This is a genomic window from Ekhidna sp., assembly GCF_040223195.1.
Taxonomy (GTDB): Bacteria; Bacteroidota; Bacteroidia; order Cytophagales; family Cyclobacteriaceae; genus Ekhidna.
Window position 1 is genome coordinate 1 of the sequence record NZ_JAVKDX010000022.1, and the last position, 115,343, is coordinate 115,343.

Consider the following 115,343-nt stretch of genomic DNA (forward strand, 5'->3'; position numbering starts at 1 on the left):
ACCCAGAAGGCCGTCATCCTGCACGCGGCATGGCTGGTTCAGGCTCTCGCCCATTGACCAATATTCCCTACTGCTGCCTCCCGTAGGAGTCTGGTCCGTATCTCAGTACCAGTGTGGGGGATCATCCTCTCAGAACCCCTAAAGATCGTTGCCTTGGTGAGCCGTTACCTCACCAACTAGCTAATCTTACGCATGCTCATCCTGTACCGATAAATCTTTAATCACTTCAAGATGCCTATCTGTGATACTATAAGGTATTAATCCGAGTTTCCCCGGGCTATCCCTTAGTACAGGGTAGATTGCATACGCGTTACGCACCCGTGCGCCGGTCGTGTCAAAAGCAAGCTTCTGACTTACCCCTCGACTTGCATGTATTAGGCCTGCCGCTAGCGTTCATCCTGAGCCAGGATCAAACTCTCCATTGTATATAAATCTTAATGTACTGTTTAAACCTAGCTACTAATTCCTCAAATAATAATTGACATATCCAAGGTGGAACTTAATTGCTACATAACAACATCCGTTCAAAGAACTTTTGCTTGACTTTTCAAGCTTAGAGAGTGTTTAAAGACCGATTTTCGTTACTCTATGTCTTGCCTCCCTGCGAAAGCGGATGCAAAGATAAGAACATATTTTTTATCCAAACAAGGTTTTGAAAAATTATTTTCAAATTATTTTCAAAGTATCTCAGGAAGCGAATATATCGGAGGCTTTTCTCCGAAGCGGGAGGCAAAGATAACGAAAGGTTCCTTTCTGCAAAGTGGAAAAATGCTTTTTTCTAACTTTTTTTCAAGACCGTTTCCTTACGGTCTGGCCCTAAGGAAATTAGGGTTATCGGAACGTGCACTGATTCTTCTACTGAGCTAATGAATGATTTTAGATTATGTGGAAGATTGTTATACTCCAGAATGCCATCAAGCTCCCAAGAGGGCACTTCTTTAAAGATTGGAGAGTATGAATCATTATATACATAGGGAAACTCGCTGGTTTCTCCCCTATCAGAATTATAGGATTCGCAGATTTTTACTGGTGATACTCCTGAAAGTACATCTGCTTTCATCATGAAAAGCTGTGTGACCCCATTCAACATACAGGAATAGTTAAGGGCTGGTATATCGAGCCATCCGCATCGACGGGGACGACCCGTAGTTGCGCCAAACTCATTTCCCAATTTTCTAAGCTGCTCTCCTTCCTGATTGAAGAGCTCTGTAGGAAATGGCCCACTGCCAACTCTTGTGCAATATGCCTTAAAAATACCGAAGACTTCATTTATTTGATTGGGGGCGATCCCCAGTCCTGTACAAGCTCCGGCAGTGGTGGTATTGGAACTGGTCACGAATGGATAGCTCCCGAAATCAATATCGAGTAGTGTTCCTTGTGCTCCCTCTGCCAGGATGTCCTTGCCAGATTTCAGCGACTCGTGGATTAAATATTCAGTACTGATTATCCTGAACTGGCGCATTAACTCAAGACTGTGGAAGAATTGGTTCTCCTGCTCTATGAAATCATCTTCCAACTCCAGAGCCGAGAGCAGTGACAGATGCTGCTTCTTTAGTTTTTGATACTTCTCGTCAAAGTCCTTTTCAATGATATCTCCTATCCGTAATCCATGTCTACCAATTTTATCCTGGTAGGTTGGACCAATTCCTCTTAGCGTAGAGCCTATTTTCTCTTCTCCTTTGGATAATTCAAGTGCTTTGTCCAGAAGCTTATGTGTAGGGAGGATTAGCTGGGCTTTATTGGAAAGTACTAGTGTTTTTGTGGCATCCACACCAAATGGCTCCAGATCTCTGATTTCTCTCGCAAAAACAATTGGATCAATGACAACTCCATTTCCGATGATATTTAAGATCTCAGGGTGAAAGATTCCAGAAGGAATCTGGTGGAGAACATGTTTTTTTCCATCAAACTCTAATGTGTGCCCCGCATTTGGCCCCCCCTGGAAACGGGCTACTATATCATACTTTGGAGCAAGAAAATCTACTGCCTTACCCTTACCCTCATCTCCCCACTGAAGACCTAAGAGTACATCTACCTTTGACATTAACTATTTGATTTTTTGGAGTGCTTCTTCTTCTGATTCTGCAATATTAAAGATTGCCTGAAGTTTTGTCATAATGAGCAGTTTATTTACGTGCTCTGAAGGCTTAATAATGTAAAGCTCTCCATTCTTATTTCTAAATTTTGTGAGCAGGGTGATGAGCACACCTATGCCACTACTATTAATGTATCTCACGTCAGAGATATTTAGCAGGCAATGTGTGACCCCATTTGCTAGCGCATCATTGGCCAGCTCAACGACCTCCGGGCCATTGTTTTCTCCGATCAGGTCTCCGGAGAAACTGAGTTTTAACACTCTATCATTTATATCTTTTGTATATTTCATTATCTCTGATTAGGAGGCTATTTTGTTTTCGCAATTTTCCTTTTCGCAACTACCATACAAGATCAACGAATGGTGCAATACTTTAAATTGCAAAAGTTGACCAACGGTTGTTTGAATGTTCTGAATGCGCGGATCACAAAACTCATGTACTTTATTGCAGTCTGTGCATATAAGGTGATCGTGCTGGCGAAAACCATAAGCTTTTTCAAACTGAGCCAGGTTTTTTCCAAATTGATGCTTGGTGACCAAGTCACAATCTACTAATAAATCGAGTGTATTGTATACTGTAGCGCGGCTGACCCGATAATTTTTATCCTTCATGCTTACATATAAGGACTCTACGTCGAAATGTCCGTCTCGCAAATAAATCTCTTCCAGGATGGCAAAGCGCTCAGGTGTTTTTCTCAAACTCTTATTTTCGAGGTGAGCCTGAAAAATCTTCTTTACCTCATCCATTACTTTCTGTCCCTGCATATTGCAAATATAATTTATGCATTTGATCAGTTGCTACGGCTGACCTTTACTACCCCATTTACTTTTTCCAGTTTTTTCACCAGAATATCCATGTGTGCGGTATCCTCTACATATAAGCGGATGATTCCCTCAAAAATTCCACCCTCAGTATTTATGGAGAGCGAGCGCATATTGACCTTTAGTTCATCGGAAATGATATTGGAGACATCACTTACCAGTCCCATCCTGTCGGTCCCTATAATTGAGAGGGTGGCTTCAAATGAGTGTTTGCGGGAGGATGCCCATTTTGCCTTGATGATCCGGTATCCATAATTTGACAAGAGCTCGGCGGCATTGGGGCATGTGGTTCTGTGAATCTTAATGCCATCACTAACAGTTACGAAACCAAAAACATCATCACCTGCAATCGGATTGCAGCATTTTGCAAACTTGTAATCAATGATATCCAGATCCTCTCCCAGCAATAAAAGATCATTGTCTGTCTTGCGAACCTTGCGTAGTTTCTCTTCTATTTCTTTGGCTCCCCTTACATCTTGCTTTGGTTCGATCTTCTCAGTTTTTACAAACGACTTAATTAATGAATGGTCAATCTTTCCAGTGCCCACCAGGTAAAGCATATCAGCAGCTGACTTTACGTTGAAATAATGTGCAATATCCTCTAATACCGTCTGCTTATAGTTAATTTTTAGCTGCTTGAGCTTTCGCTTTACAATCTCTCTACCCTCGTCAATAAAAACTTTTCGCTCTTCCTTGAGCGCATCTTTGATTTTTGATTTTGCTTTGGAACTTACTACATATTGCAGCCAGCTTTCGTTTGGCTTTTGCTTGGTTGAGGTCAGAATCTCCACCTGATCCCCGTTTTTCAGTTCGAAGTTTAGTGGGACAAGCTTTTGGTTGACTTTGGCCCCCAGACAATGCTCCCCTATTTCCGTGTGTATGTCGAATGCAAAATCTAGCGCAGTAGCTCCCTGGGGAAGGGTTCTTAAGTCTCCTTTTGGGGTAAACACAAATACTTCATCACTATATAGATTAGACCTGAAGTCATCTACAAATTCAATAGCATTTCCATTATTTTGCTCTAATATTTCCCGCACCTTTGCGATCCACATTTCCAGCCCTGTCTCATCAGTGGTTTTGCCATCCTTGTATTTCCAATGAGCTGCATATCCCTTTTCGGCAATCTCATCCATCCGTCTGGTTCGCACCTGGACCTCCACCCACTTACCCGTATCACTCATTACAGTAGTGTGAAGAGACTCATACCCATTTGCCTTGGGAATACTAATCCAATCTCTTAATCGATCCGGGTTAGGCTGATAATAATCTGTAACGAGTGAATATACCTGCCAACAGAGTGCCTTCTCCTCCTTGTATGGTACGTCTAGAATAATCCGAATGGCAAACAAGTCATACACCTCTTCAAACGGCACATTTTGCTTCTTCATCTTATTCCAGATGGAATGAATGGATTTTGGTCTTCCTTTTATTTCATACTCCACACCAAGAGACTGAAGCTTGTCCTTGATTGGGCGTATGAAGTTTCTGATAAACTTGTTTCGGGAGTCTTTGGTCTCGTTGATTTTGCCGGCTATCTCATTATATACTTCCGGCTCGCTGTATTTAAGATATAAATCTTCCAATTCAGATTTGAAGGCATACAATCCCAAGCGATGGGCCAATGGCGCATACAAATAGATGGTTTCATTGGCGATCTTGAGCTGCTTATTTCTAGGCATGCTCTCAAGGGTGCGCATATTATGAAGCCTGTCAGCAAGTTTGATCAGAATAACCCTTACATCATGTGAAAGGGTAAGGAGCATCTTTCTAAAATTCTCTGCCTGCTGGGAGCTCCCATGATCAAAAACCCCGGCAATCTTGGTGAGCCCGTCTATGATCACTGCTACCTTCTTCCCAAAAAGTCTTTCGATATCTTCCAGGTCATATTCTGTATCTTCCACCACATCATGGAGAAGTGCGGCAACAATAGAAGTAGTCCCCAGCCCAATCTCGGAGACACATATTTCTGCAACTTCGAGAGGGTGAAAAATGTAAGGCTCTCCGGATCGTCTGCGCATCCCGCTATGCGCTTCCATGGAAGTATTAAATGCCCGTTTTATGATTTTGGCATCACCATCTTTTAGTACTGGCTTAGCCTTTCTGAGTAGTCGCCTATAGCGCCTTATAATCTCCCTTTTTTCTGATTCTAAATCTTCCTCAACTACCATAATAATTTTACAAAATTAAACCCTTGCTGAATCAAAAATATTATCTACTTTTGCCATCCCATTTTCAGCGCAAGAAAAAGTTCGAGCAAAGAAAAAAGCGGATGTGGCGAAATTGGTAGACGCACTAGACTTAGGATCTAGCGCCGCGAGGCATGGGGGTTCGAGTCCCTCCATCCGCACTGAAAAACAACCCTCTTTCCGAAACCCAATCTTGGGAACGCGTAAGAGGGTTTTTATTTTAACAACACCAAACAATAGTACGTTGGAAATAACTTTTGACAAAACCGAAAAAACACAAGGTGTAATTAAAATTAGCGTAAACAGAGCTGATTTTCAACCCGGCGTTGACCAAAAAATTAAAGAGTATAGCAAGACTGCTAATATCAAGGGTTTCAGACAAGGAAAGGTTCCTGAGGGCATGATCCGCAAGATGTATGGAAATGCTTTGATTGTGGATGAAATCAATAAACTGGTTTCTGACAAGCTAAATAGCTATCTAAGAGAAAGTGACACCCAATTTTTGGGTGAGCCCTTGCCTGTCAAAACCGATGAGAATTTCGATTGGGAGAATCAGGAGTCCTTTGAATTCAGATATGAAATTGGATTTGCCGAGCCTTTTGAAGTAAAGGTGGATAAAAAGGTAAAGCTGGATAAGCATTCTATAAAAGTTGATGACAAGGTAATTGATGAGACCATTGAAAACCTTCAACGTCAATTTGGAGAGATGGAGAACCCTGAAATTTCGTCTGAGAAAGATACACTTTACGGGAGAGTGAAATCAAAGGATGGCTCTGTCGATCAGGAAATCAGCATTGACCTGAGAGATGTGGAGAAAGGATCTCTGAAGAAATTGGTGGGCATTAAGAATGGTGCAGAAGTTGAAGTTGATCCTAAGAAAAGCTTCAAGCATGAGAGTGTCCTGAAAAACCAATTGAGAATGGACGATGATGAATTTAAGAAGCTCAAGAAGCTTACTTTTTCATTAAAGGCAATTAACCATTACAAACTGGCTCCTGTGGACCAGGAGCTGTTTGATAAAACATTCGGAAAAGGGACAATCAAAGATGAAGCGGGCTTTAGAGAAAGAGTGAAAGAAATCGTGTCACAGAATTACAAGGGTGAGGAAGAGCAATTCTTCAATCATCATGTGAGGGAAAAATTGACTGAAACAGCAAAAATCAATTTACCTGATGGATTCCTGAAAAAATGGCTAATTCGAACTAATGAGAATATCACCCCTGAATTGATGGAACTTGAGTATGGCTCCTATGCCCGAGAACTAAAGTGGTCCCTGATCAGAAACCAGATCGTGAAGAATCAGGGAATCAAAGTGGAGCACGAGGATGTTATCAATGAAGCAAAAGCATTGATAAAGCGTCAATTTGCCGGCTCAGGACTTGGAGATCAGATGAATGATCAGCTAGATACCTTCGCCAATAATTACCTTCAAGGTGAAAATGGGGAGAATTATATGAAAATTTTTAACCAAGTTCAGTCAAATAAAGTGCTTGATTATATCAAAAGTGAGGTTACTATCAAGGAAAAGGCAGTTTCACTAGATGAATTCAGAAAACTGTGATTTTGAACCAAATAGTATCATTTTAAGTTTTGAAGAAGTCCCTCTGGTGGGACTTTTTTATTTTTACATCAATATTTTAAATTATCAAGATGATTAATACTGAGGAATTCAGAAAATATGCCGTAAAAGGGCAAAACATTAGTGGTACTGCTTTTGACGATTATGTGCATCATGTTTCCAATCGGGTTGAAAATATGACCCGAGCGGTCATTGAGGAGCGTCCAACTAATTTCCGCGAAATAGACGTGTTTTCACGGCTGATTATGGATCGTATCATCTTCCTCGGTATGCAAGTGGAAGAAAACATCGCCAATATCATCACTGCTCAGTTGCTCTTTTTAGAGTCTGTTGATTCCAAAAAAGACATCCTACTGTATGTCAATAGTCCCGGTGGTTCTGTTTATGCAGGTTTAGGCATGTACGATACCATGCAGTATGTGAGCCCCGATGTGGCAACTATCTGTACAGGTATGGCGGCATCCATGGGGGCGGTATTGCTTTCGGGTGGTGCTGCTGGTAAAAGGTCTGCCTTACCTCATGCCAGAATCATGATCCACCAACCAAGTGGAGGTATGCAGGGTCAATCCAGAGATATGGAGATTACGCTAAAGCAGATGCAGGAGCTGAGAAAGGACCTTTATGACATACTGGCCAAGCATACTGGCAAAACGTACAATCAAATTGAAAAAGACTCTGACCGTGACTACTGGATGCGAGCGGCAGAAGCAAAAGAATATGGCCTCATTGATGAGGTGTTAGTGAAAAAATAAAAAATCATGGCTCAGGTTACTTGTAGTTTTTGCGGTAGAAACAAAAAAGATGTAGATCTGATGATCTCTGGCATACATGCACACATCTGTGATAAGTGTATTGCCCAGGCGCAACAGATTTTGAATGAAGAGCTGAAAACTACATCGGATAATGAAAGCCCCAACTTTAAGCTTGTCAAGCCTTCCGACATGAAGGCTCATCTTGATGAATTTGTTATCGGGCAGGATGAGGCCAAAAAGTATATTTCAGTAGCGGTTTACAATCATTATAAGCGATTGATGCAAACCCCCGACAAAGATGATATTGTGATAGAGAAATCCAATATCATCATGGTGGGCCAGACCGGGACGGGGAAAACATACCTTGCCAGGACACTCGCTAAGATCCTTCAGGTACCATTTTGCATTGCTGATGCAACTGTACTTACAGAAGCAGGATATGTTGGGGAAGATGTGGAGAGTATACTCACCAGACTTCTTCAATCCGCCAATTATGATGTAGAGGCCGCTGAGCGGGGAATCGTATACATTGATGAGATTGATAAAATCGCACGAAAATCTGATAACCCATCCATAACCAGAGATGTGAGTGGTGAAGGGGTTCAACAGGCCTTGCTCAAATTACTGGAGGGAACGACTGTGAATGTGCCGCCTCAGGGTGGAAGAAAGCATCCTGATCAGAAGATGATCAATGTGAATACTGAAAACATTCTATTCATTTGCGGGGGGGCCTTTGACGGTATAGAGCGACATATTGCTAATCGTCTAAATACCCGGCCAATTGGCTTTTCATCGGACAATGAATTCAAGACCACTGCGATTGACAAGGATAATTTACTTCAGTATATCACCGCCCAGGATATCAAGAGTTTTGGTTTGATACCAGAACTCATCGGTCGACTTCCGGTACTTACTCACTTAGATCCACTAAATATTGAAGCGTTAAAGCAGATTCTGACAGAGCCTAAAAATGCGCTTGTAAAGCAGTATACAAAGCTCTTTGAGATGGAGGATGTAAAGTTAGAATTGGAAGATGATGCGCTTGACTACATTGTAGAAAAAGCTATGGAATTTAAACTTGGAGCTAGAGGATTGAGATCCATTTGCGAAGCGATCATTACTGATGCGATGTTTGAATTGCCTTCTAATAAGGACATCAAAGAAATGGTGATTGACAGATCCTATGCAGCAGAGAAGTTCGAGAAATCGAAGTTCAATAAACTTCGAGCGGCCTAATCACGATCCTCTAATAATTCAACAATTTCCTGAGCTGCATATCTGGCAAATGGTTTATTGCCAAGGATAGACTTGAGTTCCTGATAATCTCCCAGAATGCCCGCACAATATTGATGGTCACTGAGTATTCGATCCAATTCGTTAATTATCAGCCCTGTCCTACTAATTGCAAGATTCCTAATCGACTCTCGTTTTAGGTATTGATTAATTACGGACTCCTTGTTTCCGGAAGTTTTGAATAGTGATGAATGATATACATTAATTACCGGCGCATTGGTGAGCACCGCAACCATATTGCTGAATTGATCTAAGGCAATCACCGCGTTGGATTCATTTGCTCTCTTGATTGCTTCATCCAAATTCTCTGAAAGGCAGTAATATTTAAACTGAATAGCTGGCTGCATTTCAGAAAGCTTACTAAATAGTTTCTCACCCTTCAGTGTTCTATCAAATCCCAGGATCGTAACATAAGGATGCCCGAACCCCAGAGAACCAGCAAGGTCCAACCCCTTGATATAGTCCGCCAATAAACTACCTTGACCATAGTCAACATCCTTGTAAATCTTAACCCCTTTGAGTTTTGATATCTTACTAAATGATCGCTTATCTAAAAGTGATTGATGAAAGAAGAAGGTCTGAATCCCTCTTTTTCTACCATAGCGAACCAATGGTAGCATTTTGACAGTCCCTACAACTATCAATGCATCTAGCTCTTTATTGTTTGCTTGTTGTTTTAAAGATTTTTTCGATGATTCAATTTCTACGATTTCTGCTCGGATGTCAAAGCGTTGTAGTTCTTTGGTGAGGAGGGATGATTCTGAGAAATTTTCAAGATCCCTTAAAAGCAAGATGCAATTACCCATTTGAATATTTCGGTAAATTTATTAGGTTATTAATTCACTAAAATGTTATAATCCATAAACACTATTAAATTATCAAACGATGAAGAGGTATAATCTAATAATTCTTGTAGCATTCCTATTCCATTTAAATCCCCAAAAAACAAATAGCCAAACTCTGCCATCTGCCACACTGATGAACGAGACCAACCCTGGTGGAAGAATTGATGAAATTTTTCTACCACCACCGATTACAAAAGGCTCAACGTTATTATTTGAAGACTGGATAAAAGGTGAAGTGGTACTAAGAAACGGAGACACTCTAAAAGGCCTCAAAATTCAATACAATTGTATCAATCATAGATTATTGGTGAAGTCTGGCTTAAGTCTGAGTGAGTTAGTCAATGATTTAGTGAAATATGTTTTCACAGAAAACCTAACATTATTTAATCCAGCAGTTTTAGGATTTCAAAAAAGTAATATTGAGGGATTGGTTGCTATAAATTATTCATCTTTAGAAAAAAAATTCATTATAGGCAATTCCTTTAATGTTGATGTTGAAAAAGCCAACTATAATCTATTGCTTAATCACGGGGATCGAGATAATACAATTGAAATTGAAAAAGAGAATCATCTTTTTTACGGCGATAAAGCTTATGAAATTCCAAAAAGAAAGAAAAAGCTTATTCAATTTATAAATAAAGAATTCGGATTTAGTGAAGAAAAAATAGACTTCAACCCATCTGACATTGAAAGTCTTTCATCATTTTTTGAAAATAGATTCTAAAAAGAAAAGAGGGCTTGAAAACTTCAAGCCCTCTTTTGAAATTGAATATTCAAGTAAAAATTAATCGGCTAGCGTAAATGTTGTCACACCCCGCTCACCAAATGCAGTTGCTGTCCAATAAATTGTGATTTCCCCAGTTCCAGGATCAATATTGCTATCTGGCTGAGCTCCATCCTGAATAATAGAGCCTCCAAATTGGTCACTTACACCAGTCCATGTAACTACATCAGTCGTTGTATTTATGGTCAATGTAGCAACCCTAGCTGATGTACCGTAATTGTCTGCATAACTTCCAGTATATAGTCCTCCAGTAATATCTGGTACTTGAACCAAGTTGCCAGTATTGCAATCAGGTGAGAATAAAACAACATTGGTCTCAGCATAAGGCCCTGACCCAAAATCATCTACCAAGATATCTCCGCTTACATCATAAACCCCAGCAAAATCACCGCAAATAGCAGTGAATGAAGTTGATTGTAAAACAGAACTCTTTCTTGTTAAGTCTCCATTCTCATCAGTTTGTCCATCATATACCACAACATTTATGGTCACTTCTCCAGAAACTGTATCGGGAAGCGTATAAGTGATATCAAAAGAACCTGAAGTAAGTCCTTCATAGTCACCCAATGAAAAAGTTCCTCCAACAGATTCACTTGCATCGTCTACTGCACTGACAGCAACAGAATCTAATCCGGCTGGAGCATCACTTACTGCTACAGTTACTGTCGTACTATTCCCTCCAGCAACTATAGTGTCTGATATTGACAGAGCGCTAACAGCTGGGGAATCCAAAAAACTGGGTGGATTGGCATCCGAAAAGTCATCCACGCAGGAAACTAGAGCTATTGCAGCCACTAGAAATAATAGTTCAATTCTCTTCATACTTAGTTATTTAGTTAGATTATATTAATACTTTCATACCTTCAAAAATATATATTTAGCTGATTAATGTAACAAAAATATAATATGTATTTTAAGAAAGTACCTATTTTGTTGGTTTCGTTGCTTGCATATTCAACTATTTCTTTAGGTCAATTTAATGAAATTAGTGGGGATCTGGGGCTTAAGCATTTGGCTATATCATTCGACCTAATAGGTGGTGGGGTGGCATTTATTGACTATAATAACGACGGGTTTGATGATATCATTGTTACAGGTGGAGCAATCCAAGACAAACTTTTTCGTAACATCAATGGAACACACTTTATTGACGTTACCGAAAGATCAGGTCTTAATAATATCAACTACTTCAAAACAACAGGAGTTTCTGTTGGGGATATTAACAATGATGGCTTTAGGGATATTTTTATTGGAACTGAGAAAAGAGATGCCTGTATATTATACTTAAACAATGGAGATGATACATTCACTAACATTAGCCAATCTGCCGGCATTAGTTCTAAAAAGTGGACAATTGGTTCACTTTTTATAGATGTAAACCATGATGGTTTGCTTGATATATATACAATAAATTACATTGAAGAGGGGAAGGCAGAATATGATAATGACGGAAATACAATTGGTTTCGATCATAAATGCTATCCAAATGATTTATATCTAAATAATGGAGATAATACTTTCACCTTATCAACAAACGATTATGGATTAGGGGATACTGGATGTGCTCTTGCAGTATCATCATATGATATTAATAAAGATCAATTAACAGACATTCTTATTGCGAATGATTTTGGAGAATGGGTTGAACCTAACAAGGCGTACATCAATAAACATCCTAGTACTTCATTTGAGGAAATATCTGACCAAATCGGATTGAATACTCAAATTTATGGAATGGGCATTGCAATTGGTGATATAAACGGAGATGGGCTAAGTGATATATATATAACAAATCTGGGTAAAAATGTTTTGCTAACACAAACTATAGATGGAAATTATGTTAATCAGACAGATACATATGGTGTAGGTTCGGAGTTTGAAGGAGAATATTTGTCTACAGGTTGGGGAAGTGTATTTGCTGATTTAAATAATGATGGTTTTGAAGATCTACTCGTTTCTAATGGCTTTATTCCCTCCGCATCCTTTATTCAAACATCAGAGATTGATCCGAATGAATTATACCTTAATCAAAGTGGTGAATCAATGATTGACGCGTCGGAAGAATGGAATTATACCGATAGTGGGATTTCACGAGGTGTGGCTGTTTCTGACTTTGATAACGATGGTGATCTTGATGTTGCAACAACTAAACTAGGGAAAATAATCGGAGATAAAGGCAACATGCTCTTCCATGAAAATATAAATGCTGCTGGAAACTGGGTGAAGATCAGACTAAAAGGAACCGAATCTAATATTGACGCTATTGGAGCTAGAATTGAACTCTATATATCGGATAGAACCCATCTACGGGAGATTCGGGGAGGATCTAGTCATGCATCACAAAACTCAATTACTGCACATTTTGGAATCGGAAATTTTAATGGTGAAATTCCCTTAACGGTATTTTGGACTGGTGGTGGTCAGCAGTCCTTTACATTACCACAAATCAATCAAGCCTATTATATCGAACAAGGTAATGATAATTTATATGTCATTGGTTGTATGGATGAAACTGCTGATAACTATTCTACAACCGCAACATATAATTCTGGTTGCATTAGATACTTAATGGGATGTATGGATCCTCGAGCCACTAATTATAATCCTAAAGCGACCATCCCAGGAAAATGCTCCTACCCCTCACATATTGGAGGCTGTACTGATCCGGAAGCTTATAATTATAATCCCTTTGTCACTATAGATGATGGTAGCTGTGATTATGGTACTGGATTTGAGTTTAACAATAATCTACAAGTGAAGCTTTCTCAGAGCCATTTAGAACTAAGTTCAAATAATTGGGACTTAGCAACTTCTACTTTTGACATACTTTCATTAGATGGAAAATACATCATTCAATCTTCAACTACTAAAGAAATAATTGACGTTTCAAACTTGAAACCTGGAATCTATATACTTAGAGTTATTCATTTTGATAGAATTTTTAATTTTAAGTTCTTGCTAAAGAATTAATCAATCTTTAACACAACGAACACAAAAACCATAGTCCTTTTCAAAAACAAAAATTCCAACCCCAATTTCACCGTCAAACAAAATTCGTTTATAAGAGTTTCTGGCATCAACCTCTGATGAAGTCCAAAAAACAGCTGAAATACCAGTATTTGAGAAACTGCCGTTCTGTAGCCGATCCCCTACTAGTTTAGCATCAAATCCAGATCCTCCTCCCTCTTGCAACGTAAGGCCATTCACTTCTTCCAAGGCTTCCAAATTGAGCCATTCTTGATGAGTTGAAACATGCCATCCAGAAGGACAGGCTCCTTGAAATGGTTCTTCTAACGAAAATATACTTGAATTGTAAGATTCTGAGATATTCATTACTCCTGCCCATGTGTAATACAATCCGGCATTCTCAATTGAATAACTACCTGTTCCCTGATAACTACCTTCTTCTGTTTGAAAACGTAGGTTCTCCGCAAACCAACATTCACTTCCCATTAATACAGTTCTGTATTCACTTCCATCACGAGGATCAATAAATATTTCACCACAATCGAAAGTATTTGAGCTCTGTCCTCCACCACTGCTCAAACTAATCCACTCCTCTCCATTAAAACCAACAAAATCAGTTCCATTCCATTTTATTGCACCTGCTAACGCGGGAACAGCATCTGATAATACCACCCCTCCTCTCAAAACTCCGTTGATTGGTGCAATAAAGGTCTTTTCTCCTTGAATTATTTGAGTTGTTTGAGTCAATCCATCACCACTTGATAGCGCAAACAGGGCATAAGGCACAGGTTGTAACTTCAGCGTACCAAGAGAAACATAATCGGAGTTCCTTTTCCTATCAATTAGTATCTCAAGACAAGTATTTAGTTTTGACCAGTCGATACTTTCAAAATCAGCGGTTTTATAACCACCTTCTCCAATAACAAATTCCACTCGTCCTAGTTGATCAGTTGATACCTCGTGAATCTCTGTGTACATCTCTACACCTTCAAGTCCTTCCTTTAGCTTGACCATAATATTAATGTCCTCATCTTTAAGAAGTGATCCATCAATTTTCCTTACAACCGCTTGATATTGAAATCCTTGACTAACGGCACTAAGGCTCAAAAGAAAAAAAATATAGGGTAGCAAATTTTTCATCACAACAAGACAATTTTCTTAACAAAGCCAGAATGATTTCTCAAATAATATACACCGGATCTCAAGCTGGATAGATCAATAATCCCAGGCTCAACATCAGTCATCAATAGGGTGCCTTTTGAATCATATATTGATAACATATCAATCATACCTTCAATATGGATAATCCCTTGAGATGGAATTGGCCATATAGAAATTTCATTTTCGATACTATCCTCATTGATGAGTTTCAGGCTTCCGATAGTCGGCTCAATGATATAAGTATCGTTCCCCAAAAAACCGTATGGATGGGCCACCCACTTATCGATACTAAGGCCTAAGTCCTTATATTCCTGACCTAACACCATAAAAGATGCGAAAAATAATAACAAGATTAAAAATCTTCTCATAAATCAATTTTTTGTTACTTTCAAAATCTCCACCCCCTTATCTATAAAGATTTGAAATATCAAAGTTCCCTTGGAAAGTCCTTGTAAATCAAAACTGATCAAATTACTGCCTGTTTTTATTGCAAACTCTCTTTCAAATAAGCGTCTTCCGCTCAAATCAGAAACTACAAGATTACCGATCCAACTTCTATTACTGTCAAACTCAATATTAACATTATCGAAAAAAGGGTTTGGAAACAACTTAAAATTGTAAGAATCTATAATATTACCCTCATTATTTAGAATAGCTGTAATCTGTCCATTTGCCTTAAAAACTTCATCTAAGTTCTTGACATTCGTATTTCGTTCAATTAATTCTGCTAAAGTGGTATTCCTAATTTGATTTTTTTCATTGTCTGAAAAAAAAGAGTCGTTTTCAAACCAAAATCGATCACCAGAACGAAGACTTTCAAATTGATTTTGAATAATAACCTTCATTGTTTCGCCAATTGGATTATTCCCGACCTTCTTCTCAGCCAACATTCCTACCCAAGGATCAATATTGTCGATTTCATAAATATCTTCCATTTTTTCTATGATATCAGAATCCTCACACAATTGATAAAATGAATTATATGTAGTCAGGCCTATGGCTTCCCGAATTGAATTGAAATCTGAAATTCCTCTTTCACGCCCCCTCAAAATATTCATAACAGATAAATCCATGCCCCCAGAGCCAGGAGGTCCGAAAAGAAAATTTCTTAGCGAACCAACTACTCCTACATCCAGCTTTTGTTGATTCTGCGCCTTCATACCTCTAAGAATGGGGGCAATCCCACCTTCATTAAGAATTTCTTGAGTAGAAAAAAAAGCTTCTTTAATAGATATGCTTCCAAAAGACCATTCATTCCCATTGTCATCTAAACGTAGAATTTGTTCATTCACCAAAGAGTGGCCAAATCGAAAAGCAGTGGTTGAGAATTCAGAACTAATTGAGGGGTTGACATTCAAATCATAACCTTCATAGTGACCAAGATTAATTCTTAGAAGAGGCAGCCATTCATAAACTGTAATTGCTTGAAAATATGAGATGTTATATTTTCTCGCTGATTGAAACAATTGTTCATCATCCCATTCTGGATGTTTAGATTTTAATTCCTCGCACAATCTATTGTGCTCACGCATAAATAAGATATGAATGGAAGATAATCCAGGATGCTCATTAGCTCGAATATCACCCGCAACATAATACTTCTCAGGTCTTTCAAAAGTATTCAACTCCATTAAGGGAGCGGTAAAATCAATTTCACTGGAATATTTTCCATCAATAGTATTGTAAGGTAAGTTTTCTCCCTCAGAAGTCTTCAGTTTGCCTCCTTGATGTGTTCTTAACCAGTTCAATCTTTCCTGAGACGTGCTATATACTGCCGAACAATCTAAGAAAGAGGAAGTCTCATTTGAATGTTGCCTTATAGCATCATCCCCAAAAGTCTTACTCCTGGATATTTGCATTTTGGCAAAGCCATTTCCTAGTGGATCAAAAAAGGGGTCTCCTGATGGAACATCTATTTGAACTGTTTCCCCGGAGTTACCTCTATTAAGTACCAAATCATGATCAACAAACTGTCCATAAACCCAAAAAAAGTCACTAAGTTCTTCATCATAGTGGGGGAATTCCTGATTTAAAATCTTGTTACTTACCAGTCTTGGATTAGGTAAACCTTCCATCCTTGGCTCTGATAAACCGTCATCATATTCAGGTATTGACAACCTTAGAAACTGCGTATTTGAGCTACCCCATGAGGGATTGGCTATATTATTTCCGTATCCATCCAGCTCTTGTCCCTGAAGAGCCTGAATAGACAAGAAAGTCAAAACAAGTCTTAATGAAATGTTCGTCATACCAATCAAAGCATAGTAGTACAGGTATTCATATCAGAGCAGAAAATTACATCTACAATTTTCTCCTCAAAAGTATAATCAACATTTGAGTACTTAGAAGGATACTTTATTCCCTCTACCTCACTCCATTCTTCTATTCTTAAAGATATATTCTGATCATTAAATTTCGGTCTAATAAACTCCTTTGGCAGCCAATTATTTGGTTCAAAAGCAAAACCATAAAGAAATCTATCAGTAGTACTATCAAAGACAGCCATTTGACCATAGTCATTGAATCTTACCCGAATGCTATCAGCTTCAGTAAGATGCCTTATGCATTTAAAGAAGTCAAGACTTCCCCAATATTTCATAAAGCCAATTTTAACAGGGCTCATGTAACTGGTGTCTCCTTCCTCCACAACAAAACCATCTTGACCTTCCATAATGAAGTCGATAGATATATATCCATTAACATCTCTTTTATAAATCAGAGGTACTGAATCCACAAGCGATCGAAAAAGTACTGCATCATAATGACCAAATGTACGCTCATCAATATTACTTTTAGTGGTCAAAAAGTTCTTATCATCCCAACTCACAAGAGCTCCAATTTCTTGAAGAAACTTGTAGGTTCTAATCTTTGATACTTCATCTCCCTGAACCCTATTCAAAAAAACCTTTTTGGTTTCAGAGGAACAGCACTCGATAACAAGAAGGATTATTCCAAATAATAAAATTCTATTCATAACTTTTACCCAAAAATAAAGAGAGGCTATTCTTACGAATAGCCTCTTCTTAATTTTTCATACCCAATTAAACCTAAAGAGGTGTGAATGTTGTAGTTCCACAAACTGGGTTAAAGAAGTTACACCAGTTATATGAGAATACTCCAGTGTTCTCATCTCTTGCTCCTCCACCAACATCTTGATGATCACCATAACCTGTAGGAGATGGCAACAACAAAGGAGTCTCGCAGATATCATAAAAATTACCCGCTCTATCTAAAGATCCTGGATCAAAACTACCCCAAAGTCCAGCATCATGGGCTGTCATTGTGTATCTAAAAGGTTCCGGGTTTCCAACTAATGAAACCGTAGCATCACGTGTAGCATTACAATCAAGCAAACCACAGAAAGCATTCACGTTTGAAACTGCTGTACTGTACTCACCAACCCATAAACTCGCATCAGTTGGACATGCCACGTAAGCGATAAATCCAGACGAAAAACTAGATGTAGAGTTAATAGCAAATGATGGATCAACATTTACACCTTCAAAATCTGTACCCTGAAGAACAGTATCCGGGAATATCCTTCCGTCATCTGTTGTAGTATAAGTGAAGAATGTGATTACATCACCGCCAGAAAGCGTATCAGAGCTAGCTATTTCATACAAATCCAGCAAATCCTGAGTTTCCAGTGTTACGTTTCTAATTGAACCTTCACTATCAAAATCACTACCCTGAATAGTTTGCCAAAGTACTGTATTGTAAACTGAATCCTGCCTCAAATTAGAGTATTGAATATAAATATCAATTTTATCAATAAAATCAGATACTGTAAATAAATCAAACTCTACATAAGCATTCGACAAATCTGCAAAATCAAGGAATGATTGGTTGGGATTTACGTCCACTCTCATTGTCACTCCTTCTTCCAGTTCAGGTACCCTAACTGCCTCGTCATCTTTACACGAAAAAGCAATAATACCTACTAATAATAAATATGTTATTTTCTTCATTTTACCAATTTTTAATTATCCCAAAATACTTTGTCATTGGCGATAACACGTTGTGCAGGTGCATTTCCATTAATCTGCAAGCTGTTCGTATTATATGGAAGCGACACAGGATAATTTCTCTGTCTGTCTGTTTGAGGCAAAATATCCGTATCTCCATCATGTAGTCTTGGGAAGCCTGTTCTACGATAATCATTATATGCAACAATATCAAGACCAAAATTCGCTTTCCACTTTTCAATCATAATGATTTCCAATCTCTCGTTATTATTTGCAGCTGCATCATAATAACCTAATACGTCAGTCACATATGAGTCTATGGTTGCACCAGCAATCAACGGAGCACCAGCAGCAGATGCATAAGCGTTAACTTTAGCAAATGCTTCCCTTACACCATCCTCAAAATACGATCTCGCATCACCCCCACCATAGGTTGTTCCATTCAAGGCTAATTCTGATAAGTTGAAATAAGCATTGTATCTGGTGAGCAATCTTTGCGGTGTGTCACCAGGGCCGTTAAAGTTTCCATTAACACCTGAGCCATTATCATACGCACCTCCACCTGGATATAACCCACTTAATGTTCTAGATGACCCTTGATCAAACCCTTCGTTAGGATCTATATTAAAAGAGAATCCATAGATGGAAAGGAAAAAACCATTCAAATAAGCAACCGGATTCTCCGGGGTATCGCCAGGTCCTAATTGGTTATACCAATAATAACGTACCCTGGGATCATTTACACCTATTATAGCATCTGTGTAAGGAGTGGCCTCATTAGGAAAGAATGAATTCTGTCCTGTCATTACTTCATAAAAGAATGGATCAATATTCCTTGCAGAACCTGCAGGTGCCCATTCTCCAATATAGAGTGGATTCCTATTGTCTGGATTAATACTAGTTCCATACTGAAGCTCCCAATCAGTAGCCAATAAATCTGTGGCAGGATTGAAGGATGCAAGATAATTTGTTGGATTATTTGCTAATCGGGCCTGAGTAACAAGCCTAAGCTTCAACGTCTTAGCTGCTTGAATCCACAAACTAACATCACCACCAAAAAACAAGTCATCACTCGCCATCGTTGATGTCGGATCGGTTTCAAGAGCTGCAATTGCCAAGTCAAGATTAATAAAACATGTATCATAAATGGCCGCTCCATCATCATACCTAGGCTCAGTATTTGCTCCTCCTAAGTTTGCGTCACGCAAGGGAACATCACCCCAAAGGTCAACCAAAACAGAATAAGCATAAGCCTTCAGTATCCTACCCACTGCTCTGTACTGCACCTCACCTTCAATCTGGGCAAGAGCGTCCATCTCTTTCAAGTCCTGAAGTGTTCTTGCATATATGTTATTCCAGTTTGTTGTTACTGAAAAGTCATTACCTGTCAAACCATAATCAGACAAGTTTCCTCTGGTTGTGTAATGACCAACTAAGTTCGCTGTATAACCAGACAATCCGGCCATACCTATTTGCCCTGTTAAAGCAATCTGAGTCTCGGGTAAAAGTCCCCTCAGTGGTGCTGTAGTCGGGCTATTCGGATCCTCATTAATATCAAGGAAATCCTTGCAAGACATAGCCGAAAAGGCCAAAACTCCTGCAAAAAGAAATTTTATATATCTATTCATTTTGAATCTTAATTTATTGATTAAAAAGTAAGCTTCAAGTTAACACCATAACGCTTAACCGTAGGTGTAGCACTATACTCAATACCTGCCTGGTTTGAAACAGCCGTGTTTCCAGAACTAGCAAACTGAGACACTTCCGGGTCAAAGTTTGTACTTTCAGGGAAATTTGGTGCATTATACCACAGGTTTCTTCCCGTGAATGTCAATTGAATACCCCCAAAAGGAGTGGAATCAACTAGCGACTTAGGGAATGTATATCCAATGGAAACCTCTCTAAGTCTTATAACCGTTGCGTCAAAAACAGACCATTCATCTGAAGCATTGATCGCAAAACTCTGACCAAAATACAAGGAGTTTGTCTCAATAACTGTCGTATTGTCTGTCTTAGCTCCACTTTCGTCACGTATAGGCTCAAGAGTATTAGGATCCCCATAAACACCTGGAATAATCCAGTTTCTTTCCCTGTCCTCAGTAGCCTTTAATACTCCTCTACCCAATAAACTCAACACCGTGTTTGAATACAAATCACCGCCTTGTCTCCAATCAATCACCGCTGAAAGGGTTATTCCTTTATAGGAAAAACTATTTGTAAGACCAAGAATGAAATCAGGGTTTGGATTTCCTATGATAGCTGGATCAAGAGCTGCCATCAATTGTCCATTGGCTGGGTCCACTAGAAGGTTACCCTCATCATCTCTTGCATCAACCGATCCTCGTAGAAGACCATATTCTTGGCCAGGCCTATGAACAGAAGCTACAGCTCCAGCAAAACCGGTTCCGAAGACAAGCTCATCAACTCCATCTGCAATTGAAACCACGAGGTTCTTGTTATGAGTGAATGTACCAATCAAGTTCCATTCAAACCCTGAAACACTAACCGGATTAGCATTAAGAGTTATTTCAACACCCTCATTGGTCACTTCACCAGAGTTTGTAGTAAGAGAGGTAAAACCAGTTTCTCCTGGTAATGCAACACTTACAATTTGATTGGTTGTACTCTTGTTATAATAAGTTACATCCAAATTAACCTTATTGTTCAAAAAGCCAGCATTAATACCAAATTCGACCTCACGTGATCTTTCTGGTTGGAAATCCGGGTCTCTTGCAATATTTGACAATGAATACCCCGATGCAGTGGTTCCACCTGTTGGTGTAAAAGGGAAAGGTGCATTGTTGATATTGTAAGTAGGCACAACCTGATATGGATTAGTATCACTACCCACTTCTGACCATGCAGCTCTCAATTTAATGTTGCTTACAGCATTGCTTTGCATTCCAAGAGCCTCAGATAGAATGAAAGACCCTTGCACCGCAGGATAGAAGAAACTATTGTTTCCTTTTGGAAGTGTAGATGACCAGTCATTACGTGCAGTTAAAGTCAGGAACGCATAATCCCTGTAACCCAATGTAACGTCAGCATACACACCATAAAGCCTTCTTTGAGAATATTGCCCGCCAAATGGAACAACTGCGTTGGTATTATCCAAATCAAGAATATCAAAATCTACAAATTGTTGTCCTTGATATGCCTGTCGTTGAGATGTTCTTTGATTCACATTATATCCAACTAAAGCGCTCAAATCAAAATCCTCATTAATGTCAAATTGACTTGATAGAATAAAATTCGACTCAATTTCCTCAAATCTGATATTATCCTCAGTCAATTCACCTATACCAGGATTGGTAGAAGGACCTGTAGAACCAGGGCGGATATAGCTCAAATTCCGTTGATTATACGTGTTAATACCTATTTTGTAAGAAGCAGATAGCCAATCGTTGATATCATACTCAAGGGATAGAGCTGTTAAAATTCTATCAACATCAGTCACAAATCCGTTGTTTTTATAAGACCAAAGAGGGTTGTCAGCCTGGCCTCTTCCTACCATAAATTCACTTCCTCTATCAGTTGGATTTTCAAATGGTTGACCGTGAACATCCCAGTTTCTTCCCAAATACAAAGCTCGAGCAAAAGCAGATGGGTTATTTCCTCCCAATGCTCCAACGCCACTCTGAACTCCAGTTTGCTTAGACTTAGTATATTGAAGGTTAGCACTTACATAAAGTCCATTTTCAAGTCTTGAAGTACCTCCAACACCTATAGCTGTTTTTCCATACTCAGTATTTGGAACGTAACCATCTTGATCAGTCCTGGTAGCTGTCAATGACAAATTGGAATTTTCTCCACCACCACTTATTGTTACCGAATTCTCTAAAACACTTCCATCTTGGAAAAGATTCTTTACGTTATCCGGATAAGCCTGATAAGGAACAGTTACGTTATCATAAATACCATTAAATCCAGCTCTACCAGCATACCAATGAGGAATTGTCTCAACAGTTCTATAAGGTACTGTACCAGGAAAAGGTGCTCCCCATGAACCATTTGCTTGCTGATAGGTAAAGTTTGTACCTGTTCCATATTTATTTTGATAATCAGGCAGATTTGCAATTTTTTCAACTGCATATGAAGATCTCACTTGAACTTCAAGCCCCTTCTTTGCCGCTCTAGAATTTCCACTCTTTGTAGTAATTACAACAACACCGTTTGATGCTCTTGTTCCATAGAGGGCTGCAGCAGCTCCTCCCTTTAGGACGTTTATTGACTCAATATTATTTGGATCAATATCTGCAATTCTACTTCCATATGCACCTCCTTGAGTTAGACCTGTAAATGAACCGTTGGATTGATTATTGTACGGAATGCCATCTACAACAAATAAAGGCTGATTATTTCCAAGGAGAGATGAATTACCTCTAATAGTAATTCGAGTAGTACTTCCTGGAGCACCTGATGACCCAGAAATATTTACTCCGGCTATTTTTCCTTGTAAAGCTCTAAGTGGATCTGGTTCACTTACCTGCTGAATTTTGTCAGCACTTATACTTTCAACAGATATACCTAAAGCCTTGGCATCTCTTTCGATACCTACCGCAGTAACAACCACTTCTTGAAGTTCTGTTGCGCCACCCATTGAAATGTCAATTGTAGTTCTTGCTCCTACTTGAACTTCCTGAGTTTCAAATCCAACGAATGAGAAAACTAAAGTAGCTCCCTCTTCAACCTCAAGACGGAAATTACCATCTAGATCAGTTGTTGTACCAGTTGTTGTGCCTTTAATCACAACGTTCACTCCTGGCAAAGACTCACCCGTGTCATCGGTGACTTTACCAGAAACCGTTCTTTGCGCTATTGCACTAAAAGCAATAACAGTTAAGAACGCAAAACTTAGTAGTAAAATCCTCTTCATACTAACTAGTTAATTGTTAAACATTAATTTATTTAAACCCGAAAGATATGGCTTTTTAAGAATAATTAACAAACAATTCACAAATCAATATTTCCCAAATAAATACCCTCTGTGTAAGAAAAACGCTGAAAATCATGTCTATCAAATGATAATGGCTGATATTCAAAATAATAATCTAGCACTTCAAGTATTACTTTAATTAAATTTTGATGTGAAGAAATTTGAATTTTGTAACAAAAAGCAAAACCTTTCATTGGCTTACCCGTAGGACACGAAATTCGATTCGGCGGTTGGATTTACGGTTGTTTTCTGATGTGTTCGGTAAGAGGGGTGATGAATCCGCATAACCTTTATAATTTAATCGGTCACTATTGATTCCCATTTCTATGAGCCGATCATGGACAGCTTTTGCTCGCTGTTTAGATAATTCCATATTGTGAGATCTAGTCCCGGAATCATCTGTATGTCCTGCTATTTCAACTATAATTTTAGGATTCTGCCTCATTAGCTGAAATGCATTTTCTATTTCAGACTGGGATTCCTCGCGTATTTCATATGAGTCTAAATCAAAATAAATGTTCTTTAGGACAATTGACTTGCCAATCTCTACCGGATCGAGTAATAGATCCAATGTATCAGGTGAGCTCAAATCATTTATCTCAGAGGTGAAATGCTGATCTGAGTATAAGTATCCCTTCTTCTTTACATATGCACCAAGGCTCAAGCCTGAAGGTAAAACCATATAATACTCCCCGGAGAGAGAATCCGATTTACTCTGATAAATTTTTTCATTGGTAGTTAGATCAATGATCTCAATCTCAGCCCCAAGAGGTTTCCCGGTTTTACTATCTGTAACATTGCCAACAATGTAGGAAGCTCCTGTAGCCTTCAGTTCGAGCGGCAACTTTATGCTTACCAATTTACTTTCGAGTATTTCAAAATTCTTCTGCTCTTCCTTGGCAAAATAAGCTTGTGACCCATCACCCGTTATTACGATTGCCACTTCATCACGGAATGTATTGATCGGGTATCCAAGATTCTCAGGCATATGCCATACTGAATCAAATTTGGAAACATACAAATCATACCCGCCCATCCCGGGGTAACCATTGGCTGAAAAATAAAGCCATGTGCCATTTGGATGAATAAATGGGGTGGTCTCGTCCCGAGGTGAATTTATTGCCTCGCCAAGATTTACCGGCTCTGTCCACTTCCCATTTGTGTTTTTAGACACCCATAGATCCCGCCCTCCATAGCCACCTTTCCTGTTTGATGAAAAATAGAGTGTCTTTCCGTCTGCAGATAAAGATGGTTGTGATTCCCAGTAAATGGAGTTAACAGGTTTTCCAATATTTTTTGGTTGCGACCAGACATCTCCCACTTTTTGAGTTATATATAAATCGCAGCTTCCCAAGGAATATTTATCATCACAAGAAGTAAAAATCAACGTACGCCCATCGGCGGAGACGGAGCAAGCCCCCTCGTTTAGCGGCGAGTTAATGCGGGATGAAACCGATTGAGCCGACTGCCAGGAACCATTTTTATAATGGCTCACAACAATATCCTCATCACCCCTCACATCGTCGCGTTTGGTATAGAAAATGGCCGCATTGTCTATGGTGACGGATGGCAGGTATTGGAGCTTAAATCGATTGATCTCGGAAGGGAGGGTTTCAACGATTACACTATCCCCAGGTTTACTTAGTTGATCATTGACAAACTCAAGGCTTTTAATCAAAAGCTGTATTTCAGTGCCTGAGGACCTTTCCGGAACTCGCTTTAGAAATGAATCCAGAAATGACTGTGCTTTTTCATATTCGCCTCGATCAAAAGCCATAAATGATAGCTTCTCCAATACTGAGGCCAAGGGATCAGGTGCCAAGCCAGCGTATTTCTGAAATTTGGAATACACAGAATCCTCATTCCCCATCGCATTATATAGACTTCCCATGCGGATGTAGGCTTCAAAAAAATTGGGATCTTCCTTGGTTGATTCCTCCAGAAGCGAAATGGCTCCTGTGAAATCTCGTTCACGATATTTCTTGTCTGCCTTTTCGTAAAGTTTCTTTGCCTTTTTGCTTTCAGTGGAAAGCCCAGCTTGAGAAAAAGCACCCAGTGAAAAAGTGCACAAAATGAATGTGAGAAGAAAGCCCCTCAGGGAATGTCCATGTATTTGTGTGTCTGTAATGATATCTTCCATCCTGGATTTCGCTTGACAAAATCAACGATCAAAGGTGTCATTTCTTTTTCTTTTGACCACTCCGGTTGCAAAAACAATTGAGCTGTGTTGGTCATTTTCACGCCATGATCTTCTGCCCATTTTAAATCGCTCTTATTGAATGCTACCACTTTGAGTTCGTGTGAATTGGCGTAAAACTCATCAAGCGGCTTTTTGAATTTCTTTGGAGAAAAACAAATCCAATCCCAATTTCCTGATAAAGGATATGCACCTGAAGTTTCAATATTGGTTTGAAGCCCTTGAGCCTGTAACGATCTCGTAAGGGCGGATAGATCGTACATTAATGGCTCACCACCCGTCACCACCACAATGCGTGTTCCTGAGTCCACCGCTTCTTTCACGATTTCATCCACATGAAACCAATCGAATTGAGAGGCATCCCAAGATTCTTTCACATCGCACCAAACGCAACCCACATCACACCCCCCCAGCCGGATAAAATAGGCAGGGGTACCGGAGTAGAAGCCTTCACCCTGAATGGTATAAAAAGACTCCATTACCGGAAGGTATTCCGGGTCAGAGATTTCGCTCATATGCTTTGAATGTGTTCACAAGCAAGGAGGCTATAGTCATGGGACCAACACCACCAGGCACTGGCGTGATGTAGCTGGTGATCGGTGCAACCTCATCATAATCCACATCCCCGGAGAGTCTGAATCCCGATTTTTTTGACGGATCCTCTACGCGAGTAGTGCCTACATCTATCACTACTGCACCCTCCTTCACCATGTCTTTTGTAATGAGGCCCGGTTTTCCAACAGCAACCACCAGAATATCGGCCTCTTTGGTATGGCTTTTCAAATCGGCTGTGAGCTTGTGGCACACAGTGACCGTGGCACGCCCGTCCTGAAGCATCATTAAGCTTAGTGGTGCTCCAGCTATTCTTGACGCACCTACGATAACGCAATTTTTACCCTCCGTTTGGATATCGTAACGACGAATGAGTTCCATCACTCCAAATGGAGTTGCCGGAAGTAGCAGCTGATGGTGTGACATAATGCTTCCGAAATTCTGGTTCGTGAAACCATCTACATCCTTCACTGGGGCAATGCGCTCAGTGATGTTCTCGACAGAGATATGATCGGGTAGAGGAATTTGCACAATAAAGCCATCAATATCCTCATCATCATTCAGTTGCCCGATGTGCTTGATTAGTTTCTCTTCGGAAATCGTGCTGGCGAAATGCATCAAAGTAAAATCAAAGCCTACTGCCTTGCATGCATTGATCTTACCATTCACGTATGTATGACTTGCGCCATCATCTCCTACAATAATAATCGCCAAATGGGGCGGCCGCTTTCCTTCAGATTTGAGTTGGACAACCTTATGGGCAATTTCATTTTTAATTTCCTGAGAGACTTTCTTTCCGTCGATTATTGTAGGCATCTTTCTTTTGATTTAGTCGAGTTTCAAAACAGCCATGAATGCTTCTTGCGGGATTTCCACATTGCCAACCTGGCGCATTCGTTTCTTCCCTTTCTTTTGCTTTTCCAGTAGCTTTCTCTTTCTGGAGATATCCCCTCCATAGCATTTTGCCAATACATTCTTACGCATCGCTTTCACTGTTTCACGTGCAATGATTTTAGTTCCAATAGCCGCCTGAACAGCAATCTCAAACATCTGGCGAGGGATCAATTCTTTCAGCTTTTCACAGAGTCTCTTTCCCCACTCATACGCTTTGTCTCTATGTACTATGGCAGAAAGCGCATCCACCTTATCACCATTCAGCATGATATCCAACTTCACCATCGTAGATCTTCGATAGCCTATCAACTCATAATCAAGGGAGGCATAACCACGAGAAATCGTCTTCAACTTATCAAAGAAATCAAATACAATTTCTGCCAGAGGAATCTCGAAAGTAAGCTCTACACGATTAGAAGTCAGGTACACCTGGTTCTTAATTTCTCCTCTTTTATCCATGCAAAGAGCGATTATAGGGCCGATGTAATCAGACTTGGTAATGATCTGGGCTCGGATAAATGGCTCTTCTATATGGCTAATTAAATTGGGTTCCGGAAGCTCAGAAGGAGCACTTACTTTCAGGATTGAGCCATCGTGTTCTACAGCATGAAACTGAACTGAAGGTACTGTTGTAATCACCGTCATATCAAACTCTCGTTCCAGCCTTTCCTGCACGATTTCCATATGCAGCATACCCAAGAATCCGCATCTAAAACCAAAGCCTAATGCGACGGAAGTTTCCGGCTCCCAGATCAGGGACGCGTCATTTAACTGAAGTTTTTCCATGGATGCCCTGAGCTCTTCAAACTCACTGGTATCCACCGGATAAATGCCGGCAAAAACCATTGGTTTTACATCCTCAAAACCTTTAACCTGACGCTGGGTAGGACGCTCCACATGTGTGATTGTATCACCCACTTTTACTTCTTTCGCTACCTTGATTCCAGAGATAAGGTAGCCCACATTTCCCGCAGCAATAGATTTCTTTGGCTCATGATTTAATCGCAAAACCCCAATCTCGTCTGCCTCGTAGGTTTTTCCGGTATTGACAAATTTCACTTTGTCTCCCTTATTCAGCGTGCCATTGAATACACGGAAAAAAACCTCGATTCCTCTGTACGGATTAAAGACCGAATCAAAGATCATGGCCTGAAGTGGTTCATCCGCATCCCCTTCTGGTGCCGGAACCTTGTGAACGATCGCTTCAAGGATATCGGTAATACCAATCCCCTCCTTGGCACTGGCGTGAATGATGTCCTCTTTGGCACACCCGATGAGGTCAATAATCTGGTCAGAAACCTCCTCAGGCATGGCTCCCGGAAGGTCAATTTTATTTAAAACCGGAATAATCTCAAGATCATGCTCCAACGCCAGATAAAGATTGGAAATGGTCTGAGCTTCTATGCCTTGCGCAGCATCTACCACCAACAACGCACCCTCACAAGCCGCGATGGAACGGGAAACCTCGTACGAAAAATCTACGTGCCCAGGAGTGTCAATCAGATTGAGTGTGTACTTCTCTCCATTGAGCTCATAGTCCATTTGAATAGCGTGGCTTTTAATGGTGATTCCACGCTCACGCTCCAGGTCCATATTGTCCAATAACTGCGCCTGCATATCGCGCTCGTTTACTGTATGTGTAAACTCCAAAAGCCTATCGGCCAGGGTACTTTTACCATGATCAATATGGGCGATGATGCAAAAGTTTCGTGTGTTCTTCATGTGTATATTTTTAATTTTCAAAGGCACACATGGAATTTGCATGAGCTCTATTCATCCACCGGTTAGTGTATTTTTAACCATGCTCATTTCATTCGTAATTAAGCCAGCGGATTGTGACTTGTTTCTCCTCAATCCTTTGAAAATTAGGCGCAAAGGTAACATGACCCTGACCCGCTTCAAAGGGGAATATATAAATCGACAAAAAAATATTACTGCTTATTTTTCGTGTCTATTAAAATCGTGACGGGCCCGTCATTTACAAGCGAGACCTTCATATTGGCACCAAATTCACCTATTCTTATTTCGGAAGGAATCAGGCTTTGAAATTCCGCAACGAACCCCTCATAGAGTGGAATTGCTATCTCAGGTTTGGCTGCTTGAATGTAAGATGGCCGATTGCCTTTTTTGGTGCTGGCATGTAATGTGAATTGACTTACAACCAAGGCTTCTCCGTTAACATCGAGTAGGCTATTATTCATCACTCCCTCCTTATCTGGAAATATCCTCATATTAACAATTTTCCTGCAAAGCCATTCAATATCTTCCTGATTGTCAGCTTCCTCAATTCCAAGCAAGATCAATAGGCCTGTTTCAATTTCTGATTTGATCTTACCATTAATGGTGACGGAAGCAGACAATACACGCTGGATTACTGCCCTCATGAGTATGCAATCTCTATCATTTGATTTGGAGTGTATCTCGCAAAGCCTTCTTCACTTTTTAGCGCCACCTGTATCATCGCCTTGGCTACCTCCACATCATGTATGGCACCCACTTTCTTTGTGGAGGAAATGACGAAGAAAGAAGCAATTGCGCTGATTACCTTAGCAACCTCTTCCAGAAAACGGTATTCTTCTCGGTTGCCCAGCAACAAAGAAGGTTGAAATATCTTTAGAGCCACAAGGTTCATCTTCTCCAATTCATCTTCCAATTTCCCTTTTGCTTTGTTGTAGAAGAGCGGGGATGAACTGTTGGCCCCTACAGCAGTCACAACCAGTAGTTGCTTAAAATCGGGCTGCTTGCTTGCTATTTTGGCGAATTTTAAAGGGTAGTCAACGTCTATTTTCAGAAATGCTTCTTTTGATCCGGCCCTTTTTCTGGTGGTCCCCAGCGCACAATAAAAATCGTTCGCATTCATTCTGGAAGCATGCTTGTCCAACTCATCAAAATCCTTCACAATGACCTCTACCAACTTAGGATCTTTGATTTCATGAGGTCTTCGGGAAACCACTATTACGGTGCTGTAAGCCTCTTCTTTCAAGAGGAGTCTTACCAGTTGGTTTCCTACCAAGCCTGTTGCGCCGATTACTAATGCTTTTCTTGCAGACATATTTTTTACTTAGGCGAGTAATACAAATTATCTAGTCTGCTTGTTCCCATTGGTCTTCTTCCCACTCGTTAAACTTCTTAATATCTCTGTTGAGCTTCCGCATGATCAAAAACACCACTGAAGCATCATCGGTGAATCCAAGTAAGGGGATAAAATCGGGTATTAAGTCTGTGGGAGTAATGAAGTAAACCAACGCAAAAACAATGAGTACTATAGTGGAAACCGGGAATGATCGATATTCTCCAGAAATGTGTGATTGAATCATCCTTAGCAGGATTTGGAGCTTAGACTTCATCTCCTTTAGCTCATTGGAATTTTCCGCAATGCTTCTAAGCTTGCTCCCGGCTTTTGATATAGTGGACTTGATCTGCTCCTTATCAGTAGCAGTCTTCTTTGCTTTCTCCCATATTTTTTTGGTCTTTTCCACTTGATTAAAAAACGTCCTGAATTTCTTCCTTGATATACTTAATGGCTTGCTTTGGTGTATCCATTTCTTCTCCTGCGCTGTTGTTGATAATGGCTCTTGCCAGGTCAAAACCTTTGGCCTTATCGTCCAATCCGTGGGCGGAGGAATTTATCACAGAAATGGTCTGCTCTACAGCTGTGGTGACATACGTCCAGGCACTATCCGACATATATACCTGCTGGGAAAGGTTATGGTTAAATTCATTTCTAATCTCATGAACCAAAATTTGCTGAAACTCCTCTGCTGTATAATCTGAGCTGCTCAATCTTGAAATCAGGTTGGAAGGAGTGATCCGCTCCAGTAGGAGTACAATCCGCTCGTAAGCCTGCAGGCGGATGGGGATCACAATCTCCTGGTTTTTCTGCCGCACAGTGAAGGCAATTTCGTCCAGTTGTTTTTGCAGGAACGAACGAACCAGCAGATATGCCAGATATAGAACCAGTGCGGCCGGAATCGTTATTTTCAGAAGGTCATAAACCATTTCCATGGATTGGATTGTTAAATGTTTTGGTAAACGTCAAAAATAATACTTTTACATGGAGGCTTTAAGTATTTCAAGGCCGTGTTGATAAATAATCGAGAAATGAAACCACCAGTTGAAATAACGGAACGAGCGCTGGAAGAGGTGAAAAATATTCTCCGGAATAAAGGGATTCCGGAAGGGTATGGCTTACGCATTGCCACAAAAGGCATGGGGTGCGGAGTTGGCTTCAAACTGGGGTTTGATAAGAAGAAAGAAACGGATGATGAATACTTCCAAGATGGTGTGCAAATCCTTATTCAGAAGCGTGAAATGATGTTTTTAGTAGGGAAAAAGATCGAATTCTACGATGAGTCTGATGCGAGGGGTTTTGTATTTGTTTAACCCTCCAACTCCACAGTCGCCTTGTGGCATAGCCCTTTGATGGGTGGGTTGTACTTGCTTATCCTAACCTGCACGTGATTGATTTGTGAGAAATTTTCTTTCAGGGCTTTGATCATTTTGCCAGCCAGGTGTTCCAGCAGATTCGCATCTATGCTCATCACATTTTGCACAATCTCGTAAACTTTCTCATAATTGACAGTGCCTTCCAGTTTATCGTCTGAAGCAGCCTCAGAAAAATCCAGATCCAGCGTTACATCCACGCTGTATTTATTGCCAATCACACGCTCCTCTTCATAGTAGCCGTGACGAGCGTAGAATTCCATTCCCTCTAAGGAAACCTTCCCCATAGTTTAGTCGGTATCTAATTCGTCGAAAAACGAAACGGTTTTGGAAATGCGCGGACCCCTTCTTTCTTCCTGAGGCTCTTCATCCAACTCCTCCTCTTTGGCGGGATTACTCTCTTCTGCCTTTGGAGTCTCTGTTGGCTTAATCTCCTGCTCTTCTCTCCTTACCACCTCCCTTTCTTCAGCCTTTTGTACCATTCGCTCTTTCAGCTCTTCCGTCTTGGGGGGCTCTGTTCGGGTTGGCTCTTGCGCCACAGGCTCTGGGACCTCCGCTTTCGGCTCTTCCTTTTCTACCGGTGGGGTTTCCAATTTTTTCGTTTCGGCGTAGACTTCTGTCCTTTCTGACTTAATTCGCTCCTCGCTTTCGCGTGCCAATTGTTTAACGCGCTTCACATAGTCATCAAATCGAAATTCTTTGTTGCCCTGAGTGTTTCTTTCAACCTTTTCAATCAATGTGACCGAAAGATTTTTGAGCTCCTGGATAGCAATCTGTCTATGATTTTCAATTTCACGGTGATTTTGCTCTATACTCTTCACTGCATCCTGAAGCTCCTCGATAATCTGCCGTGCCTCCATTTCGGCCTTCTCAATCATTGCCCGCGCCTTGTTCTTGGATTCGCTTAGGAGGGCCTCCGCATTCATCTTGGTCTCCTTCATATGGAGTTCAGCCGCCTTATTGGCCTGATCGATCACATTGGCGCCTGTATCTTCGGCAGTTTTCAGGGTTTTATACAGAGAGCTTTCCACCTCTCGAAGCTTGGACACTTCCTTCTCTGCCTGCTTCAATCTCAGGTTCAGTTCCTTGTTCTCTTCCAGCATTCGTTCCCACTCATTGGATAGCGACTGTAAGAAAGCATTGACTTCATCTTTATCGTATCCTCTCAGCTTCTTCTCAAAGTCTTTCTGACGAATTTCCAGCGGTGTTATCTTCATTCTGCAAATTTAATTTCCCAAACGGAGATCGAACGATCATCGCTACAAGTTACTAACAAGTCTCGATAATTCATCCAAAGCAACTTATTAACGCTATTTCCGTGCCCGGCGTGCCTGTGTTTGTCCAGGACTTTCAGAAGTCGAAAATTGTGGGCATCCCAAAGCTTGATCGATTTATCCATGCTGGCTGTTACAAAATAGCGGCCATCTTCCCGGAACACAATATCATTTATTGTGTAGAGGTGAGCGGCGATGCTTTCCCTCAGAATAAAATCAGCCTGAGTGTCCCAAATCTTCAACTGTGCATCTCTGCCACCGGAAACGAGGTACTTACCGGAGGGATGATACCTGGACGCAAAAACAGAATTTTTATGGCCCTTCAATTCTGAAATGACATCAAGACTGGTCCTATCAATGATACGGGTAATATTATCGCTAAAACCAACAGCTACATGCTCTCCAAATGCATCAAAACTTCGTACCCGCTGATGGGTAAATTGCTTTCGGTTTTCCACGGTGAGTTCCTTGGAGAGGATCACGATTTCACCATTGGAAAGTCCGGCCCAGAGCTGGCCGTTCACAAGTTTCACGGCAAAAATCTGGTGCTGCCCCAATTGAATGGATTTAACCTCCTTCTTCGCCCTCAGATCAATCTTATGTACTCCCTGATTGTTTTGTCCCACGTACAAAAATCCCTCCTGCGCATCATAGGCGAGCGAATACACAGACCCCTTCACCTTGACAATCACCTCGCCTTCATCAGGAGATTTCAAATCCCACATCACTATCATCCCATCTCCGCCGGCAGACACAAAGCGGTCATCATCCAACGCTACAAGCGTGTAGATGCTGTCATTGTGTCCCAGAAAGGTGTGGAGTTTTTTTACTTCAATCGTGCTCATTTGGTATGCAAAAGTATTACAATTGCCGTATGCCTTTGCTACTCGATAAGCAGATTGATGACCATTCCGCATATGCCGTCTGGAATATTCAGGAAACCTTTCTGGAGCTGCCTTACCTTTCTCCCGAACCATTCCCGGCCGACCTAAATCCTGTGCGTCAGGCAGAGTGGATCGTAGGCAGAATACTCGTAAAGTCTCTCTGTGAAAAGTTTGGCATTGGGTACCAGGGAATTCGCAAATATGAAACGGGCAAGCCCTTTCTGATCGATAGCGATGCGCATATTTCCATATCGCATTCTTTCCCAATTGCTGCCGCCATGATTCATCTGGAGAGACCCTGTGGCATAGACATGGAACGCCCAAGGGCAAAGCATGAGCATGTGAAGATGAAGTACCTGCACCCCTCTGAGATGGCGTATAAGGATGATTTGAAAAAGCTCTGCGCGATCTGGTGTGCCAAAGAGGTGATCTATAAAATCTTCGGTAGAAAATTTTTGAGTTTAAAGCATGAAATCAGGGTATCATTTGAATCTGACGAAATCATAAAAGGGGAAATACTTAAAAAAGGTCATGAAGGCACCCATCAAATTTATTATGAATGGGTGAAGGATTATTTGCTGGCATTTGGGGTTTGATTAATCTCTCCTCGGAATACCTAATTCATCTATAATTGAGTACAATCTTTCCCAATCTCTATTTCGATAAGTGTCCATAGGAAAACGAGAGGTGGTTATTCCATTTTTCAACTTAAACATTATTGAAGCAGGCTCTCGATGTATTCCGCTTTGATGAATGATTTTATCAATGTCTTTTACTCGGTAGTATTTCCTGTACCAAAACCACAATCGATTCTTAATTAGGAGGAAGTCATCACTATAAGAAACATAAAAACTCCAACTACCAAACAGCCAAAAGAAAAATGCATTCAAAGCAATAAGGATAAACACTCGATCTATTGTCAGATCAACTTTATCAATAAATGACTTTGATATCATGAATAAATTCATTCCAATTAAAAAAGCAATGTTGAAAGAAATAATTCTTCCTTTCAATGAAGAAAATTTTTCTAATAGAATTTCATGCCTATTGACTGCTTTTATCTTTTGCTTCGGACTGTCTATCACCCATTCCTCATTCACAAGAGCTTTTAAAGCTTTTTTTACTCTTCCAAATCCATCATAGAGAAAATCATACATGATGATCTTCTCTCCCGTTTTTAATTCGATTATTGTTGACTCTGTATATGACCAGTAGATAAGAAATCTGAAATAAGATTTTTGATCATCATGGATCAATTCAATATGTTTTTTAGGAATTTTCCTAGTCCAGAAAAAACGCCTCAAGACAACCTCTCTTTCATTCACCATCACTTCTGGAGCTCCTCTAACATAGACAAAACCAATTATCAGGGTCATTAAGATCATTAGGTTTCCAACAATGAAAAGTGCAACACTTTCATTTCCGCTTTCGTCTCTAGCAACAACGTAAGCTAGAAATACTCCAACAGAAATTAACATGATGCCACCAAATCCAAGAGGCATAATCCAATCGTCTGCTGGGTCGCTTACTACTTTTTTTACCTTTTTCATAAACTAAAATACTGATCGTCCATCTTCTGCAGGATCATCTTCATTTCGTCTGCTTTGTGGTAGTCGCCCAGTTTTTCGAAGGACACAATCAGGTTTCTGAGTGCTCTGAGGATGATGTCGAGATTTGTACAGGGATCGTAGAAAATGTCCTTTTTTTCTAGCTGGAGGCTTTCGAGGTAGTTATCAATATCTTCCCTGGTAAAGACCAACCCACGATTGAATACATTGATGTAAAACGATTCCTCCCCCACTTGATAGGTGAGAATGAACAGATTCGGAAGATTCACCCCGAAAATGGGCAAATCCATCTTTTGCGCCAGCAGCAAATACACCGCACACAAAGAAATCGGATTCCCTTTTTTGGTCTCCAGCACCGAATTAATCATTGAATTGGCAGGGGAGTGAAAGTTTTTCGTGTTTGCCCTGAACTTAAATTTGTTGAAGAAGACTTCATTAAACACCTTAATCCGATCGTATGGTGTCATTTTATCTTCCATGTGCCGCCACAGTTCATGATAGAGTTGGTCAAGCTGCCTACTCAATTCGTCCTTTTCCAAATCCGGATAGAGATAGGTGGCCACAATCCACAGTCCCTCCAGAAGATTGTCTTCATGATTATCTTTCCACTCAAGAAAGCGCTCTTTCAGAAGCTCAAACTGAAGTTCATGAACCAAATCTTCGATTTTTCCCTGTATGATCGGATTGAAGGTGCTCTCCCACTCCTGCTCCAGCAATGGGATGACACTGGTGCCTATAGACATAATTTTCTGTTCTACATGAGAAACCACCTCATGATCTTCATCGTCCAGCAGGACTACCAGGGCTTTTATTTCAGATTCTTTGAACAACTTTTGAATGAATGATTTTTTGAATTATGAATTATTAAGGTCTCGTATTCTTTCTAGCTCTCGATAAAACTGACAATATCTCTGTTACTTCCATCTTAAAATCTGATTCAGTCATTCCTTCATTCTACATTCAAAACCTAGCTACGTTTGGATGACACCCACGTTCATGCGCTCTTCAATTGGTGCATGATTCGCCATTTCAATTCCTCTGGAAATCACACTTCTGGTCTCCTTTGGGTCAATGATCCCGTCTACCCACAACCTGGAAGCAGCGTAGTATGGGCTCAGCTTTTCATTATAAGAATCCTCTATTTTCTTTAGCTGAGCTTTTTGTTCCTCATCGGTCAGTTCCTGTCCTTTTGCCTTTGCTGACGCAATCTCAATTTGCAGTAATGTTTTCGCCGCTGATCCACCACTCATTACAGCAATCTCAGCCGTTGGCCAGGCATAGATCAATCGCGGATCATAGGCTTTTCCGCACATGGCGTAGTTGCCTGCCCCATACGAGCTGCCCATCACTATGCTGAATTTTGGAACTACTGAGTTGGAGACAGCATTCACCATTTTTGCTCCGTCTTTGATAATGCCACCATGTTCGGACCTGGACCCCACCATGAATCCATTTACATCGTGCAAAAAAACTAATGGAATCTTCCGCTGATTGCAGTTCATGATGAAGCGTGCGGCCTTGTCTGCAGAATCGGAGTAGATCACTCCTCCCATCTGCATCTCTCCTTTTTTGGTTTTTACCACCTTGCGCTGGTTTGCCACGATTCCCACGCTCCAGCCATCGATGCGTCCATATCCGCATACTATGGATTTTCCGTAGAGCTCTTTGTATTGGTCAAATTCTGAATCATCCACCAGGCACTTGATCACTTCCACCACGTCATATTGAATGCCCCTGCTGGCAGGGAATTCACCATAAATATCTTCCAGCTTCCTTTTCGGGACTTTGCTTTCCGCCCTGTTGAATCCGGCTGTTTCAGGCTCACCTACTTTATCAAAAATCTTCCTGATAGCATCAAGTGCTGCTTTGTCGTCAGGAAATTTGTTGTCTGTCACACCCGATATCTCGCAGTGTGTCGTGGCTCCTCCCAGTGTCTCATTATCGATATCCTCTCCGATGGCAGATTTGACCAGATAGCTGCCTGCAAGAAATACCGACCCTGTCCCATCCACAATCAAAGCCTCATCCGCCATGATAGGTAAATAGGCACCTCCGGCCACACAGCTTCCCATGATTGCAGCAATTTGGATGATCCCTTTGGAAGACATCACAGCATTGTTTCGAAACTGCCGACCAAAGTGCTCTTTATCCGGGAAAATCTCATCCTGCATGGGAAGGAAAACTCCGGCACTATCCACCAGGTAGATGATTGGTAAATTATTTTCCATCGAGATTTCCTGAGCCCGAAGGTTTTTCTTGGCGGTCATGGGGAACCACGCTCCTGCCTTCACAGTCGCATCATTTGCTACAATCATGCACTGCCGACCAGATACTTTTCCAATACCTGTGACCACTCCGGCGGAAGGGCAACCACCTACTTCTTTGTACATCCCATCGGCGGCAAAGGCCCCTACTTCCAGAAAATCGTTTGGATCATCCAGCAGGTATTCTATTCGCTCCCTGGCCGTGAGTTTACCTTTTTTGTGATGGGATTCAATTTTGCTCTCCCCACCTCCAAGCTTCACTTTTTTCAGGCGTTCGTTTAGTTTGTATACCAACTGCTTGTTGGCATCTTCATTTTTATTGAATTGAATGTCCATCAAATTTTCGCTACTCACCTTCCTGAGAAATCCCTTTTAGCTTCTTGTTCTTTCTACCCAATGGTCCTAAAAAATCTTTTGGGTAATTGTTGAAATGAATGATAAGCTCGTCCATATCAACCAGTAGCTGATTCAGATTGTTGTATACAGAGTCATTATTGAGAAGCTTGCCTACGGTTCCCTCATCGGATTGTACAGCCAGCAAGAGTTGATTTACATGATCAAGTGATTCGTTTACTTTTGCCAACGTTTCGGACAGAGGCACTTCATTTAGCGAGTCCATTAGCATTTTAGAACTTGAAATTAGACCCTCCAATTGCTCACTCCTATCCTTCACACTGTTGATAAGTGAGTCTGTAGAAGTCAACACCTTTTCCACCTTTAGGTTATTGACCTTATGGGTGATGGTTCCGATGGCGTATTTCAGCGTATCAACTGTTCCTTTTATGTCTGTACTGTTCAGTTCATCAAGCAACTCGTTTAGCTTGGTGATCGTGGTGTTCAGGTTATCCGCCACCGGCTCAAATTGAGAAAGCATATCGCCATCCATCTCAGAGGCCAATGTATCGCCAGGCTGAGCCCTTTCAGCAGATTTACCCACATCCAATACGATCGCTTTTCCTCCAAAAAGCCCGTCATTCGCTAGAGTCGCAGAGGCATCCTTACTGATCATCAACCCTTCATCAATATCGAAAGACACGACGATGTATCCCTTCTCCTGAACGAGTTTAAAGCCGCTAACCCTGCCAACAGGCAGCCCATTGAAATACACGGGATTGGACACATTAAGTCCGGAGACGTTGGTATAGGTTGCATAATACCTACTGGAAGGAGAGAAGAGGTCTGAGCCCCTCAAAAAATTGAACCCATAGTATAAAAGAGCTCCGGAGATAATTGTGATTAAACCAATCTTAAATTCCTTTGACACAGTTCTTAAATTTTAGTTCTGAGCATCAAATGCTTCCTTGTATTCTTTGATGGCACGATAAATTCCGGAGGCAATATAAGACTGCACTTCGGAATTATTAAGTTCCTTTTCCTCCAATGGATTGGAAAGGTAGCCAATTTCTACCAACACACTAGGCATAGCTGTGCTCCACATTAAGTAAAGACTGGATTGCTTTACCCCATAGCTTTTGCGGCCCGCTCTGGTGGTCAACTGGTCATCAATGAGGCTCGCAAGCAGGAGGCTATTATCCTGAAAGGCCGATTGGGTCAAATTATAAAGGATGTAAGATTCCTCTGATTGAGGATCGAAATCGTATTTTTTCTCATAATCCTCTTCCAGCAAGATTACTGAGTTTTCCCTTTTGGCCACCTCAAGTGCCCTCTCGGTATTTTGAGAGCCCATCACATAAACCTCAGAGCCTTTTATTGCTTCCTTTCTGGAAAGTGGTGTGGTCTTTGGTAGGGAGTTTGCATGGATGGAAACAAACAAATCTGCTTCATGCTTATTGGCCATTTCCGCACGCTTGTCAAGGTCTACGAAGGTATCATCCTTTCTGGTGTAGATGATTTTCACGCCTGGCACGTTCTTTTCCACATACTCGCCCACCATCAAGGCCACTTTAAGTGCAACATCCTTTTCCTTGGTGTAGGAGCCCAATGTCCCCGGATCTTTACCACCATGACCGGCATCAATGACGATTTTGGTAACAGCAAAATTCCTTTTTCCAACCGGCTGAAATGATGCAAGAACTAAAAATAAAGTCAGTCCGATGGGTAGTACTAAGTTTCTCACGCCCTTTATTGTCTAAAATGAAATATTTTTACGCAAAAGTTAGAAAATCCGGCAAAAGCTGCAGTTTTCAAATGCTTTCATTTGCAAAAAATCTGCCAATTATGCCAAAAAATAAACATCTCAAAGATAGTTTGGTCATCATTCATTTTCAAAAAAGCGCGTTGGATTGAGGTGTCTCATTATACTTTTCTGTTTTTTTCTTTGGATTACTGCCTCAGCACAGGAGTTGGATTCATTGGCCGCTGATCTCCAGGAGGCCGAAATGATCGGGGACAGCCTGATTCCGGCTGATTCTGCCGCCATGGATTCCACCGCTCAATCATCTACACAAAAAAGAAGTGATGTAGAAACCACCATAAACTATAATGCCAAGGACTCACTTTTTTTCAATGTAAAAAGCCGTGAATTGTTCCTTTACGGCGATACACATATTGATTATGGGAATATTGCGCTGGATGCCGAGCGTACGGATGTAGACTGGAACAACCGAACCCTAAAGGCAAGGTATATCACCGACTCCACCGGAAAAAAGATCGGTAAACCTGTATTTACAGAAGGGCCAGACACCTATGTGACTGACGATATCATTTATAATTTTAAAACAGAGCGTGCACAGATAAAAGGAGTGATAACGGAGCAGGATGGTGGATTTATGCACGGAGAAGATGTGAAGAAAAATGCGAAAGATGAGCTTTTCATCAGAGGTGCCAAGTACACCACATGCAATCTAGAAGATCCTCACTTTTCAATTGAGTCTACCAAAATCAAAGCAATACCCAACAATAAGGTAATATCCGGTCCTTTCAACATGAAATTCAGGGATGTGCCCACTCCCCTGTTTTTTCCGTTTGGGATGTTTCCCCAACCCAAGGAGAAATCGTCCGGGATCATCGTACCATCCTACGGTGAAGAGCGAAGAAGGGGTTTTTTCCTTAGAAATGGCGGGTATTATTTTGCGATCAGCGACTATGTGGATTTGAGGCTGACCGGGGATATTTACTCCAAAGGTGGCAATGCAGTAAATGCAGTTTCAAACTACTACAAAAGATACGCTTTTAGAGGAACATTTAACTTTTCCTATGTCAACTCTGTGTCGGATGAAATAGAAAACCCGCTTCAAACCAAAGACTACAGTTTGCGGTGGAATCATTCACCGGAATCGCGGGGAAACTCCTCTTTTTCCGCCTCGGTAAATGCCGCCACATCCAGCTACAATAGGAACAACAATTTGGTTGTTCAGGACTTCAATCGAAGTATCAATTCGCAGCTGGCATCCAGTATTAGCTATCGAAAAATCTTTGCTGGCACACCCTTCAATATGTCCACCAACCTGAGGCACAGTCAAAACCTGAATACTGGCATAGTAAACTTAACCCTGCCTGACCTTACGATCAATATGAATAGGTTATATCCATTCAAGGGGGTTGTCAGCTCCAATAAATCACCGCTTTCAAAGCTCAACTTTAGCCACAATTTCGTAGCAAAAAACGATCTGTCTAACAATAGAGTCTCGAGTTCTACTTTTAGCAATATCAATGTGTTAAACAAATCTGCCCGTTCAGATTCTGTCATCACATTCAACAATGAAAACTTGGGGGAGATATTTGACCGGTCGCAGCTTGGGGGCAAGCACACCATCCCGATCTCTACATCCATGAGTGTGCTCAAGTATTTCACCATAAACCCTACCTTCAACTATGAGGAGCTGTGGTACACAAAGGAACTTCAATATGAATATATACAAGCTGAAAATGGGATCAGGATTGATACCGTAGATGGGTTTAGCAGGGCAGGCAGTTGGTCCACTGGTGCTTCCCTGAACACACGGGTTTATGGAACAGCATTTTTTAAAAAGGGCAAAATACAGGCCATCAGGCATGTAATGACTCCTAGTGTTTCTTTTAGCTACAACCCGGATTTTTCGGATCCGAAATATGGCGTTTATCAAGATTTAAGGGTTGATGCCGAGGGCAACACGCGGCGTGTGAGCAGATATGAAGGCTTTGCTTATGGCTCTCCCTCAGGTGGGGAAAGTAAGACTTTGGGTTTCTCCCTTTCCAACAACATTGAAATGAAAGTGGCAAGTAAGAAAGATACGGTCAATGGTTTCAAGAAAGTGAAGTTGTTTGAAAACCTGGGGATAAGTTCAGGATATAATCTTGCCGCAGACTCTTTCAAGCTTAGCAACATTAATATCAATGCCAGAACCAGTTTGCTTGACGGAAAAATCTCGCTAAACTTCACAGGTTCTATCGATCCCTATGAGTATTTGCTAATTTCAGAAAGTGTCAATCCTCAAGGGGTAAGATCCGTAAGGCAAAGGAGGCTTGACAGATATGCCTGGAACAACGGCAATGGAATCGGCCAGCTTTCAAATATGAATACATCCATCAGTTTTAATCTGGCCCCCAAAGGATCAAACAGCCAAAACACCGCTAACCAGAATAACCAACTTGGAGGCCTGGATCAGGGAGTGCTTCCACCGGACGAACAGGTTGGCTTTGATGGCTACTCCGACATGGAACGCCAGCAAATAGAGCATATTCAAAACAACCCGGAGATGTATGTGGATTTTGACGTGCCATGGTCTTTAAGGATGCAGTATTCCATCAATCGGACTAAGCGAGGCTTTGAAGATCCTTCCATTACCCAAAGTTTTCAGTTTAGCGGCTCCCTTGGATTGACAGACAAAACCCAAATTACCTTTAACTCCGGATATGATTTTGAAGCAAATCAGTTTACAACCACACGTTTAGGCGTTTCCAGGGATTTGCATTGCTGGACAATGAACTTCGACTGGGTGCCGTTTGGTACCTATCAGTCATACTTCCTATCTATCCGGGTAAAATCGGCTGTACTTCAGGATTTGAAGCTGGAAAAACGTAGAAGCTTCTTTGATTTCTTCAACTGACGAATCTTTCAGGGAATTGTAAAATAGCATTAAAAACCCCTCAAACCCCCGAATCCCCTATGATTCGGGGGTTTCTTTTTTACAATTAAAAAGACTTTTTCAAAGCTACTCTTACAGGTTTAAAATCATTTTTTAACAAACAAATCATGCTTATGAAAAAGTTTTTCTTTTCATTGATTGTGTGTCTCTTGGCAGTGGCTCAGGTCCATGCCCAGAGAACGGTATCCGGAAAGATCACCGACGATGTTGGTGAGGGTCTTCCCGGAGTGAATGTGGTGATTAAAGGCACCACTACAGGAACAACAACCGATATTGACGGAAATTATCGTCTGGAAGTAGAGGATGGGGCCATACTGGTATTCTCTTTTGTTGGTTTCGAAACCCAGGAAGTAAATGTTGGCAACAGATCTGTTGTGGATATTTCCATGGGTGGAGCTACTGAACTTCAGGAGGTCATCGTGACGGCAGTCGGGATAGAGCGCGAAAAGAAAGCCCTTGGTTACGCTACGACAAATCTGTCTTCTGAAAATGTACAGCAAAAAGCTGAAGGCGATATAATCAGGAGCTTAACAGCCAAAATTCCGGGTGTTAATATCCAGGGCTCCAATGGTGCTCCGGGTGCGTCCACGAATATTACTATTAGGGGTAGTTCTTCACTTTTGGGTGATAATCAGCCGCTTTTTGTAGTTGATGGTGTACCATTTGATAACTCTAGCCCTAGAACGCAAAACACGCTCGTATCAGGTGCGCCATACTCAAGCAGAGCTCTCGATATCGATCACAATGATGTGGCATCTATATCTGTACTAAAAGGTGCAGCAGCCTCCGCATTGTATGGATCCAGAGCTGCCAATGGTGTGATACTGATAACTACCAAATCAGGAAAAGGTATAAGTAAATCTGGTCTTGAGGTTTCTTTTCAGTCATCCGTGACTCTTGAAGAAGTAGCTGGGATACCTAAGCTGCAAAACAAATTTGGTCAGGGAGGTACAACTGGTGGAGGATCTGGAGTTTACAGTAATGCATTTTTCGGGAGCTGGGGAGCAAGTCCAAACGATATCTCAAACGATCCCGCAAATGCAACTGGTACTATTTTGGATTGGCAGGGAAACGCAGAACCCTTGCAGATTTTTCCAAACAATGTGGAGGACTTCTTCGAAACAGGGATAAATATTGAAAACTCCCTTTCGCTAAGAGGAGGTGACGGAACCTCCAATTTTGCTCTTACGCTAAGTAATCTCAATACAGATGGTTTTATTCCAAACTCTGAGTTAGACAGAACAAATATAAAACTCGGCGCAAACACTAAACTGAATAACGGCCTTTATGTAGGGGGAACACTTTCATATATCTCAACAGATCAGCAGGGCCCTCCCACAGGTGGGGGCGGTGTGGTAAGTTCTGGCTTTTCTACCCAGCTATGGTTTATTCCAAGATCTTATGATCCATATGAATATCCATATATTGATGAAAATAATCAGGACAATCACTATAGAACTGGCGAAGATCATCCACTTTTTTCATCTTTTGAAAATCCATTTACCTCAAGAGTAAACAGGGTTTTTACTACTGTGAATTTAGGTTATGATATTACCGATAATATAAATGTTAGTTATCGGATGGGATTTGATTCATATACCCAGAATAACAAACAAGTATTTGCCGCCTCATCTCAGTTTGCTCCATCAGGAAACATCACTGTAGATGACATATTCTTTAAATCTATTAATACAGATTTGGTTATAACCTATTCAAAAGATCTCAACTCTGATATAAATCTCAGAGCACTGATCGGACACAACATAAATCAGAGAGAAACAGACAGACAGAGCTTTAGTGGAACAGGCATTACTGTTTTTGGAATTGATGATTTGGACAATACACAAAATGTAGTACCGAATGGTGGTACTTACTCAAAAAGGCGACTGATGGGAGTATATGCTGATATATCCCTGTCATATCGTGACTATTTGTTCCTTGGTCTTGTTGGGAGAAATGATTGGTCTTCTACTCTTCCATCTAATAACAATAGCTTTTTCTACCCTGCAGCAACGCTTGGTTTAGTATTTACAGAAGCATTGAATATGGAAAGTAATATTCTTAATTATGGTAAATTAAGATTTGCCTACGGAAAAGTTGGAAATGATGCCCCTGTGTATAGTACTCAGGAAAGGCTATATGTAAATCCAAACTACGGTACATCTTTGGGAGCACTGACTTTCCCATTTAGTGGAACACCGGGCCTCACATTATCAAATGCGCTTGGCAATACACAATTGACACCTGAATTCACTACTGAGATTGAGGTTGGTACAGAGTTGCAGTTTTTGCAAAATAGATTGGGACTCGATATTACATATTTTGACAGATCAACCACTGATCAGATTTTCTCTGTGTCGCGTGCACCTTCCTTTGGGTTTTCCTCTCAGGTGCTTAATGCGGGAGAAGTTTCCAACAAGGGACTTGAGATTGGCTTGAATGCCACTCCTGTCAAACTTTCAAATGGATTTCAATGGGATATCTACGGAACTTTTACCAAAATTAAAAATGAGGTAGTTGAACTAACTGATGGATTGACAAGGTTGGCAGTCCCTGGGCCGGGCTCTAACTTTACGACAATAGGGACATTTGCTGTACCGGGGCAACCTTATGGTGTGATCCAGGGTTCTACTGTAGCTAGAGATTCATTGGGCAATTATTTAATTAATCCCAACACTGGGTATTGGATAACGAATCCTGACAATACGACCATTATCGGCGATCCGAATCCTGACTTTATAGCTGGCCTTTCCAACACATTTAGCTTCAAAGGAATCACTCTATCGTTCTTGATAGACTGGAAACAAGGAGGAGACTTATATGCTGGAACACTGACATCAATGAGAGGGCGAGGTGTCTTGGAGGAAACCGCAGTTGGTGATGTACGCCAACAAGCTTTCCTTCTCCCGGGAGTTTATGGTAGTACTAGCAATCCTGGCACACCATTAACAGATGGAGAAGGAAACCTGATTCCTAACTCATTCCAAATTGATGCGAATGATTACTTCTGGAGAACAAGCTCCAATGCTCCGGCAGAGTTCAATGTTTATGATGCGACAGTTATTAGGTTAAGAGAGATAAGTATTAGCTACGACCTTCCCAAGTCTCTTTTGTCAAACATATTCATTGGTTCAGCTAGCATAACACTCGTAGGTAGAAACCTATGGTTCAACGCCCCCAACATGCCAGATGGTTATGATCCAGAGACAAATGGTAGAGGATCTGGAAATGGTCAGGGGATGGAGTTTGCTTACGTTCCAAATGCCAGAAGATATGGTGCTAGTTTGAAACTTACTTTTTAAATGACACTATCATGAAAACAATAAAATTCATAAAAATAAAATTAATGACAGGACTAATGTTTTTCGGCCTGCTCATTAGTTCTTGTAATGATTATTTGGATATAAACAAGGATCCAAATTTTGCATCCGCAGCATCAACGATTCAACTTCTCCCTGCTGCACAAGCCAGTTACGTACTTGCTCTATCAGATATGGTAGAGAGGGCATGTGCGACTGTAGTTCAGCACTATATAAATGGCAGGTTTGATAATTGGGGGTTTGATGGCTCTTCATATAACAACGATTGGTCGCAGCTTTATTCAGGTGCTCTGGCTGATTTTGAAGTTATAATTCAACAAGCTGAAGAAAGCGGAGACTTCCATTATAGTGGAATCGCAAAAATCCAGAAAGCTTATATATATAGTGTTCTGGTTGATTTGCATGGAGATGTCCCATTCAGTGAGGCAATTGGTTCAAACTTCAATCCAAGAGTGGATTTAGGTGAGGATATCTACCCTGAACTGATCACAATGATCGATGATGGTATAGCAGATCTTAATGAAACCTCAAATACTGCATTGGGTTCAAGTGACCTCATATATGGAGGGGATATAAATCAGTGGATCAGGATGGCTAATACATTGAAGCTTAGGCTACATAATCAGATAAGGCTGGTTAGCCCAGGAGCTTCAACTACAGCCATTACAGATTTAATAAATGAAGGAGAATTGATTGGAAGCAGTGCTGACAATTTTACTTTTCAATTTTCTACTTCCAATGCCCCCGAGGGAAGACATCCAAACTTTCAGGCAGATTGGGCCTCTGGTAGCTTGGAAAACAATCTGTCTTCCTTCTTCATATCTCGACTGAATGCGAGTAACGACCCAAGAATACCGTACTACTTCTATCGTCAGAATTCTGGCTCAGCGCTGACAGGTGTGAACGGTGGTGAAGGAAGTTCGCCTGGCGATGATAATGTAAGGGCAATACATGGAATCTATCCAGTTGGCGGAGCATATGATGATGCTAGTTTCCAGATTCACAATCAAAATCTTGGATTACAAGGTGCAGGGATTTTTCCGATGTTAACTTATACAAATAGACTGTTTATTGAGGCAGAAGCAGCACTAATGCTTGGAACGCCTGGTGATCCAAGAGATCTATTGGATCAGGCTATTAACTCCTCTATGTCTGAAGTTTCATCATTTGCCGGTATACCAATGAACGCAGGAGATGTTACAACATATGTTAGCAATGCTCTTGCTTCATATGATGCCGCAACTACTGATGAGGAAAGGTTGGCTGTCATTATGAATGAAAAGTATGTAGCAATGTTTGGAAATGGAATCGAATCATATAATGATTCTAGGAGAACTGGGTATCCCAATGGGTTTAATCTTCCCGTTGTTCAGAACGGCCCATATCCAAATATATTCCCTATTCCACCGGTAGAAGTTACTGCAAATGAGAACATTGATCCGCTTACTGATCTGACTCAAACAGTATTTTGGGACCTTTAAAATCAAATAAAATGAAAAAGATATATTTAATTCTAAGTTTAACTATCGCAAGTTTGCTACTATTCTCGTGCGATGATGAAAACCTCTTTGATACGGTAGAAGCTGATCCGCCAAGCGTAACGGCAACTGGGTGGACAGCCACTGCTATAGATGGCGGTGGAAATACGGTATACTCTACCGGTTTTGCAGACGGTGGCCGGTTATTTAGGCTGCCTGGTCCTAATGATGATTCTACAAGCACGGTATATAGAGATATAAACGTTCAGGCTTTATTTGATTCTGGTGATGAGCGAACCATTGACAGTATCACTGTCTGGATGAGTTGGATACCATCTTTTCCCTCCAATTCACCCCAAGCATGGACCGTTTATGAGGGTATTTCTATACCTCCAGTTGACCGTGCATCCAGCTATCAATTTGATTATTCATATAATCTCGATACATGGATGGATGACTATGTATGTTTCAACTTTATAACTGGAGTACCCGGAGGATGTGGGGCGGTTACATGGAGTTCTGTTGGGCCTGCGTTTGGTCTTACAATTACCCGTGAAGACAACATGATGAGAACAACATTGCATTTTAGCGATGGAACCCAGGCCACAATAGCCCAAGTTCAGTTTTCACTTCCCAGGCTCCCGAGTGGTGTTATTTAAACCCTCTTTGATTATTATTAAAAAAAGGTGCCTATGGCACCTTTTTTATTTAAACCTCATGATAAGAGGTTACAATGCAATTCTAAATAGTACTATATACTCGCTTAACGGCTCGCTTAACGGACTGATGAATAGTATTGAAAAACCTCTTCGGACTGGCATCCAGAAAGTAATTAAAATCCTTGATCAAATGGGACTGATCATAATAGCCACTCAGGTAGGTGAGCTCAGTTAGGCTCTTATCTTCTTCGTTTAGATAAGTATTAATGAAAAAATTGAGCTTCTCAATTTTGCAAAATTCCTTAGGTGTCAGCCCCAGTTCTTTATTAAAATGCTGCTCCAGCTTAGACTTACTGATGTTTAATGCGGTGTAAATATCCTTCACCGAAATAGTGCCGGAGGAATTTTTGATCATTTCAATAGAATCCAGAATAGTCGTATTGTATTCAAGAAAATCTTCATTGCAAGCCCTTTCAATTATTTCACTGGTTCCATAAATATCGCTACACCTACCTAAGCTTTTCAATTCGTGAAACGCCAGAGGCTCCAAATCGAGCCTGTACACTCCATTCGAAACTTCCCTTAGCTTTTGGGATATCCGTCTGGCGTAAAGGGGGTTTATTTTTAAAATAAGGCATTCTGAACCTTCTAGATCAATCTCTGCGCCCCTCCCTCTCGGCATTAAAAAGTATGCCTGTCCCTCACATAAATTGAGCTTTCTGAAGCTTCCAATTAACTTAAAAGATATATCCCCTGAGAGAGGTATGATTATTTCGGATTTATTGTCCGGGATAAGGGTTGACTCTCCATCTTCCATCGTTCCATCCATGAAGACGATCTGATCAACAATGGTTAGCTCCTCCTTTATTTCGATTTCTTGTGTGTACATTTTGGTGATAATTAGTTTCAACCAAAACGTATCAGAACCCACTGGTACTTACTGAAAATCAGTCACATATGTAAACAATCGCGATTCTTTATATAAAGGATCGTGCTTATTTACTAACCGCCAAAAAAATGATAGGGTATTACCTATTTGGACTGTTTTAGTGCCCGAAATTGTGTAGGGGACATTCCGGTTTCACTTTTGAAAGCATTGTAGAAAGAAACCTTGTTTGAGAAGCCACATTCCTCGGCTATTGCCTCAATTGTATAGTGGTCAAACTTCCCTCCGGTTAGAAGTTCCTTTGAATGCTCAATTCGAAAAGAGTTGATGAACTTATTGAAATTTCCGTTGCTAAACCGATTTATTGCTCTTGAGACTATGCGCTCATTATAAGTGAGCTCGTTCGCCAGGTCAGTGAGCTTTACACTCTTATTTAAATAGTACTTCTCCTTGGTAATTAGATCAATAGTCTTATTGTAAGCGTCGCGCAGCTCGGATTCATCAGCACCGCCCCTATTTTCTTTCTGATGTTTCGGACGATACTTTGCAAACCAAATAAGGGTTATCCCAATCACAGTAAGACCAAGCGCTATCATTATCCAATTCACTTCAACTATTTGATTTTAAAACAAGTGATAAAGCTAACAACCCCAATTGGCCGGAAAAATCTTCTTTTTTACAGTTTAGCTGTTTCAGCCTTTTTTACAATTCTGCAGATGACGGGAAATCTAATCTTGTAATCCTCTTCATACTTAATAGAGGGGTATCGGATTCATTTCTGACCCCTCTTTTTTTATGAATTCTTTTCATTGATTTTAGAACTATTCCAAGATTGTGATTTCACAATTCAGGGTTATTTTAAACTTAAAAACCTCAAATACTTTTTTCCCGTTAAAAAATGTACATTTGATTACCAATCAGCTAAAGTGTATATCATGGAAAAGAAGAGAGACAACTGGCTCAATTTCAAAAACATTATTCATTATGCATTTGATGACATGTGGCGAAGTATGTGGCAGTTTTTACTAAAGAGGCAGAATAGATTTCACCACCATCATGCACATCATGAAAGCGAGTAGAAACTAGCAAATAATAAAAAATCAAGAAGTCGACATTTTGTCGGCTTTTTTTGTTTTAAATAATTTCACCTTCACGCAACCATCCGCACTTATCCCGCATCTACCCCATGAAGGTCAAAACCATGCTGCGAATCAACAAGTCACTAACCGAGCAGGAACTACTGGAGGGTTGCCGTAAAGGCCGGGCTTCAGCGCAGCGAGGATTATATGATAGACTGGCTCCCAAAATGTTGGGGGTATGCCTGAGATACATCAAAGACCGTGAAGAAGCAGAGCATGTGATGATCGGGGGCATTGTAAAAGTTTTTGAAAAATTGGATCAATTTAAAAGCGAAGGAAGCTTTGAAGGCTGGGTGCGCAGGATCATTGTAAATGATTGCCTGATGTACATCAGAAAGAATAAAAACATGTCTCTGGAAATGGACATAGATACAGCTTCTGACAGCCCCAACCTGAGTGTGATGGAAGATGCACTGGATCAGGCGGATCTTTTGAAGATGATCGAAGAACTACCTGTCGGGTACAGGACCGTTTTTAACCTCTACGCAATAGAGGGATATAGTCATGCAGAGATTGCGAAGCAGCTGGACATCAGCGAAAACACTTCTAAATCTCAGCTGAGCAGAGCCAGAAAATGGTTGCAGACCAGACTGGTAGAGATAGAAAAAGAACTAGAAAATAAGATTACAAATGGATCGACAAAACATTGATCGGCTATTTAGAGAGAAACTTGACCACCTGGAGGTGACACCATCGGCCAGCTCCTGGTCAAAAGTGGAAAAGCAGATACGTCCGCAGAAAACACCGGTGATCTACTGGGTAGCTGCTTCGGTTTCCATTATCCTCCTGTCATGGACGGTATGGCCCAAAGAGGATGTTAGCGAAAGCTTCAAACCTATAGCTTCGGAGGTGAGCTATCCGTCTCCAGAGCAAACTCCGGAGTTTGTTTTACCTGAAATTGAGAAAGAGAAAATTAAGGAAGGAATAGCACCAAAATCTATTAAAACTCCACGCAAAACCACCCCTCAGGCACAGTTTGCTTCAACCAATTTGGAGGAAGGGAAAGGGAAAATGGAGGAACACCCAGTGATGGAGGATTTGCAAGAGAAAACGATGGTGGCTGAAGTAGATATGGAATCTCCTGAGATACCGAAAGAAGTCATCGAGGAAGTAAAAAAACCTGAATTCAGAACAGTGAAGATTACATACATAGCCTCATCAGACGATAATAAGCCTGAAGAAGCACAAAAAGCTGACTCTACAGGAGTGCTCAAGAAATTCATCGCTTTTGCGGAAAAGATAGACCCAGGAGATATGTTGGCTGACATCAAAACAGCAAAAGACAATTTTATAAATAGTGGATTTAAAAGCAAAAAGGACAGAAACTCATTATAAACACAAGACACATGAAAAATCAACTGAAAATATACAGCGACATGAAATCATTAGTGACCATGGCATTGCTGGCGTGCATGCTTCCAGTGGCATCTTTTGCCAACAATGACCCAAAGTTGGATCAGGATACTGTAATCATTGAATTGAACAATAACAGCAAAATCGTCATAGTGACAAAAAGCAAAGAAGATCTGGCCACTTTGGAAAACTATGATATCAATCAAATGATCCGCGACCTCAACGCACAGCTGACTGACAGTGTAGAGTACATGGAAATAAAAGATGGAAAAGCCTATGTCAATGAAGACGATGAGGTGGAATTGAAAGACTGGAAAATCAACGATGATGAAATCAGGATAAAACTAGGTGGTGTGGAAGTAGACGTGGATCCTGACAAGGTAGACGACTGGGATGAAGACGACTGGAGCGAGCGAAAAAAGGTGACTTATGAAGCCGAGCGGGTTGATCGCACCACCCATCATTTCAATATAGACATAGGCTTGAATAACTGGCTGGAAGATGGTGAATTTCCTGATGCTAATAATGCCCCTTACTCAGTAAAACCGTTTGGCTCGTGGTATGTGGGGTTGAACAGCACAAACAGGACCTGGGTTGGTGGGCCGCTATTTTTGGAATGGGGCATGGGAATCAGCTGGTACAACTGGAAATTGGAAGATGCTGATTATGTGATCCAGGAAGGCTCTGAAAGAATAGAATTCAACGCATTGCCCGCCAACATAAGCGGACAAAAAAGCAAACTAACTGCCTCATACATTAATGCTACGGTGGTACCTATGTTTGATTTTTCCAGAGGCAGAAGAAAAATCACCAGCATAGAGTCAGGGGGTTTCCGAATTAAAAAGTACTCAAGAAAAGGCTTCAGATTTGGAGTGGGAGGATATGCAGGATACAGAATTGGCAGCCACACCAAGCTGGTGTTTAAAGAGAATGGCGGAAAAAGGGATAAGGATAAAGAAAAGGACAATTTCTTCCTCGAAAACTTCCGCTACGGACTAAGAGCGCAAGTAGGTTGGAAAGGTGTAGAGCTTTTCGCGACATATGACCTGAACGAGGTGTTCTCTCCAAACAGGGGCCCGCTCAATGCCGATGGTCAAAACGCAGGCTTAAATGCGATCACGTTCGGAATCACACTTTAATTGCATTAAGAATCAATAAATCTCAGCACCGCCTTGGCGGTGCTTTTATTATGTCATCTCGTGAAGCTTTTTCCGATCAGCTTTAGTCAACCGCATATCCCGAACAATCTTGTCCTCAGAAGGACGCAAAAATGAATATTGAATTAGCACAGCAAAATAGGCAATCACAAAAATGAAAGAAGGCTGCAACCACATAGCCAACGCAGAAGTAAATCCCGCCAGCGCCAAAATGAGATACTTGTAAATGTTCTTTTGCTTAAACTCCTTCAGCTTTTGCAGCAAGGTCATTTCCTCGTCCAAAATGTACCGCACTTTCTCTCCTCTCCAAACATACCAACACCCAAATCCAACGACCCAAATGAGCTGCGCAATTAGGATAAAATGTGGGCTCGAATAAGATACCTCCACTCTTTCAACGCTCGAATCCCACTCCAAAAAAAGTAAGGCAAAAGGCACCAGCGTCAGCGCAATCATTCCATGATATATCTGATAAATCTGGTGATGATAGTCTTTCCAGTTGAAGTCTGATTGCGCCATCTAACAAAAGAAGACAATAAATGAATGATAACCATTTCTAAAATATTGTCGTATATTACAATGATATCATTTTAATATCATAAAATTTCCTCACAATGAAACATACACTATTCATTATCTGCCTGATGCTTTTTTCATGCGCTCTCAGCCAGGAATTTTCTGAACGAGAAGTAGAAATCGGTGAAATAAAAGGGACACTCTCAGAACCAGATAAAAAGGCAAAAGTTGCCATTCTGATGATCTCTGGTTCCGGCCCCACGGATAGAGATGGCAATAGTACGTTAGGCTTTACCAATAACTCCCTAAAAATGGTCGCTGAACAGCTGGCCTCCGCCGGATTTGCTGTACTTAGATATGATAAACGAGGCATTGCCGCCAGCAAAGAAGCAGTGGAAAATCCGTCAGATCATCGCTTTGAACATCTGGTAGAGGATGCAAGAAACTGGCTCTACTTCCTTAATGAAGCCGGGTACAAAAGGCTGATTGTTGTGGGGCATAGCCAGGGATCACTGGTAGGGATGATGGCTGCTCAAGGAAATCCCAATGTCAAAGGCTTTGTCTCATTGGCCGGACTGGCTGATGATGCGGGTGAAACAATTGTGCGACAAATGAAAGCTCAATCCCCTGCGCTAGCCGAGGATGCCAAAGTGAATATTGATTCCATCAAAGCCGGATTTGAGGTCAAAAAGTTTAATCTCCTGTTGGTCTCATTATTCGGGCCAAATACTCAGCCCTTTTTAAAGTCATACATTGCTTACTCACCTATAGAGCAAATAAAAAAACTCGATATCCCTGTCCTGATTATCAATGGCACTACCGACCTTCAGGTAGATGTAGATCAGGCACAAAGCCTCCATGAGGCCAGTCGCCAATCGGAGTTGTTTATTATTGAAGGCATGAACCATGTCTTAAAAGACAGTCCAATAGAGGATACTGCGGCAAACCTTGCTACTTACAATAATCCCGATCTTCCTTTGAGCCAAGGCTTAATGGATTCGGTAATCAAATTCATTAAAAAACGCTAAATCATACGACTATGCAAACACATGAAAAAACCCATACACCACTATCCGGATATGTTGGATTGTTGATCAATGTGGCCTTACTGGTCACATTCATCGCCATGATTGCCGTAACAAAACATCCCATTTGGTCTGGCCTAATCCTGGCCTGGGCTTTGATGATACCCGGTTTTTTCTATGTCAATCCCAATGGCTCAAGGGTTCTTGTGCTTTTTGGCAAATACATAGGTACCGTGCGCAAGAATGGGTTCTTTTGGGTCAATCCTTTTTATACCAAAAAGAAAATAAGTCTCAGAGCCAGAAACTTCGACAGTGAGAGAATCAAAGTGAACGATAGCATTGGCAACCCGATCATGATCTCGGTGATATTGGTCTGGAGGGTGAAAGACACATTTGCTGCGGCTTTTGAAGTGGATGATTATGAAAATTTTGTGCGGGTGCAGACCGATGCTGCCGTACGCAAGCTCGCAGGCACTTATCCGTATGATAATTTTGATGATGAGCAAGCTGAGGTAACACTTAGATCGGGCATCAAAGAAGTGAATGAAAACCTGGAGAAAGAACTGGATGAACGACTCGCAATTGCAGGAATAGAGATTCTGGAGGCCAGAATTGGATACCTGGCCTATGCTCAGGAAATTGCCAGCGCCATGCTTAGAAGGCAGCAGGCTACTGCCATCGTTGCGGCCAGGCACAAAATTGTAGAGGGTGCCGTGAGCATGGTAGAAATGGCTTTGGACCAGCTCAAAGAGAAAGAGGTAATTGATCTGGATGAAGACAAGCGAGCGGCGATGGTGAGCAACCTGATGGTGGTACTTTGCGCGGACAAGGACGTATCACCTGTGGTAAATTCGGGAACATTAAATCACTAGTATGAAAGGTAAAATCCTGTTCAAAGAAGAGCAAAGCTTTGTCAATACCTGGATGTGGTATTTGGTGCTGAGCATCATGGCGCTCTCTCTAGGTGGTGTGATACTTGGATACATCCGCAATCCAAATAGTGAAGGGGTAGTTGCCTTGATAATTACCATTGTGGTAGCGGGTGGAGTAGTGCTTCTTCTGTTTTCTTCCAGGCTACATACTTCCATCGACCAGGATCGTATTTATTACCGGTTTCCACCGTTCGTGCGTAGCGAAAGATCGATTTCGAAGGAAGATGTAAAGGAGATATATGTAAGAAAATACCAGCCCATTTGGGAATATGGCGGATGGGGCTACCGAATTCGACTGGGCAAGGGAAAGGCATTGAATGTAGCTGGTGACTATGGCTTGCAACTTGTCCTATCTGATGGCAAGAAATTGCTGATTGGGACACAAAAACCCGAAGCTATGGAGCACGCCCTGCGGAGATTGAAGGAAAATTGGGGAATAGATGGCTAAGAAAAAACCCTTTGCGCTTAGACTAAATGAAGACACCATGAAGGCCCTGGAAAAATGGGCAGCAGACGAATTTCGCTCCACCAACGGCCAGATCGAATGGATCATTCATAAAGCACTAAAGGAGGACGGTAGGTTGAAAAAAGGGGAAAGTGAAAAGTAGAAAGTGCTAAGTCAAAAGCTATCAACTTTCTACTTTTCACTTTCTACTATCTATAATCTACTGCCCCACAAAAAACATCGCATTTACCATCAGCAGTTTTCCATTTTGCCAAAATGAGCGAAACAGCGGGTCATCCACAATGTGTACAATATGTCCTCTCCCCTTGCTTTCTACACCCAGCACTAGCGTCTCTGCCATGTCCTCTTTGGCATACTGCCCGGCAAATCCGCTTAGGATATCCTCTTTGCTCACTACTATTCCCACATTATTCCCATTCAGATAAGCCACTTTATCTGAGCTTGTCTTAAGCGTGTAATAGGTATCGCCATAGCCAAAAGCCAATGGGTGCGTTTTATCCATTTTCACCTTATAGATCGCTCCCGGCGCATACCCCTTGATGAACTCACGCTCCTGATCCTCAAACGCAACAAGTCTAGCTGCCTCTTTGCGTTCTTTATTGCTATCCTCGGCGATCTTCTTGGCCTCCTCATCTACAAATTCGGAGAGTGAGGAGTAATCGCTATCCTTAAGCTTGTTCAGCGCACCCTCCACGGCGATCAGCCTACCACCAGCAGATACCCACTCCATGATCTTCTTCATTTCACCCTCACCAAAATTTCCATACCATCCACTTGGCATAATCAGGACATCATACTCCGCGAGATCAACACGTGAGAAATAATCGGTGCTCAATACGTTCACCGGATATTCAAGTTCCTGCTCCATAAAGTGCCAGGTAGCACCAAATGCTAGAGAAGATGTGCCCTCATGTCCCAAAAGGGCAATTTTTGGCTTCTTGAGATACCGCACATCAGAAGATCCAATATCCGGACCAGCATCCATAAAGCCCGTCTGCACTACACTAAGGTTCCTACTATACTTGTTTGCCAGGTTGGTGATGGTAGCTTCAAAATCACTTACTGATTTGTTGTCCCTCTTAGAGATGATAATGCTCCCCCGATCAAAGGTCTCGCCCTTGTGGGTCATCGGCTTTTGGGTAAAACGAACCTTTACATCCTCCCTCAAAAGGGCCGCCAGGAAGCGTGCATCGTCCATGCTATTCCACTTGCTGATAAAGGCATAAGCTTTTTCAGGTGGTGTCATGTCCTTCGGTGCTACTTTCTGCTGATTACTCACCGCCAAGGTTTGCTCCATGGCATAGGCCTGAATCCCATAGGCATAGGGTACTCCCCAGGCAGTAATATCATAAGTAACAGAATCCACCAGCTTGGTTTTTGGCTCAAAAAGGATATGAGCCAATGTGGCTTTTGGCTGGCTGGTGCTTATTACCAGATCACTTGTGCTTATTGAAAACGTAGCAGAGCTGCCTGACTTATAATCATAGCCCTTTAGGCCTCTTCCACTAGCTTGCCCGTACTCAATCCCCTGAACATCCAGCCAGGATTTCAATGCATTGAACTTATCATCATTCCCATCATACTTCAATACAAATGTTTTGTATTTCAAACTGGCATTGTCTCCGAAAAACTTCTCAAAGTTCTCCAGCAATCGACTGGAGTTTTTAGAAGCAATCTCGATCGTTGATAATCCGGTAGTGTAGTGATGCGCAATTCGATCTTTCAATGTCAACGTATCACCTTCCTGCTTAATGATCCCAAGTCCTGCCCTACCATGGCCTGCCTGCTCGTAAGTCATGCCAATTGCTCCATTATAAGTTGGGTAGGTATCACCATAGCTCGGATATAGAAGGTCAAAGAATTGTTTAGTAAAATAAAACCAGTTGTTCTCATCAAAATACTTTGCGTGGTTCTTACCGATCTCTGTCTGAAAATCCCTTTGAAACTGGGTGATCAGTTCGTGGAATGGCTGTGCTGCCGGGGCGAAATAGTAGGGATCATTGATAAACTGTTCATGAAAATCAACATGTACCTGAGGTAGCCATTGATTATATACTTTGATCCGGCTTTTTGATTCGATCTGAGTCTGCCATGCCCAATCCCTGTTGAGGTCAAACAAATAGTGATTAGCTCGCCCTCCCGGCCATGGTTCGTTGTGCTCCAGGGCATTCGGATCAGGATTATAGGGCTGGCTACCATACTGCCAGAAAAAATTCACATATCGATCCCTTCCATCAGGATTAATACATGGATCGATTACAACGATCGTATTTTCCAGCCATGAAGCCTTATCAGAACCTTCCCTAACCAGCTCATAAATGGTAGCCATAGCTGCTTCTGTGGAGGAAGACTCATTTCCGTGAACATTATAGCTGAGCCACACGATTGGAACGTTTGTGGTAGGGTTCCCTTCTTCTACCCCTGCCCTTCTCAAATTGTCCATTCTGATGGTTTCAAGTTTTGCCAGATTTTGCTCCGACGAAACAAAAGCCAACATGAGCGGGCGGTTTTCATAAGTTTTTCCATAGCCCTGAAGGGTTACTTTTTCCGATTTCCCGGATAAATAGGTGAAATAATCAACGACCTGATGATGTCGGGTAAACTTTTCGCCTAATTCATAACCTAAATATTCGCCAGGACTTTGAATTTGTGCCAAGAGGAAAAACGGCATCAGGGATATGATGCTGGATAGTATCTTCATAGTATTTCATTTAATGTCACCAAAGTAAATCCATATTTCACACCATCAAACCAAAAAGTGCTGGGCGGTTCATTTCATTCCAGATTGTCAAAAGATTATATTTGAAATGCCGGCTTTTACATATATGAAGAGTTTCAATCACCTACTCACTTTCATTGCGCTTCTATCAGGCCTTGGCACGTTTGCTCAGAATTCAAAGCTCGATAGTTTGAAAATTGAGCTAGAACAAGCCGAATCCGATACAGCCAAAATATCCATATTGATAGATATGGCCTATGAAGCTCATACCCAAAAATCAGAGCGTATTGGCTATGCTGCGCAGGCCTATGAGCTTGGCAGAAACGTAGAATCGGTAAAGCATAAGAGTCGGTCAGAGCTTATTCTAGGGATTTTCTACGCCTCTACCGATCTTGATTCCGCAGCTGACCTGATGAAAAAAGGAACTAAAAGATACCTTGAAAATGAGCTATACAAGCATGCTGTAAATGCCTACTACATTGTCGGGGTAACTTATGAGATTGAGAAGTTGCTCGATACGGCCATTCAGCATTACATCCAGGCATATGAATTAGGGAAGGAACATGAGGTACTCCCCGAATATGGAAATGCGGCCTATGCCCTGGCTAATATCCATAACATTCGTGGCAGGAATGTGGAAGCACTCAAGTGGGCTATCAGTGCGAAGGAGGCCTACGAAAAGGGCGGACTGACTAAACAGGTAAGTCAGGCTCACAATCAGATTGGGATAATTTATGACCAAAAGGGATTGTTTTCTGAAGCCCTGGACAACTACCTAAAAGCACGGGACCTTGCTATTCAGGCTGAGGACATTGAGGGGGAAATTCTGATCAATAATAATATCGGGGTGATCTACGACAATATGAATAACCCCAAACAAGCGATGGAGTACTATAGCAATGCGCTAGAGAAGTCACGAATACACAACATGGAAGCCAATGAGGCGACCCTGCTCAATAATTTATCCTATATCCATCTAAAAAATGGTGATACTACGAAATCAATCAGTCTTCTGAAAAGTGCCCTGGCGATTGACTTATCTGATTCTTATCCATGCTTCGAAAGCTATCCACTGGAGGGTATGGGTTCAATTTTATTGGCTCAAAAGAAACTTGATTCTGCAGAATATTTTCTGGATCAAGCCCTTGCTACATCCATAAAATGTGAAGAAGCAGTTGTAATCTCTACGGTTTATAAAGATTTGGGGCAGCTATACGGCAAACAGAAAAAACCGAAACAGGCTGAAGAAGCTTTGATGAAAGCCTTGAAAATTGGCGTGGATTCCAAGCTTCAATTGGAAACCAAGGAGGCACTTCAGGCGCTATATGAGCTGCATAAGAAATATCGCAACGATGCGATGGCCATGCACTATTTGGAAAAATACCAATCGCTGACCGATTCCATCAATAATCAAAACAACATCGAAAAAGCTACCCAGCTGGCAGCTGAGTATGAGTTTAGAAAACAGGTAGCAAAAATGGAGCAAGAGCGACTTGAATCCGAGCAGAAGTTTGCAGACGAGATACAGGCACAGACCAACCAAAACAGGCTGATACTCTTAGCGCTGGTGTTGTTCATTCTGCTTGCGGGCACTATGGCACGCTTCTATTACGTGCTGAAAGGTAGAAATAGAAAACTGAGATGGCTCAATGATGAGAAGAACAAACTCATGGGTATCGTGGCGCATGACCTTCGAAATCCTCTGAACATGATCATTGGACTGATGCCACTTTTTCAGGATGTGACGAAAAAAAGTAAGGATGAAAACCTGAAAAAATATGTAGAGCTTTTGGAAATCTCCTCTGAGCGAATGCGGAACATGATTGACCGTGTGCTGGATATCAGTGCCATTGAGAACATGAAGGTGAATCTGAAACTTGAAAAAACCAACCTCTCAGCGCTTACCTATGAGTCCATTCACAATTTTGATATCATCGCCTCTCAGAAAGAAATTGAAATTATCGATAACATAGATAAGTCCCAGGAACTCTTCTCGAATGTGGATCCAAACTATCTGGTGCAGGTGATCGACAACCTCCTTTCCAACGCCATCAAATTTTCAGATCGGGGTAAAAAGATTGAGGTGTCACTGGTTTCCGAAAACAGTCACCATGAAATCAAAGTGAAAGACCAAGGTCCGGGAATAAGTGACGAAGAGCAAAAAAGCCTGTTTAAAGCATTTACCACACTTAGTTCAAAACCAACAGAACAAGAGCGGTCTACAGGTCTGGGATTGTCCATCGCCTATAAATTTATCAATGCAATGGGTGGGGAAATCGAATGCCACAGCAAGCCGGGCGAAGGCACTACATTCAGCCTGATTTTCCAAAAGGCCTAGCCAATCTCTACCCGTATACGATCAGATAACGGCTTGCCAACACAGGTAAGTACGTATCCTTCGTCCAGCTCGTCCTGCGAAAGTCCCTCAGCTTCATCTATGCTTATTTGACCCTCCACGCACTTTCCACGGCACGCTGTGCAAAGTCCACTTTGGCACGAATAAGGCATATCAAGATCGTTGTTCAGCGCCGTATCAAGGATGGATGCATTTTTCTTTACAGTGATGGAATACTCTTCACCATCCAACAGGATAGTCACTTCACTTTCAGAATCAGCATCGGCCCCAATGATGTCTTTAGGAGATGTTTTCCCTGCTTCAAAGCTCTCCATACGGATATTGGTCTGATCAACTCCTTTTTTCGTGAGGCCATCAGCAACCACATCCATCATAGGCTGTGGGCCGCAAATGTAAAATTCAGTCTCCCCATCTACCGACACAGCATCGCATATGTTGCCAATCATTTCTGCCGTAGGTCGGCCAGTATAGTCAGCTACTCCATTTTCTAATATTTGAATCACCTTAAAACGATCCATATATTTCTCCTCAAGATCAGCGATCAATTCCTTGAATATGACATACTCTTCGCTCCTGTTTCCATAAACAAGAGTGGCTTTGCTATTTGGCTCCTTCAGTAAGATCGACCTGATAATGGACATCAGTGGCGTAATCCCACTACCTCCTCCAAAGAAGACTGCATGGCGCTGATTTGAAGAATCGTATTGAGTGGTAAACATGCCCATTGGCTCCATGATCTGTATCTGATCACCCGCTTTAGCATTGTCATTGAGATCGTTAGACATTGCTCCTCCTTCCACACGCTTCACCGTAACTGCCGGATGCTCATCCTCGAAAGGTGTGGTGCACAATGAGTAGGCCCTTCGGATCTTTTTTCCTTCTACCTTCTTGATCAAGGTGATAAACTGACCGGGCTCATAGCTGAAAGACTCTGGCTTTTCAAAAACGAGATTAACGGCATCTTTTGCCACTTTTACCACCTCCTTGATGGTGAGGGTTTGATACCTGTCATCCTTCTTGTTTTTCTTCTTTTTGAATAGTGAAAATGCCATGTTGTCAATTTTAAGGGCGCAAAGATAATTCCCCAGATGAGGTCAAGCAAGTAAACACAGTCTGCAGGTGAACTTACCTTGCGCTTTAGCTTCGGCAAGTAAACACGATGCGGTACTTTTGTGTTCGGTTTTATCTGTCACAGATTCATGAAATCGGCTCTGAAAATCAGGGTCAGCAGGCGTGACTTGAGAAATAAATCTATTCGCATGAATTTTAATCCTTTAGAAGGCATCTCGCCGATCGACGGTAGATATAGAAGTAAAGTCACCAAACTCGCTGACTATTTTTCTGAGAAGGCGCTTATTCAATACCGGGTAAAAGTAGAGGTGCTCTATTTCATCTCGTTGTATGAAAGTGAAATTCCTCAACTTAAAAATTATGACCCAAAGAAAAATGACGCTCTGAAAAAAATCTATCAGGATTTTTCACTGGCAGATGCCGAGGCAATAAAGGAGATTGAGAAGACTACAAACCATGATGTAAAAGCGGTTGAGTATTTCCTCAAAGAAAAATTTGATACCCTTGGGCTTTCGGAGTTTAAGGAATTTATTCATTTCGGACTCACCTCTCAGGATATCAACAACACATCCATCCCGCTCTCGCTTAAGGATGCGCTGACAGAATCCGTGCTCCCAAAAATTGAGGAATTGATTTTAGAATTGAAATCAAAAGCTGAACGGTGGGTCGATATTCCGATGCTTGCAAAAACTCATGGTCAGCCAGCATCGCCTACAAGACTTGGCAAAGAAATAAATGTCTTTGTGGTTCGCTTGAGAGAGCAGTTGGATCTCTTGAAACAAGTCCCATTTGCAGCCAAATTTGGTGGGGCTACTGGAAATTTCAATGCGCACACTGTGGCATATCCTGATAAGGATTGGCATTCATTCGGGGATAAATTTGTGTCTGAAAAATTGGGATTGAAAAGAAGCCATCCCACCACTCAGATTGAACACTATGATCACCTGGCTGCCCTTTTTGATGGATTGAAAAGGATCAATACCATCCTGACAGACTTTAGCAGAGATGTGTGGCAATATATCTCCATGGGCTATTTTACTCAAACAATCTCCAAAAATGAGGTAGGCTCATCAGCCATGCCACATAAGGTAAATCCGATTGATTTTGAAAATGCGGAAGGAAATCTGGGGATTGCAAATGCTTTGTTTGAGCACCTGAGTGCCAAGCTTCCTATTTCCAGATTGCAGCGCGATCTGACTGACTCTACGGTGCTGAGAAACATCGGAGTACCCATCGCTCACTCATATATTGCGCTCCTTTCACTTGAAAAGGGATTGTCAAAAATCAATGCGAACGAAAATGCGATCAAGAAAGATTTGGAGGAAAACTGGGCAGTAGTAGCCGAGGCTATCCAAACCATTTTGCGAAGGGAGGGCTATCCAAAACCCTATGAAGCACTGAAGACACTTACCCGAACGAATGAAGCAATTACTGAGAAGTCTATTCAATCCTTCATCGATGGATTAAATGTAACCGAAGCAATAAAAAAGGAGTTAAGGGTGATTACGCCGTACAATTACACCGGAAGGTAACTAAGCTACACCAGCTAAGAGATAAAGCACTGCCATTCGCACGGCCACTCCATTTTCCACCTGTTGAAGGATGATGGAGTGATCCGAATCTGCGACATCACTGGTGATCTCGACTCCCCGGTTGATTGGGCCCGGGTGCATAATAGTGATTTCTTTATTGAGCGAATCAAGGAGTTGCTTATTTACTCCAAAGTACTGTGCATATTCCCTTAGTGAAGGAAAGTATTTCATTTGCTGGCGTTCGAGCTGAATTCGAAGAATGTTGGCTATATCGCACCATTCCAGTGCTTTTCTCACATTGGTTTCTACCTTCACCCCCAGCTCTGCTACATGCTTAGGAAGCAATGTGGCTGGCCCGCACACCATTACCTCAGCACCCAATGTTTGTAGTGCAAAAATATTGGATAGGGCCACTCTGGAGTGCAGTATGTCTCCTATTATCACCACCTTTTTTCCTTCTACTCCACCACATCTTTCTTGGATTGAAAATGCATCCAGCAATGCCTGAGTCGGGTGCTCGTGGGTGCCATCCCCTGCATTTATGATATTGGCATTAATATGCCTGGCCAGAAAATGCGGTGCACCAGGACTTGAATGTCTCATCACCACCATATCCACCTTCATGGCGAGGATGTTATTGACCGTATCAAGCAATGTTTCGCCTTTCTTGACTGAACTGCCAGAAGCAGAGAAATTGATCACATCGGCAGACAATCTCTTTTCGGCCAGCTCAAAGGACAGTTTTGTTCGAGTGGAGTTTTCGAAAAACACATTTGCAACCGTGACATCCCGCAGGGATGGCACCTTTTTGATCGGGCGGTTGATGACTTCTTTGAAATTGGCGGCAGTTTGAAAAATGAGTTCTATATCCTCTCTGTCGAGGTTTTTGATACCTAAGAGATGTTTGGTTTTCAGTTGACTCATTCTTCTTTAGTGATTAACCAAATATGATCTTCCTTTTGCTTCTCATCCAATTCCACCAATACTTTTTGCGATTGGATCGTGTTTACTTTTCTGCCCACATAATTTGCCTCCACAGGAATGTGACGACTGTAAAGACGATCTATCAAAACCAGTAGTTCCACCTTTGCCGGCCTGCCAAATGTGTTCATTGCGTCAAGCGCGGCACGAACAGTTCTTCCTGTAAAAAGGACATCATCCACTAGGATAACATTTTTATTTTCGATCAGGAAAGGGATTTTTGTTTGACTTGGTGTGATTGGTTCATCACGCCTCCTGAAGTCATCCCTATGAAATGTGGTATCTAGATAACCCAGATGTATGTCCTTTTTTATTAGCTTCTCCAGCTCATCCTTTATCCGTTCTGCCACGAATATTCCACGTGGCTGCATCCCCACAATTACTGTTTGAGAAAAATCTTCGTGAACTTCAATGAGTTGCTGACACAACCGACTGATCGTGACTTTGAGTAGAGGGCTATCGAAAAGCAGGCGCTTTTGCATGAGTATCAGTTCCTGCAAAAGTAATGAGATAGAAGTTAATTTGGCTGCCTATCCAGATTGTATTGAATTTTATTGATGTAGAAAACCTTACGGGTTGTCTTCCCTGCCACACCATTTTCGTTTTTAATGGATTGCTCTCCATAGGCAAATAATGTATCATCGTACCATCTCTTTAGCCCCTCAATTTCGGGATCTTTTGATTTTACTTCATCTGCTTCAAATGAAAGCTTTATAGGATTAAAAGTTTTGCCTTCAATTATCTCATTGCCTTCAACCACTTTCGATCTTATTTCATTTTCTTTCAAATACATTAATACCACTTTATCACCGGAAGCACTCACAACTACGTTCTTTTCCAAAGAGTAGCTTTGAATGTCTTCAATCTTGAAAGTCTGATCCCAAAGGATATTACAGTTGGGATCAAAAGCTAACACCACCGCATGGGTGTATTTGTATCCAAGGAAAAAAGGATTACTTCTACCGAATCCTGTATTTGTCCCAAACCCACCGTATCCAGAATTGTTTGAGTGATTGTATCGGGGGTAATATGCCTCAGCAATCATTATGTATTCCCCATCCCGCTCTAAAATCTCATGCACCAACAATCTATAGCTAAATTTCTTGGTCTTCCCTTTTTCTCTCTTTCTTTCGATCCTGCTCATGATTCTTTCCTCTCTTTTCGGCTTTAGGTGACCAAAAAAATTATTCAAATCTGCAAATGGGTAATACTTATTGAACTGCTGCTGACCATTTATGAATTTACTTAAATAAAATCCCTGGCTGTACTGAAGGGATTTTTTTGAATGGGTGCCCGCTAAGTATTGAAGACCACCTGCGAAAGTGGTGCTGGCAGCATCTAAAATACTCCTTCGCTCACCAGGGTTGATTAGGTTATCCTGAATGATATCCCCATTATCACTAAATGTTTTTACCCTCACAGTAAATTTCTTATTTCGCATTCGCTCCGAGAGGATCACTGTGAAAAATTTGGACTCATCGTCAACTACTAAATCCAGTATGTCATTTTTATTGTCATAGAAGCCGGGAACCACTCGTGGCTTCCGCTCATTGATATTAAATGTAATGAGTACAGGCCTGAAATTGGCGTATCCGGCGATCAGTAAGGTCTCCCCAACAGATTCAAAATGGGTGATTTCAATCGGAAAAACGGTAGTGATTTCATACTTTATATAATCTGTATTTGATGAATTCAGTTGATAAACAATTAAATCTTCAATCCTATATCTGCTTTTGCTAAAGAGCAGATAAAATTTTCCCTCAAAGTACTCATAGCCTAGAAGAGAACCATCTACCGGAACGACCACATTCTGAGACCAAACTACCTGAAGAGAAGTATCAACCATTTGAAGTTTCCAATGATAACCTCCTCCTTTTACTGATTCCTCCGTGTCCTCCACTACCAAAATTCCATCTTCACCCCCTGGCACCACATAAAAATCCGAGGCTTCCCGATACTTCTCAAACTCAATTCTATTTGGCTGAATTATGACTGCACTCGTGTCCCTATCTTTCTTTTTCTGAGAAAAAACCACAAGTGGCATGAACAACAATATGATTAGGATTTTTTTCATCTCATTATAAACAACTACGGCATTCAACTCCCTATCGTTCACTCATTTCCAAAATGATGTCAAATTCCTCCTTTTGCACAGATTGAACAGACAGCCTGGAATACCGCACCAGCTGCATATCACTCAACCGCTCGTCTTCTTTTACTTCTGCAAGGGTCACGGGTTTTTTCAGTTTTCTCACAGGCACCACATCCATTACGTACCACCGGTGATCCTCCGTGGTGGGATCCCTGTAGTATTCTTTTACGACCTCAGCTATCCCTACAACGGCCTTCTCATTCACACTGTGGTAAAACAGGCACAAATCCCCGACCTTCATTTGTTTGATGTTATTCCTTGCTTTGAAATTTCTCACCCCATCCCAATGGTCACGTTCTTTCATTACCAAATCATCCCATGAATAGGTGTTTGGTTCACTTTTTATTAGCCAATAGTTCATTTTCCTTTTTTATTAAAAGTAATAAACAATCAGATTAGGTTCGATTTGATTTTATTTACTCTAAGATGAAAACACTTTATCTCATTCGTCATGGGAAATCTTCATGGGCGTTTGACCTGAATGACCATGATCGTCCGCTAGGCAAGCGTGGGCGAAAAGATGTAGTAAAGATGGGGCAGCACTTACTTGAAAACCAATCCAAACCGGAGGTTTTCATTTCCAGCACGGCAAGCAGGGCTTTTTATACCGCACTACATATTTGTGATCAGCTAGACATAGATGAGGGAAATATCCGGCTGCACAGCGGACTATACCATGCAGGTGCTTCGGAAATATTGGAGATTGTCAAAAATGCGCCAAACTGTGACCGCCTTGCGGTTTTTGGTCATAATCCGGGATTTACAAGTGCTGCCAACGCCCTTGCCAACCTTAATTTCGATAATGTGCCCACATGCGGGGTTGTGGGCATTAATTTCAATGTGAAATACTGGAAGGACGTGACGTTTGGGAAAGGCATGCTGGCCTTTTTCTATTTCCCCAAGGAAATTTAGAGGATATACCTGCTCAAATCTTTGTCCTTCACCAGACCACTCAACTTGTCCTGAACCAGTGCCTTATCTATCACAATCTGTGCATTTGGACCGATGGTATCCGGAATATCAAACAAGATTTCATTGAGCAACTTGCTCATCACTGTATGCAGCCTCCTGGCCCCAATGTTTTCTACTTCTTCGTTTATCTGAAAAGCCATTTCGGCAATTTCCTCCAGCGCTTCGCTCTGAAAAGTTAAGTTTACTTCTTCTGCGGCTACCAAGGCTTCATATTGTTTGGTCAGTGCATTTTTTGGCTCTGTGAGAATCCTAAGAAAATCTTCTTTTGTCAGATTATCCAGCTCTACACGAATGGGGAAGCGACCCTGTAGCTCAGGGATAAGGTCAGAAGGTTTGCTGAAATGAAATGCTCCTGCTGCCACGAAGAGAATATGATCTGTATTGATAATGCCATACTTGGTGTTGACCGCACTGCCTTCTACGATCGGCAATAGATCCCGCTGTACCCCATCACGCGATACATCAGGCCCCTTGCCTGATGAAGAGCCTCCGCTTGCAATTTTGTCAATCTCATCAATGAAAATGATCCCGGTATTTTCAGCCTTGAAGATCGCCTCTTCCTTCACCTCATCCATGTCTATCATCTTTGATGCTTCTTCCTCCAGGAGGATTTTCCTAGCTTCGGCTATAGTCACCTTTCGCTTCTTTTTCTTTTTTGGCATCATGTTGCCAATCATCTCCTGAATATTGATCATGGAGGCCTCATCCATGCCCCACCGATCATGCCTACATTTCCTGAAGGGTTTGCAGTGACGTCTATTTCTATCTTTCGATCATCCAACTCCCCGTTTCGAATTTTCTCCCTGAAACGCACCCGGGTTTGTTCATTCAGCTCAACCTCATTTTCAGGCTCATCGCTACCAATCTTTGTCGCAAATGAATTTGGTGTTCCTTTCAATGGCGGAATCAGCGCATCAAGAATGATCCCCTCCACCACCTCAGCAGCCTTCTCCTTCACTTCTTCCTTCTTGGCTACTTTGACCATATTTACAGACTGATCCACCAAATCCCTAACCATGCTCTCCACATCTCGTCCCACATAGCCAACTTCTGTGAATTTGGATGCTTCCACCTTCGTGAAAGGAGCATCAGCAATTTTTGCCAGTCTTCTGGCTATCTCCGTCTTGCCCACCCCGGTTGACCCAATCAGCAGGATATTATTTGGCACAATCTCTCCCTGAATTTCCTCTTTCACATTCATCCTCCGCCAGCGATTTCTCAAAGCAATCGCCACATTCCTCTTTGCATCTTTTTGGCCAATGATGTACTTGTCCAGCTCTGCAACTATCTGTCGAGGGGTCAAATCGTTCTTTATTTCACTCATAAAATCTTCTTAAAATCGTTCAAATCTGTCCGTAAGCTGATGAAACTACTCCCACCAGCAGCATGAAAGGTCGCTCTCGAAAACCGCAACTCTATACGCTTCACACGCACCATGGCACCAAAAGATAACCCTGCACCTCCACCGATATCATCCAGCCTCAATTCTTGCTTCCGCTTATGGTTATACCCTATCAGCAGTTGAAAGTTATCACTCAACAATACTTCCGCACCAAGATTCACCCGCTTCCAAACTTTGTCAATCCCCTGGCTTGCTCTTCCGGCTTCATCTTCAATATCCGTTGAATTTTCATCCACAAGATTATTGGTAGTCATTGTAAACCGTAACGGCATATATTCTGGCTTAAATGAGGTTCCCAGCTTCACATCGAAAGGGATATTGGGTGATGAGAAATCCGAAAACTCAGAAATTCGCACCCCAATATTCTCAAACACCATGGCCACCGTCCAATTCTTATTGATCCTGAAAACTCCTCCTACGTCCATCAAAACCGCCGTGGAACCGTAACTTTCGATAGAGGAATGCGCCAATTTTACATTAGCCCCGAGTGTGATGGGACCCAATTGGTGAGCTTTTCCGATCGCAATTGTATAATCCTGCGACTGAAACGTCCCCAGCTGGTTTCCTGCCTCATCTGTCAGATCAAAAGAACCATAATTCACATAATTGATACCTGTGGCAAAAGTGCCCGCCTTCCCCACATTGAATGTATAAGCCCCGGAATAGACGAATACATCCGCAAAATATGGATTGAAATGGAAGAAAATATTTTTCACTCCAACTGAATCCAATGTGGCAGGATTCTCAAAGAATTGGGACAAATCACCATCTGCAAGTGAAATGGTCGTACCCCCCAAAGCGGCTGCCCTCGGATTTGTGGTCAGGTTTAATGACTGATACCCTGAAAGACCACCTATTTGAGACCAAACCAGCGATGGGATGATCAATGCTATGAAGGCTAAAATTTTCAATCCTTTGATACTTCAGGTAGGATAAATTCGATTGGGTTACTCGCTTTTTGCTTAGTTAACGCTATCTCCAGCACTTCAGGTACATATTCCACAAAGTGAATCTTCAGCCCCTTCAGGTACTTCTCATTGATTTCCTCGAGATCCTTTTCATTTCGTTTGCACATAATGATCTCCTTGATGCCCGCCCTTCTGGCTGCCAGGATTTTCTCTTTTATACCCCCTACAGGAAGCACTTTTCCCCTCAGGGTGATCTCACCTGTCATTGCCAATTGCCTTTTCACTTTTCGCTGTGTGAAAACTGAGGCAAGCGAAGTAAGCATAGTTATGCCCGCAGAGGGGCCGTCCTTAGGTATCGCTCCGGCTGGCACATGCACATGCAGATCATAATTATCAAAAACCCGATAGTCAATGCCAAACATTTCAGAATGAGACCTTAGGTACGATAGAGCGGCTATTGCTGATTCTTTCATGACATCTCCAAGCTGACCGGACAGAGTGAGCTTACCTTTTCCCCGGCTCAGTGAAGACTCAATAAAAAGGATGTCTCCGCCGGAAGGTGTCCAAGCAAGGCCTGTTACCACCCCTGGCACTGAGTTATCCTCATAGTTGTCCTTGTCAAAAATCTCCGGACCAAGGATTTCTCGCACGAGATCGGCTGTGATTTTGGATTCATACTCCTCCTCCATCGCCACAGACTTGGCCACTGACCGGATCACGGAGGCGATTTTACGTTCCAGGCTCCTCACTCCTGATTCCCTTGTATAGTCGTTGATCACCTTGGCAATTGCTGACTTATCGAAAGTGATATCCGATGCTTTTAGCCCGTGCTCCTTTCGCTGCTTTGGGATCAGGTGTTTTTTTGCGATCTCCAATTTCTCCTCCATGGTATATCCGCTCACGTCAATGATTTCCATTCGGTCTCGCAAAGCAGGCTGAATGGTATCCAAAGAATTTGCCGTGGCAATGAAAAGTACTTTGGACAAGTCATAATCCACCTCCAGGTAGTTGTCTTTAAAAGTGGAGTTTTGCTCAGGATCCAAGACCTCCAGCAAAGCTGAGGATGGATCTCCACGAAAATCCGAACTTACCTTATCAATCTCATCCAAAATGAAAACAGGGTTTGACGACTTGGCCCGATTAAGGTTTTGGATGATTTTTCCAGGCATAGCCCCGATGTAGGTTTTTCTGTGCCCTCTGATTTCGGCTTCATCATGAACCCCACCGAGTGACATCCTTACATATTTTCTGTTGAGTGCATCGGCAATGGACTTGCCCAGAGAGGTTTTGCCAACTCCCGGAGGGCCGTAAAGACAAAGGATCGGTCCTTTTAAGTCCTTCTTCAATTTCCTAACCGCCAGGTATTCAATGATTCGGTCTTTGACCTTTTCCAGTCCAAAATGATCCCTATCAAGCACCTTACGTGCATTTTTCAGATCGAAGTTGTCTTCCGTCACCTCATTCCATGGAAGATCAACCAGCAGCTCTGCATAGCTCATGGCCACCGGAAACTCTGCTGCGGCAGGGTTCATTCGCAAGACTTTATCGAGCTCCTTGTCAAAATGCTCTTTCACCTCCTCCGGCCAGTCTTTACTTTCCCCACGTTTCCGCAAAGCCTCCACTTCCTGATCCGGGCCATCCTGTCCAAGTTCATCCTGAAGGATTCTGATCTGCTGACGAAGGAAATAGTCCCTTTGCTGCTGGTCAATATCTGTGTGTACTTTTTCCTGAATCTCCTGCTTCAGCTCCAGCATTTGGAGGTCCTTGAGCATAAACTGGAGCAGCTTCTCTCCCCTTGCCTTTGGATCGTCCATCTCCAGTAGGGATTGCTTGTCGCCCACCTCTGCATTCACATTGGAAGACAGGAAGTGGGTAAGGAAATTGAAGCTCTCAATATTATCCACAGCTACTCTGGCCTCCTTCGGTATCTCAGGGCTCAGGCTCATGATCCTCCCTGCTGTATCCTTCAATGACTGAATAATGGCCTTCTGCTCTTTTTTGGGGAGTGAATTCGACTTGTCTGGAACAGTTACGTATTTCACGATATGGTGCGGGTCCTCCTGTACCTGATCGGTCACCTTGAACCTGCTTTGCCCCTGAATGATGATGGTGGTATTGCCATCCGGTAGCACAATCATTTTCAGAATTTTGGCGATTGTACCAAATTCATACAAGTCTTTGAACTGAGGCTCTTCGGTCTTCACGTTTTTCTGGGCGATCACTCCAATTATTCGATCTCCACGATATGCTTTTTTGACCAGTCGTATGGATTTGGTCCTTCCAACCGTGATGGGCAAAACCACCCCTGGAAAAAGGACCGTATTTCGAATGGGAAGAATAGGCAGGTTTTCCGGAAAGTCCTTCTCCGCCATGTGGTTGTCCTCCGGGGAGATTATCTGGATCAATTCCTCCGAATCCTCTTCTGCAAATTCCGGTATAAAAATTGATTTCAAATTGATGTCATTCATAAATGCCAATGTGTCATATCTATCGATCACATCCCGCGATTTCGGGAAAGGTACATAATTGTCAATCGCTATGCCAAAGTAGCGGCATGCATCAAATAGTGCTAACTTTAAACTAATTTTAATTTTTACTGACGAATCGACAGCATGCGCCGTATTTTTCATCGCCATATTGGACTATTCCTAGTTCTCTTTAGCCTTTGCGCCACTGCTCAAAGGGGTAGAAAAGAAGTGCAACTCATCACCGATTCCATCCCGAAAGATGTAGTTTTCAATGCCTACGATTTTAAAGGAGTCAATAAATATCCGGAGTATTTTGATCGCCAAAAACTGGAGCGAATCATTGAGCTGGATAAGAGCGAAAAGTGGGAGGAACTTTACGATGCGTTGAAAGATTATGTAAGCCGATTCGGGATTCGAAATTTTTACAAAGACACAAAGCTTATTTGGAGACTTGCAAAAATGACGGAGCTTTTTGGCGATCCTGATGAAGCCAAGACCCTGTACCGGATGGTACTTCGCCACCACTACCAGGGTATCAACATCAAAGAAATAGAGCTCTATTATGACTCTTTAAACCGACAGGCAGCTGAGCAATTTGTGCCAATCGATTATTACTATGAGCTTGTAGAGCACAGAAAGCTGATAGATACGCTACAACCTCCACGGGGAGTTTTGCTAAATATGGGCATGCTGGTCAATAGCTCAAGTGCAGATTATGGCCCATCGCTGAATATTCACAATGATATCCTGGTGTTCACGTCTAAGCGCAAAAAAGTAGATGAGACTATCCGTTTCCGGGAAGATGAGGATTTATTCTATAGCAGAAAGGATCCGTATGGTACCTGGTCAAAAGCCAAGCCTATTCCAAAACTTAATTCACACTACAATGAAGGCTCCCCATGTCTAAGTGGCGATGGGAAAACGCTTGTTTTCTCCCGCTGTGAATCTCCTGACTCCTACGGCGATTGTGACTTGTTTATCGCCACCTTGCAGGAGGATAGTACCTGGACCAGACCTGAAAATCTGGGGGTGACTGTAAACAGCCTGGCGTGGGATTCGCACCCAGCATTGTCTCATTCTGGGGACACGCTCTTCTTTTCGTCCGATCGATTGGGGGGATTTGGCCTGGCAGATATCTACTATTCTGTAAAAGATGAAAGAGGCAGATGGGGGGCAGCAAAAAACATGGGTCCTGTGATCAATACAAGGCAAAATGATGTGAGTCCATTTTACCACCCCGTCCATGAGGTTCTTTACTTCAGCTCGCAAGGACAGCTTTACAACTTTGGGGAATTTGATATTTACAAAGCTTATAATGTGGATGGCTATTGGACGGAACCGCAGAACATTGGACCACTGGTGAATGGGAGAGGAAGTGAATTTTATTTCACGATTGACTCGGAATCTGAGTTGCTTTTCTACGCGCGATCTTCTACGCGTGACCTGAATAAGCAGGATATCTACTCTTTCCCACTCCCGATGGAGGCTCAGCCTGAGGCTACCACTTCGGTCACGGGCACACTGACCGACTCACTAACAGGGGCACCTTTTCAGGGAATTGTTTCAATCATTGATCTCGATGAAGGAAATGAGGTCGCACCCAAATTTCTCAGGGCAGATGGCTCCTTTGAGTTTGAGCTTATTAATCAGCGAAACTACCTACTCATCCTGCAGGGAGATGATTTCTTCCGAATTGAAGAAGTTTTTTATCTGGATGGACCAATGGAGCTCAATAAAGTGACCGAGCCACTGGCGTCTAAAATGAAGTTTGAGTCCATTGAGTTTGATGTGGGAAAGGCAGAGCTAAAGACGGAGATGTATGCCGACCTGAATAAGGTGGTTAATTTTCTCTATGACAACATTGACTTTAAACTGCGGATTTCCGGTCACACGGATTCTATGGGTGATCCCGCTAAAAACCTGCAGCTTTCGAAAGAGCGTGCTCAAAACATTCGTGATTACATCGTGATATTTGCTGGCATCATTCAGGAACGAGTGGAGGCTGAGGGATATGGCGATACACGCCCGATCGTGGAAAATGAGGTGACCGAAGCTGACCGAAAACTAAACCGCAGGGTGGAATTTGAAATCTATCGGGAAGCACCTCCGACAGCAGAGTCAGAGGATGCACTCAGTGATTTTTAAAATATGCCAAAGGCTTTGAGGAATGCTGCGAGACCGCTAATTCCCAAAATAAGTAAGACAGGTATGGCAATCGCCTGAACATTCTCCATAATTCTAAGACGTTTGGATGAATCCTGATGCATTTGAATTAGCTCTCCCATTAACTCATCATGCTGCCTTACTTTATCTTCCATTTTCATAATACCTATGAATTTAGCAAAAGTTGTCTTCAATTCAAATTGTCAAAACAAGCTGATGGTATCGTTGATGATAACGAAAGCCATCAATGAGAGCAGAATCACCATTCCTACTTTTTGAGAGTTTTCCAGAAACTTATCGGATGGTTTTCTACCGGTTACAATTTCCCAGGTGAGAAACATCACGTGCCCTCCATCCAGTGCTGGAATAGGTAGAAAGTTCATAAACGCAAGAACCATTGAAAGAAGCCCTACGATTCGCCAGAAATTATTCCAATCCCAGGTACCTCCAAAAAATGTTGCTATTCTGATGGGGCCTGAAAGTGATTTCCTTACATCTACATCCCCTGCAATCATTTTCTGAAAGCCCTTGATATTGAGCCATACAACCGCAAATGCATTGTAAGTGCCTTCCGATACAGCCTCACCAAAAGTAAAATCTCTTGTTACATAGTTAAGTTCGTATTGCGCTACAAACCCAAGCGTACCGTCATCATCTACAGAGGTTGTCATCTCAAGAATTTCTCCATTTCTATTAGCCTGAATTGCTATTTTCTGACCCCTTAAGGAATCTAGCATGCCACTCAATTGATCAAAGTAATTGATTTCTCTTCCGTTTATAGTCACAATCCTGTCCCCTGTCTCAAGACCCGCATCAGAGGCCAGAGAACCTGGAACAACGGATTGCACGAAGAATGGCAACCTTGGTGAAATTATATTGACCCTGTTACGCTTATCTGCAAATTTGTCAATGAAGTCATTTGGCATATCCACACGGACCTCTTTGCCATCTCGCAATACCGTGTAGTAGCTATCTGTACCAAGTAGCAAATCCGGGCTTAGCAAATCCGAGAATCTATCATAGTCACGACCATTGATAGAAAGTACTTTATCCCCGGTTTTAAATCCAAGCTGCTCCCCAAGATCGTAAGCCACGATCCCGGCCTTGTTGAGTTCTTCTTTGGGGATATATTCTTCACCATTGACCATAGCCAGACCTATGAAAATGATAATACCGGAAATCACATTCACGATAATCCCTCCCATCATCACAATCAGTCTTTGCCATGCGGGTTTTGCACGGAATTCCCACGGTTCCGGCTCAGCACTTAGGTTTTTTGTATCAAGGGATTCATCGATCATTCCGGAGATTTTCACAAAACCACCCAATGGAATCGCTCCAATTGAGTACTCTGTTTCACCGATCTGTTTGCCCCATATTTTGGGTGGAAAGCCAATGGAATATTTTTCTACCCGCATTCCGAAAGTTTTGGCGGCTATCAAATGCCCCCACTCATGCACTCCCACCAAAATTGACAGCCCGAGTAGCAGCTGTCCTACCATGATTAATGTTTCCATCTATTTTATTAATTCAAGTGCCTTGGCCCTTGTTTCTTTATCTGTTTGTATAAAATCTTCCAATTCAGGATTGCGAATATAGCTCACGTTTTTCAGGCAGGTTTCAATCACATCCGAAATCTCAAGAAAACCTACCTTGTCCTCCAGAAATCCTTGAACAGCAATTTCATTCGCAGCGTTCAAAATACATGGCTGATTCCCCCCCTCCTTTGCAACTTCAAAGGCCAACCTTAGGTTACGAAAAGTCTCTATGTCTGGTTTTTCGAAAGTCAGATTCGGGTAATCCAGAAAATCAAATCGTGGGTAGTCTGCATTAAATCTTGCGGGATATGATAGAGCAAACTGAATCGGCACGCGCATGTCCGGCAGCCCCATCTGCGCTTTCATAGATCCATCCTCAAACTGAACAATCGAGTGAATGATGGATTGAGGATGTACGATCACTTCAATTTGATCCAAAGAGACACCAAACAGCCATTTTGCCTCGATCACCTCAAGACCCTTATTCATCATGGTGGCAGAATCAATGGTGATCTTTGCTCCCATGTCCCAATTAGGATGTTTGAGTGCCTGCTCTTTAGTCACGGAGGCCAGGAGGTCTCTGTTCTTCCCTCGGAAAGGCCCGCCGGAAGCTGTGAGAATCAGTTTCTCAATCGGATTATGAAATTCCCCAACCATACATTGGAAAATTGCAGAATGCTCTGAATCCACAGGCAGAATATTGACCCCTTTCTCCTGCGCCAGCTTGGTGATTAATTCTCCGGCCACCACCAACGTTTCCTTATTTGCAAGTGCAATCGGTTTGCCAGCATTTATGGCCTTAATGGTTGGAAGCAATCCCGAATAACCCACAAGCGCAGTGAGCACCAAGTCTATCGAATCCATTTCCACTACAGAAGCAAGGGCATTTTCGCCTGCGTATACCTTAATCCCATGGGGATCAAGTGCATCAAACACTCGCTGATAAAGCCCATCATTTCCTATGACTACACAGTTTGGTTTGAACTCCAACGCCTGGGTAATTAGTAGGTCGGCACTATTTTGGGCGGTCAAAACCTCAACCTGAAAATTTTCAGGATGGCGCTTGATTACATCCAATGCCTGGGTCCCGATGGAGCCTGTAGAGCCAAGAATGGCAATGTTTCGTTTCTTCATCAAAAATTAAATGATAATCCTACACCACTTTGCTGAATCCCGAAATTCAAACTTGAAGCCGTTGACTCATTACTTTTTTTATTGTAAATATCAATTGCGGCATTGATGTTTTTCTTAAAACCAGTTGCTAAAGGAATGGTTGCCAAAACAATTGCTGTTCCCACACCAAAAACCACCCCATTTATTTCTCCCCCTCCCATAACTTTACCTAGCTCCCATCCCATCATACCACCTCCAATTACTGCTAGAGCCATACCTCCATCATAATTTGATTTGGCCTTTTGAGCGTAGGTCGATGCTTCAGGATAATCATCAAGAATATCAACAATACTCCTTAACGACTTCTTGGTATCTAATCTATTTGCATCCTTTCCCTGAACTTGAAAATAGTATTTACCCTTCTGCTTAACCATTTAAATCTTATTTTGTCCGAAACATAAACCAGATAATAGGAGAAGAGAAAGAGAAAGAAATAATGATTTTAATTTCATTTGTAAGTGTAGTTAAGTAAACAGCCCGCAAAGGTAAGAGTTTGCATTTTTTAACACCCTAATGGAATAAATTTTGGATTAGCTCGGTTTACTTTTCAGCTAAATGACGGAATCATGATGAAACAGATCAAAAACATCACACTATCTCTGGCGGCAGGGATACTTGGAGCTTTTATTTTCAGTCAAGTCAATAAGCCTGATCAATCAGACAAATCTGAGCTCAAAGCAGTGTTTTCTGAAAAATCAAATCCTGACGTTAGTCGAGTCTCATACACTTCCTCATTGGCCCTGCCCAACGAGAACTTTGTGGAAGCTTCGAACAAAAGCACAGGTAGTGTGGTGTTTATCCAAACTTTAAGTGAGATTGAGTACCGCACCGGTGGATGGATGGATTGGTTTTTTGAGCCACGATCCTCGCAGCGTGTTGGTAGCGGGTCTGGTGTTGTGTTTTCCGAGGATGGGTATATCGTGACCAATAATCATGTGATTATGGATGCAGATGAGATCACCGTGATTGCCGGCAAAAGAAGCTACCAGGCAAAGCTGGTCGGCCGGGATCCGAGCTCAGATTTAGCTGTTATCAAAATTGATTCGGATGAATTGCCAGCCATAGAAAAAGGAGATTCTGAGCAGGTAAATGTAGGTGAGTGGGTGCTGGCAGTTGGAAATCCGTTTAATCTCACCTCCACCGTGACCGCCGGAATTGTTAGTGCAAAAGGTCGGAACATCAATATCCTACGTGATAAATTTCCGATCGAGAGCTTCATTCAAACAGATGCAGCGATCAATCCCGGTAATAGTGGCGGTGCATTGGTGAATGCAGAAGGAAAATTGATCGGAATCAACACAGCCATCCTATCCCGCACGGGATCGTATGCCGGCTATGGATTTGCCATCCCGGTCAATATTGTAAAAAAGGTGTTTAACGATCTCGTGAAATACGGGGAGGTTCAAAAGGCCTTTACAGGGGCTGAGTTTATAGATATTGACAGTGAAATAGCCTCCCGAATCAGCGTGGAAGACCTGGACGGGGTGCTGATCACAGAAGTAAAAGATGGGAGTGCAGCAGATAGGGCAGGACTTGAAAAAAGAGATGTGATCAGAAAAATAAATGGACAGCAGATAGGCAGCAAGGCCTCTCTAGAGGAATTGATTGCGAAAAGTTACCCTGGAAACACGCTAAACATTTTGGCAGAGCGGGAAGGTGAAATGATCAATCGCGAGCTGATCCTGACAAACCGTGAAGGAACCACCAGCATCATCAAGCGGGATATTTACTACTCGGAAGATCTGGAGGCCAGCTTTGAGAGTGTATCAAAAGTGGAGAGGGACCTGCTCGGGATTGCAAGCGGCGTGAAAGTGGTTGAGATCAGAAAAAACGGATTCTTCTCAGGGCTGGGCATACCTGAGGGTTTCATCATTACCCAAATCAACAATAAAGAAATAAACAGCCCGGAAGAGCTTGCCAAAATCCTTGAAAATATCAGGGGTCGTTTCGACGTGATAGGAATTACAGAAAGAGGTAGAAAAGTCTATTATCCATTCAGACGTTAAGTCGTCCTCATTTTTAGCTTCTTCTTCAACTCATCTACCGAGTATCTGAATTTTGAATCGGTATCCATCATGTCATTGACAGACTGAAGGGCATGAATCACCGTGCTGTGATCTCTGCCACCAAAATGGTATCCGATTGATTTCAAAGAATGATTTGTATAGTCCTTTGAGAAATACATAGCTACCTGACGGGCAATCACAATCTCTTTCTTGCGGGTTTTTGCTTTCAGATCATCTTGATCTACATGAAAGTAGTCAGAAACCGTTTTCTGGATATAGTCTATTCCCACCTCAGAGTCAATTTCCTTAACGATGTTTTTAAGCACCTTCTTGGCAAGTTCAAGATCCACATCCACTCGCATGAGTGAAGCATGTGCGATTAGGGATACAATCACCCCTTCCAGCTCTCGGATATTCGTATCGACTGTATAGGCGATATACTCCACCACCTCTTCCGGGATATGGATGCCGTCTTCCTCAATCTTTCTCAAAATGATCGCCATTCTGGTTTCAAAAGCAGGCTGCTGCAGGTCAGCTGTCAGTCCCCATTTGAATCGAGAGACTAATCTTTCCTGCAATCCTTTCAAATCTTTAGGAGCACAATCACTGGTCATCACGATCTGCTTGCCTGACTGATGCAGATGATTGAAAATGTGGAAGAAAATTTCCTGAGTTTTTTCCTTATCCCTCAAGAACTGTACGTCATCAAGGATAAGAATATCTACCTCACGATAATATGAAATAAAGCTCTGAACATTATTGTTTCGAAGTGAATCAATAAACTGGTTCGTGAACTTCTCAGATGCTACGTAGATAATTTTCTTGGTCGGATCCTCTTTCCTTATGTGATTACCTATCGCCTGCACCAAATGGGTTTTTCCCAGACCCACCCCACCATAAATCATCAATGGATTAAAAGAGGTAATTCCAGGTTTCTTGGCAACAGCATAACCTGCCGATCTGCCAAGTCTGTTACAATCCCCCTCGATGAAGTTATCAAATGAGTAAGTGGGATTCAAATTATTCTCACTCTTCAAATCATCTATAAATGCAGAATTGATCCCTTTAGCATTACTTCCATCCCGATCTGCTAGGTGGTTGATTTTCAGAGATGTGGGTGAATTTTTCTTGGATTTTTCATCCTCTACCACAACAGAATATTCCAATCTTGCACCCTCACCCATTTCATTGGAAATTGCCTCTTTCAGAATGTGAACATAGTGCTCTTCTAACCATTCATAGAAAAACTGACTAGGAACTTGAATTGTAAGAACGTTACCCTCTGTTTTTAAGGGATTTATGGGCTCAAACCAGGTACTGAAGCTTTGGTTAGGAATACGCTCTTTTACGAACTCAAGGCAGTTTTTCCATATTAATTCATGCATTCTAGATTAGAGTTAAGTAGTGGTTTATATTGGCTTAGGTGACCTTCGAATTTTCGAAAGGGGATCAAATATGAGTCAATTTTTTTTCTAAAAAAAATGGTTTAACCCCTTGACTTTTTCAAATGGTTTAATATGTTCTGATAAGCGCATTTTCATTTGAAAATTCTTTAAAAAATACAATTTTTCTTAACCTGCCATTTCTGGTCTAATTTCGTAAAACCATTGTCACAACAAAGCGAAATTTGAAAAATTTAGACCTTACAATATTCCCTCCTATTCCCAACGACGAATGGAAGCAACTAGCTGAGAGACAGCTCAAAGGAGCAAACCCTGACGAAGAACTTTCCTGGAAAAATGAAGCAGGAATTGAACTCAAAGGATACTATGACGCTTCGGATTTGGAACCATTAAGATATCTCGCAGATTTTTTCACAACCCTTCCATCACACCGATGGAAGCTTTATGAAGAAGTATCCGTTCGAGAGACAAAGTTTGCTAACCAACAGGTGCTCAAGGCGCTCATGGGAGGGTGTGATGGGGTCATCCTGAAGGTATCAAACGTCGTGGAACTTGAGGAAGCCACAAGTGATGTCAACATAGCGATTTGCGACATTTGTACCATATCAGATGAGGCACTCTCAACTAAATATTTTAGTGGTTTTCAGATTATGCCTAATGGAAACTGCTTCAGGGCAAAAGACGTAGAAAACCCAATAGATCAGATTTCAGAGGTAATCAGTGGACTTCTGGATCACTCTTACATTTATCGGCATGCACTTTCTGATTTTTTCCTAGAGATAGCAGCAGTACGAGCGCTTAGGTTTTTATTGAATCAGAGGGGCTCGAATGCCAATATTCACACCCACGTTCCCTTGCACCACTCGAAAGATCATCAATGGTTTCTGAACACGACTGCCGGGCTTGCCAGTATATTGGGAGGAAGCCATTCCATCGATTTCTCCACGGCTATAGGGGACTCCAGAATCAGCAGAAACACCGGCAACCTCATTCGCGAGGAAAGTGGCATTGAAGAATACAAAGATCAATGTGGTGGATCTTACTACATCGAAGTGTTAACTGATAAAATCATAAAAGGAGTAGAAGAAAAGCTGAGGCAATGAGCAAAGACAAATACATACAGGAAGGTTTTTCAGCAGGTGCACCTCCCTTTTTGCGAGGACCATACGCTACCATGTACACTTCGAGACCCTGGACAATCCGCCAGTATGCAGGGTTTAGCACAGCCGAAGAATCAAATGCTTTTTATAGAAGAAATCTGGCCGCCGGGCAAAAAGGGCTATCAGTAGCCTTTGACCTGGCTACACACAGAGGCTATGATAGTGACAATCCAAGGGTAAAGGGTGATGTTGGCAAAGCCGGAGTAGCCATCGATTCCGTAGAGGATATGAAAATCCTCTTCGATCAGATTCCATTAGATAAAATGTCGGTCTCCATGACCATGAATGGTGCTGTGATTCCAGTGATGGCTTTCTTCATAGTGGCTGCCGAAGAGCAGGGCGTACCACCCGAATTATTGACAGGCACCATTCAAAATGACATCCTGAAAGAATTTATGGTGCGCAATACCTACATCTACCCTCCGGCCCAATCGATGAGGATCATTGCGGACATTTTCAAATTCTCCTCCCAGCGAATGCCAAAATTCAATTCCATCAGCATCAGTGGCTATCACATGCATGAGGCTGGCGCAACGGCAGAATTAGAGATGGCTTTCACCCTGGCAGATGGGCTTGAGTATGTGCGAACCGGCATTGAGGCAGGGATCAATATTGACTCTTTTGCTCCGCGGCTTTCATTTTTCTGGGGCATAGGGATGAATTTTTTCACGGAGATCGCCAAAATGCGTGCAGCCAGAGTGATCTGGTCAAGACTGATCAAAGATTTTGACCCGAAGGATGAAAAATCCATGGCGCTGCGAACTCACAGCCAGACGTCCGGCTACAGCCTCACCGCTCAGGACCCATACAATAATGTGGCTAGAACTACCATAGAAGCTTTGGCTGCAGCTCTCGGCCACACCCAATCGCTACACACCAATGCCCTCGATGAAGCGATCGCATTGCCTACTGATTTCTCAGCAAAAATTGCCCGAAATACCCAGATATACCTGCAGGAAGAGACCAATATCTCCAAGGTTGTGGATCCAATGGGAGGCTCGCGGGAGGTTGAAAAGCTTACCGATGAATTGATCAGAAAAAGCTGGAAGATCATTCAGGAGGTGGAAGAAATGGGGGGTATGTCCAAAGCCATAGAAGCCGGATATCCCAAAATGAAAATAGAGGAAGCGGCGGCACAAAAACAGGCACGAATTGATTCCGGACAGGAGGCCATTATTGGTGTGAATAAATTCATCACAGATGAGAAAACAGAAATAGAACTGCTTGAGGTGGATAACGATCAGGTTCGGAAGAAGCAGGTAGAACGCATCAATCGAATTAAATCAGAAAGGGATGAAGAGAAGGTTCAAAAAAGTCTCGAAAATCTTGAAGAAGGAGCCAGAGGCAATGGAAATTTACTGGAACTAGCCATCGAAGCAGCAAGGGAAAGAGCAACGCTAGGAGAAATCTCCCTCGCTTTGGAAAAAGTTTTTGGTAGATTTCAGGCTACAAACCGAACCATCTCAGGCGTGTACTCCTCTGCAATCAAAAACAACGAAGACTTCAAAAAAGCACTCGAGCTATCAGATAAGTTTGAGGAATACGACGGCAGACGCCCAAGAATCATGATTGCCAAAATGGGCCAGGACGGGCACGACCGTGGCGCTAAGGTAATTGCCACTTCCTTTGCCGACCTGGGATTTGACGTGGATATCGGGCCACTTTTTCAAACCCCTGAGGAAGTAGCAAAACAGGCCATTGAAAACGACGTGCACATCGTGGGTGCTTCTTCGCTTGCCGGAGGCCACAAAACGCTGATCCCGGAATTAATCGAAGAACTTAAGAAGCAAGGCAGAGGTGATATTTTAGTAGTGGCAGGTGGGATTATCCCCGAAAATGATCACGAAGAACTCTTTTCAAAAGGCGTGTCAGACATTTTTGGGCCGGGCACGATCATTTCGCAAGCAGCAATTAAAATTCTTAATAAACTGATGACCTAATAGTTATTGCTTTTTCGATAACTTTAATCGTCTGAAAATCCAATTTAGAATGAAATACTTCCAATCCGCTATAGTAGTAGCGCTGATGCTATGCGTCGGCACTGCAAATTCGCAATATCAAAAATACATCGACAAAGCCGATGAAGAATACGAGTCTGGTGATTACTCATCGGCACGAAAACAAATAGAAAAGCTCGAGAAAAAAGCCACCAAGAGCCTCGGTTTCAATAACCCATACAATGCCATTGGGCTGGTGAAAAAAGCCAAAATAAATGTTGGGCTGGGTGAGCTGGTGAGTGTGATGGAGCCGCTGGAAAACGCCGTGGCGATGAGTGAAGAAGTGAACGGCGCTCAAAGTGCCGAACATGCTTTCATTTTGATGGAGGCATCTGAGGTGCTCATCTCATTTGGAAACTTCCGCCTGGCAGGTGAGTTTCTGGATCAATCAACAAAAGCATTTGAGGCTTCTGGTTCCCTCATCGAAGATATCGAAGCAGAGCTGGATGTATACAAAGCACAGGTGCTGGCTGGAAAAGGATTTTACAGCGGTGCGATTAAGCTTGTGAATGATCGAACGGATTATTACCTGGGGAGGGCCCTCTCCAGCGAAGGAGACAAAGATCAGCAAGAAGAGCGCAAAGAGGAATTTGCCAAAATGATGATTGCAAAAGCAAATTCCTTTAGAATGATGGGTGACTATCAATCCGCTGATTCGGCGTTTATCACCAACCTTAAATGGGTGGATGATAATCTCAAGAAGAGCCACTTGCTTTGGTCCCAAAATGCATTCCTGAATGCCAAGCTACTAGAAGAAAATGGATTGGCCGTTGATGCCCAGGCGAAGCTTTATGAAGATGCATATGTGTGGGCCATCAGAAAATATGAGCTATCTCACAATACCGTGATGACCATGCAGGCCAATCTGATGCGGGCATATTACAGAAATGGTCAAAATGCACGGCTAAAGATCACAGAAGCAGATTTTAAGAAATCCCTCAAAGAATTTGACAAGACCAGTATTTTCAACCTGTCTGAAGACAAAATGGGGTTAACATTTGATCTTGCCGATCAGGATATCAGAAAGATTGAGAACAAGGTTAATGAGATGCTTGCCAGCCCCAACATCCCTGAATACCACAATGAGCGAATAGAGCTTTTGGAACTGGCAAAAAGGGTTGCATTATATGAAGGCAACATTAAAAACACCGAAGCTTACGATAGTGAGATTTTGAAGATAAAAGAATTCCTATTAGGAACGGATGCCCCAGAATACCACCTCACTAAGGTCAAGCTGGCCAATTATTATGTAGACTTCACAGATAAGTTTGCCGAGGCAAAACAGATCTATGATGAAAGTTTCCACGGGATAGTAGAGAAAGAGATTACTAAGGGCCATGTGGACTATCTGGATATCATGAACCATTTGGCCAAATTTTATGAAGAAACTGACAACTACGCAAAAGCCTCTGAAATTTTGGATGAAGCACTCCTGGCTGCCAGGGTCAAATATGATAATCAGGATATTGAGTATGGCAAAGAGCTGGAGAAAATTGCAAGTCTTCAAATCAATATCGGGGAGTATGAAAAGGCAACAAAAAACTTGGAAGATGCCATCCGGATTATGGAAGACACTAAAACGGCAGAGGCAACCAGCTACTTGTCAACTGCTTTCATTACCAAAGCCAAACTCCTCACCATCAAGGGTGAATATGATGCCGCAGAGGATCACATTTACGATTCTGAGGATTTGAAAAAAGATGGGGCGCTTACTACTGAAGTATCCGGAATTAGCTTCCAGGATGACCTGGGAGGCTTGTACACCAGCATCGGCCGCTATTCGGATGCCGCAGAGTTGCTGACGAAATCCCTGAAAGAAAAAACAACTCAGTTTGGGGCATCCAGCCGTCACTTGAATGAGACCCTGGTGCTCAATGCCAGACTGAACCTGATTCGGGGAGATTATACGGCTGCTGAGCAGCAGGCCAGAAAGGCTAACACCATTGCCACTAGCATATTCGGCGAGAGTTCATCCAAAGTGGTACCCTCCATGCTGCAATTAGCCGACGTTTATACCACCATTGGTGACTATGAAAAAGCTGAGTCGCTGCTGAAAAATGCTATTCAAATTCAGAAAAAGAAATTTGGGCCGGAGCACGTGGATGTTGGTAAATCCACTTCCAAGCTCGCTCTGGTTTATTTCTATGAGGATAAGCCACTCACCCAGATTCAATCACTATTTCAGGAGGCAGAGCAAATCATTGGGAAAAAACTTGGCTCCAATAATCCAACCTATGCTGAGATTCTTAAGAATATGGCCATTGCCAATATCGCATCAGGAAATTATTCATTGGCCTTTACTTACCTGAATCAGGCTGAGAACATTTGGAAGCAAAAAATTGGTAAACGGAACAACATCAATGCGGCTACTACCCAGGTACTAAAAGGAGACATTTATTACAAGCAGAAAAACTACGCTGAAGCGGTGAACTATTACGAAAATGCCCAAAAGCAGTACCAGAGGGTATTTAACGATACGCACCCGGAATATGTGAAAGTTCAATCCAAGCTCAGCAAGACCTACTTCATGCAAGCCAGATACAAAGATTCGCAGGATGAAATGGAGAGTGTGCTTGCCAACTACAAAAACTTTATTCAGGAATACTTCCCTGCACTTAGTGAGAGGGAGAAAGCCAAATTCTGGAATACCATCAAGGGTGACTATGAGTTTTATAATACCCTGATCGTGAGCCGGAACAGAAGTGCCAAATATATCGGGGAGATGTACAATAACGCACTTCTGACCAAAGCCCTTCTCCTAAACTCGTCTATCAAGGTTCGTCAGCGAATTATGAATAGCAATGATGAGGAGCTTAAGCAGATGTATTCGACCTGGATTGATGACAAAGAACTTCTCACTGCAGCCCTTTCAATGAGTCAGGGAGATTTGATAGAAAATGGCATCAACGTGGCTGAACTTTCCCAGAAGGTGGAGCTCTTGGAAAAGAATATAAGCTTGAAGTCCGAAATTTTTGCCCAGAGTGCGGATAGTCGTCAGGTAAAATGGGAAGACGTCAAGGGCGCCCTGGGTGAAAATGATGTAGCAATTGAGATGGTGAGATTCAGACTTTTCGATCATGTATTCACAGATTCAGTTATGTATGCGCTCCTCTATGTGAAAGGCGACAAGCGATCCGAACCAAAGATGATCTTGTTGGATAATGGAGAAGAACTTGAAGATCGGTACCTCAAAACATACCGAAACAGTATCAAATACAAAATCGAGGATAAATTCTCGTATGAAAAATTTTGGAGACCCATTCAGGACGAAGTAGGAGCTGTTGCAACGATCTATCTTTCCCCTGATGGCGTGTACAACCAAATCAACCTGGAGGCCATACCCACACCGGATGGCAGGTATGTACTTGACAACTCCAACATCATTTTGATCAGTAATACCAAGGATTTGTTCCTGAACAAGATCAAAACCAAGGTGGTTGCTGAAAAACAGTACGCTATGATGTTTGGAAATCCTGAGTTTTACCTTCAAACCAAGCCGGGACAGCCATTAGCTACTTCAGGACTTACCCGAGCTACGGCAGAGGTAGTAACATCACTACCAGGTACAAAAGAGGAAATTGAGGAATTAAATGACCTTTTGGATCGAAAAGGATGGGAGACTGATAAATTTACCGAATCAGAAGCCAGTGAGTCCTCCATCAAACAAGTGACTAACCCGCGAGTATTCCATGTGGCTACCCATGGCTTCTTTAAAGAAGCCCCAAAAGCCACCAATCTCGACGAGGAGTATAATGAGACAGCAGCGTATGACAACCCGCTACTGAAGACAGGTCTCTTGCTTGCCGGGGCTGGTGATATCCTGAACCAGACACAGTTTAACTACAACGTGGATAATGGAATCCTGACAGCCTATGAAGCCATGAACCTGAACCTGGATCAAACGGACTTAGTAGTGCTCTCTGCATGCGAGACGGGGCTTGGAGAAGTACAGGCCGGTGAGGGTGTGTACGGTCTTCAGCGAGCCTTCCTGGTGGCAGGCGCACGAACCATCATCATGTCACTCTTTAAGGTAAGTGATGATGCTACTCAGCAGCTCATGATCAAATTCTACAGAAAGTGGATTGAGACCGGAAACAAGCGTCAGGCATTTATCGATGCGAAGAAAGAGATCAGAAACGAGTATAGAGACCCCATCTACTGGGGACCATTCGTAATGATCGGGTTGGATTAACGACAAGTAAAAATCAAGATTATAAGAGGACATCCAGATGGGTGTCCTTTTTTATTTCTTAATAAGTGTTAAACACGAAATCCTTCTTTCAAACCATCCGTTCCTTTTCCCAAATATTTCATCAATGATACATTCCTCAATTTTCTGGCAAAATCACTTTAAGAAAAATTCATCAATCCAAAGAGTAAATTGGAATATTGCTTCGGCCATTACTGAGCATGAAAAGAATGAAATTGTTCGTTCATTGAAAGCATGGCAACTGGGAGAGACAAGTGATGGTTCACACCTATTAGCAGCAGCAAAGAAATATTCTAAAAGTGTGAATGAGCCTGAATATCCAGCGGCAATTCAACTCTTCATTAAAGAAGAACAAAAACACGGAAACAATTTGGGTAGGTATATCGATCTAATCGGTGAGCAAAGAATCAAAAAAGACTGGGGAGATACGCTTTTTCGGAAAGTCAGGTATTTCAATACCAGCATGGAGCTGTGGACTATCTCAGTAATTATCGTTGAGAGCGCAGCTCAAATATTCTATCAGGCTCTCAAGGATGCCACTAAATGTCCATTATTGAAATCCATATGTGATGATATCCTAATTGATGAGGCTCATCACATTAAATTTCAAAATGAGAGACTTTACAAGATTTTCGAACGAAAGAGCTTTTACAATAAAGCATTTAGTATTGGCTGGTATGGCATTCTATTTTTCGTGACAATTCATGCAGTATGGTTTGGCCACAGTAGAGCGTTCAAAGCAGGTGGTATAGTCAAAAGGGAGTTTATGAAGAGAATGTATTATAAATTTTTCAACAGTCTAAAGTTTACACACTCAGATTTTTCCATTACGTCTATAAGCGAATTAGCACCCTCATAGAATTTTCAGTAACAAAAAACCCCGATCCGCCAGCCGGCGGATCAGGGTTTCTGAAAATTTGTTCTATGAGGAAAACTGAGGGATTACTCCTCCCCTTCTTCCTTGTAGATTTTTATTCCGTTTCTTTCGATGATGTCCTTCTTCAACATTTTGAAGTCTTCTACTTCAGGATTCATCTGGATAGCCTCTTCGATAGCTGTCAAAGCATCCACAATCAATCCATTCTCCTCATAGAAAGAGGCATAGATCACTTTGCTTAGCGGGCTCTCCTGATCTACCTCAGCCTTCAGGCTGCTAAGGCCTTCTTCGAATTGAGCTGGATTCTCAGGTCGCTTGATAGCGATATCTCCTGAAGAGACGTCCATGTTTTCTTTTGCTTTGATGTTGATGATCCAAAGACCTTCTTCATTTTGCATTTCACCAGAAGTAAAGTCAAGTGTTACCGAGTTCCCGGTTACTTCCTCCTTCATGATCTCTTCATCAAAGATATTTTTAACTGTAACTACGAAGGTATTTACCTCCATGCCTTCAGGGGTATCCCAGGTCACAATTGCATTATCCCCAAGTACACTCGCATCCTCTGAAGGAATAAGTGCCTTGATTTGCTCACCACCGGTCAATTCTCTTTTTGCAGCTCCTGTGGCATTCAGTCTTTGTCTGTAGTTTGGCTGATCTTTTTCGTTCATTTTGTCAGCCAGAAATTCAGCATATCTGCTTGAAACGCTGGCAGACTTGGTATTTACCATCTTAGCCAGATCAGTTACTTTTTTTGTACCAGGGGTTCTCACTTCTAGTGTTTTTCCTGATTTGTGCATCAATCCGATGTAGGCACCTTGTGCGGCAATCAACTCGTCACCGTCACTAAGTGTAGCTCCGGTTTTCAAAGCTACAGCATCAGATGCACCTTCCTTTTTTACTTGGTTTTGACCCTTATTGGCCAAAACTCTGAATGTATACCCTTGTCCATTGGCTACTCCAACGACAAAAACAAACATTACTGTGATAGCGATAGAAACAAACTTTCTCATAATAGTTCCAATAGTATTTGGCGTTTTTAAAATTTACAATTTTGATACTTTAAATAATTCTTTTCTTCCTTCTCGGGATAGTGTATTCTTCACAACCCCATAAAAAACTTCCAGTCCGTCACCCGAAAGAGCAACAGCAAATAACAAATATGAAAGATCCAATTTAACACTATACAAGTCCATCATGTACACCATGATGTAAATGATCCCAATAAACTCAATCAACTGAATGATTTTCGTCATCCCATCATACCATTTCGGTAGTTTTTTGTAAATCCATGAGAAAATCATGATGTTCAAAAACAAGAAAAAGATGGCTACCATCCACTTTTGCGTTTCACTGAGGTAGAAGATATAATCCTCATTCAGGATCATCGAAACAATGTTGGCGTGAATCACTCCTCCATACATGTCAGGAAATGCCCTTCCTATGTATGTCTCATTTAATGGAGTGAAAAATTTATCCTCAAAATTCTCTCTGTCCCCCAGCTCCTCTCCAAGAAAACAGAAAATCACCACCTTATCTTTGATGATCTCCGGAATGAAATTTCCCGAATACACATCCCACACATCCAGGGCAAAATACTTATTGCCAAACTTGGTAGCTCCATAATCGAGCACATTTCCCCGGTAATTGATTACTTCCACTTCATTGCCCCTTTCTAAAAATTTCTGTGCTTTTTCAGGAGCTAGATAACTGGCCATTTTTACTGCAAAGGCATGATGATTGACTTTATCAGCTGTTTCAAATTGCGGGAAAAACTCACGGCACATTTTCAAATCTTCCTGAACTTCTGCATCTGTAATCAGATTGGCAAAAGCAGGTTCTGCATTCCAGGTAAACATTGGATGAGACCATTCAATCGAATCATACTCATCCGGATTTTCGTTATTCAATGTCTGCGAAAGCTTGGTCACTAAAACCAGATTTTCAATTCTTCCGAGAGATTCGGCTAGCATCAAATCCGCCAAAGTATCCTCCATCTGATAATCAAAAAATAAATCAACCCCGATCACTGCCGGGCCATGCTTACTAATTGAATCCAGAAGAATGGAAATACCTGCCCGCGACTCCAGTCCCACATTTACCAAAACCACATTTTCATCAGCTACAGGATCATCCAGCAATTGCGAAAAATAGATGTCTGTAAACTCCATATCCGCAAAAGCGTCTCCAATTGGATCAAACATGTCAAAGACCTTGAAGGCTGTGACCCCCGCTAAGAGACCCATCAAGCCCAAAATAAAAATTGTTCCCAGGATTACGTCCTGCCAGAATCTTCTAAACATCGTCTATTCGTTGGTGAGTTAGTTAGTTTAAGATTATATATGCAATTAAAGCATTTATAAGCAACGATCACAATTTACATATTAGAAGAGTTCAATTTTTTCTTCAAATTACGCAATAAAAACTTTAATACTCGTCCTATGGATTCAACTTTTCGGCGAATACCTGATATTCCTCTACAAGACTTGATAGATGGTCTATCGCTCGGGAATAGGGCTTTTCTAAGCCGGGCGATCACCTTGGTAGAGAGTAAACGTGATGACGACAAAATAGTAAGTGCTGAGTTGATCGATAAAGTATTAAAGCCAGATGCCAAAAGTTTGAGAATCGGTATAACCGGAGTACCCGGTGTTGGTAAGAGTACGTTCATAGAAGCGTTTGGGAGAATGCTCACAGGAATGGGTAAAAAAGTAGCAGTGTTGTCCATCGACCCGAGTAGCAGTAGAACCAAAGGAAGTATTCTTGGTGACAAGACACGCATGGAGGAACTCTCCAAAGACCCGAACGCTTACATTCGACCTTCGGCTTCCGGCTCAAGTTTGGGAGGTGTTGCGTCAAGCACCAGAGAAACGATCATTTTATGTGAAGCAGCGGGATTCGATGTGATTATTATCGAGACGGTAGGTGTGGGTCAAAGTGAGACAGTGGTAAAGGATATGGTAGACTATTTTCTCCTTTTGATGCTTGCAGGTGGTGGTGATGAACTTCAGGGCATCAAGCGAGGAATCATGGAAATGGCTGATCATATCCTGATCAATAAAGCGGATGGGAATAACCTGAAAGCTGCCAAGCAAGCCAAAGAGGAATACAAGAATGCGATTCATCTTTTTCCACCAAATGATGCCAACTGGACAGTTCCGGTTGGGCTTTGCTCCGCTACCGAACGAACCGGGATTGAGGAAGCCTGGGAGGAAATCCAAAAGTATCAGCAGCAAACGACGGGCAATGGGTGGTTTGCAAAAAACAGAAAGAGGCAGCTACTCAAATGGTTTCATGAGCGCATTCATGCGAAATTGGAGATGGATTTTTACTCCAGAAAAGATATCAAGGAGAAAATAAAAGAAAGGGAGGAGCTGATCTCCTCCCAACAAATTTCTGTCCGAAAAGCTGTTGATGAGCTTTTCAATTGAAACTGTATCTCATACCAATTCGATAGTTTCTCTTAACCGAATTGAATCCATAGATAGCCTGATAATTCTCATCCAGCAGGTTATTTATGCTACCTGAAAAGGTCAAGTTTCCAAAAACATAACTAGCACTTAGATCAACCAGATCGAAGGCATCTAATTCTGCTTCGTCTGTATCAGATATATCCGAATTGTAGTACTGCTGAGTTCGATCACCTGTATGGAGATAATTCAAACCAATATTCAGTCCGTCAATTGGTTGATAATTCAACAATGCTCCATACTTATGCGATGGGATTCGATAAAGTTTAGCATCATCCAGTCTTCTTACGAAAGCATAATTAGCGGACAAGCTTATGCTACTTGAAACCTGGGCAGAGCCAGTGAATTCCAACCCGTCCGTTTTGATCTCCTGATCGGCATTCTCGTATTCAAACAGGCTACTGTAAACAATCAGGTTTTCATCTAGTCGATAGAAATAGACCCCTTCCAGCTGCAATATGCCTTGCGTAAATGCCAATCCTCCCTCTGCAGATTTTGATTCCTCGGGCTCCAACTCTGTATTTGCACCAAATGGCCCGAAAAGTTGGAATAGTGAGGGAGTTATGAAGGAGGTTGAGTATGAAGAAAATAGTTTGATTCTCGACTCCCCTGTCCCAATCAGGTAAGATGGGTTTACATTCCAAACAAAATTGCTTCCATATTCGCTATGCTGATTGAGTCGGGTTCCAAGCTGAAGGTTGAAATTGGATTGATCGAAAATGATAGATAAATACGGATCGATCATATAAAATCCCTCTTCATCCAGAGATGGTTGGTTGTATTTGAGATCCTGGTAGTTTAATCCACCAATCATCTTAACGTTTTCCGTCAAATTGTGATCTGCCACAAAGTCAACCTGAATATTCTCAGCATCATATTCATCTCTTGGTAAAAATGCAGAACCCGGGGACAGAAACAAACGATCCAGCTTGGAGTAGAACATATCTCCTTTTATGGATGTATTTCCAATCTTCAATTTCGGCGAAAGTCCAAATCTAAGTTGCTGGTACTCCGTGGTATTGTCTGCATCAGTAAATTCACTTTGGTCATAGTCAGCTGCAAAATCATCAAGTGATCCTGTAAACGTCAGGGAGAAATCTTCAGTGAAATCATAGCCCACCTTGCTGAGGAAATTATAACCCTCAAATCCATCGTCATCATAGTTTCCTGTACCTGATGGATCTGCTGCAGCCGAGAATCCATCAGATTTTCGATAGCCAGTATTAACCAAGAAATTTAATTTTCCCTGACTCCCGGAAACATTCAGATTAGGATTGATGGTGCTAAAACTTCCATACGTCATACCAGCAGTCCCTCCTATTCCATCTCCCTTTGCTTTTTTCAATGTTACGTTGATAACGCCGGCAGCCGCACCTGTCCCATAAAGTGTGCTGAGACCTCCTTTCAGAATCTCGATCGACTCCACCTGATCCAGGTCTAGCAATCTGAAGTCATACGTTTGATCAATTCCGGACGGATCATTGAAAGGCACACCGTCGATCAAAACCAGCGTACGCTTGCTGGATGCTCCACGGATAAAATACCCAATGTTTGTCCCCAATGGACCAAAGTTGCCATCCATCTGAACCCCCGGAACTTCATTGAGCAAGTCAGCCACAGTTTGCTCACCGCTAGACTCAATGTCCTTTCTGGTTAGTTTAAAAATGGATTTACCTGATTTTTCAACAGGAATTTCTGATTTGGTGCCCGTAACCACCACTTCATCCAACTGGACGGTCCTGAGGGAGTCCTGTGCCTTGACAGTCCATCCCATGCATGCAAATGCAATGATTAAATGTGTTTTTCTCATAGTCATTTTTAATTACTATGAGCCTCGTAGAAAGAATGGAGTTAACCCCTTCCTCTGCTTTCACCCGAAGCTAGAATTCTAAAATGACATTGGCAGGTCTCCTGGCTTGTCTGGTTTTGACTTCCTTCCCATCCCAAATTGGAACAGTGGATTTGATAAGGCCAAAACACCTGATAGACTTACAGTTGCGGGGACAGCTCTCGACTTTCACATTAAGGCGATCACGAGATTCCCGTTTTAATTCTCCCCCGCCAACGGGCGGGTTTAAAACCATTGTCAGCAGCAAATCTACGAAACTTAAACCCTCAATGGCCTACTTTTGAAGTATGAATAAATTCATTCCCGGAATTGTATTGTTAATGATTGGCTGTGGCACTCCTAAAGAGAAAAACACTGCAGAAACGATCGAAGATGAAGTACGCTATGCTACTGCTTTTCATTTTGAGCGGGCTGGTGACGATGAATATCTGGTAATCGACGAGCCATGGCCCAAAGCTGCTCAACCGATTAAATACAAACTGGATGAAGTACCTCGACGTATCGTTTGCACCTCCACTTCACACCTACCCTACTTTGAAATGCTGGGTGCAGAGGATGCTGTCATCGGATTCCCCAATTTGAGTTATATCAGCTCTGAAACATTCATTGAACGAGCTGAAAATGGCTTGCTTACGGATTTGGGACCGGATGGAAGCATGAATATGGAATTGCTACTTGGAATTGATCCGGATGCAGTGATTGCCTTTGACATGGGTGGTGAATCCAAAACTCTGGAAAAAGTGAAGGAGGCTGGGATCCCTGTCTATTATAATTCAGATTTTCTGGAGCAATCCCCACTTGGCAGAGCGGAATGGATCAAGTTTTTTGGTGCTCTTCTCCATAAAGAAAAGGAGGCAGATTCCATATTCAGAGCCATCGAAGACGAGTACAACCGAGTCAGTGCTCTGGCAGCTACCCAGACAAATCGCCCAACCATCCTAAGTGGTGTTGTTTACGGCGATACCTGGTTTTTGCCTGGAGGAGACAACTGGGCAGCCACTTTTTTCAATAACGCAGGTGGAAAGTATCTATGGGACTCAGACACCACTTCCGGATGGCTGGAGCTGAGTTTTGAGTCGGTCTATGAGCAGGGGAATGGTGCCGATTTATGGATCGGCACGTCTACCATTAACTCCAAAGAAGAATTGCTAAGCCAGGACGATCGATATGCATCATTCCAGCCCTTTCAAAATGACCGGATTTACAACTACAATAAGAAGATTGGCCCAAACGGGGGATATGATTTCTTTGAGTCCGGATATTCCAGACCTGATTTAGTATTATCAGACCTTATCAAAATCATTCATCCTGATTTGCTCCCTGAGTACGAATCGGTCTATTTTCAGAAGCTGAAATGATAGAATCCCAACTAGACGAATCCAGAAAAAAATGGAGAGTGGTTTTCACTTCTCTCCTGTTCATTCTAGTGCTATGCTTTCTGATCAGCATCTCATTGGGCTCTGTAAAAATCCCCATTTCCTTTATTTTTCAGCACTTTTTTGGTACCTCGGATAATCAGGTTTGGTCAAATATCATTACAAATTTCAGAGTGCCTAAAGCTGTCACTTCTTTGCTGGCTGGCAGTGCACTTGCAATTAGCGGACTACAAATGCAAACCCTCTTTAGGAATCCTCTGGCCGGCCCTTTCATTTTGGGAATCAGCTCAGGTGCTGGGCTTGGAGTTGCGTTGGTCATTTTTCTGGGTGTCTGGTTGGGCGGCTTCATCGAGATGACAGGAATCGGGAGAAGCTGGCTGCTTGTGGGTGCCTCTGGAGTTGGCTCTTTTCTAGTTTTATCCATCGTGCTGATTGCTTCATTTCGTATTAGGTCCGGTATTTCACTATTGATCATCGGGCTGATGTTTGGCTCTGCCGTAAGTGCCTTGGTGAGCATCTTACAATATTTCAGTCAGGCTGAAAATATTCAAGCCTATGTCATCTGGACGTTCGGGAGTTTGGGGAGTTTATCATGGGCAGAACTTCAGGTTATGATGCCGGTGATAATCATTTCACTCATCCTCTCCTTCTTACTATCAAAGCCTTTAAATGCGCTTCTATTAGGGGAAAACTATGCTGAATCCCTTGGGCTCAACCTCAAACGTGCCCGCATGCTGATCATCGTCAATACCAGCCTGCTGGCAGGCACAATCACCGCCTTTTGCGGTCCGATAGCTTTTATTGGGCTGGCAGTTCCACATATAGCCCGGATGCTTTTCAATACCGGAAATCATCTGTTACTGACTCCACTCGTAATTTTGCTTGGCGGGATTCTATTGATGGTTTTTGACATCATTGCTCAATTGCCTGGAATGCAGGAAACCCTTCCGATAAATGCAGTGACATCACTTTTCGGGGCTCCTTTTGTGATCTGGCTGATCCTCCGCAAGTCAAACCTAAACTACCGATTCTGATGGCGCTGGACATTAAAAATCTAACAATCGGGTATGGTGCCAACAAAGTGCTTGGAAGAGAAATCAACCTTTCCATCAAGCCAGGTGAGTTGATTGGATTAGTAGGACAGAATGGCGTAGGAAAGTCCACGTTCATCCGTACCATCTGTGGGTTACAGCCGGCATTGAACGGACTGGTACTCCTCGATGGAAAATCAACGGAAGAAATCAACCCAAAAGAAATTGCTAAACGGGTGAGTGTGGTTTTGACCAATAAACCTGATTCCTTGAATTTATCTGTGCTTGAATTGATTGCTCTCGGAAGGCATCCTTATTCCGGTTGGTTGGGGAATTTGAAAGCAGACGACCGGAATAAAATTGATGAGGCGATTTCGCAGATGGAAATCAATTACCTGGCGAAGAAACGGCTGTTTGAGCTGAGCGATGGTCAGCTTCAAAAGGTGATGATTGCCAGAGCATTGGTACAAGATACGGATCTGATTATACTGGATGAGCCTACCTCCCATCTTGATCTCAAAAACAAAATCGAGGTGCTACACCTGCTTAAAAAAATTGCTCAATCGGGAAAAGGAGTGTTGATTTCCACACACGAAATCCAGCTTTCCGCCCAGGTATGCGATCAATTTTGGTGCATGGATTTTGGGAAGCAAATTCTTGTAGGAAAGCCAGATGCAATGATTCAAAGCGGGGAGCTACAGGAATACTTACACGTACCCAGAGAAACATTGAAGTAAGGGTAAAAAAGAAAGGGACCCTGGCGGGTCCCCTTATATGGATGGGATAATCGTAACCTAACCTAACCGAATAGAAACGTGCCTTTGCACGCTAACCCACCCATTTCACCTAATCACCATTTATTGGTACGTATTAAACCGAAATAAGATTGCCAAGGTTTTAAGATTTTTTGTCAACTCTTTGACAAACGCCTGTGTATCTCTGTAACTTCATGAATCGCACGTTTCAGATCAACGTATTATTGACCCTATAATCACACTCAATGCAAAAAATTGTTATAATCGGAAATGGAATTGCTGGCATCACAGCTGCACGTCATATTCGAAAACTTTCCGATGATCAGATCACGGTGATCTCAGGTGAGACCGACCATTTCTTTTCCAGAACGGCCCTCATGTACATCTACATGGGCCACATGAAGTATGAAAACACCAAGCCCTATGAGGATAGGTTTTGGGAGAAAAATCGGATTGAGCTAAAACGGGCATGGGTAAAATCCATTGATTTTGATGGAAAACAAATTCAGTTTGAAGAAGGAGAGCAATTGCCTTATGACAAACTCATTCTTGCGACTGGAAGCAAATCCAATAAGTTTGGGTGGCCGGGTCAGGATTTGGAAGGAGTGCAAGGGCTCTATTCCTTTCAAGACCTGGAGCTAATGGAAAAAAATGCCAAGGATGTTGACCGAGCAGTCATTTTAGGTGGTGGTCTAATTGGCGTTGAAATGGCCGAGATGCTCCACTCCCGGCATATCCATGTAACCTACCTGATCCGTGAGAAAAACTTCTGGGGGAATATGTTGCCTAAGGAAGAAGCATCTCTCATTGACAATCACCTAGTTAAACATGGCATTGATCTTCGTTCAGAAACCGAACTGGAAGAAATACTGGATGACGGGCACGGAAGAGTAAAAGCTATAAAAACCAAATCCGGAGAAATTATTGATTGTCAGTTTGTGGGTTTGACAGTAGGTGTCCACCCGAATGTTGATTTGGTAAAGGATTCCAAAATTGAGATCGACAGAGGAATTCTGGTAGATGAATTTCTGCAAACCAATATTCCTGACGTATATGCCATTGGGGATTGTGCTCAGCTAAAAAATCCACCTGCTCACAGGCGACCAATTGAAGCTGTGTGGTACGTGGGGAGGATGATGGGAGAAACTGTCGCCAGAACAATCACCGGAAATCAAACAATGTATAAACCCGGAATCTGGTTCAACTCTGCCAAGTTCTTCGATATAGAATATCAGAATTACGGGACGGTCCTTCCCGAATGTCCGGCTGAATCTGCCTCCTTTTATTGGGAATCTGATGACCAGGAAAAATGCATCAAGATCATTTATAAGAAAGACGATCTGGAAGTTCTGGGCGTGAACCTATTTGGAATCCGAAATCGACATGAAGTCTGGGATAAATGGCTGAGCGAAAAGCGCGCTCTTGATTATGTAATCTCAAATCTTCCTGAAGCGAATTTTGATCCTGAATTTTATAAACACTGGGAAGGTGAGATTCAACAGAAATTCAATGAGCAGTTTCCTGAGAAGCAGGTAGCAGTAAGAAAGAAAGGGTTTCTGGAAAAAATATTCATATAACCACAGAGAAATCGGAGAAATGCACAGAGAAGTAAATAAAAACATCCCCCAAGCCCCCTTCAAAGGGGGAGTTCCTTCTAAACAAGCATCATTATGAAATTAATTAGATATTCTGGTTTAGTACTGTTCTTATTCTCACTCGGACTATTCCTAGGAAGCTTTTTCCTGTCCAGCTATTCGCTAACCGAAAAGGTATTTACCTCAGTGATAAAGTCGGAACATAAGGGAACGCTCCAGCCTGCCATGCAGGATTTATTCAATAAAGAGTATGCTTTAAGCATTCCTTTTGTGAATGACATCAACGAAGCAATTGAAGCTGTCAACGAAAAAGCAAGATCTGAACAACGATGGGGAGACGTGATCTGGGACGATTACAGCGGCTCGCTGACACGAGCGTCTAATCAGGGTTTTGTTCCTGAAAATAAGCTGCTACTTTTCTTCCTGATCTATGTAGTTGGTGCGCTCGGCGCACTGATGTTTATTATTCCCCAGATCAAGCTAAACGGCCCTCCGGGCATCAAAAACAATCGCATTTTTCACAGCGCGCTTAATAACCGGGGATGGATAGGGATGCTGACTGGAGCACTACTCATTGGCTTTTACATCCTCCTCTATTTCTTCCCAGCCTACATCACCAACTGGATCATCATCGTTGATCCTATCCAAAAACTCATCAATCCATCCGCTACTTCCAGTCAGTGGTTTCTCTACGGATTTCTTTACACCTTCGCTGTACTGGTCATGGGCATCCGCATGATCATCAAGTACCGTCACAGCAAGTACCAGATTTTCCGAACCTGTTCTGTCATGTTCTTCCAGTTGGCATTTGCATTCCTGCTACCTGAAATTCTGGTAAGGCTCAATCAGCCTTACTTCGACTTCAAAAACATGTGGCCGCTGGATTATGACTTCTTTGATGCATGGCACATCAACACCTTGACCTCAGCCGGTGGGCTAGGCGTATTCATGTTTGCCTGGGGCATCACCCTATTCGTGGTGGGGGTTCCCGTGTTTGTTTACTTCTTTGGGAAACGATGGTATTGCAGCTGGGTATGTGGCTGTGGCGGACTAGCCGAAACTGCCGGGGATCCATTCCGACAACTCTCTGACAAATCCCTGAAAGCCTGGCAGATAGAACGATACCTGGTGCATGGCGTGCTGGTCTTTGCGGTGATCATGACGGCAGGAGTACTTTACTCATTCATCACCGGATCAAATTCCATAGCAGGCATTGACACGTATACCTATCTGAGAAAACCCTACGGCTTTTTGATCGGGTCCATTTTCTCTGGGGTGATCGGCACAGGATTCTACCCCTTAATGGGGAACCGGGTATGGTGCCGGTTCGGCTGTCCCCTTGCTGCCTATCTGGGGCTGGTGCAGCGCTTCAAATCCCGATTCAGAATCACCACCAATGGCGGACAATGCATTTCGTGTGGCAATTGCTCGACTTACTGCGAGATGGGCATTGATGTGCGATGGTATGCACAGCGGGGACAAAATATCATTCGTTCAAGCTGCGTTGGATGCGGTGTTTGCTCTTCCGTTTGTCCGCGAGGCGTCCTTAACCTCGAAAATCGGGATGAAGATGGACGGTTTAACCAACCTATTTTGCTCGGAAACGATAGTATTGAGGTGAAAAACTAAGACATGAGAAGATTTACTGTCCTTTTACTTGCCCTGGCAGGGTGTGTTGGCGAGGATATCGTGATGGATGAAGTGGATCCGGAGGTTCGGATTACCAATTCCATTACCACGATGGAGATTGGCACCACCTGGCAATTTGAATACATGTTTCTCAACAATGTGGGCGTAGAAGAAGAGCCTGATCAAATCAGCTGGTCTACTTCTGATGCTTCTGTCGCAATCATTAATCAGGATGGTCTGGCCACTGCGTTGGATTATGGTGAAGTAATGATCACACTATCGGTGGAGTATCTGGGGGAAGAAGTAGAGACCACTATCCCCTTTGAGGTCACGGATGATCCAACATCCTCCAGTCAGCAAAATCGACAAGGCACAATCATGACCACTTCCTCTTACGATCTGACAGGGGATTTTAACATTGAAGTGGATGGCAATGAACTGGTCATATCTTTTGACGAGAATTACATTGCCGATCAGGGACTGCCAGGACTTTACGTTTATTTGACTAACAACCCAAACACCCCGAACGGTGGATATGAGATTGGGCCGGTGGAGGTATTTTCCGGGACTCATGAATATCGAATTCCTGACGTTGACCTGTTTGATTACGACTACCTTTTCTATTACTGTAAACCCTTTGAGGTCAAAGTTGGCCAGGGTGAAATTGAATGACATGCGAAAACTTTTTCTGACACTTCTGATTGCAGTTCCGTTTCTTACCCAGGCGGGTGGCGGATGGACCAAGTCCAAAGGTTCTGCCTATTACAAAGTATCCCAATGGTGGGTAGTTGCGGCCAAGCACTACACCAGCAATGGCTCCATCGACCCGAATGCAACGATGGGAATTTTCAATTCCTCCTTTTATGGGGAATACGGAATCACTGATCGGGTCACGGCAATCGTCTACTTCCCTTTTTTCAGTCGGGCGTACCGTAACGCACAGGTGTCAGGCACTACAGGCATGACAACCTCTCCCGGCGAGGCAGTGAACTCAATCGGTGATACGGACATTGCTGTGAAGTATGGCATCAGCAAGCCGGGAAGCAAATTCGTATTTGCAGGCACCCTTCTACTGGGACTGCCACTGGGCAAAGACGATGGAGGAAGTGATGGCTCATTGCAGACCGGCGATGGTGAGTTCAACCAGATGGTACGCTTTGATCTGAGCAGATCCTTTTCTATAGGAAAAGTGAACGCCTACGGGAATGTTTATGCCGGTTTCAACAACCGTACGCAAAACTTCTCGGATGAATTCCGAGCCGGAGGGGAACTTGGTGCAGCATTCTTGAAAAATAAACTCTGGGGCATCCTGCGCATGGATGTGGTAGAATCCCTGCAAAATGGACTCAGCTCCGCAGAAGGAAGCAACGGCATGACCATCTTCGCCAACAATACCGAGTTTGTTTCTTACACGTATGAAGCTGCTTATTATGTCTCTGAAAAGGTAGGTGTCTCGGCTTCCTACAGCGGGGCTTTCAGTGCCAGACTCATTCTTGCGGCACCATCCTATTCGGTAGGGGTCTTTTTGGATTTGAAGTAGAAAAGAAAATTCATAGTTTGCACCATGCGCTATGAAAGCTTTCAGCCTTCCGAAGATTTAAAGGAACTCGTCAAGGAGTACTGGATTTTTGAGAGTGACGACCTGAAAGTCTCCCAACAAAAAATCATCCCGGATGGATTCAGTGAGATCATCATCCACTATGGAGACCCATACCGCATCAATCTAAGCGGACAATGGGGGGAGCAAAAGAGCCTGCTTTTCTCCAGCCAGATCAGCAAGTATTTCTTTCTGGAAAACACCGGAAAATCCGGCATGCTCGGGATCAAGCTCTATCCGACAGCTTTCCATGAACTCTTTCAACTGGATGTATCCGAGCTGACCGATCAGGTGCTGCCGCTGGATACACTCATTTCTGGCACTGAGAATCTGGTGAAAATCCAGAATGAGGATTCCCCCATGAAGCAAAAAGTGGAACTGGCTGAAAGCTGGTTGAAAAGGCATCTCCCAAATCTTAACCCACAAGAAAAAATCCGAACGTGCATCTCACAAATCCATGAAAGCCACGGCATGATTGACATGGATCAAATGGCCTGTGAGGCAGCATTAAGTGCCCGTCAACTGGAGCGCCTGTTTAAAAAAGTGATCGGTCTCACTCCCAAGTTTTATTGCCGCATCATCCGCTTCAATTACATCTTCGACGTGATAAAAGATCAGAACGACTCCTGGGTACGAACGGCACTGAAGTCGGGCTATTTTGATCAATCCCATTTCATTAAAAATTTCAAGGAATTTACCGGAGAGGAGCCCTCCAACTACGGTTTTGATGAAGTGAATCTGGCGAATTTTTTCTTGAGGAAGTAGGTGGTTGCTTTTATCGACCAATAATCATCAGTAGCTGAGCTTTTCAAAATAGCTCAGTTAGCTTATGGCTGATAACGTTTATTATCCACCTTCTTTCCTTAAGAATTCAATTTTGAAAGCCTCCAATAATTCAGTCAGAGATTCATGATATGCGTTTAATAGAATGTTCCACGCCTTAGAATAATCCTCAATCGGGTAGCTAATATCAAAAAAAGCTAGAGCTTTAATTGTACCAGTGATATCAGTGTGAATTGGGTATCCTTGCCTAAGCCTCCCAATATTCCTAATTCTATTAACTATTGATAGGTTATCTACACCAATTTGTCTTAGGTATTTATCAAGGAGTTGTAGGGACTTATCATCCTTATCATATTCAACAACACACTTTCTTAATGCTTCAAGATTAATGTCGCGAGAAATTTGTCCAAGAGAAGCAATTCGATGCGAGAATTCCTCTTCAGATTTAGCGTCTTTAAAAAAGTCAAGAAGGTTTCTTTCTTCAACCAATAACAAAAGTCGATTCTTATGTTTCGAATGAAATAAGGCATTTACATTATCTCTTTTTTCGATAATCTTGGATGCCATAGTATCGTTGTATATTTCCACGGACAATTTCGAGTCATGTAGTTCTATTTCATATTCAGCATGCTTAACATCAACAAGTTCATTAGCACTAATTGGACAGGTATGTGGGGTGTTTTCAGACAGTAGTATTAATTCCTCTTCCTCGGATAACGTTCCTTCCTTAACTTTTTCTATTATTTTCTCTTTGGCTATCTGGAGCAGTACCATTTCGAGGTTTTTCATTTGCTCTACTGGTGATGAGAACTGAGGAAAAGAATCTCTCCAAATAGCCAGTACTACAGTCGAGATTGTAACCTTGATAAAATATTCATTGATCTTTCCATCTTCACTTGATATTTCGTAATTGATTATATAATCGTATGCACTTCGAGTCAACGGAAGTTGTCGTATTGAAACAAACTTTAAATACTTGAACTGTAAGCTCTCTCGAATCTTATTGACATAATCAATCCCTAGGGTTGTGATTATTACTGCATCTCCATATCCGCTTTTCGTGTCTATTAAGTTCTTGTCAGATAAATATTTTAAAACATTAAAGACTTCTGTTTTATCTAAACCGCTTAGCGAGGCTATTGCTGATGTACTATATCCTTTTCTGATATTTTGACGAGACTTGAGATAAAGAAACCTCAAATAAGTATCTGCTATTTTCTTAATGTCCATAGATTGAGTAGGTGGCATCTAACATTGATATAGCGAGCACTGTGCGCGCTATTTTTCCAATATTTTTTTCAAGTGCGTCTTGTCCTTATAAACGGATAATCAAACTTAAAAACGGTTTTTAGTCATTTGTAATCGGATATATCACGCACTCCAAATATACAAAAAACGGTTTTGTATCACCCTGGCTTGTTGCCTGGGGTGGAAACAGATACAATCTGCATTTTGAAGGTCATAAATGGACCTTTTGGAAAGTTTTAAACTTTCCAAAAGCTTGCATCACCACCATGTCGGTTTTTTACAATATCCTGAAAAACCAGCCCACTATCATTGCCAGAAACTTATATTATGAAAAGACTATTCTTCCTCTTTATCGCGGTGTTTCTAAGCCAATACTCGTATAGCCAGTCACTCAAAGATTTCAAATGGATGGTGGGAAGCTGGGAGCGGCAAAATACTAGACCCGGCACAACCGCATTCGAAAGTTGGAAGAAGACCAAAGAGGGATACAAAGGGATGGGTGTCTCCACGAAAGAAGCTGACACCTCCTTCGTGGAGAAGCTCAGGATCATCGAAAAAGAAGGAGCTATTTACTATGTGGCAGATGTGAGCAGTAACGCCGAGCCTACCTATTTTAAAGTCACCTCAGTTTCCAAAAACGGATTTGTCTGTGAGAATCCTGAGCATGACTTCCCTAAGAAGATTGAATACACACTGGAAGGAAATCAGATGACTGCCGTTATCTCAGCTGGCGAACAGAAAATGGGATTTGTTTTCAAGAAAGTGGAGTAGAAGAGATCCTTCACTACGTTCAGGATGACATTCTAGTGATGAGCAACGCAAGTATTTCTGTGCTGTCATGCTGAGGAACGAAGCATCTCATCTAAACTACGAATGCTCCAAATTATTCCTCCTCGCTATCCCCTTGCGAACGACGAAGGAGTGAGACTTGGGGATATGTTACAATCAGGTAGCATTAAGATTCCCATGACTCGGGCTCTCGATTGTATAGATCCTTCACTACGTTCAGGATGACATTCTAGTGATGAACAACGCAAGTATTTCTGTGCTGTCATGCTGAGGAACGAAGCATCTCATCTAAACTACGAATACTCCAAATTATTTCCTCCTCGCTATCCCCTTGCGAACGACGAAGGAGTGAGACTTGGGGATCTGTTACAATCAGGTAGCATAAGATTCCCATGACTCGGGCTCTCTCGATTGTATAGCTAATGTCTCGGAAAAGTCATTTTTAACTTCCTATTAAACCTACCTTTGCGCCTCACTATAAAGAGGCGTTTTTTGAGCAAGCCAGACATTCGTGTAATTATCCCTGCATTCAACGAGCAAAATGCTGTTGGGCTTGTCATCGATGAGATTCCGAAAGATTGTGTGTCTGAGGTTATTGTGGTGGACAATGGCTCCACGGACGATACTTTTCAGCAGGCCAAATCCAGAGGTGCTACCGCTCTCAAGGAACCGGCCAGAGGCTATGGAAATGCCTGTCTGAAAGGAATGGCGCACATTGCCTCCTCACCCACCAAACCGGACATTGTGGTGTTCCTGGATGGCGACCACTCGGATTACCCTGAACAATTGATTGATCTGGTAAAACCAATCATTGATGAAGAAGTGGATATGGTGATCGGCTCACGGGCATTAGGACAGAAAGAGAAAGGCAGCATGACCATCCAGCAGCTGTTTGGCAACTGGCTGGCGACTACTCTGATCAAAATTTTTTACCAAAAAAAATATACGGATCTGGGCCCATTCCGAGCCATCAGGTATGAAAGCCTCCTGGCAATCGGGATGGAAGATCGTAACTATGGCTGGACGGTGGAGATGCAATTAAAGGCAGCTAAGCTAAATTTGCGAACCAAAGATATTCCGGTGAATTACAGACAGAGAATTGGTGTTTCAAAAGTGAGCGGAACGATAAAAGGAACCTTGGGAGCGGGATACAAAATCATCTATACAATCTTTAAATACCTATAAGGTGGAGTGGTTAGTCATCGTACTTTACAGTGTCACACTGTTGATCATTTGCCTTTTTAGTTTGGGCCAGTTCAACCTTACGTGGCATTATCTGAAAGCCAAAAAGCAAAAGGAAGAATTAGGTGAAGAATTGCAGGAATACCCTGTTGTGACCATTCAGTTACCCATTTTCAATGAGCGATATGTGGTGGAGCGGTTGATTGATGCGGTGACCAAAATCCAATATCCGAAAGACAAACTCGAGATCCAGATTCTGGATGATTCTACGGACGAGACCTTGCAGATCGTAGAGAAAAAGGTAAATGCCTATGCTTCGAATGGCTGGGACATCAAGCAGATCAGACGTCCGGATCGGATGGGATTTAAGGCAGGAGCACTAGCCTATGGACTCGAAAAAGCCAAAGGAGAGTATATCGCAATCTTTGATGCCGATTTTGTGCCAAACCCTGAATTCCTGATTTGCACCCTTCCAAAATTCATCAACGAAAAAGTAGGGATGGTGCAAACCAAGTGGAGCCACCTGAATACGGACTATGGGTCTTTGACAAAGATTCAGGCCTTCTGGCTGGATGCACACTTTACGGTGGAGCAAAAGGGGCGGGAACATGCGGGCAGCTTCATCAACTTTAACGGGACAGCCGGTGTGTGGCGAAAAGCATGTATCGAAGATGCGGGAGGCTGGCAATATGATACCATCACCGAAGATCTGGACCTGAGCTACCGTGCGCAGCTCAAAGGCTGGAAGTTTGTCTACCGGGAAGAAATAGAATCCCCGGCGGAGCTTCCAATCCTGATCCCTGCAGTGAAATCCCAGCAATACCGCTGGAACAAAGGGGCAGCAGAAACGGCTCGCAAGACACTGGGAAAGGTGCTCACCTCCAATATTGGGTGGAAACACAAGGTACGTGCGACCATGCACCTGCTCAATAGCTCAGTGTTTTTGTTATTGTTGATTGCCGCTGTGCTAAGTATTCCCATGCTGTATATCAAAGAATACAATCCTGATCTTTGGCTCATTTTTGACTTGGGTAGCATTTTTATTATTGGGTTTTTGGCGATGGGATTCTTTTACTGGGTAGCGGCAAAAGCCACTCACCCGGAATACACGCTCCGATATTTCATCAAAAATTTCCCGATGTTCCTAGCTTTCTCCATGGGCATGGCCTTGCACAATTCTATCGCAGTGATGGAAGGATACCTGGGTATTAAAACACCTTTTGTGCGAACCCCAAAGTTCAACGTGCAGTCCAAAGGGGACTCTTGGAAAGGCAATATTTACCTCAGCAAAGTCCTGACTCCTGTCACATTCATGGAAGGACTTTTATCCATTTATTTTGTTTATGGCATCTTCTCCGGCTTCAAGCTAGAGGATTACGGCCTAATGCTTTTTCACGCCATGTTGGCCATTGGTTTTGCATACGTATTTATCTTGTCGGTAAAACCGATCAAGCATGCCTAACCTGAATCAATCAAAAACAGGCTACTACACCTTTCTGGCCATCTTTGTCCTTGCCATTTTTTCCATGGGCAATTGGTTTGAGCGATATCAATCTCTCCCCTTGATACTGGCTTATGGAAGTTCTTTCGCGGCGTACTTCTTTATCGTTTACAAGTCTGAAAATACACAAACCCTTCTGACCACCGGGATTCTTGTCCGGGTGCTTTTGTTCCTGAGTCTCCCAATACTATCCGATGATCTATACCGATTTATCTGGGATGGGACACTTCTCAAAAATGGCATTCATCCTTTCGCTGAGTTACCAGGATTTTACCTGGACAAAAACATTGATGGGATTGATCAGCAACTCTATGAGCGACTCAATTCGCCAAATTATTTTACCATTTACCCACCGCTTAATCAGTTCATCTTTTGGGTATCTGTGAGGGTCGGAGATGGTGACTGGCTGGTGACTGCCAATGTGATTCGGCTGATCCTGCTTGTTGCTGATTTGGGGTCACTTTTCATGCTTCAAAAGCTTTTGATCCACTATGGAAAATCCGCTAATCTGGCTTTCTGGTATTTTCTGAATCCTTTGGTAATTCTGGAATTTGTGGGAAATCTTCACTTTGAAGGATTGGTCATATTTTTCCTACTGGCAGGCATTTACGGATATGAGAAAAATAGAAACTGGCTCTCTGCATCTGTATTTGGTCTAGCCATCGGAACCAAACTACTTCCTCTGATCTATCTACCTTATCTGTTTTTGAAAGGACTGAAGGAAAGGAGATGGTTCATTTCCATACTTGCAGGGATCATTGGATTGCTCACCTTTCTTCCAATGCTAAATATTCAATTTATCAGCGGAATTACAGGTAGTCTCGATCTCTATTTCCGGTCGTTTGAGTTTAATGCCAGCATCTACTTCATCGCCCGAGAGATCGGTTTCTGGATTTACGGATACAACAATATTGCGTTGATTGGGCCTCTCCTTTCTATCCTGTCATTCCTTTCAATCATTGCGATATCCATTCTAGGCTGGGTAAGAAAATGGTCACTACCAAAAAGCCTGCTTTCTATTCTTACTGTTTATCTCCTGTTCGCTACCACTGTGCACCCATGGTATATTTTGCCACTGGTGGCATTTGGACTGCTTTCAGGATTTTGGTATCCTATTGTTTGGTCTTTGTTGATTTTTCTCACGTATATCGGATACACACAAAGTGGCTTTGAACTTCCTGCTTACATCCTTGTTATCGAGTATGCAATTGTATTAATGATTCTATCTGTAGAAATAAAAAACACCCCTGTTGTCCCGAAATGTCGGACCATCTCAAGTGGACAATCTGAAAAATTCAGCGACAAATCCCCCTTTGAAGGGGGCTAGGGGGATGTTAATTTTGAGTCTATGAAAAAATACATCCCACCTTTCATTCTACTATTGATCTCTTCCCTCACTTCGTGCGGACAAAAGACGTTCGATGAGAAGATGGAGAGCCTGTATAGAAATACTGTCCCGCTGATCAAAGCAGATTCACTCAAATCAAAATTCAATGAGGTGGTGATCCTCGATACCCGAGCAAAGGAAGAATACCAGGTCAGTCATATTTCAGGAGCACGGTTTGTGGATTACGATGATTTTGAGGTTGAACAGGTGAGTGATGTACCCAAAGATCAGGAAGTGATCGTTTACTGCTCTGTTGGTTATCGAAGCGAGCGGGTGGGAGAAAAATTGCAAAAGGCCGGCTATACCAATGTGAAGAATTTGTATGGGGGTATTTTTGGCTGGAAAAATGAAGGGAATGAGGTGGTAGATTCAAACAATCTGCCCACCGATAGTGTACATACTTACAATCAGTCATGGGGAAAGTGGCTGTACAAAGGAATAAAAGTTTATGAGCGATAGTTTGTTGATGATTTTTGTGAAAAACCTGATTCCAGGCATGGTGAAGACCCGACTGGCAAAGGATATTGGGATAGACAAAGCGCTTGATGTATATCAGGAGCTGGTCCATCACACGCACAAAATCACAAAGAAGATTGAAGTAGATAAGTCCGTTTATTATTCGGAATATGTGGAGATTGAAGACATCTGGGACAATGGCGATTACAAGCTAACGTCTCAAAAAGGATTCAAACTTGGTGAGAAGATGACAAACGCTTTTGATGAGGCATTTGACTCTTACAACAAGGTAGTAATCATTGGTAGTGATTGCTATGATCTCAATTCCAAAACAATTAAGCTGGCTTTTGAAATGCTGGAAGAAAATGATGTGGTGGTAGGCCCTGCCAAAGATGGTGGTTACTATTTACTAGGTATGAAGGAGTTTCTCCCCCAACTTTTCAAAGACAAAGAATATAGCACCGATACCGTGCTTCAAGAGCTTCTCCGGGAAGCCGAAGAGCTTGAACTCTCCGTCTACAAGCTCCCGGAACTCAACGACATAGATACGCTTGAGGATCTCAAAGCGACGGATATCGACTGGGAAAATCTCGGCGAAGATGCTGAGGTAGATTTTGGAGATGAGGAAGAGGCTTATTAGCCCCTTCCTGTTAATCTCTATTCGTATCTCAGTGAATCAATTGGATTAGCTCCTGATGCTTTCCACACCTTGGCTCCAATGGATGCCAAAGCGATGATCACTGATACAAGGCCTCCGAGTACATAAATCCACCACGAAATTTCAGTTTTGTAGGCAAAATCTTCCATCCATTTAGAAATGATGTAATAAGATATGGGTGTGGACACTACAAATGCTATGACGATCAAAATGATAAATTCTTTTGACAGAATAGTCCCAATATGGAATAATGAGGCACCCAGCACTTTTCTGATCCCCAATTCCTTCGATTTCTGAACGATCGTAAAAGAGATCAAACCAAACAAACCAAGACATGAAATCAAGATCGCGATCCCGGTAGCAGTAGATGCAAGCTTGGATGCCTTACGCTCCGTTTCATAAAAGCGCTCAATAGTCTCATCCATGAAATAGGCTGTGAACGGTCTTTCAGGATAGATCTCGGTATACAAATCGGTAAGCCTATCAATTGTCTCCTGCATCTTATCACCCGGTATTTTCAAAGCAATACAGCGTGATTCACTTTCGTAGTAGAACATCATAGGTTCAATGGCGTGGTGAAGTGACCTGAAGTGAAAGTCCTCAATGATGCCCACCACAGTATTCTGTCGTTTATTGAATTCGAAAGTTGTTCCCACTGCTTCTCTTGGATCGGAGAAGCCCATATCTTTCATAAATGTCTCATTGATGAGCAATTCTGGCAATGTATCGTTGGGGAGCAGATTACGACCTGCCAATAACTCAATGTCATAAAACCTCAGCCAGGTGGTATCGCCCGACTTTTGATGAGCACTTGTCACCACTTCTCCATTCTCTGATTCATACTTGACCGTAGAGGTGGAATACCCGTTTTGAACCGGCGGTGTGTTTTGGATCACGTATTCGCTGATCTCTGGCATTTCATCCATTCGATCCTGAATAAGTTTTTGCTTGCTGTAATCTTCATAGTATGGCGTATAGAAATAAACCACTCCATCTTCCTTGAAGCCCAACTCCTTGTCCAACATGAAAGAAATCTGCCATGCAATTGCCAGTGTGCCTACAATGAGCAGTTGAGAAAAGAGAAACTGAAACAAAATCAGTGTCTTTCGGATGAATGCGCCTCCTGGATTGGTGGTGCTGGCTCCAGATCTGAGTGCTTTTATTGGCTTAAAAGAAGATACAACCCAGGATGGGTAGATTCCAGCTATGAAACCTACAAGCAGAGCCAAAAGTAAAAGTGCCAACCAGAAAATAGGGCTATCATAGGCTAGCTTGACACCATCAGGAATAAATTCCTCGAAATAGACAAATCCGTAATGAGCAATAGGAATTGCTAGCAAAACTGCAAAGAACGAAATGATGGTGCTTTCTGTTAGAAACCTGCCTACCAGCTGCGCTTTGGGGCTTCCGAGTACTTTCCTAACCCCTACTTCTTTGGATTTTGAAGCCGATTGTGCAGTTTCAAGATTCACAAAATTGAAAATGGCTATTAGCAGAATGGCAAAAGCTACAATGCTGAGAATGGTCAGGGTTGGTGTATGCGCAGGCGTACGGCCGTTATCAAAAATTCCGATTTCCGGATTGAAATGAACCTCCGAAAGAGGTTGCAATTCATACTTTGAAACCCAATCCAAATCCATATTTTGTTCGGCAGCCTTCTTATCCACTTCTTCCATCTGTAGCATCAGATCTGCCTTGCTCACATTTTCACCCACCTTTACCCAGAGCTGAGATGAACTGTTGGTACTACCCCAGTCACCTCCGAATCGTTCACCCAACCAGGAATTTTCCAATGTCTTATATGAAATGAAATCTGTGAATTGAAAATCTGAATTATAAGTTGGCAGTTTGACAATACCGGACACGAGCAATCTCAAGGAGTCCTGATAAATCACTTCCCGATTCAGTAAATCCATCCAGTCATTGCTATTGAAATACTTAGTGGCCTGCTCAGTGGTGAGTACCACTTTGAAAGGTTCACTCAATGCCTGCTGCCGATTCCCGGCCAGCCACTCATATTGATCAATCACATCGAAGTAAGCAGGTGGCGCAATCACTAGCTGGCTTTGTCTGTCAAAATCCTTAGGAATTCCTTCCTCATTCGGCACCTCCACTTTCGCTGAAAAAGTCTGAAAGTGTGCGGCAGCAGAAAGACCCGTAGAGTTTTCCACCACATACTCACCCACCTTCACCGATACCCCTCGATTGATCGCAGTAAATGACCCACTGTATGAAGTATGGATTCTATAAATACGATCGTGATCAGGGATCCGAGTGTTAAAGCTCAACTCAAAATTTACAATACTTAGAATGGCCAAAAAAGCACCAATACCAATTGATAGACCCAGAATATTAATAGCTGTGGTGCTTTTGCTTTTTGTCAGATTCCTCCAGGCGATCACCAAATTGTGACGCAGATGAGTCATGACGCTAGATACATTTCCTTTTCTATTCATTTTAGTACTTTTTAGTGCATATGATCGAAAACTTCGGATGACAATCCACCAGTAGAAAAGATTTGAAAATCGGGCTCCTCTCTCTTCTACAAACTCATTATAAACCTCGTATAAATCTCCCTCCAGCTCTTCCAGGCGTTCCTCAGAACAGAAGGATCGAAAGATTTTGAGAGGTAGTTCAGGTGGTCGGTGATTGCTCATCCCAGATTTTCAAATGCAATTTTTGGTATTTGATTTCTCATTCGGTTGCGGAGCTCGCTAGCTTTTTCAAGCGCTACTTTTCCGGCTTTGGAGATGGTGAAGATTCGTTTTCGCTTCCCTCCTCTTTCGCTGGACATCTCACCCATCCTGGATTTCAATAGTCCTTTTTCTTCCAGACGATAAACTGCCGCATGCACAGAGCTAATACTTACTTTCCTATTCGTCTGTCTATTCAGCTCATGCTGAATTGCCACACTGTAGGCATTGTCATAGAGGATGCCTACGGTCAATAGTACCAGTTCTTCGAATTCGCCAAGGTTGGTTCCTTTCATGTTTCGAAATATTAATTTCGTAAATGTAAGTATAATAAAATACTCCCTTTAAAGGAAAAGTTCATTCCACTAATCAGATCTCATTTAGGCACATATTAAATGACTGTTACTATAAGAATAGTTTGCATCTTGCCTCGAATATCCAAAAAATCGAGTGTAGGCTAAATAGACTATCTCAATAGTTCAAACTGATACCATTTTTCGCAAAGCGCTTCCTAGGTTATCTAAAAAAAATTCTAGTTCTTTCTTTGCACTCCCCTTACCGCCTCAGCAGTCCAGGGGTCGTCTGGCCAGTGGTGCTTGGGGTAGCGGCCTTTCAGGTCTTTGCGCACCTCGAAGTACGTCTCATTCCAGAAGTTTTTCAGGTCGGAAGTTACCTGCACAGGCTTGAAGCCCGGAGATAGCAGGTGAATCAGCAGCGGTACTTTGCCTTCGTTCACCGTCGGGGTTTCCGCCATCCCAAACAGCTCTTGGATGCGGGCAGCCAGCACAGGTGCCTCGCCATTGTCACGGTACATGATCTGAATGTTGGAGCCACTCGGTACCTCCATCCGTGCAGGCGCCAGTCGGTTCAGTGCCTTTTGCTGCTCGTAATCCATCGCGTGGGTTAGCACCTCCACCAAATTGATCTTCTTCAGCTCATGCGGTTTCTTCACGTCATTCAGGTACGGTCCCAGCCACTCTTCGTTGGTCATCAGCAGGGTATCTGTACTATAATCCGGCCACCCCTGGGAGGGCAGCCTATTATCGGCCGACAGCCATTTACTGACACTTTTTACTCTGTTTTGTAGTTGCTCAACGTCCTCATTCCAATCTAACAGCGTCTTACCTTCTTTCTTTATAGCATTGATAACAGCCTCTTTCAATCGTGAAGGATCGGGATCCGGAAGAGGAACCGATTTTAAAACAATACTGCCGATCCGCAGGTCTTTGCTCGCATTGAGTCCTCCATCTTCCGTATCCCACTCGATCACCTCCACTTCCTTCACGCGAGGTGCCAGATCTTTCGGGTTGAGTGGAGCAGCCAGGAAGATCTTACCCATACCATCTCGTGCATCAAGGTTGGCAATCGCGAGCCACTGCTCATGCGCCAGATCATCCCGATGACCAGCCATGGCGATGCGCCCATTGGCCAGCTTAAACTGTGCATTGTTTCCCGGCCTGTTGTGCGCAATGCGCTCCGGAAAGGCGTGCGTGATGAGAAGTCCGGTCTCATACGGATCAAAGTGATCGTTATCGGCTTCCGCATCAAACAGTTGTCGGTAGGATTGCGCAATTTTTTCTATCCGATCGAAACGTCCACCTTTTCGGTTTTCTCTGCGGTGAGTTCGCAACGCCTCAATCCGGTTGTTGATGTCAATGCCTGCTTCCTTCCCGAGCGGGTCACGCTCCTCCAGCAGGGCCGCCACATCAGCCGCCAGCTGTACCAGATCTTCCTCTTCTGCCATCAGCATCATGTGCGCCAGTCGTGGGTGACAAGGAAGTCGATGCACTGCCTTGCCATGCTCGGTGATACGTCCGTTTTCCAGTGCTCCCAGCTCATGCAAGGTTTGCACGGCCGCCTGCCACGCTCCTCTCGGTGGGGGTGAGAGCCACGTCAGGCTCTGCGGATCTATCACTCCCCAGCTCGCCAAATCGAGTGCTAGCCCGGAAAGATCCGATTCCAGTATTTCGGGAGTGCGGTGTTCTTGCAATCGTCCGTCCGTGGCTTTAGACCACATACGGTAGCACACCCCGGGACTCAATCGTCCTGCCCGTCCCGCACGCTGATCAGCAGAGTCTTTCGAGATCTGCACTGTTTCCAGTCGTGACAGTCCTGATTTTGGGTCCCACTTCATCGTACGACCAAAGCCCGTGTCCACCACAATTTTCACCCCTTCGATGGTCAAACTTGTTTCGGCGATGTTAGTCGCCAGCACCACTTTTCGTCGGCCGTCCCGATCAGGAAGAATGGCAGCCTTTTGCCTGTTGTAGGGCAATTGACCATACAGTGGATGGATTGCAAACCCTCTCAGTTTTGGTTTGATCAGGTCTGCACATTTGTTGATTTCTCCCTGTCCGGGCAGAAATACCAGGATGTCTCCATCATGTGCTTTCGAAGCTTTCACAATCGTGTTGGCTGTCATCTCCGGAATCAGAAACTGATCCTGATCACCAACATAGATGATCTCAACGGGGTACTGGCGTCCTTCACTTTGTACCACCGGTGCTTTCAGGGATTGAATCAACTGGGGCATGTTTAGCGTGGCGGACATCACCAGTATTTTCAGGTCTGGACGCAGTACCTGCTGTGACTCTCTACAAAGAGCCAGCGCCACATCAGCATGGATGCTTCGTTCGTGGAATTCATCAAAAATCACCAGCCCTACCCCCTCCAGCGAGTTGTCTCCGTGTAGCATCCGGGTAAGGATTCCCTCTGTCACAACTTCGATTTGTGTTTTGTCGCTGACGTTCGTCTCAAACCGGATGCGGTAGCCGATCGTCTCGCCCACTTTCTCTCCCAGCAGTTCTGACATTCTCATGGCGATGGACTTAGCTGCCAAT

95 protein-coding genes, 1 tRNA gene, 1 rRNA gene, 1 pseudogene and 1 riboswitch (1 of these 99 running past the window's edge) are annotated in these 115,343 nt (G+C 42.5%); of the genes and pseudogenes, 44 read left to right on the forward strand and 54 right to left on the reverse strand.

The annotated features are described in order from the left end of the window. From RLN88_RS13600 to RLN88_RS13620, 5 genes are all read right to left on the reverse strand, one after another. Positions 1–425, reverse strand: a 16S ribosomal RNA gene (locus tag RLN88_RS13600); the annotation flags it as partial. Between the two features lie 353 nt (positions 426–778). Then, positions 779–2,044, reverse strand: a complete 1,266-nt coding sequence (locus RLN88_RS13605; RefSeq protein ID WP_350221961.1) for an adenylosuccinate synthase — start codon at positions 2,042–2,044, stop codon at positions 779–781. A 3-nt stretch (positions 2,045–2,047) separates the two neighbouring features. Continuing rightward, positions 2,048–2,386: an STAS domain-containing protein gene (locus RLN88_RS13610; protein ID WP_350221962.1), complete on the reverse strand. Its 339-nt coding sequence runs from the start codon at positions 2,384–2,386 to the stop codon at positions 2,048–2,050. Between the two features lie 9 nt (positions 2,387–2,395). Continuing rightward, positions 2,396–2,860, reverse strand: coding sequence for a Fur family transcriptional regulator (locus RLN88_RS13615; protein WP_350221963.1), 465 nt, complete (start codon positions 2,858–2,860; stop codon positions 2,396–2,398). A gap of 26 nt (positions 2,861–2,886) precedes the next feature. Beyond that, positions 2,887–5,085 carry a RelA/SpoT family protein gene (locus RLN88_RS13620; protein ID WP_350221964.1) on the reverse strand — a complete coding sequence of 733 codons (2,199 nt, stop codon included), beginning with the start codon at positions 5,083–5,085 and terminating at the stop codon, positions 2,887–2,889. Positions 5,086–5,182: 97 nt separating this feature from the next. Here RLN88_RS13620 and RLN88_RS13625 point away from each other — a divergent pair. The 4 genes from RLN88_RS13625 (at position 5,183) to clpX (ending at position 8,670) form a co-directional block, all read left to right on the forward strand. After that, a tRNA-Leu gene (locus RLN88_RS13625) sits at positions 5,183–5,264 on the forward strand. A gap of 83 nt (positions 5,265–5,347) precedes the next feature. After that, entirely contained in the window at positions 5,348–6,664 is a 1,317-nt protein-coding gene (locus tag RLN88_RS13630; RefSeq protein WP_350221965.1) for a trigger factor, read from the forward strand. An 89-nt stretch (positions 6,665–6,753) separates the two neighbouring features. Next, positions 6,754–7,434, forward strand: coding sequence for a ClpP family protease (locus RLN88_RS13635; protein ID WP_350221966.1), 681 nt, complete (start codon positions 6,754–6,756; stop codon positions 7,432–7,434). A 6-nt stretch (positions 7,435–7,440) separates the two neighbouring features. Next, positions 7,441–8,670: an ATP-dependent Clp protease ATP-binding subunit ClpX gene (gene clpX, locus RLN88_RS13640; protein ID WP_350221967.1), complete on the forward strand. Its 1,230-nt coding sequence runs from the start codon at positions 7,441–7,443 to the stop codon at positions 8,668–8,670. Here the strand turns inward: clpX and RLN88_RS13645 are convergent. Further along, a complete protein-coding gene (locus RLN88_RS13645; protein ID WP_350221968.1) occupies positions 8,667–9,533 on the reverse strand; it encodes a hypothetical protein in 867 nt (288 codons plus the stop codon). The two genes, clpX and RLN88_RS13645, sit on opposite strands and share 4 nt — an antisense overlap. A gap of 79 nt (positions 9,534–9,612) precedes the next feature. On the opposite strand from RLN88_RS13645, the gene RLN88_RS13650 reads away from it, so the two are divergent. Next, a complete protein-coding gene (locus tag RLN88_RS13650) occupies positions 9,613–10,296 on the forward strand; it encodes a hypothetical protein (RefSeq protein ID WP_350221969.1) in 684 nt (227 codons plus the stop codon). Between the two features lie 60 nt (positions 10,297–10,356). On the opposite strand, the gene RLN88_RS13655 is transcribed toward RLN88_RS13650, so the two are convergent. Continuing rightward, entirely contained in the window at positions 10,357–11,178 is an 822-nt protein-coding gene (locus RLN88_RS13655) for a hypothetical protein (protein WP_350221970.1), read from the reverse strand. 84 nt (positions 11,179–11,262) lie between these two features. On the opposite strand from RLN88_RS13655, the gene RLN88_RS13660 reads away from it, so the two are divergent. After that, complete coding sequence (locus tag RLN88_RS13660; RefSeq protein WP_350221971.1) at positions 11,263–13,326, forward strand: FG-GAP-like repeat-containing protein; 2,064 nt, start codon at positions 11,263–11,265, stop codon at positions 13,324–13,326. Here RLN88_RS13660 and RLN88_RS13665 read toward each other — a convergent pair whose 3' ends face one another. The 15 genes from RLN88_RS13665 to RLN88_RS13735 all read right to left on the reverse strand — a co-directional run bounded on the left by RLN88_RS13665 (position 13,327) and on the right by RLN88_RS13735 (position 31,033). Beyond that, positions 13,327–14,463: an FISUMP domain-containing protein gene (locus RLN88_RS13665; protein ID WP_350221972.1), complete on the reverse strand. Its 1,137-nt coding sequence runs from the start codon at positions 14,461–14,463 to the stop codon at positions 13,327–13,329. After that, on the reverse strand, positions 14,463–14,852 hold the full coding sequence (locus RLN88_RS13670) for a T9SS type A sorting domain-containing protein (protein WP_350221973.1): 390 nt from the start codon (positions 14,850–14,852) through the stop codon (positions 14,463–14,465). Before RLN88_RS13670 ends, RLN88_RS13665 begins: the two co-directional genes overlap by 1 nt. A gap of 3 nt (positions 14,853–14,855) precedes the next feature. Further along, the gene (locus RLN88_RS13675; protein WP_350221974.1) at positions 14,856–16,733 is read right to left on the reverse strand and encodes a peroxidase family protein; all 1,878 of its coding nucleotides are present in this window, start codon (positions 16,731–16,733) and stop codon (positions 14,856–14,858) included. A gap of 5 nt (positions 16,734–16,738) precedes the next feature. After that, positions 16,739–17,458, reverse strand: a complete 720-nt coding sequence (locus RLN88_RS13680; RefSeq protein WP_350221975.1) for a hypothetical protein — start codon at positions 17,456–17,458, stop codon at positions 16,739–16,741. 73 nt (positions 17,459–17,531) lie between these two features. Then, complete coding sequence (locus tag RLN88_RS13685) at positions 17,532–18,452, reverse strand: hypothetical protein (protein WP_350221976.1); 921 nt, start codon at positions 18,450–18,452, stop codon at positions 17,532–17,534. Positions 18,453–18,463: 11 nt separating this feature from the next. Further along, the gene (locus RLN88_RS13690) at positions 18,464–20,077 is read right to left on the reverse strand and encodes a SusD/RagB family nutrient-binding outer membrane lipoprotein (protein ID WP_350221977.1); all 1,614 of its coding nucleotides are present in this window, start codon (positions 20,075–20,077) and stop codon (positions 18,464–18,466) included. A gap of 20 nt (positions 20,078–20,097) precedes the next feature. Beyond that, positions 20,098–23,325: a SusC/RagA family TonB-linked outer membrane protein gene (locus tag RLN88_RS13695; RefSeq protein ID WP_350221978.1), complete on the reverse strand. Its 3,228-nt coding sequence runs from the start codon at positions 23,323–23,325 to the stop codon at positions 20,098–20,100. A gap of 250 nt (positions 23,326–23,575) precedes the next feature. Continuing rightward, complete coding sequence (locus RLN88_RS13700) at positions 23,576–25,525, reverse strand: OmpA family protein (protein WP_350221979.1); 1,950 nt, start codon at positions 25,523–25,525, stop codon at positions 23,576–23,578. Beyond that, the gene (locus RLN88_RS13705; RefSeq protein ID WP_350221980.1) at positions 25,480–26,097 is read right to left on the reverse strand and encodes a 7-carboxy-7-deazaguanine synthase QueE; all 618 of its coding nucleotides are present in this window, start codon (positions 26,095–26,097) and stop codon (positions 25,480–25,482) included. The genes RLN88_RS13700 and RLN88_RS13705 overlap by 46 nt, the downstream gene beginning before the upstream one ends. After that, positions 26,081–26,950 (reverse strand): bifunctional 5,10-methylenetetrahydrofolate dehydrogenase/5,10-methenyltetrahydrofolate cyclohydrolase, encoded by an 870-nt coding sequence (locus tag RLN88_RS13710; RefSeq protein ID WP_350221981.1) that lies wholly within the window; start codon positions 26,948–26,950, stop codon positions 26,081–26,083. The genes RLN88_RS13705 and RLN88_RS13710 overlap by 17 nt, the downstream gene beginning before the upstream one ends. A gap of 12 nt (positions 26,951–26,962) precedes the next feature. Next, positions 26,963–28,750 carry a translation elongation factor 4 gene (gene lepA / locus RLN88_RS13715; protein ID WP_350221982.1) on the reverse strand — a complete coding sequence of 596 codons (1,788 nt, stop codon included), beginning with the start codon at positions 28,748–28,750 and terminating at the stop codon, positions 26,963–26,965. 209 nt (positions 28,751–28,959) lie between these two features. After that, the gene (dtd, locus tag RLN88_RS13720; protein ID WP_350221983.1) at positions 28,960–29,412 is read right to left on the reverse strand and encodes a D-aminoacyl-tRNA deacylase; all 453 of its coding nucleotides are present in this window, start codon (positions 29,410–29,412) and stop codon (positions 28,960–28,962) included. Then, positions 29,409–30,080, reverse strand: a complete 672-nt coding sequence (locus tag RLN88_RS13725; RefSeq protein ID WP_350221984.1) for an NAD-dependent epimerase/dehydratase family protein — start codon at positions 30,078–30,080, stop codon at positions 29,409–29,411. The genes dtd and RLN88_RS13725 overlap by 4 nt, the downstream gene beginning before the upstream one ends. A gap of 31 nt (positions 30,081–30,111) precedes the next feature. Further along, positions 30,112–30,507 (reverse strand): YkvA family protein, encoded by a 396-nt coding sequence (locus tag RLN88_RS13730; RefSeq protein WP_350221985.1) that lies wholly within the window; start codon positions 30,505–30,507, stop codon positions 30,112–30,114. 4 nt (positions 30,508–30,511) lie between these two features. Continuing rightward, positions 30,512–31,033, reverse strand: a complete 522-nt coding sequence (locus RLN88_RS13735; protein WP_350221986.1) for a DUF7935 family protein — start codon at positions 31,031–31,033, stop codon at positions 30,512–30,514. Positions 31,034–31,129: 96 nt separating this feature from the next. Between RLN88_RS13735 and RLN88_RS13740 the strand changes: the two genes are divergently transcribed. Next, positions 31,130–31,411: a HesB/IscA family protein gene (locus tag RLN88_RS13740; protein WP_350221987.1), complete on the forward strand. Its 282-nt coding sequence runs from the start codon at positions 31,130–31,132 to the stop codon at positions 31,409–31,411. On the opposite strand, the gene folB is transcribed toward RLN88_RS13740, so the two are convergent. Genes folB through RLN88_RS13755 form a run of 3 tightly spaced genes read right to left on the reverse strand, consistent with a single transcriptional unit; the run spans position 31,408 to position 33,590 of the window. Continuing rightward, positions 31,408–31,758, reverse strand: a complete 351-nt coding sequence (gene folB, locus RLN88_RS13745; RefSeq protein ID WP_350221988.1) for a dihydroneopterin aldolase — start codon at positions 31,756–31,758, stop codon at positions 31,408–31,410. The genes RLN88_RS13740 and folB overlap by 4 nt on opposite strands. Positions 31,759–31,761: 3 nt before the next feature. Further along, positions 31,762–32,688 carry a DivIVA domain-containing protein gene (locus tag RLN88_RS13750; RefSeq protein ID WP_350221989.1) on the reverse strand — a complete coding sequence of 309 codons (927 nt, stop codon included), beginning with the start codon at positions 32,686–32,688 and terminating at the stop codon, positions 31,762–31,764. Continuing rightward, positions 32,685–33,590: a WD40 repeat domain-containing protein gene (locus tag RLN88_RS13755; protein WP_350221990.1), complete on the reverse strand. Its 906-nt coding sequence runs from the start codon at positions 33,588–33,590 to the stop codon at positions 32,685–32,687. The genes RLN88_RS13750 and RLN88_RS13755 overlap by 4 nt, the downstream gene beginning before the upstream one ends. A 29-nt stretch (positions 33,591–33,619) precedes the next feature. Between RLN88_RS13755 and RLN88_RS13760 the strand changes: the two genes are divergently transcribed. Continuing rightward, positions 33,620–34,225, forward strand: a complete 606-nt coding sequence (locus RLN88_RS13760; protein WP_350221991.1) for a 4'-phosphopantetheinyl transferase family protein — start codon at positions 33,620–33,622, stop codon at positions 34,223–34,225. Here the strand turns inward: RLN88_RS13760 and RLN88_RS13765 are convergent, their stop codons facing one another. The 5 genes from RLN88_RS13765 to RLN88_RS13785 form a co-directional block, all read right to left on the reverse strand. After that, a complete protein-coding gene (locus RLN88_RS13765; protein WP_350221992.1) occupies positions 34,226–35,179 on the reverse strand; it encodes a hypothetical protein in 954 nt (317 codons plus the stop codon). Continuing rightward, positions 35,176–36,027 carry a transglutaminase-like domain-containing protein gene (locus tag RLN88_RS13770; RefSeq protein ID WP_350221993.1) on the reverse strand — a complete coding sequence of 284 codons (852 nt, stop codon included), beginning with the start codon at positions 36,025–36,027 and terminating at the stop codon, positions 35,176–35,178. Before RLN88_RS13770 ends, RLN88_RS13765 begins: the two co-directional genes overlap by 4 nt. A 141-nt stretch (positions 36,028–36,168) precedes the next feature. After that, positions 36,169–37,797: an acyl-CoA carboxylase subunit beta gene (locus RLN88_RS13775; protein ID WP_350221994.1), complete on the reverse strand. Its 1,629-nt coding sequence runs from the start codon at positions 37,795–37,797 to the stop codon at positions 36,169–36,171. Positions 37,798–37,807: 10 nt separating this feature from the next. Next, on the reverse strand, positions 37,808–38,725 hold the full coding sequence (locus tag RLN88_RS13780) for an MlaD family protein (RefSeq protein ID WP_350221995.1): 918 nt from the start codon (positions 38,723–38,725) through the stop codon (positions 37,808–37,810). A 12-nt stretch (positions 38,726–38,737) separates the two neighbouring features. Next, a complete protein-coding gene (locus tag RLN88_RS13785; protein ID WP_350221996.1) occupies positions 38,738–39,538 on the reverse strand; it encodes an N-acetylmuramoyl-L-alanine amidase family protein in 801 nt (266 codons plus the stop codon). Positions 39,539–39,704: 166 nt separating this feature from the next. On the opposite strand from RLN88_RS13785, the gene RLN88_RS13790 reads away from it, so the two are divergent. The 4 genes from RLN88_RS13790 (at position 39,705) to RLN88_RS13805 (ending at position 47,945) form a co-directional block, all read left to right on the forward strand. Then, a complete protein-coding gene (locus RLN88_RS13790) occupies positions 39,705–42,449 on the forward strand; it encodes a putative LPS assembly protein LptD (RefSeq protein WP_350221997.1) in 2,745 nt (914 codons plus the stop codon). 152 nt (positions 42,450–42,601) lie between these two features. Then, positions 42,602–45,790, forward strand: coding sequence for a SusC/RagA family TonB-linked outer membrane protein (locus tag RLN88_RS13795; RefSeq protein WP_350221998.1), 3,189 nt, complete (start codon positions 42,602–42,604; stop codon positions 45,788–45,790). A gap of 11 nt (positions 45,791–45,801) precedes the next feature. Next, the gene (locus tag RLN88_RS13800; protein WP_350221999.1) at positions 45,802–47,289 is read left to right on the forward strand and encodes a SusD/RagB family nutrient-binding outer membrane lipoprotein; all 1,488 of its coding nucleotides are present in this window, start codon (positions 45,802–45,804) and stop codon (positions 47,287–47,289) included. Positions 47,290–47,300: 11 nt separating this feature from the next. Continuing rightward, positions 47,301–47,945, forward strand: a complete 645-nt coding sequence (locus tag RLN88_RS13805) for a hypothetical protein (protein ID WP_350222000.1) — start codon at positions 47,301–47,303, stop codon at positions 47,943–47,945. Positions 47,946–48,027: 82 nt separating this feature from the next. Here the strand turns inward: RLN88_RS13805 and RLN88_RS13810 are convergent, their stop codons facing one another. Together RLN88_RS13810 and RLN88_RS13815 are read right to left on the reverse strand one after the other, a co-directional pair. After that, complete coding sequence (locus tag RLN88_RS13810; protein ID WP_350222001.1) at positions 48,028–48,834, reverse strand: helix-turn-helix domain-containing protein; 807 nt, start codon at positions 48,832–48,834, stop codon at positions 48,028–48,030. A gap of 143 nt (positions 48,835–48,977) precedes the next feature. Next, the gene (locus RLN88_RS13815; protein ID WP_350222002.1) at positions 48,978–49,439 is read right to left on the reverse strand and encodes a helix-turn-helix domain-containing protein; all 462 of its coding nucleotides are present in this window, start codon (positions 49,437–49,439) and stop codon (positions 48,978–48,980) included. A 327-nt stretch (positions 49,440–49,766) separates the two neighbouring features. Between RLN88_RS13815 and RLN88_RS13820 the strand changes: the two genes are divergently transcribed. The 4 genes from RLN88_RS13820 (at position 49,767) to RLN88_RS13835 (ending at position 52,462) form a co-directional block, all read left to right on the forward strand. Next, entirely contained in the window at positions 49,767–49,910 is a 144-nt protein-coding gene (locus tag RLN88_RS13820; RefSeq protein WP_350222003.1) for a hypothetical protein, read from the forward strand. 107 nt (positions 49,911–50,017) lie between these two features. Continuing rightward, the gene (locus RLN88_RS13825) at positions 50,018–50,620 is read left to right on the forward strand and encodes an RNA polymerase sigma factor (RefSeq protein ID WP_350222004.1); all 603 of its coding nucleotides are present in this window, start codon (positions 50,018–50,020) and stop codon (positions 50,618–50,620) included. After that, positions 50,601–51,305 (forward strand): hypothetical protein, encoded by a 705-nt coding sequence (locus RLN88_RS13830; protein ID WP_350222005.1) that lies wholly within the window; start codon positions 50,601–50,603, stop codon positions 51,303–51,305. Before RLN88_RS13825 ends, RLN88_RS13830 begins: the two co-directional genes overlap by 20 nt. An 11-nt stretch (positions 51,306–51,316) precedes the next feature. Next, complete coding sequence (locus RLN88_RS13835) at positions 51,317–52,462, forward strand: hypothetical protein (protein WP_350222006.1); 1,146 nt, start codon at positions 51,317–51,319, stop codon at positions 52,460–52,462. A gap of 48 nt (positions 52,463–52,510) precedes the next feature. On the opposite strand, the gene RLN88_RS13840 is transcribed toward RLN88_RS13835, so the two are convergent. Next, positions 52,511–52,999 (reverse strand): hypothetical protein, encoded by a 489-nt coding sequence (locus tag RLN88_RS13840; RefSeq protein ID WP_350222007.1) that lies wholly within the window; start codon positions 52,997–52,999, stop codon positions 52,511–52,513. A 95-nt stretch (positions 53,000–53,094) separates the two neighbouring features. Between RLN88_RS13840 and RLN88_RS13845 the strand changes: the two genes are divergently transcribed. The 4 genes from RLN88_RS13845 to RLN88_RS13860 are packed head-to-tail and all read left to right on the forward strand — an operon-like array spanning position 53,095 to position 55,561. After that, entirely contained in the window at positions 53,095–54,024 is a 930-nt protein-coding gene (locus RLN88_RS13845; protein WP_350222008.1) for an alpha/beta hydrolase, read from the forward strand. An 11-nt stretch (positions 54,025–54,035) separates the two neighbouring features. Next, positions 54,036–54,893 carry an SPFH domain-containing protein gene (locus RLN88_RS13850; RefSeq protein ID WP_350222009.1) on the forward strand — a complete coding sequence of 286 codons (858 nt, stop codon included), beginning with the start codon at positions 54,036–54,038 and terminating at the stop codon, positions 54,891–54,893. Between the two features lies 1 nt (position 54,894). Next, positions 54,895–55,401 carry a hypothetical protein gene (locus tag RLN88_RS13855; protein ID WP_350222010.1) on the forward strand — a complete coding sequence of 169 codons (507 nt, stop codon included), beginning with the start codon at positions 54,895–54,897 and terminating at the stop codon, positions 55,399–55,401. Further along, positions 55,394–55,561 (forward strand): type II toxin-antitoxin system antitoxin, encoded by a 168-nt coding sequence (locus RLN88_RS13860; RefSeq protein ID WP_350222011.1) that lies wholly within the window; start codon positions 55,394–55,396, stop codon positions 55,559–55,561. Before RLN88_RS13855 ends, RLN88_RS13860 begins: the two co-directional genes overlap by 8 nt. A 57-nt stretch (positions 55,562–55,618) precedes the next feature. Here the strand turns inward: RLN88_RS13860 and RLN88_RS13865 are convergent, their stop codons facing one another. Then, positions 55,619–58,120 carry a M14 family metallopeptidase gene (locus tag RLN88_RS13865; RefSeq protein ID WP_350222012.1) on the reverse strand — a complete coding sequence of 834 codons (2,502 nt, stop codon included), beginning with the start codon at positions 58,118–58,120 and terminating at the stop codon, positions 55,619–55,621. Positions 58,121–58,244: 124 nt separating this feature from the next. On the opposite strand from RLN88_RS13865, the gene RLN88_RS13870 reads away from it, so the two are divergent. After that, a complete protein-coding gene (locus tag RLN88_RS13870; RefSeq protein WP_350222013.1) occupies positions 58,245–60,476 on the forward strand; it encodes a tetratricopeptide repeat-containing sensor histidine kinase in 2,232 nt (743 codons plus the stop codon). Here the strand turns inward: RLN88_RS13870 and RLN88_RS13875 are convergent. Then, on the reverse strand, positions 60,473–61,546 hold the full coding sequence (locus tag RLN88_RS13875; RefSeq protein WP_350222014.1) for a 2Fe-2S iron-sulfur cluster-binding protein: 1,074 nt from the start codon (positions 61,544–61,546) through the stop codon (positions 60,473–60,475). The genes RLN88_RS13870 and RLN88_RS13875 overlap by 4 nt on opposite strands. Positions 61,547–61,753: 207 nt before the next feature. Between RLN88_RS13875 and purB the strand changes: the two genes are divergently transcribed. Further along, positions 61,754–63,097, forward strand: coding sequence for an adenylosuccinate lyase (gene purB, locus RLN88_RS13880; RefSeq protein ID WP_350222015.1), 1,344 nt, complete (start codon positions 61,754–61,756; stop codon positions 63,095–63,097). Here the strand turns inward: purB and RLN88_RS13885 are convergent, their stop codons facing one another. The 4 genes from RLN88_RS13885 to RLN88_RS13900 are packed head-to-tail and all read right to left on the reverse strand — an operon-like array spanning position 63,098 to position 66,591. Beyond that, a complete protein-coding gene (locus RLN88_RS13885) occupies positions 63,098–64,021 on the reverse strand; it encodes an aspartate carbamoyltransferase catalytic subunit (protein WP_350222016.1) in 924 nt (307 codons plus the stop codon). Further along, a complete protein-coding gene (gene pyrR / locus RLN88_RS13890; RefSeq protein WP_350222017.1) occupies positions 64,018–64,560 on the reverse strand; it encodes a bifunctional pyr operon transcriptional regulator/uracil phosphoribosyltransferase PyrR in 543 nt (180 codons plus the stop codon). The genes RLN88_RS13885 and pyrR overlap by 4 nt, the downstream gene beginning before the upstream one ends. Before the next feature lie 35 nt (positions 64,561–64,595). Continuing rightward, the gene (locus RLN88_RS13895) at positions 64,596–66,152 is read right to left on the reverse strand and encodes a hypothetical protein (RefSeq protein WP_350222018.1); all 1,557 of its coding nucleotides are present in this window, start codon (positions 66,150–66,152) and stop codon (positions 64,596–64,598) included. Positions 66,153–66,183: 31 nt separating this feature from the next. Continuing rightward, entirely contained in the window at positions 66,184–66,591 is a 408-nt protein-coding gene (locus RLN88_RS13900; RefSeq protein ID WP_350222019.1) for an EVE domain-containing protein, read from the reverse strand. A 65-nt stretch (positions 66,592–66,656) separates the two neighbouring features. Here RLN88_RS13900 and RLN88_RS13905 point away from each other — a divergent pair, with 65 nt between their 5' ends. Next, positions 66,657–67,142, forward strand: a complete 486-nt coding sequence (locus RLN88_RS13905) for a SixA phosphatase family protein (RefSeq protein WP_350222020.1) — start codon at positions 66,657–66,659, stop codon at positions 67,140–67,142. Here RLN88_RS13905 and hslU read toward each other — a convergent pair. From hslU to lon, 3 genes and pseudogenes are all read right to left on the reverse strand, one after another. Beyond that, positions 67,139–68,526 (reverse strand): annotated as a pseudogene (gene hslU, locus RLN88_RS13910) (ATP-dependent protease ATPase subunit HslU). The gene RLN88_RS13905 and the pseudogene hslU sit on opposite strands and share 4 nt — an antisense overlap. Continuing rightward, complete coding sequence (gene porQ, locus RLN88_RS13915; RefSeq protein ID WP_350222021.1) at positions 68,523–69,515, reverse strand: type IX secretion system protein PorQ; 993 nt, start codon at positions 69,513–69,515, stop codon at positions 68,523–68,525. The pseudogene hslU and the gene porQ overlap by 4 nt, the downstream one beginning before the upstream one ends. After that, the gene (gene lon, locus RLN88_RS13920; protein ID WP_350222511.1) at positions 69,512–71,980 is read right to left on the reverse strand and encodes an endopeptidase La; all 2,469 of its coding nucleotides are present in this window, start codon (positions 71,978–71,980) and stop codon (positions 69,512–69,514) included. The genes porQ and lon overlap by 4 nt, the downstream gene beginning before the upstream one ends. Positions 71,981–72,124: 144 nt before the next feature. On the opposite strand from lon, the gene RLN88_RS13925 reads away from it, so the two are divergent. After that, positions 72,125–74,125 carry an OmpA family protein gene (locus tag RLN88_RS13925; RefSeq protein ID WP_350222022.1) on the forward strand — a complete coding sequence of 667 codons (2,001 nt, stop codon included), beginning with the start codon at positions 72,125–72,127 and terminating at the stop codon, positions 74,123–74,125. Here the strand turns inward: RLN88_RS13925 and RLN88_RS13930 are convergent. The 4 genes from RLN88_RS13930 to RLN88_RS13945 are packed head-to-tail and all read right to left on the reverse strand — an operon-like array spanning position 74,122 to position 77,228. Continuing rightward, on the reverse strand, positions 74,122–74,304 hold the full coding sequence (locus tag RLN88_RS13930; protein ID WP_350222023.1) for a hypothetical protein: 183 nt from the start codon (positions 74,302–74,304) through the stop codon (positions 74,122–74,124). The genes RLN88_RS13925 and RLN88_RS13930 overlap by 4 nt on opposite strands. A 42-nt stretch (positions 74,305–74,346) precedes the next feature. Beyond that, entirely contained in the window at positions 74,347–75,660 is a 1,314-nt protein-coding gene (gene rseP, locus RLN88_RS13935; RefSeq protein ID WP_350222024.1) for an RIP metalloprotease RseP, read from the reverse strand. Next, positions 75,661–76,815, reverse strand: coding sequence for a 1-deoxy-D-xylulose-5-phosphate reductoisomerase (locus tag RLN88_RS13940; protein ID WP_502880108.1), 1,155 nt, complete (start codon positions 76,813–76,815; stop codon positions 75,661–75,663). Further along, positions 76,815–77,228 carry a hypothetical protein gene (locus RLN88_RS13945; RefSeq protein WP_350222026.1) on the reverse strand — a complete coding sequence of 138 codons (414 nt, stop codon included), beginning with the start codon at positions 77,226–77,228 and terminating at the stop codon, positions 76,815–76,817. The genes RLN88_RS13940 and RLN88_RS13945 overlap by 1 nt, the downstream gene beginning before the upstream one ends. 192 nt (positions 77,229–77,420) lie before the next feature. On the opposite strand from RLN88_RS13945, the gene RLN88_RS13950 reads away from it, so the two are divergent. After that, positions 77,421–78,860: a trypsin-like peptidase domain-containing protein gene (locus RLN88_RS13950; protein WP_350222027.1), complete on the forward strand. Its 1,440-nt coding sequence runs from the start codon at positions 77,421–77,423 to the stop codon at positions 78,858–78,860. On the opposite strand, the gene dnaA is transcribed toward RLN88_RS13950, so the two are convergent. Further along, positions 78,857–80,245, reverse strand: coding sequence for a chromosomal replication initiator protein DnaA (dnaA, locus tag RLN88_RS13955; protein WP_350222028.1), 1,389 nt, complete (start codon positions 80,243–80,245; stop codon positions 78,857–78,859). The two genes, RLN88_RS13950 and dnaA, sit on opposite strands and share 4 nt — an antisense overlap. Positions 80,246–80,487: 242 nt before the next feature. Between dnaA and RLN88_RS13960 the strand changes: the two genes are divergently transcribed. The 4 genes from RLN88_RS13960 (at position 80,488) to RLN88_RS13975 (ending at position 88,489) form a co-directional block, all read left to right on the forward strand. After that, positions 80,488–81,366: a methylmalonyl-CoA mutase family protein gene (locus RLN88_RS13960; protein ID WP_350222029.1), complete on the forward strand. Its 879-nt coding sequence runs from the start codon at positions 80,488–80,490 to the stop codon at positions 81,364–81,366. Then, on the forward strand, positions 81,363–83,363 hold the full coding sequence (gene scpA / locus RLN88_RS13965; protein WP_350222030.1) for a methylmalonyl-CoA mutase: 2,001 nt from the start codon (positions 81,363–81,365) through the stop codon (positions 83,361–83,363). Before RLN88_RS13960 ends, scpA begins: the two co-directional genes overlap by 4 nt. Positions 83,364–83,412: 49 nt before the next feature. Further along, entirely contained in the window at positions 83,413–87,612 is a 4,200-nt protein-coding gene (locus RLN88_RS13970) for a CHAT domain-containing protein (protein WP_350222031.1), read from the forward strand. Positions 87,613–87,736: 124 nt separating this feature from the next. Then, a complete protein-coding gene (locus RLN88_RS13975) occupies positions 87,737–88,489 on the forward strand; it encodes a ferritin-like domain-containing protein (RefSeq protein ID WP_350222032.1) in 753 nt (250 codons plus the stop codon). Between the two features lie 83 nt (positions 88,490–88,572). Here RLN88_RS13975 and RLN88_RS13980 read toward each other — a convergent pair whose 3' ends face one another. Next, entirely contained in the window at positions 88,573–89,517 is a 945-nt protein-coding gene (locus tag RLN88_RS13980; RefSeq protein ID WP_350222033.1) for a hypothetical protein, read from the reverse strand. A gap of 33 nt (positions 89,518–89,550) precedes the next feature. Continuing rightward, positions 89,551–90,750, reverse strand: a complete 1,200-nt coding sequence (locus RLN88_RS13985) for a CHASE2 domain-containing protein (RefSeq protein ID WP_350222034.1) — start codon at positions 90,748–90,750, stop codon at positions 89,551–89,553. A 195-nt stretch (positions 90,751–90,945) separates the two neighbouring features. Here RLN88_RS13985 and meaB point away from each other — a divergent pair, with 195 nt between their 5' ends. Further along, complete coding sequence (meaB, locus tag RLN88_RS13990) at positions 90,946–91,935, forward strand: methylmalonyl Co-A mutase-associated GTPase MeaB (protein WP_350222035.1); 990 nt, start codon at positions 90,946–90,948, stop codon at positions 91,933–91,935. Here meaB and RLN88_RS13995 read toward each other — a convergent pair. Continuing rightward, positions 91,928–93,784 (reverse strand): TonB-dependent receptor plug domain-containing protein, encoded by a 1,857-nt coding sequence (locus RLN88_RS13995; protein ID WP_350222036.1) that lies wholly within the window; start codon positions 93,782–93,784, stop codon positions 91,928–91,930. The two genes, meaB and RLN88_RS13995, sit on opposite strands and share 8 nt — an antisense overlap. Before the next feature lie 74 nt (positions 93,785–93,858). Further along, a riboswitch (cobalamin riboswitch) is annotated at positions 93,859–94,074 on the reverse strand. A 36-nt stretch (positions 94,075–94,110) separates the two neighbouring features. On the opposite strand from RLN88_RS13995, the gene RLN88_RS14000 reads away from it, so the two are divergent. From RLN88_RS14000 to RLN88_RS14035, 8 genes are all read left to right on the forward strand, one after another. Then, a complete protein-coding gene (locus tag RLN88_RS14000; protein WP_350222037.1) occupies positions 94,111–95,181 on the forward strand; it encodes an ABC transporter substrate-binding protein in 1,071 nt (356 codons plus the stop codon). Continuing rightward, positions 95,178–96,233: an iron chelate uptake ABC transporter family permease subunit gene (locus RLN88_RS14005; RefSeq protein ID WP_350222038.1), complete on the forward strand. Its 1,056-nt coding sequence runs from the start codon at positions 95,178–95,180 to the stop codon at positions 96,231–96,233. Before RLN88_RS14000 ends, RLN88_RS14005 begins: the two co-directional genes overlap by 4 nt. After that, positions 96,233–96,967 carry an ABC transporter ATP-binding protein gene (locus tag RLN88_RS14010; protein ID WP_350222039.1) on the forward strand — a complete coding sequence of 245 codons (735 nt, stop codon included), beginning with the start codon at positions 96,233–96,235 and terminating at the stop codon, positions 96,965–96,967. Before RLN88_RS14005 ends, RLN88_RS14010 begins: the two co-directional genes overlap by 1 nt. A 263-nt stretch (positions 96,968–97,230) precedes the next feature. Then, on the forward strand, positions 97,231–98,562 hold the full coding sequence (locus tag RLN88_RS14015) for an NAD(P)/FAD-dependent oxidoreductase (protein WP_350222040.1): 1,332 nt from the start codon (positions 97,231–97,233) through the stop codon (positions 98,560–98,562). Between the two features lie 93 nt (positions 98,563–98,655). Further along, positions 98,656–100,209, forward strand: coding sequence for a 4Fe-4S binding protein (locus RLN88_RS14020; protein ID WP_350222041.1), 1,554 nt, complete (start codon positions 98,656–98,658; stop codon positions 100,207–100,209). Positions 100,210–100,212: 3 nt separating this feature from the next. After that, positions 100,213–100,881 carry an Ig-like domain-containing protein gene (locus tag RLN88_RS14025; RefSeq protein ID WP_350222042.1) on the forward strand — a complete coding sequence of 223 codons (669 nt, stop codon included), beginning with the start codon at positions 100,213–100,215 and terminating at the stop codon, positions 100,879–100,881. Between the two features lies 1 nt (position 100,882). Further along, a complete protein-coding gene (locus RLN88_RS14030) occupies positions 100,883–101,749 on the forward strand; it encodes a hypothetical protein (protein WP_350222043.1) in 867 nt (288 codons plus the stop codon). Between the two features lie 24 nt (positions 101,750–101,773). Continuing rightward, positions 101,774–102,571: a DUF6597 domain-containing transcriptional factor gene (locus RLN88_RS14035; protein ID WP_350222044.1), complete on the forward strand. Its 798-nt coding sequence runs from the start codon at positions 101,774–101,776 to the stop codon at positions 102,569–102,571. 81 nt (positions 102,572–102,652) lie between these two features. On the opposite strand, the gene RLN88_RS14040 is transcribed toward RLN88_RS14035, so the two are convergent. Beyond that, positions 102,653–103,819 carry a hypothetical protein gene (locus tag RLN88_RS14040; RefSeq protein ID WP_350222045.1) on the reverse strand — a complete coding sequence of 389 codons (1,167 nt, stop codon included), beginning with the start codon at positions 103,817–103,819 and terminating at the stop codon, positions 102,653–102,655. A gap of 345 nt (positions 103,820–104,164) precedes the next feature. Between RLN88_RS14040 and RLN88_RS14045 the strand changes: the two genes are divergently transcribed. The 6 genes from RLN88_RS14045 (at position 104,165) to RLN88_RS14070 (ending at position 109,792) form a co-directional block, all read left to right on the forward strand. Continuing rightward, positions 104,165–104,608 (forward strand): DUF6265 family protein, encoded by a 444-nt coding sequence (locus RLN88_RS14045; protein ID WP_350222046.1) that lies wholly within the window; start codon positions 104,165–104,167, stop codon positions 104,606–104,608. 510 nt (positions 104,609–105,118) lie between these two features. Then, positions 105,119–105,811 (forward strand): glycosyltransferase family 2 protein, encoded by a 693-nt coding sequence (locus tag RLN88_RS14050; protein ID WP_350222047.1) that lies wholly within the window; start codon positions 105,119–105,121, stop codon positions 105,809–105,811. Between the two features lies 1 nt (position 105,812). After that, positions 105,813–107,270 (forward strand): cellulose synthase family protein, encoded by a 1,458-nt coding sequence (locus RLN88_RS14055; RefSeq protein ID WP_350222048.1) that lies wholly within the window; start codon positions 105,813–105,815, stop codon positions 107,268–107,270. Continuing rightward, positions 107,263–108,636 carry an MptA/MptB family glycosyltransferase gene (locus RLN88_RS14060; protein ID WP_350222049.1) on the forward strand — a complete coding sequence of 458 codons (1,374 nt, stop codon included), beginning with the start codon at positions 107,263–107,265 and terminating at the stop codon, positions 108,634–108,636. The genes RLN88_RS14055 and RLN88_RS14060 overlap by 8 nt, the downstream gene beginning before the upstream one ends. Positions 108,637–108,657: 21 nt before the next feature. Next, positions 108,658–109,155 carry a rhodanese-like domain-containing protein gene (locus RLN88_RS14065; protein WP_350222050.1) on the forward strand — a complete coding sequence of 166 codons (498 nt, stop codon included), beginning with the start codon at positions 108,658–108,660 and terminating at the stop codon, positions 109,153–109,155. Beyond that, entirely contained in the window at positions 109,145–109,792 is a 648-nt protein-coding gene (locus RLN88_RS14070) for a TIGR04282 family arsenosugar biosynthesis glycosyltransferase (protein WP_350222051.1), read from the forward strand. Before RLN88_RS14065 ends, RLN88_RS14070 begins: the two co-directional genes overlap by 11 nt. A gap of 17 nt (positions 109,793–109,809) precedes the next feature. Here RLN88_RS14070 and RLN88_RS14075 read toward each other — a convergent pair whose 3' ends face one another. From RLN88_RS14075 to hrpB, 3 genes are all read right to left on the reverse strand, one after another. Beyond that, the gene (locus RLN88_RS14075) at positions 109,810–112,467 is read right to left on the reverse strand and encodes an FtsX-like permease family protein (protein ID WP_350222052.1); all 2,658 of its coding nucleotides are present in this window, start codon (positions 112,465–112,467) and stop codon (positions 109,810–109,812) included. After that, complete coding sequence (locus RLN88_RS14080) at positions 112,464–112,799, reverse strand: PadR family transcriptional regulator (RefSeq protein WP_350222053.1); 336 nt, start codon at positions 112,797–112,799, stop codon at positions 112,464–112,466. Before RLN88_RS14080 ends, RLN88_RS14075 begins: the two co-directional genes overlap by 4 nt. A gap of 236 nt (positions 112,800–113,035) precedes the next feature. Then, a protein-coding gene (gene hrpB, locus RLN88_RS14085; protein WP_350222054.1) for an ATP-dependent helicase HrpB crosses the window boundary here: on the reverse strand, positions 113,036–115,343 show its 3' portion. It continues 191 nt past the right edge of the window; the window shows 2,308 of its 2,499 coding nt (coding positions 192–2,499); the start codon falls outside the window, past its right edge; the stop codon is at positions 113,036–113,038.

Coding starts and splice junctions, on each gene's coding strand:
- pyrR (WP_350222017.1), bottom strand. CDS start 64,560: ATGCAAAAGCGCCTGCTTTTCGATAGCCCTCTACTCAAAGTCACGATC.
- RLN88_RS13900 (WP_350222019.1), bottom strand. CDS start 66,591: ATGAACTATTGGCTAATAAAAAGTGAACCAAACACCTATTCATGGGAT.
- RLN88_RS13740 (WP_350221987.1), top strand. CDS start 31,130: ATGAAACCACCAGTTGAAATAACGGAACGAGCGCTGGAAGAGGTGAAA.
- RLN88_RS13710 (WP_350221981.1), bottom strand. CDS start 26,950: ATGCCTACAATAATCGACGGAAAGAAAGTCTCTCAGGAAATTAAAAAT.
- RLN88_RS13905 (WP_350222020.1), top strand. CDS start 66,657: ATGAAAACACTTTATCTCATTCGTCATGGGAAATCTTCATGGGCGTTT.
- RLN88_RS13980 (WP_350222033.1), bottom strand. CDS start 89,517: ATGAGAAAGTTTGTTTCTATCGCTATCACAGTAATGTTTGTTTTTGTC.
- RLN88_RS13940 (WP_502880108.1), bottom strand. CDS start 76,815: ATGAAGAAACGAAACATTGCCATTCTTGGCTCTACAGGCTCCATCGGG.
- RLN88_RS13840 (WP_350222007.1), bottom strand. CDS start 52,999: ATGGCGCAATCAGACTTCAACTGGAAAGACTATCATCACCAGATTTAT.
- RLN88_RS13645 (WP_350221968.1), bottom strand. CDS start 9,533: ATGGGTAATTGCATCTTGCTTTTAAGGGATCTTGAAAATTTCTCAGAA.
- lepA (WP_350221982.1), bottom strand. CDS start 28,750: ATGAAGAACACACGAAACTTTTGCATCATCGCCCATATTGATCATGGT.
- RLN88_RS13925 (WP_350222022.1), top strand. CDS start 72,125: ATGCGCCGTATTTTTCATCGCCATATTGGACTATTCCTAGTTCTCTTT.
- RLN88_RS14020 (WP_350222041.1), top strand. CDS start 98,656: ATGAAATTAATTAGATATTCTGGTTTAGTACTGTTCTTATTCTCACTC.
- RLN88_RS13665 (WP_350221972.1), bottom strand. CDS start 14,463: ATGAAAAATTTGCTACCCTATATTTTTTTTCTTTTGAGCCTTAGTGCC.
- RLN88_RS14015 (WP_350222040.1), top strand. CDS start 97,231: ATGCAAAAAATTGTTATAATCGGAAATGGAATTGCTGGCATCACAGCT.
- RLN88_RS13810 (WP_350222001.1), bottom strand. CDS start 48,834: ATGTACACACAAGAAATCGAAATAAAGGAGGAGCTAACCATTGTTGAT.
- RLN88_RS13930 (WP_350222023.1), bottom strand. CDS start 74,304: ATGAAAATGGAAGATAAAGTAAGGCAGCATGATGAGTTAATGGGAGAG.
- RLN88_RS13795 (WP_350221998.1), top strand. CDS start 42,602: ATGAAAAAGTTTTTCTTTTCATTGATTGTGTGTCTCTTGGCAGTGGCT.
- RLN88_RS13835 (WP_350222006.1), top strand. CDS start 51,317: ATGAAAAATCAACTGAAAATATACAGCGACATGAAATCATTAGTGACC.
- RLN88_RS14080 (WP_350222053.1), bottom strand. CDS start 112,799: ATGAAAGGAACCAACCTTGGCGAATTCGAAGAACTGGTACTATTGACC.
- RLN88_RS13705 (WP_350221980.1), bottom strand. CDS start 26,097: ATGAGCGAAATCTCTGACCCGGAATACCTTCCGGTAATGGAGTCTTTT.
- RLN88_RS13775 (WP_350221994.1), bottom strand. CDS start 37,797: ATGGACATTCAATTCAATAAAAATGAAGATGCCAACAAGCAGTTGGTA.
- purB (WP_350222015.1), top strand. CDS start 61,754: ATGAATTTTAATCCTTTAGAAGGCATCTCGCCGATCGACGGTAGATAT.
- RLN88_RS14065 (WP_350222050.1), top strand. CDS start 108,658: ATGAAAAAATACATCCCACCTTTCATTCTACTATTGATCTCTTCCCTC.
- RLN88_RS13845 (WP_350222008.1), top strand. CDS start 53,095: ATGAAACATACACTATTCATTATCTGCCTGATGCTTTTTTCATGCGCT.
- rseP (WP_350222024.1), bottom strand. CDS start 75,660: ATGGAAACATTAATCATGGTAGGACAGCTGCTACTCGGGCTGTCAATT.
- RLN88_RS13860 (WP_350222011.1), top strand. CDS start 55,394: ATGGCTAAGAAAAAACCCTTTGCGCTTAGACTAAATGAAGACACCATG.
- folB (WP_350221988.1), bottom strand. CDS start 31,758: ATGGGGAAGGTTTCCTTAGAGGGAATGGAATTCTACGCTCGTCACGGC.
- RLN88_RS13985 (WP_350222034.1), bottom strand. CDS start 90,750: ATGGGTCTCTTAGCGGGGGTCACAGCCTTCAAGGTCTTTGACATGTTT.
- RLN88_RS13670 (WP_350221973.1), bottom strand. CDS start 14,852: ATGAGAAGATTTTTAATCTTGTTATTATTTTTCGCATCTTTTATGGTG.
- RLN88_RS13970 (WP_350222031.1), top strand. CDS start 83,413: ATGAAATACTTCCAATCCGCTATAGTAGTAGCGCTGATGCTATGCGTC.
- RLN88_RS14060 (WP_350222049.1), top strand. CDS start 107,263: ATGCCTAACCTGAATCAATCAAAAACAGGCTACTACACCTTTCTGGCC.
- RLN88_RS13755 (WP_350221990.1), bottom strand. CDS start 33,590: ATGAGCACGATTGAAGTAAAAAAACTCCACACCTTTCTGGGACACAAT.
- RLN88_RS13620 (WP_350221964.1), bottom strand. CDS start 5,085: ATGGTAGTTGAGGAAGATTTAGAATCAGAAAAAAGGGAGATTATAAGG.
- RLN88_RS14005 (WP_350222038.1), top strand. CDS start 95,178: ATGATAGAATCCCAACTAGACGAATCCAGAAAAAAATGGAGAGTGGTT.
- RLN88_RS13700 (WP_350221979.1), bottom strand. CDS start 25,525: ATGGAAGATATCATTACAGACACACAAATACATGGACATTCCCTGAGG.
- RLN88_RS13635 (WP_350221966.1), top strand. CDS start 6,754: ATGATTAATACTGAGGAATTCAGAAAATATGCCGTAAAAGGGCAAAAC.
- RLN88_RS13875 (WP_350222014.1), bottom strand. CDS start 61,546: ATGGCATTTTCACTATTCAAAAAGAAGAAAAACAAGAAGGATGACAGG.
- RLN88_RS14070 (WP_350222051.1), top strand. CDS start 109,145: ATGAGCGATAGTTTGTTGATGATTTTTGTGAAAAACCTGATTCCAGGC.
- RLN88_RS13650 (WP_350221969.1), top strand. CDS start 9,613: ATGAAGAGGTATAATCTAATAATTCTTGTAGCATTCCTATTCCATTTA.
- RLN88_RS13655 (WP_350221970.1), bottom strand. CDS start 11,178: ATGAAGAGAATTGAACTATTATTTCTAGTGGCTGCAATAGCTCTAGTT.
- meaB (WP_350222035.1), top strand. CDS start 90,946: ATGGATTCAACTTTTCGGCGAATACCTGATATTCCTCTACAAGACTTG.
- RLN88_RS14040 (WP_350222045.1), bottom strand. CDS start 103,819: ATGGACATTAAGAAAATAGCAGATACTTATTTGAGGTTTCTTTATCTC.
- lon (WP_350222511.1), bottom strand. CDS start 71,980: ATGAATGACATCAATTTGAAATCAATTTTTATACCGGAATTTGCAGAA.
- RLN88_RS14030 (WP_350222043.1), top strand. CDS start 100,883: ATGCGAAAACTTTTTCTGACACTTCTGATTGCAGTTCCGTTTCTTACC.
- RLN88_RS13950 (WP_350222027.1), top strand. CDS start 77,421: ATGATGAAACAGATCAAAAACATCACACTATCTCTGGCGGCAGGGATA.
- RLN88_RS13615 (WP_350221963.1), bottom strand. CDS start 2,860: ATGCAGGGACAGAAAGTAATGGATGAGGTAAAGAAGATTTTTCAGGCT.
- RLN88_RS13995 (WP_350222036.1), bottom strand. CDS start 93,784: ATGAGAAAAACACATTTAATCATTGCATTTGCATGCATGGGATGGACT.
- RLN88_RS14045 (WP_350222046.1), top strand. CDS start 104,165: ATGAAAAGACTATTCTTCCTCTTTATCGCGGTGTTTCTAAGCCAATAC.
- RLN88_RS14000 (WP_350222037.1), top strand. CDS start 94,111: ATGAATAAATTCATTCCCGGAATTGTATTGTTAATGATTGGCTGTGGC.
- RLN88_RS13895 (WP_350222018.1), bottom strand. CDS start 66,152: ATGAAAAAAATCCTAATCATATTGTTGTTCATGCCACTTGTGGTTTTT.
- RLN88_RS13865 (WP_350222012.1), bottom strand. CDS start 58,120: ATGAAGATACTATCCAGCATCATATCCCTGATGCCGTTTTTCCTCTTG.
- RLN88_RS13820 (WP_350222003.1), top strand. CDS start 49,767: ATGGAAAAGAAGAGAGACAACTGGCTCAATTTCAAAAACATTATTCAT.
- RLN88_RS13825 (WP_350222004.1), top strand. CDS start 50,018: ATGAAGGTCAAAACCATGCTGCGAATCAACAAGTCACTAACCGAGCAG.
- RLN88_RS14010 (WP_350222039.1), top strand. CDS start 96,233: ATGGCGCTGGACATTAAAAATCTAACAATCGGGTATGGTGCCAACAAA.
- RLN88_RS13765 (WP_350221992.1), bottom strand. CDS start 35,179: ATGAAAAAGGTAAAAAAAGTAGTAAGCGACCCAGCAGACGATTGGATT.
- RLN88_RS13855 (WP_350222010.1), top strand. CDS start 54,895: ATGAAAGGTAAAATCCTGTTCAAAGAAGAGCAAAGCTTTGTCAATACC.
- RLN88_RS13675 (WP_350221974.1), bottom strand. CDS start 16,733: ATGACGAACATTTCATTAAGACTTGTTTTGACTTTCTTGTCTATTCAG.
- RLN88_RS14035 (WP_350222044.1), top strand. CDS start 101,774: ATGCGCTATGAAAGCTTTCAGCCTTCCGAAGATTTAAAGGAACTCGTC.
- RLN88_RS13830 (WP_350222005.1), top strand. CDS start 50,601: ATGGATCGACAAAACATTGATCGGCTATTTAGAGAGAAACTTGACCAC.
- dnaA (WP_350222028.1), bottom strand. CDS start 80,245: ATGCATGAATTAATATGGAAAAACTGCCTTGAGTTCGTAAAAGAGCGT.
- RLN88_RS13885 (WP_350222016.1), bottom strand. CDS start 64,021: ATGAGTCAACTGAAAACCAAACATCTCTTAGGTATCAAAAACCTCGAC.
- scpA (WP_350222030.1), top strand. CDS start 81,363: ATGAGCAAAGACAAATACATACAGGAAGGTTTTTCAGCAGGTGCACCT.
- RLN88_RS13975 (WP_350222032.1), top strand. CDS start 87,737: ATGATACATTCCTCAATTTTCTGGCAAAATCACTTTAAGAAAAATTCA.
- RLN88_RS13610 (WP_350221962.1), bottom strand. CDS start 2,386: ATGAAATATACAAAAGATATAAATGATAGAGTGTTAAAACTCAGTTTC.
- RLN88_RS14075 (WP_350222052.1), bottom strand. CDS start 112,467: ATGAGCAATCACCGACCACCTGAACTACCTCTCAAAATCTTTCGATCC.
- RLN88_RS13695 (WP_350221978.1), bottom strand. CDS start 23,325: ATGAAGAGGATTTTACTACTAAGTTTTGCGTTCTTAACTGTTATTGCT.
- RLN88_RS13725 (WP_350221984.1), bottom strand. CDS start 30,080: ATGTCTGCAAGAAAAGCATTAGTAATCGGCGCAACAGGCTTGGTAGGA.
- RLN88_RS13870 (WP_350222013.1), top strand. CDS start 58,245: ATGAAGAGTTTCAATCACCTACTCACTTTCATTGCGCTTCTATCAGGC.
- RLN88_RS13685 (WP_350221976.1), bottom strand. CDS start 18,452: ATGAAGAAAATAACATATTTATTATTAGTAGGTATTATTGCTTTTTCG.
- RLN88_RS13750 (WP_350221989.1), bottom strand. CDS start 32,688: ATGAAGATAACACCGCTGGAAATTCGTCAGAAAGACTTTGAGAAGAAG.
- RLN88_RS13760 (WP_350221991.1), top strand. CDS start 33,620: ATGCCTTTGCTACTCGATAAGCAGATTGATGACCATTCCGCATATGCC.
- RLN88_RS13690 (WP_350221977.1), bottom strand. CDS start 20,077: ATGAATAGATATATAAAATTTCTTTTTGCAGGAGTTTTGGCCTTTTCG.
- RLN88_RS13605 (WP_350221961.1), bottom strand. CDS start 2,044: ATGTCAAAGGTAGATGTACTCTTAGGTCTTCAGTGGGGAGATGAGGGT.
- clpX (WP_350221967.1), top strand. CDS start 7,441: ATGGCTCAGGTTACTTGTAGTTTTTGCGGTAGAAACAAAAAAGATGTA.
- RLN88_RS13660 (WP_350221971.1), top strand. CDS start 11,263: ATGTATTTTAAGAAAGTACCTATTTTGTTGGTTTCGTTGCTTGCATAT.
- dtd (WP_350221983.1), bottom strand. CDS start 29,412: ATGAGGGCAGTAATCCAGCGTGTATTGTCTGCTTCCGTCACCATTAAT.
- RLN88_RS13735 (WP_350221986.1), bottom strand. CDS start 31,033: ATGGAAATGGTTTATGACCTTCTGAAAATAACGATTCCGGCCGCACTG.
- RLN88_RS13800 (WP_350221999.1), top strand. CDS start 45,802: ATGAAAACAATAAAATTCATAAAAATAAAATTAATGACAGGACTAATG.
- RLN88_RS13680 (WP_350221975.1), bottom strand. CDS start 17,458: ATGAATAGAATTTTATTATTTGGAATAATCCTTCTTGTTATCGAGTGC.
- RLN88_RS13945 (WP_350222026.1), bottom strand. CDS start 77,228: ATGGTTAAGCAGAAGGGTAAATACTATTTTCAAGTTCAGGGAAAGGAT.
- RLN88_RS14025 (WP_350222042.1), top strand. CDS start 100,213: ATGAGAAGATTTACTGTCCTTTTACTTGCCCTGGCAGGGTGTGTTGGC.
- RLN88_RS13850 (WP_350222009.1), top strand. CDS start 54,036: ATGCAAACACATGAAAAAACCCATACACCACTATCCGGATATGTTGGA.
- RLN88_RS13805 (WP_350222000.1), top strand. CDS start 47,301: ATGAAAAAGATATATTTAATTCTAAGTTTAACTATCGCAAGTTTGCTA.